The organism is Streptomyces sp. NPDC050546, from assembly GCF_044457425.1.
GTDB lineage: Bacteria > Actinomycetota > Actinomycetes > Streptomycetales > Streptomycetaceae > Streptomyces.
In genome coordinates this window covers 449,922-565,264 of sequence record NZ_JBITGX010000002.1, presented here as the reverse complement: position 1 = coordinate 565,264, position 115,343 = coordinate 449,922, and the positions used below count along the sequence as shown (strand labels likewise).

The 115,343-nt window shown below is 72.1% G+C and carries 82 protein-coding genes, 1 tRNA gene and 1 pseudogene (2 of these 84 cut by a window edge); 33 read left to right on the top strand and 51 right to left on the bottom strand.

Annotated elements, in window-relative coordinates:
* The 6 genes from ACIBK5_RS07235 to ACIBK5_RS07210 form a co-directional block, all read right to left on the bottom strand.
* On the bottom strand, positions 1–1,026 hold the 5' portion of the coding sequence (locus ACIBK5_RS07235; protein ID WP_399017062.1) for an SDR family NAD(P)-dependent oxidoreductase. Its footprint begins 477 nt before the window's first position; 1,026 of the gene's 1,503 nt are visible here — the first part of the coding sequence; the start codon lies at positions 1,024–1,026; its stop codon lies beyond the left edge, outside the window.
* Positions 1,027–1,132: 106 nt separating this feature from the next.
* Positions 1,133–2,476 (bottom strand): wax ester/triacylglycerol synthase family O-acyltransferase, encoded by a 1,344-nt coding sequence (locus ACIBK5_RS07230; protein ID WP_399017061.1) that lies wholly within the window; start codon positions 2,474–2,476, stop codon positions 1,133–1,135.
* Positions 2,477–2,621: 145 nt separating this feature from the next.
* Positions 2,622–5,240: a PA14 domain-containing protein gene (locus tag ACIBK5_RS07225; RefSeq protein WP_399017059.1), complete on the bottom strand. Its 2,619-nt coding sequence runs from the start codon at positions 5,238–5,240 to the stop codon at positions 2,622–2,624.
* A gap of 102 nt (positions 5,241–5,342) precedes the next feature.
* A complete protein-coding gene (gene glgC, locus ACIBK5_RS07220; RefSeq protein WP_399017057.1) occupies positions 5,343–6,563 on the bottom strand; it encodes a glucose-1-phosphate adenylyltransferase in 1,221 nt (406 codons plus the stop codon).
* Between the two features lie 51 nt (positions 6,564–6,614).
* Positions 6,615–7,766: a glycogen synthase gene (gene glgA, locus ACIBK5_RS07215; RefSeq protein WP_399017056.1), complete on the bottom strand. Its 1,152-nt coding sequence runs from the start codon at positions 7,764–7,766 to the stop codon at positions 6,615–6,617.
* Between the two features lie 39 nt (positions 7,767–7,805).
* The gene (locus ACIBK5_RS07210; protein WP_399017054.1) at positions 7,806–8,564 is read right to left on the bottom strand and encodes a (2Fe-2S)-binding protein; all 759 of its coding nucleotides are present in this window, start codon (positions 8,562–8,564) and stop codon (positions 7,806–7,808) included.
* A gap of 210 nt (positions 8,565–8,774) precedes the next feature.
* Between ACIBK5_RS07210 and ACIBK5_RS07205 the strand changes: the two genes are divergently transcribed.
* Positions 8,775–10,175, top strand: coding sequence for a DMT family transporter (locus ACIBK5_RS07205; RefSeq protein WP_399017053.1), 1,401 nt, complete (start codon positions 8,775–8,777; stop codon positions 10,173–10,175).
* Here ACIBK5_RS07205 and ACIBK5_RS07200 read toward each other — a convergent pair.
* Complete coding sequence (locus tag ACIBK5_RS07200) at positions 10,165–11,382, bottom strand: transglycosylase family protein (protein WP_399017051.1); 1,218 nt, start codon at positions 11,380–11,382, stop codon at positions 10,165–10,167. The genes ACIBK5_RS07205 and ACIBK5_RS07200 overlap by 11 nt on opposite strands.
* 347 nt (positions 11,383–11,729) lie before the next feature.
* Between ACIBK5_RS07200 and gndA the strand changes: the two genes are divergently transcribed.
* Positions 11,730–13,169 carry an NADP-dependent phosphogluconate dehydrogenase gene (gndA, locus tag ACIBK5_RS07195; RefSeq protein ID WP_399017049.1) on the top strand — a complete coding sequence of 480 codons (1,440 nt, stop codon included), beginning with the start codon at positions 11,730–11,732 and terminating at the stop codon, positions 13,167–13,169.
* Positions 13,170–13,640: 471 nt separating this feature from the next.
* Here gndA and ACIBK5_RS07190 read toward each other — a convergent pair whose 3' ends face one another.
* From ACIBK5_RS07190 to ACIBK5_RS07180, 3 genes are all read right to left on the bottom strand, one after another.
* The gene (locus tag ACIBK5_RS07190; RefSeq protein WP_399017047.1) at positions 13,641–13,985 is read right to left on the bottom strand and encodes a GNAT family N-acetyltransferase; all 345 of its coding nucleotides are present in this window, start codon (positions 13,983–13,985) and stop codon (positions 13,641–13,643) included.
* Positions 13,986–14,016: 31 nt separating this feature from the next.
* Positions 14,017–14,436, bottom strand: coding sequence for an aspartate 1-decarboxylase (gene panD, locus ACIBK5_RS07185; protein WP_399017045.1), 420 nt, complete (start codon positions 14,434–14,436; stop codon positions 14,017–14,019).
* 299 nt (positions 14,437–14,735) lie between these two features.
* Positions 14,736–15,113 (bottom strand): MerR family transcriptional regulator, encoded by a 378-nt coding sequence (locus ACIBK5_RS07180; RefSeq protein ID WP_399017043.1) that lies wholly within the window; start codon positions 15,111–15,113, stop codon positions 14,736–14,738.
* A 75-nt stretch (positions 15,114–15,188) separates the two neighbouring features.
* Between ACIBK5_RS07180 and ACIBK5_RS07175 the strand changes: the two genes are divergently transcribed.
* The 3 genes from ACIBK5_RS07175 (at position 15,189) to ACIBK5_RS07165 (ending at position 22,036) form a co-directional block, all read left to right on the top strand.
* Positions 15,189–15,917, top strand: a complete 729-nt coding sequence (locus tag ACIBK5_RS07175; protein WP_399017042.1) for an SDR family oxidoreductase — start codon at positions 15,189–15,191, stop codon at positions 15,915–15,917.
* Between the two features lie 694 nt (positions 15,918–16,611).
* A complete protein-coding gene (locus ACIBK5_RS07170) occupies positions 16,612–21,420 on the top strand; it encodes an RICIN domain-containing protein (protein WP_399017310.1) in 4,809 nt (1,602 codons plus the stop codon).
* A gap of 13 nt (positions 21,421–21,433) precedes the next feature.
* On the top strand, positions 21,434–22,036 hold the full coding sequence (locus tag ACIBK5_RS07165; protein WP_399017040.1) for a contact-dependent growth inhibition system immunity protein: 603 nt from the start codon (positions 21,434–21,436) through the stop codon (positions 22,034–22,036).
* A gap of 100 nt (positions 22,037–22,136) precedes the next feature.
* On the opposite strand, the gene ACIBK5_RS07160 is transcribed toward ACIBK5_RS07165, so the two are convergent.
* Positions 22,137–23,693: an AbgT family transporter gene (locus tag ACIBK5_RS07160; protein WP_399017038.1), complete on the bottom strand. Its 1,557-nt coding sequence runs from the start codon at positions 23,691–23,693 to the stop codon at positions 22,137–22,139.
* A gap of 12 nt (positions 23,694–23,705) precedes the next feature.
* On the bottom strand, positions 23,706–25,031 hold the full coding sequence (locus ACIBK5_RS07155; protein WP_399017308.1) for an amidohydrolase family protein: 1,326 nt from the start codon (positions 25,029–25,031) through the stop codon (positions 23,706–23,708).
* A gap of 104 nt (positions 25,032–25,135) precedes the next feature.
* Here ACIBK5_RS07155 and ACIBK5_RS07150 point away from each other — a divergent pair, with 104 nt between their 5' ends.
* From ACIBK5_RS07150 to argB, 3 genes are all read left to right on the top strand, one after another.
* Positions 25,136–26,146 (top strand): Lrp/AsnC family transcriptional regulator, encoded by a 1,011-nt coding sequence (locus ACIBK5_RS07150; protein WP_399017037.1) that lies wholly within the window; start codon positions 25,136–25,138, stop codon positions 26,144–26,146.
* Between the two features lie 226 nt (positions 26,147–26,372).
* Entirely contained in the window at positions 26,373–27,029 is a 657-nt protein-coding gene (locus ACIBK5_RS07145) for an isochorismatase family protein (protein ID WP_399017035.1), read from the top strand.
* Between the two features lie 131 nt (positions 27,030–27,160).
* Positions 27,161–27,997 (top strand): acetylglutamate kinase, encoded by an 837-nt coding sequence (argB, locus tag ACIBK5_RS07140; protein WP_399017307.1) that lies wholly within the window; start codon positions 27,161–27,163, stop codon positions 27,995–27,997.
* Here argB and ACIBK5_RS07135 read toward each other — a convergent pair.
* From ACIBK5_RS07135 to ACIBK5_RS07125, 3 genes are read right to left on the bottom strand one after another with little or no spacing between them, the layout of a single operon-like run.
* Positions 27,984–28,502, bottom strand: a complete 519-nt coding sequence (locus tag ACIBK5_RS07135; RefSeq protein ID WP_399017033.1) for a GNAT family N-acetyltransferase — start codon at positions 28,500–28,502, stop codon at positions 27,984–27,986. The two genes, argB and ACIBK5_RS07135, sit on opposite strands and share 14 nt — an antisense overlap.
* Positions 28,503–28,535: 33 nt before the next feature.
* Positions 28,536–30,110 (bottom strand): amidohydrolase, encoded by a 1,575-nt coding sequence (locus tag ACIBK5_RS07130; RefSeq protein WP_399017031.1) that lies wholly within the window; start codon positions 30,108–30,110, stop codon positions 28,536–28,538.
* Positions 30,111–30,118: 8 nt separating this feature from the next.
* A complete protein-coding gene (locus ACIBK5_RS07125) occupies positions 30,119–30,331 on the bottom strand; it encodes an MbtH family protein (protein WP_399017030.1) in 213 nt (70 codons plus the stop codon).
* Positions 30,332–30,425: 94 nt separating this feature from the next.
* Here ACIBK5_RS07125 and ACIBK5_RS07120 point away from each other — a divergent pair, with 94 nt between their 5' ends.
* Positions 30,426–31,535, top strand: a complete 1,110-nt coding sequence (locus ACIBK5_RS07120) for an alpha/beta hydrolase-fold protein (RefSeq protein WP_399017028.1) — start codon at positions 30,426–30,428, stop codon at positions 31,533–31,535.
* A 61-nt stretch (positions 31,536–31,596) separates the two neighbouring features.
* On the opposite strand, the gene ACIBK5_RS07115 is transcribed toward ACIBK5_RS07120, so the two are convergent.
* From ACIBK5_RS07115 to ACIBK5_RS07080, 8 genes are all read right to left on the bottom strand, one after another.
* The gene (locus ACIBK5_RS07115) at positions 31,597–33,297 is read right to left on the bottom strand and encodes an ABC transporter ATP-binding protein (RefSeq protein WP_399017026.1); all 1,701 of its coding nucleotides are present in this window, start codon (positions 33,295–33,297) and stop codon (positions 31,597–31,599) included.
* The gene (locus ACIBK5_RS07110; protein WP_399017025.1) at positions 33,287–44,251 is read right to left on the bottom strand and encodes an amino acid adenylation domain-containing protein; all 10,965 of its coding nucleotides are present in this window, start codon (positions 44,249–44,251) and stop codon (positions 33,287–33,289) included. Before ACIBK5_RS07110 ends, ACIBK5_RS07115 begins: the two co-directional genes overlap by 11 nt.
* A 57-nt stretch (positions 44,252–44,308) precedes the next feature.
* A complete protein-coding gene (locus tag ACIBK5_RS07105; RefSeq protein WP_399017023.1) occupies positions 44,309–46,096 on the bottom strand; it encodes an ABC transporter ATP-binding protein in 1,788 nt (595 codons plus the stop codon).
* A complete protein-coding gene (locus ACIBK5_RS07100) occupies positions 46,097–47,158 on the bottom strand; it encodes an ABC transporter substrate-binding protein (RefSeq protein WP_399017021.1) in 1,062 nt (353 codons plus the stop codon).
* Positions 47,159–47,260: 102 nt separating this feature from the next.
* The gene (locus tag ACIBK5_RS07095) at positions 47,261–48,109 is read right to left on the bottom strand and encodes an ABC transporter ATP-binding protein (RefSeq protein WP_399017019.1); all 849 of its coding nucleotides are present in this window, start codon (positions 48,107–48,109) and stop codon (positions 47,261–47,263) included.
* 38 nt (positions 48,110–48,147) lie between these two features.
* Entirely contained in the window at positions 48,148–49,209 is a 1,062-nt protein-coding gene (locus ACIBK5_RS07090; protein ID WP_399017017.1) for a FecCD family ABC transporter permease, read from the bottom strand.
* Positions 49,206–50,270, bottom strand: coding sequence for a FecCD family ABC transporter permease (locus ACIBK5_RS07085; protein WP_399017015.1), 1,065 nt, complete (start codon positions 50,268–50,270; stop codon positions 49,206–49,208). Before ACIBK5_RS07085 ends, ACIBK5_RS07090 begins: the two co-directional genes overlap by 4 nt.
* A 172-nt stretch (positions 50,271–50,442) precedes the next feature.
* Positions 50,443–51,786: a lysine N(6)-hydroxylase/L-ornithine N(5)-oxygenase family protein gene (locus ACIBK5_RS07080; RefSeq protein ID WP_399017014.1), complete on the bottom strand. Its 1,344-nt coding sequence runs from the start codon at positions 51,784–51,786 to the stop codon at positions 50,443–50,445.
* Positions 51,787–52,033: 247 nt separating this feature from the next.
* Between ACIBK5_RS07080 and ACIBK5_RS07075 the strand changes: the two genes are divergently transcribed.
* Entirely contained in the window at positions 52,034–52,981 is a 948-nt protein-coding gene (locus ACIBK5_RS07075; protein ID WP_399017012.1) for a methionyl-tRNA formyltransferase, read from the top strand.
* A 96-nt stretch (positions 52,982–53,077) separates the two neighbouring features.
* Here the strand turns inward: ACIBK5_RS07075 and ACIBK5_RS07070 are convergent, their stop codons facing one another.
* On the bottom strand, positions 53,078–53,782 hold the full coding sequence (locus ACIBK5_RS07070; protein WP_399017010.1) for a response regulator: 705 nt from the start codon (positions 53,780–53,782) through the stop codon (positions 53,078–53,080).
* Positions 53,779–55,407 (bottom strand): ATP-binding protein, encoded by a 1,629-nt coding sequence (locus ACIBK5_RS07065; RefSeq protein ID WP_399017008.1) that lies wholly within the window; start codon positions 55,405–55,407, stop codon positions 53,779–53,781. The genes ACIBK5_RS07070 and ACIBK5_RS07065 overlap by 4 nt, the downstream gene beginning before the upstream one ends.
* Positions 55,408–55,504: 97 nt before the next feature.
* Between ACIBK5_RS07065 and ACIBK5_RS07060 the strand changes: the two are divergent.
* Positions 55,505–56,478, top strand: a pseudogene (locus ACIBK5_RS07060) (Bug family tripartite tricarboxylate transporter substrate binding protein).
* Between the two features lie 2 nt (positions 56,479–56,480).
* On the opposite strand, the gene ACIBK5_RS07055 reads toward ACIBK5_RS07060, so the two are convergent.
* Together ACIBK5_RS07055 and ACIBK5_RS07050 are read right to left on the bottom strand one after the other, a co-directional pair.
* Positions 56,481–56,990, bottom strand: coding sequence for a hypothetical protein (locus tag ACIBK5_RS07055; RefSeq protein ID WP_399017007.1), 510 nt, complete (start codon positions 56,988–56,990; stop codon positions 56,481–56,483).
* A gap of 84 nt (positions 56,991–57,074) precedes the next feature.
* Positions 57,075–58,955: an ABC transporter ATP-binding protein gene (locus ACIBK5_RS07050; protein WP_399017305.1), complete on the bottom strand. Its 1,881-nt coding sequence runs from the start codon at positions 58,953–58,955 to the stop codon at positions 57,075–57,077.
* A 225-nt stretch (positions 58,956–59,180) separates the two neighbouring features.
* On the opposite strand from ACIBK5_RS07050, the gene ACIBK5_RS07045 reads away from it, so the two are divergent.
* The 3 genes from ACIBK5_RS07045 (at position 59,181) to ACIBK5_RS07035 (ending at position 62,328) form a co-directional block, all read left to right on the top strand.
* Positions 59,181–60,164, top strand: coding sequence for a YbhN family protein (locus ACIBK5_RS07045; RefSeq protein WP_399017005.1), 984 nt, complete (start codon positions 59,181–59,183; stop codon positions 60,162–60,164).
* Between the two features lie 43 nt (positions 60,165–60,207).
* On the top strand, positions 60,208–60,972 hold the full coding sequence (locus ACIBK5_RS07040) for a crotonase/enoyl-CoA hydratase family protein (RefSeq protein ID WP_399017003.1): 765 nt from the start codon (positions 60,208–60,210) through the stop codon (positions 60,970–60,972).
* A gap of 258 nt (positions 60,973–61,230) precedes the next feature.
* Entirely contained in the window at positions 61,231–62,328 is a 1,098-nt protein-coding gene (locus tag ACIBK5_RS07035) for a mechanosensitive ion channel family protein (RefSeq protein ID WP_399017001.1), read from the top strand.
* A gap of 4 nt (positions 62,329–62,332) precedes the next feature.
* Here the strand turns inward: ACIBK5_RS07035 and ACIBK5_RS07030 are convergent, their stop codons facing one another.
* A complete protein-coding gene (locus ACIBK5_RS07030) occupies positions 62,333–63,877 on the bottom strand; it encodes a M1 family metallopeptidase (RefSeq protein ID WP_399016999.1) in 1,545 nt (514 codons plus the stop codon).
* A gap of 187 nt (positions 63,878–64,064) precedes the next feature.
* On the opposite strand from ACIBK5_RS07030, the gene ACIBK5_RS07025 reads away from it, so the two are divergent.
* The 3 genes from ACIBK5_RS07025 to ACIBK5_RS07015 all read left to right on the top strand — a co-directional run bounded on the left by ACIBK5_RS07025 (position 64,065) and on the right by ACIBK5_RS07015 (position 68,479).
* Complete coding sequence (locus ACIBK5_RS07025) at positions 64,065–66,284, top strand: NADP-dependent isocitrate dehydrogenase (RefSeq protein ID WP_399016997.1); 2,220 nt, start codon at positions 64,065–64,067, stop codon at positions 66,282–66,284.
* Between the two features lie 118 nt (positions 66,285–66,402).
* Positions 66,403–67,188, top strand: coding sequence for an N-formylglutamate amidohydrolase (locus ACIBK5_RS07020; protein WP_399016995.1), 786 nt, complete (start codon positions 66,403–66,405; stop codon positions 67,186–67,188).
* A 67-nt stretch (positions 67,189–67,255) separates the two neighbouring features.
* Positions 67,256–68,479 (top strand): cytochrome P450, encoded by a 1,224-nt coding sequence (locus tag ACIBK5_RS07015; RefSeq protein WP_399016993.1) that lies wholly within the window; start codon positions 67,256–67,258, stop codon positions 68,477–68,479.
* Positions 68,480–68,501: 22 nt separating this feature from the next.
* Here ACIBK5_RS07015 and ACIBK5_RS07010 read toward each other — a convergent pair whose 3' ends face one another.
* The 3 genes from ACIBK5_RS07010 to ACIBK5_RS07000 all read right to left on the bottom strand — a co-directional run bounded on the left by ACIBK5_RS07010 (position 68,502) and on the right by ACIBK5_RS07000 (position 71,064).
* Complete coding sequence (locus ACIBK5_RS07010; protein ID WP_399017303.1) at positions 68,502–68,981, bottom strand: hypothetical protein; 480 nt, start codon at positions 68,979–68,981, stop codon at positions 68,502–68,504.
* Positions 68,982–68,995: 14 nt separating this feature from the next.
* Positions 68,996–69,571 (bottom strand): RNA polymerase sigma factor, encoded by a 576-nt coding sequence (locus tag ACIBK5_RS07005; RefSeq protein ID WP_382486133.1) that lies wholly within the window; start codon positions 69,569–69,571, stop codon positions 68,996–68,998.
* A 62-nt stretch (positions 69,572–69,633) separates the two neighbouring features.
* Positions 69,634–71,064, bottom strand: a complete 1,431-nt coding sequence (locus ACIBK5_RS07000; protein WP_399016991.1) for a S8/S53 family peptidase — start codon at positions 71,062–71,064, stop codon at positions 69,634–69,636.
* A 189-nt stretch (positions 71,065–71,253) separates the two neighbouring features.
* Between ACIBK5_RS07000 and ACIBK5_RS06995 the strand changes: the two genes are divergently transcribed.
* On the top strand, positions 71,254–73,821 hold the full coding sequence (locus tag ACIBK5_RS06995; RefSeq protein WP_399017301.1) for a CHAT domain-containing protein: 2,568 nt from the start codon (positions 71,254–71,256) through the stop codon (positions 73,819–73,821).
* Positions 73,822–74,028: 207 nt separating this feature from the next.
* On the opposite strand, the gene ACIBK5_RS06990 is transcribed toward ACIBK5_RS06995, so the two are convergent.
* On the bottom strand, positions 74,029–75,774 hold the full coding sequence (locus tag ACIBK5_RS06990; RefSeq protein ID WP_399016990.1) for a LuxR C-terminal-related transcriptional regulator: 1,746 nt from the start codon (positions 75,772–75,774) through the stop codon (positions 74,029–74,031).
* A 95-nt stretch (positions 75,775–75,869) separates the two neighbouring features.
* Between ACIBK5_RS06990 and ACIBK5_RS06985 the strand changes: the two genes are divergently transcribed.
* The 5 genes from ACIBK5_RS06985 (at position 75,870) to ACIBK5_RS06965 (ending at position 83,025) form a co-directional block, all read left to right on the top strand.
* Positions 75,870–76,955 (top strand): M12 family metallopeptidase, encoded by a 1,086-nt coding sequence (locus ACIBK5_RS06985; protein WP_399016988.1) that lies wholly within the window; start codon positions 75,870–75,872, stop codon positions 76,953–76,955.
* Positions 76,956–77,376: 421 nt separating this feature from the next.
* Complete coding sequence (locus ACIBK5_RS06980) at positions 77,377–78,660, top strand: hypothetical protein (protein ID WP_399016986.1); 1,284 nt, start codon at positions 77,377–77,379, stop codon at positions 78,658–78,660.
* 55 nt (positions 78,661–78,715) lie between these two features.
* Complete coding sequence (locus ACIBK5_RS06975) at positions 78,716–79,606, top strand: hypothetical protein (RefSeq protein ID WP_399016985.1); 891 nt, start codon at positions 78,716–78,718, stop codon at positions 79,604–79,606.
* The gene (locus tag ACIBK5_RS06970) at positions 79,603–80,700 is read left to right on the top strand and encodes an AAA family ATPase (RefSeq protein WP_399016983.1); all 1,098 of its coding nucleotides are present in this window, start codon (positions 79,603–79,605) and stop codon (positions 80,698–80,700) included. The genes ACIBK5_RS06975 and ACIBK5_RS06970 overlap by 4 nt, the downstream gene beginning before the upstream one ends.
* 51 nt (positions 80,701–80,751) lie before the next feature.
* Entirely contained in the window at positions 80,752–83,025 is a 2,274-nt protein-coding gene (locus tag ACIBK5_RS06965) for a hypothetical protein (RefSeq protein ID WP_399016982.1), read from the top strand.
* Here ACIBK5_RS06965 and ACIBK5_RS06960 read toward each other — a convergent pair.
* From ACIBK5_RS06960 to fxsA, 3 genes are all read right to left on the bottom strand, one after another.
* Positions 83,003–83,998: a hypothetical protein gene (locus ACIBK5_RS06960; RefSeq protein ID WP_399016980.1), complete on the bottom strand. Its 996-nt coding sequence runs from the start codon at positions 83,996–83,998 to the stop codon at positions 83,003–83,005. The genes ACIBK5_RS06965 and ACIBK5_RS06960 overlap by 23 nt on opposite strands.
* 74 nt (positions 83,999–84,072) lie before the next feature.
* Positions 84,073–87,693 (bottom strand): FxSxx-COOH system tetratricopeptide repeat protein, encoded by a 3,621-nt coding sequence (gene fxsT, locus ACIBK5_RS06955; protein WP_399016978.1) that lies wholly within the window; start codon positions 87,691–87,693, stop codon positions 84,073–84,075.
* A 127-nt stretch (positions 87,694–87,820) separates the two neighbouring features.
* Complete coding sequence (gene fxsA / locus ACIBK5_RS06950; protein WP_311128909.1) at positions 87,821–88,015, bottom strand: FxSxx-COOH cyclophane-containing RiPP peptide; 195 nt, start codon at positions 88,013–88,015, stop codon at positions 87,821–87,823.
* A 197-nt stretch (positions 88,016–88,212) separates the two neighbouring features.
* Here fxsA and ACIBK5_RS06945 point away from each other — a divergent pair, with 197 nt between their 5' ends.
* Together ACIBK5_RS06945 and ACIBK5_RS06940 are read left to right on the top strand one after the other, a co-directional pair.
* Complete coding sequence (locus ACIBK5_RS06945; RefSeq protein WP_399016976.1) at positions 88,213–89,445, top strand: FxsB family cyclophane-forming radical SAM/SPASM peptide maturase; 1,233 nt, start codon at positions 88,213–88,215, stop codon at positions 89,443–89,445.
* A complete protein-coding gene (locus tag ACIBK5_RS06940; RefSeq protein ID WP_399016975.1) occupies positions 89,442–90,812 on the top strand; it encodes an aKG-HExxH-type peptide beta-hydroxylase in 1,371 nt (456 codons plus the stop codon). Before ACIBK5_RS06945 ends, ACIBK5_RS06940 begins: the two co-directional genes overlap by 4 nt.
* An 89-nt stretch (positions 90,813–90,901) precedes the next feature.
* On the opposite strand, the gene ACIBK5_RS06935 is transcribed toward ACIBK5_RS06940, so the two are convergent.
* On the bottom strand, positions 90,902–90,979 hold the full coding sequence (locus ACIBK5_RS06935) for a 50S ribosomal protein bL37 (protein WP_370443954.1): 78 nt from the start codon (positions 90,977–90,979) through the stop codon (positions 90,902–90,904).
* Positions 90,980–91,235: 256 nt separating this feature from the next.
* Here ACIBK5_RS06935 and ACIBK5_RS06930 point away from each other — a divergent pair, with 256 nt between their 5' ends.
* A complete protein-coding gene (locus ACIBK5_RS06930) occupies positions 91,236–92,702 on the top strand; it encodes an amino acid permease (protein WP_399016972.1) in 1,467 nt (488 codons plus the stop codon).
* 35 nt (positions 92,703–92,737) lie between these two features.
* Positions 92,738–93,832 (top strand): succinyl-diaminopimelate desuccinylase, encoded by a 1,095-nt coding sequence (dapE, locus tag ACIBK5_RS06925; protein WP_399017299.1) that lies wholly within the window; start codon positions 92,738–92,740, stop codon positions 93,830–93,832.
* Between the two features lie 28 nt (positions 93,833–93,860).
* On the opposite strand, the gene ACIBK5_RS06920 is transcribed toward dapE, so the two are convergent.
* On the bottom strand, positions 93,861–95,462 hold the full coding sequence (locus tag ACIBK5_RS06920) for a PucR family transcriptional regulator (protein ID WP_399016970.1): 1,602 nt from the start codon (positions 95,460–95,462) through the stop codon (positions 93,861–93,863).
* A gap of 215 nt (positions 95,463–95,677) precedes the next feature.
* Here ACIBK5_RS06920 and ACIBK5_RS06915 point away from each other — a divergent pair, with 215 nt between their 5' ends.
* Both ACIBK5_RS06915 and menC read left to right on the top strand, forming a co-directional pair.
* Complete coding sequence (locus tag ACIBK5_RS06915) at positions 95,678–96,628, top strand: chorismate synthase (protein ID WP_399016969.1); 951 nt, start codon at positions 95,678–95,680, stop codon at positions 96,626–96,628.
* On the top strand, positions 96,625–97,746 hold the full coding sequence (menC, locus tag ACIBK5_RS06910) for an o-succinylbenzoate synthase (RefSeq protein WP_399016967.1): 1,122 nt from the start codon (positions 96,625–96,627) through the stop codon (positions 97,744–97,746). The genes ACIBK5_RS06915 and menC overlap by 4 nt, the downstream gene beginning before the upstream one ends.
* 56 nt (positions 97,747–97,802) lie before the next feature.
* Here menC and ACIBK5_RS06905 read toward each other — a convergent pair.
* From ACIBK5_RS06905 to ACIBK5_RS06855, 11 genes are all read right to left on the bottom strand, one after another.
* Positions 97,803–97,876, bottom strand: a tRNA-Pro gene (locus tag ACIBK5_RS06905).
* A 43-nt stretch (positions 97,877–97,919) separates the two neighbouring features.
* Positions 97,920–98,153 (bottom strand): hypothetical protein, encoded by a 234-nt coding sequence (locus tag ACIBK5_RS06900; protein WP_399016966.1) that lies wholly within the window; start codon positions 98,151–98,153, stop codon positions 97,920–97,922.
* A gap of 140 nt (positions 98,154–98,293) precedes the next feature.
* Complete coding sequence (locus tag ACIBK5_RS06895; protein ID WP_399016964.1) at positions 98,294–99,625, bottom strand: MFS transporter; 1,332 nt, start codon at positions 99,623–99,625, stop codon at positions 98,294–98,296.
* A 33-nt stretch (positions 99,626–99,658) separates the two neighbouring features.
* The gene (locus ACIBK5_RS06890; RefSeq protein ID WP_399016962.1) at positions 99,659–100,609 is read right to left on the bottom strand and encodes a catechol 2,3-dioxygenase; all 951 of its coding nucleotides are present in this window, start codon (positions 100,607–100,609) and stop codon (positions 99,659–99,661) included.
* A gap of 9 nt (positions 100,610–100,618) precedes the next feature.
* Positions 100,619–101,668, bottom strand: a complete 1,050-nt coding sequence (locus ACIBK5_RS06885) for a 4-oxalomesaconate tautomerase (RefSeq protein WP_399017297.1) — start codon at positions 101,666–101,668, stop codon at positions 100,619–100,621.
* A gap of 11 nt (positions 101,669–101,679) precedes the next feature.
* Positions 101,680–102,390 (bottom strand): 4-carboxy-4-hydroxy-2-oxoadipate aldolase/oxaloacetate decarboxylase, encoded by a 711-nt coding sequence (locus tag ACIBK5_RS06880; RefSeq protein ID WP_399016960.1) that lies wholly within the window; start codon positions 102,388–102,390, stop codon positions 101,680–101,682.
* Positions 102,387–103,142 (bottom strand): PIG-L deacetylase family protein, encoded by a 756-nt coding sequence (locus ACIBK5_RS06875; RefSeq protein WP_399016958.1) that lies wholly within the window; start codon positions 103,140–103,142, stop codon positions 102,387–102,389. Before ACIBK5_RS06875 ends, ACIBK5_RS06880 begins: the two co-directional genes overlap by 4 nt.
* A gap of 46 nt (positions 103,143–103,188) precedes the next feature.
* Positions 103,189–103,839, bottom strand: coding sequence for a GntR family transcriptional regulator (locus ACIBK5_RS06870; RefSeq protein ID WP_399016956.1), 651 nt, complete (start codon positions 103,837–103,839; stop codon positions 103,189–103,191).
* A gap of 91 nt (positions 103,840–103,930) precedes the next feature.
* Complete coding sequence (locus ACIBK5_RS06865) at positions 103,931–104,890, bottom strand: M28 family metallopeptidase (RefSeq protein WP_399016954.1); 960 nt, start codon at positions 104,888–104,890, stop codon at positions 103,931–103,933.
* 12 nt (positions 104,891–104,902) lie between these two features.
* On the bottom strand, positions 104,903–107,671 hold the full coding sequence (locus ACIBK5_RS06860; RefSeq protein ID WP_399016952.1) for a hypothetical protein: 2,769 nt from the start codon (positions 107,669–107,671) through the stop codon (positions 104,903–104,905).
* A 135-nt stretch (positions 107,672–107,806) separates the two neighbouring features.
* Entirely contained in the window at positions 107,807–108,811 is a 1,005-nt protein-coding gene (locus tag ACIBK5_RS06855) for a LacI family DNA-binding transcriptional regulator (protein WP_399016950.1), read from the bottom strand.
* 111 nt (positions 108,812–108,922) lie between these two features.
* Between ACIBK5_RS06855 and ACIBK5_RS06850 the strand changes: the two genes are divergently transcribed.
* Positions 108,923–110,086: a Gfo/Idh/MocA family protein gene (locus ACIBK5_RS06850; protein WP_399016948.1), complete on the top strand. Its 1,164-nt coding sequence runs from the start codon at positions 108,923–108,925 to the stop codon at positions 110,084–110,086.
* A 4-nt stretch (positions 110,087–110,090) separates the two neighbouring features.
* Here ACIBK5_RS06850 and ACIBK5_RS06845 read toward each other — a convergent pair whose 3' ends face one another.
* Both ACIBK5_RS06845 and ACIBK5_RS06840 read right to left on the bottom strand, forming a co-directional pair.
* Positions 110,091–110,702: a TMEM175 family protein gene (locus ACIBK5_RS06845; protein WP_399016947.1), complete on the bottom strand. Its 612-nt coding sequence runs from the start codon at positions 110,700–110,702 to the stop codon at positions 110,091–110,093.
* Positions 110,703–110,816: 114 nt separating this feature from the next.
* A complete protein-coding gene (locus ACIBK5_RS06840; RefSeq protein WP_399016945.1) occupies positions 110,817–111,851 on the bottom strand; it encodes a LacI family DNA-binding transcriptional regulator in 1,035 nt (344 codons plus the stop codon).
* 108 nt (positions 111,852–111,959) lie between these two features.
* Here ACIBK5_RS06840 and ACIBK5_RS06835 point away from each other — a divergent pair, with 108 nt between their 5' ends.
* Genes ACIBK5_RS06835 through ACIBK5_RS06825 form a run of 3 tightly spaced genes read left to right on the top strand, consistent with a single transcriptional unit; the run spans position 111,960 to position 114,957 of the window.
* Positions 111,960–113,117, top strand: a complete 1,158-nt coding sequence (locus ACIBK5_RS06835) for a phytanoyl-CoA dioxygenase family protein (RefSeq protein ID WP_399016943.1) — start codon at positions 111,960–111,962, stop codon at positions 113,115–113,117.
* A gap of 8 nt (positions 113,118–113,125) precedes the next feature.
* Complete coding sequence (locus ACIBK5_RS06830) at positions 113,126–113,902, top strand: SDR family oxidoreductase (RefSeq protein WP_399016941.1); 777 nt, start codon at positions 113,126–113,128, stop codon at positions 113,900–113,902.
* A gap of 50 nt (positions 113,903–113,952) precedes the next feature.
* On the top strand, positions 113,953–114,957 hold the full coding sequence (locus ACIBK5_RS06825; RefSeq protein WP_399016939.1) for a Gfo/Idh/MocA family oxidoreductase: 1,005 nt from the start codon (positions 113,953–113,955) through the stop codon (positions 114,955–114,957).
* Positions 114,958–114,991: 34 nt separating this feature from the next.
* On the opposite strand, the gene ACIBK5_RS06820 is transcribed toward ACIBK5_RS06825, so the two are convergent.
* On the bottom strand, positions 114,992–115,343 hold the 3' portion of the coding sequence (locus tag ACIBK5_RS06820) for a GPP34 family phosphoprotein (protein ID WP_399016938.1). Its footprint extends 251 nt past the window's final position; 352 of the gene's 603 nt are visible here — the last part of the coding sequence; its start codon lies beyond the right edge, outside the window — the gene reads right to left on this strand; its stop codon occupies positions 114,992–114,994.

Genomic DNA, 115,343 nt, shown 5'->3' with positions numbered 1-115,343 from the left:
CTGCACCCAGGTGTTGGAGTCGACCACGTCGGGCACGAGCCCGCCCGCGTCGATCGCGGTGCCGTCGAGGTGCCGTTCGACGCTGGCGTTGCCCGCGACCAGGGCGAGGTCGGCGACCTTCTGCGCGTCGAGACCGCTGGTGCCCAGCGGCAGCGCGGCCAGGCCGTCGACCGCGCCGGAGTTGAAGGCGCCGATGACGTGGTGGGCGGGGAGCTCCCCGGCGGGCAGCGGGGCGCTCTCGCCGTCGACCAGCGCGGCGTAGGCGGAGGGCAGCCGGCGTACGGTCTGCGTCGCGTTGTTGACGAGGATGTCGAGTGGGCCGGCGTCGGCGATCTGGTCGGCGAGGGCCACGGCCTGCGCCGGGTCGCGCAGGTCGATGCCGACGACCTCCAGGCGGTGCATCCAGTCCGCCGAGTCGTCCATCGCCTTGAAGCGGCGGATGGCGTCCTTCGGGAAGCGCGTGGTGATCGTCGTGTGCGCGCCGTCGCGCAGCAGCCTCAGCGCGATGTACATACCGATCTTGGCGCGGCCGCCGGTGAGCAGGGCGCGCTTGCCGGTGAGGTCGGCGCGGACATCGCGCTTCTCGCGGTTCACACGGGCGCAGTCGGGACAGAGCTGGTGGTAGAAGTAGTCGACTTCCACGTACCGGGCCTTGCAGGTGTAGCAGGAGCGCGGGCGCTGGAGTATCCCCGCGATCCTGCCCGCCTCGGTGGCCGACGACGGCAGGATGCCCTCGGTCTCGTCGTCGATGCGCTGGGCGGAGCCGGTCGCCGTGGCCTCCGTGACCGCCTTGTCGTGGGCGGTCTTGGCGGCCCGGCGCTCCTGGCGGCGGCGCTGCTTGACCGTGCGGTAGACGCCCGCGGTGGCCCGGCGCACGGCGATGGCGTCCGGGTGGTCGACCTCCAGCTTGTCGAGTTCCTCGAGCACGCTGAGGCAGACGGCCAGACGCTCCGGGTCGATGCCGGGTCCGTACGAGAGCCCGCTCGCCTCGTCCATGGCCTGCGGGCCGTCCTCTGTCACCGTCATCGCCGCTGTCGTTTCCCTGCTCTGCCGTCGCGGCGCGCCCATCGCGCCCGCATTCGAAGGGCGAATTTTACGGAGCGCCGGGCCGGAGCGCCAAACCCGCTCCTGATCACGACTCGCAGGCCGTGATCAGTGTCTGCACCTCCTCGGTGAGGGCGGTCGCGAATCGGTCGAGGTCGGGGACGGCCTCGGCGTCGGCGACGAGGCCGTAGTGGACGCTGCCCCGGTACGTCGAGACCGCCACCGCCAGGGAGTGGCCGGGGGGCAGCGGGGCGAGGGGGAACACAGCGGTGAGCGGGTGGCCGCCGAGTCTCAGGCCGAGGCTGGGCAGGGGCACGCTGGTCACCAGGATGTCGAACCAGAGCCGGGCCGCCTGGCCGACCAGGGGGCCGCCGAGCCGGTGGGCGAGGGCGGGGACGTGGTCGGCGAGCAGGGCGACGGCGCCCGCGCCCCGGTTGGGGCCGGCGTCCTTGTTGCGGTCCATGGCGGTGCGGACCGAGGCAAGGCGTGCCAGCGGGTCCTCGTCGTCCACCGGAAGCCGTATCAGATAACCGGAGAGCCGGTTGCCCTGTGGGTAGGCGGTGCGCGGGCGGCGCTTGGAGACGGGGATCAGGGCGCGGGGCGCGACGCCCTCGCTGCCGTCGCCGCGCTCGTCGAGCCAGCGGCGCAGGGCCCCCGCGACGACGGCGATCAGCACGTCGTTGACGGTGCCGCCGACGGTCTTGCGGACGCGGTGCACGTCGTCCAGGTCGAGCACCACTCCGGCCGTGCGGCGGGTACCGCTCGGCTCACAGGTGAGCGCGGGGGTGGAGCGCACATCGAGGGAGGAGCGGGCGACGGAGGCGCCGATGTCCAGGGCCCGGCCCACGTCGGACAGGGCGCCGCGCAGCATCCCGGGCAGGTCGCGCACCTCCGGCAGCAGGCCGCGCGGAGGCTCGACGGTGCGCGGCCGGGGCGCCGGCAGGTCCATCGGGTCCATGACGCCCGCGGCGAGGGTCAGTGCCCGCAGCCCGTCGGCGAGGGCGTGGTGGAACTTGAACAGCACCGCGAAGGAGCCGCCGTCCTCACCCGGCAGCACATGGGCCTCCCAGGGCGGCCGGCCTCGCTCCAGCGGACGGCCCATGAGCCGGCTCGCCGCCGCGTGGAAGTCCGCGGTCGGGGCGTGCAGCCGCACATGGTGCTGGGAGTCGAAGTCCGGGTCCGGTTCCCGGGCCGCGCCGCCGAAGGCGAGGGGCCGGCGCAGCGCCGAGGGCAGCGGCTGCCACACGTCGCGGATGCGCATGCGCAGTCCGGGGACGCCGGCGGCGCGGGCCGCGAGCAGGTCCGCGGCGTGAGCGCCCGCGGCCGGCGAGTGGGCCGGGAAGATCCCGAGCGCCCCGAGGTGCATCGGGTGCTCGGCGGACTCGAGGTTCCAGAACGCCAGGTCGAGAGGAGCGAGCAGGTCAGCAGTCAAGGGCTTGCCTCGCGTCGACGACGGGGTGGGTCAGCAGTCAACCGCCCCCAGCCGATTACGGTCAAGTACGATCAGGCTACGTACAGTTAACAGCAGATTAAGTCCCGCCCGGGCGAGAGGGGCGGGACTTATGGTGCATGTGGTGTCAGTCCAGCACAGGTTGCGCCGCCGGGCACCCCGTGGGAGTCACCCGGGAGGCGTCACGGATCAACGCCTGGTGCGCGGCCTTCAGTCGTGCCGTGTCCGGTTTCAGCACCGCCCGGTCGTACGTCAGGAAGCCGTTCAGCTCACCCTCGACGTCCGCGATCTGGGTGTACACGGCACCGTTGCTGCCCCGGCAGACCAGGGCCCGGACCTCGTCGAGCTTGGCCAGATAGTCCTCGGTGTAGGTGGCCGGGTCGACGTCGACGTACGACTGCTGCACCGACCAGGCGTGGCCGGGCACCGCGAGGCCCAGGCCGCCGTACTCGCCGCTGACCAGGGCACGCTCACCGTCCGGGCGCGGTGGCAGCGCCGGGCTCGGATAACCGTGCTCGTCCATGAGGTCGCCGGTGCCGCCGTCGGCGCCCAGGTTCAGCCCGGACTGGCCGTTGACCAGCCGGGTGGGGTCCCACGCCTTGGCCTGCTCGGCGACCCGGCCCACGTCGTACTGGCCCCAGCCCTCGTTGAAGGTCACCCACATGACGACCGACGGGCTGCTGATGTGCTCGTCGATCATCTCCTTCATCTCGCGCTCGTACCGCGCGCGGGAGGAAGCGCTCGGGTTCACCCCGGCCGTCATCGCGGGCATGTCCTGCCACACCAGCAGCCCGAGCCGGTCGGCCCAGTAGAACCAGCGGTCCGGCTCGACCTTGATGTGCTTGCGGACCGAGTTGAAGCCGAGCCGCTTGTGCGCCTTGAGGTCGTAGGCGAGGGCCTCGTCGGTGGGCGCGGTGTGCAGGCCGTCCGGCCAGAAGCCCTGGTCGAGGGTGGCCATCATGAAGACCGGCTCACCGTTGAGGACCGTGCGCGGGACGCCGTTCACCTTCTCCACGGCGATGGAGCGCATCCCGAAGTAGCTGCCGACCCGGTCGGCGCCGACCTTCACCTTGAGCTTGTAGAGGAAGGGGTCGTCGGGGGACCACAGGTGCGGGTCGCGCACGGTCAGGGTCAGCGGGCTGCCGGTGCGGCCGCTGACCTCGGCCACCTCGCGCTTCCCGTCGTACGCCGTCGCCGTGATCGGTACGCCGTCCCGGACGCCCCGGGCCTCCACGGTCAGCTTCTCGCCGGCCACGTCCGGGGTGAGCTTGAGGGAGTCCGCGTGGTCTCGGGCCACCGGCTCCATCCAGACCGTCTGCCAGATGCCGGAGGACGGGGTGTACCAGATGCCGCTCGGGTCCAGGCGCTGCTTGCCGAGCGGCGGGTTCTCGCCGGATGCCGCGTCGGTCGGGTCGTAGACGCCGACGATGAGCTCCTGGACGCGGCCGGGCTTCAGCGCGTCGGTGATGTCGGCGCTGAACTTGTCGTAGCCGCCTTCGTGCTCGGCCACCTTGGCGCCGTTGACGTAGACCTCCGAGCGCCAGTCGACGCCGCCGAAGTTGAGCTTGAGCCGCTTGCCGGAGCCGATGTCCCAGTCGCGCGGGACCGTGAAGGTGCGGCGGTACCACATGCGGTCCTCGTGCCGCTCGATGCCGGAGAGCTGGGACTCCACCGGGTAGGGGACCAGGATGCGTTCCCTCAGGTTCTTGCCGACGGGCGGCTGCTCGCCGGGCTCGGCGGCGGCGAACTGCCAGCGGCCGTTGAGGCCCTGCCAGGCGTCCCGGGTGAGCTGCGGGCGCGGGTACTCGGGGTGGGCGTTGCCCGGCCCGACCTCGTCCGCCCAGCGGGTGCTCAGCTGGTGCGTCGAGCGGTTGGGCCCGCTGCTCAAGAACTCCTTGACAACGTTGCCGTCGGTGTCGGAGAGGCCGCCCTGACCGTCGTAGCGGATGTCGGCGGTGCCGCGGGCCGTGCCGGTCCTGTTGCCGACGACCGGCTCGTCGAGGGCGACCAGGAGGGACGTGGGGTCGGACGGGTCCGGTCGCGCCGCGCCCAGGGGCCACTCGGCGCCGCCGATCACCGCCTTGAGGTGGTCCGTGAAGCCCGCCGGGGGCGTGGCCAGGGGCTGGGCGAAGTCGAGCTTGAGCGTGCGGCCGGTGGACTGGACGGTGGCCGCGAGGGCTCCGTCGTAGTCGAAGCCGTCGGGGAGGCGGAACGCCGACTGCGGGACCGGCTCCTTGCCGGCGCCCGGCCGGGTCCAGCGGAGGTGGAGGTTGGAGCCGCCGTAGTGCTCGAAGTACTCGACCTTGATGTCGTAGGCCTTGCCCGCGGTCAGGTCGACGGGCTGGGCCGTCTGCTCGCGGTCCCAGTCGTCCACCCAGTGGTCGATGAGGGGCTTTCCGTCGATCCAGAGGCGGAAGCCGTTGTCGCCGATGACCGAGAACGTGTGGGGGCCGGTCTCCTCCGGGACGATCTTTCCGGTCCAGCGGACACTGACGTCGTCCGAGCGGCCGGTGGTGAAGTTCAGTCGCGGCTCCAGGTTGTCGAAGTCGAGGTCCTGGTCGAAGGCCGTCGCCTTGAGGGTGTGGAAGTCGAAGGTGCCGGGGGCGGAGTGGGTGTAGTACTCGCCCTTGAGGCCGTGGATCTCGGCGGGGTCGTCCGCCAGGGCGGGGGCCGCGGTCAGGCCGGTGAGGGCGAGGAGCGCGGCGAGCAGTAACGCGAGCCGGTTTCTGAGGTGTCTCGTATGCACGGAACCTCCGTTTACATCGTTGTCATGTACGGGCGGTGGCATGACAACACGGATTCCGTTCTTCGTCCAGAGGCAGGACAAAGTCCCTCGAGCCGCCCCGCGTCAGGTGACCAACTGGTCCTTTCCCAGGGCGATGACGCCGCCCTTGGACACCGTGTACAGCTCGGCGTCCCGCTCCGGGTTGACGCCGATCGTCGCGCCCGGCGGCACCTCGACGTTCTTGTCGAGGACGGCGCCCCGCACCACCGCGCCCCTGCCGATGTGCACGTTGTCGTGCAGCACGGAGCCCTGCACCACCGCGCCCGGGTCCACCACGACACCCGGCGACAGCACGGACCGCGTGACCTGGCCGCGCACGAGGCAGCCCGCGCTGATGATGGACTCGCTGGCGATGCCGCCGGCGTTGAAGCGGGCCGGCGAGAGCTGGTACGAGTGCGTGTAGATGGGCCAGTCGCGGTTGTACAGGTTGAAGGCGGGGCGCTCGGCGATCAGGTCCATGTGGGCCTCGTAGTAGGCGTCCAGCGTGCCGACGTCCCGCCAGTAGCCCTGGTCGCGGGTGGTCTCGCCGGGCACGTGGTTGGCGCTGAAGTCGTAGAGCGCCGCCTCGCCCCGGTCGGTGAGCTGGGGCAGGATCGAGCCGCCCATGTCGTGCACGGAGGACTCGTCCTCCGCGTCCCGCCGGAGCGCCTCGATGAGGGACTTGGTGGTGAAGATGTAGTTGCCCATGGAGGCGAAGACCATGTCGGGGTCGTCCGGCAGGCCGGGCGGATCCGTCGGCTTCTCCAGGAAGCGCTCCACCGTCTGGCCGTCCGAGCCCGGCGTGATCACGCCGAACGACGAGGACTCGGTGCGCGGCACCCGGATCCCGGCCACCGTCACTCCCGCGCCGCTGTCGATGTGCTGGGCGAGCATCTGGCGGGGGTCCATACGGTAGACGTGGTCGGCGCCGAAGACGGCGACGTACTCGGGCTGCTCGTCGTAGACGAGGTTCAGCGACTGCAGGATCGCGTCGGCGCTGCCCAGGTACCAGCGCGGGCCGAGGCGCTGCTGGGCGGGCACGGGGGTGACGTAGTTGCCGAGCAGGTTGGACATCCGCCAGGTCGTGGTGATGTGCCGGTCCAGCGAGTGCGACTTGTACTGCGTCAGGACGCAGATGCGCAGGATGTCGCCGTTGACGAGGTTGGACAGCACGAAGTCGACCAGGCGGTAGGTGCCGCCGAAGGTGACCGCGGGTTTGGCGCGGTCCGCCGTCAGGGGCATCAGGCGTTTGCCCTCGCCGCCGGCCAGCACGATTCCCAGGACCGAAGGACCACCACGACGCATGGCCGCTCCCCTCACGCCGATTTCCCGATGCCTGCCCCTGTGCGGGACGCGCTATGCCTGTTTCAGGATCTCCTCGTAGAGCCGGACCGTGCGGCGGGCCACCGCGTCCCAGCCGAACTCGCCGACCGCCCGCTCCCGCCCGGCCTCGCCCATCCGCCGGGCGGTCTCCCGGTCGCCCAGGACGGTGTCCATGGCCCGGGCGAGACCCGCCTCGAAGTCGTCACCGGCCGGGACGAGCAGGCCGGTGACGCCGTCGTCCACGACCTCGGGGATGCCGCCGACCGCCGAGGCCACCACGGGCGTGCCGCAGGCCATCGCCTCCAGGTTCACGATGCCGAGCGGCTCGTACACCGAGGGGCAGACGAACAGGGCGGCGTGCGTGAGGAGCTGGATCACCTCCGGGCGCGGCAGCATCCGCGGAATCCAGAACACGCCGTCGCGGACCCGGCTCAGCTCCCCGAACAGCTCGCGGAATTCCTGGTCGATCTCCGGCGTGTCCGGTGCTCCCGCGCACAGCACGACCTGCGCGGCCGGGTCGATGTCCCGCACCGCGCGCAGCAGGTGGGGCACGCCCTTCTGCCGGGTGATACGGCCGACGAACAGCACATACGGACGGGAGCGGTCGAGTCCGATCCGGTCCAGGGCGTCCGTGCCGTGGTCGGGCCGGTAGAGGGCGGTGTCGATGCCGTTGTGCACGACGTGGACCCGCTCCGGTTCCAGTGCGGGGTAGCAGCCGAGGATGTCCTCGCGCATGGCCCCGGACACGGCGATCACCGCGTCCGCGGCCTCGATCGCGGTGCGTTCGGCCCAGCTGGACAGCTCGTAGCCGCCGCCGAGCTGCTCGGCCTTCCAGGGGCGCAGCGGCTCCAGGGAGTGGGCGGTCATCACGTGCGGGATGCCGTACAGCAGCTTGGCGAGGTGGCCGCCGAGGTTGGCGTACCAGGTGTGGGAGTGGACCAGCTCGCGGCCCTCCAGGGCGGCGGCCATGGCGAGGTCCACGGAGAAGGTGCGCAGCGCGTCGTTGGCGCCGTCGAGCGTGGACCAGGGCCGGTGGCGCCGCACGCCGTCGGCGCGGCCCTCGCCCCAGCAGTGCACGTCCAGGTCGACCAGGGCTCTGAGCTCCCGGGCGAGGAACTCCACATGGACGCCCGCACCGCCGTACACGTCCGGCGGGTACTCCCGGGTCAGCAGTCCCACTCGCACCCGCAACTCCCTGCTCTCAGCGGCCGTTCCCTTTCATGGTCACCCAGATGTGGCGTGTGGGGAAGAGCGGGGCGGCGTCGTGAAGCAACAGTCGCCGCAGAGGCCCCCGCCGGGCACCCGGTAGTACAGACAGCAGCTGCGGCGCCGGAAGGCGGTGCCGGTGAGGGTCCCGGTGCCGGCGAGCAGGGGATGCGCGAGGAGTTCGGCGGCCAGGGAGCGGGCCCGGGCGGCGGTGTCCGCGCGGTCGTGCCGCCGGGCCCAGCGGTCGAGTTCGCGGGCGGCGCCCGCCAGCGCGGAGGCGGAGTTCCCGCGCAGCAGGCCCGGGGCGAGGCGGTGGTGGGCGCGCAGGGCCGCGGCCAGGGGTTCGAGGTGGCCGTCGAGGACGGTGTCCGCGAGCGTCGCCGCGTCCGCCCCGGGGCGCGGCCGTACGTCCGTCAGCCACAGGTCGTCGGGGGCGCTGCCGTCGGGGTCCCAGCGCAGCAGCCGGGCGTCGAGGTCGGGGACACCGCCGTAGAGGACGGCGCAGCCGAGCGCGACGGACCACAGGCGGGCCGCGAGGCCGAGATGGGCCACGGACGCGGCGATGCGCGACTCCGGGGCGTGCAGGGCGTCAGCCACCTTGCGGACGCGAAAAATCAGGGGATTTCCGCACACGTCCGGTGACGTTTCGCGGTAGGCCTGTGCGAGAGTGGGAAGAGGCCTGGCCGCCGCTCCCTCCGTGCGCAGCACGAAGAAGCCGCCGAGCGGGCGGAGTGCGGCGAGGTCGGGGTCGAGGTCCACGAAGACCAGTAGTACCAAGGCCCCTAGGGGACGCGACCCGGTGGCCCCCGACTGTGGTCGCCCACCCTGGGGATGACGGTGCTCCCCTCGTACTCCATCGGCAGTAGGACCCAATGAGTGCTCAGGGACGACGACGGGAAGACCTGGACACGGCAGGGTGTTGGTCATGAAAGCCGACCTTTCGCCGCGCCGGGCTGAATGCCCCCGCCTGACGCAGAGGAGCAGCCGATGAGCGCCCTCGCGTTGTCCGTCCTGCTCTCCCTCGTGTCCGCCGTCGCGTACGCGGGCGGGGCGATCGTGCAGGAGCGGGTGGCGGAGTCCTCGCCGGGCGAGGAGTACGCGCCGCTGCGCCGGCCGGGCTGGTGGGCGGCGGTCGGGCTCAACGGTCTCGGTGGACTGCTGCACGTGGTGGCGCTGGCGTACGGTCCGCTGAGCCTGGTGCAGCCGCTGGGCGCGCTGACCATCGTGGTGGCCCTGCCGATGGCGGCGCTGTTCGTCGGCCGCAAGGCGGGGGCCACGGCCTGGCGGGGCGCGATCATGGCGACGGTGGGGCTCGCCGGTCTGCTGTCCCTGGTCGCCGCGTCCGACGCGCGGTCGCTGGACACGGCCCAGCGGGTGGCCGTGGCCGTCGTGACCGCGGCTGCGGTGGTGGCGCTGATGATCGCCGCCCGGGCCGCGCACCGGCACCCGGCGGTCCGCAGCATGCTGCTGGCGACGGCCTCCGGTATCGCGTTCGGCATGTCCTCGGTGTTCACCAAGACCGTCGCGGTCGACTGGACCGGCGGCGTGTCCGCGGCCGACGTGCCCTCGCTGGCCGTGATCGGCGTCCTCGCCACGGCCGGCATGCTGCTGTCGCAGGCCGCGTACCGGGGCGCCGGGCTCACGGCCCCGCTGGCCACGCTGACGGTCGTGAACCCGGTGGTGGCGGCCGCGGTCGGCATCACGATGTTCGGAGAAACCTTCCGCTACGGCACGACGGGCACGGCGCTCGCCCTGAGCTGCGGCGTGGTGGCGGCGGGCGGCCTGATCCTCCTGACGACGGAACGGCTCGCACAGGGCCAGCCGGAGAGCCCGGGGACGGGCCTGGAGGTCGCCGGCACGGGCCTGGTCCCCGTCGACACGGGCCTCGGGGCGTCCGGAACGGTTCCGGAGCCCACCGGCTCCGGACGAGGCCGGCCCGAGCCGGTGCGTGCCGGGTCCGCGGGCACGGGCGATGCGGCCGGGACGGTGCGCAGCCTGCTCGGAAGCAGGGACTCGCTGCCCGAGACGGTGAGGGCGTCGCCCGTCGAAGTGGGCAGCCTGGCCGAAGCGGTGAACGGTTCGGAGGAGCCCCTGGGTGCACTGACCGCGACCGTGGGGGCACCACCCGTGGCCGTGGGGGCGCTGCCGCAGGCGCGTGCAGGGGCAGGGGACCGTGGCACGGCCGGGCGCGGCCGGTCCGGGGACGAAGCCGTGCCCCTGACCGCCGAGGAGCCCGAGGCCGCGCCGGACATGCCGTACGAGAGCGGGGAACCGCCGGTGGCCTCGGGCCCCGGCGAACGCCGCCCGCTCTCCTACGTGCCCTTCTACGGCATCCCGTACGTCCCGCTGCCCACGGTCGACCGGCACCGCACGCGCGTCAGATCGTGACGCCGCCGGCCCTGAGATAGGCCACCGGGTCGACGTCCGTACCGAAACCGGGCCCCGTCCGCACTTCGAAGTGCAGATGCGGGCCCGAGCTGTTGCCGGTGGAGCCGGAGCGGCCGATGCGCTGGCCGGCGGTCACCGTCTGCCCGTCCCGCACCGAGATCGCCGACAGGTGGGCGTACTGGCTGTAGCGGCCGTCGCCGTGCCGGACCACGACCTGGTAGCCGAACGAGCCGCCCCAGCCCGCGCTGACGACGCTGCCCGCCGCGACCGACCTGATGGACGTGCCCGTGGGCACGGGGAAGTCGACGCCGGTGTGGTAGCCCTTCGACCAGGACGAGCCCGCCTTGCGGTAGGGCGTTCCCAGGGAGCCGCTGACGGGAGCGACGAGGCCCTGCCGGGCAGACGTGGACCTTCCGGCGCGCTCTTTGCTCCGCTCCTCGGTGCGGTCCTTGGCGCGTTCCTTCGCGCGGTCCGGCTTCTTGGGCGACGGCTTGGCCGACGGGGCCGGCTTGTGCGCGGGACGCGTCTTCGTGGCGCCCTCGCCGCTCAGCGCGAGCCGCTGACCGGGCAAGATCACGTCGGGGTCGGCTCCTATGGCCGAGCGGTTCGCGGCATAGAGACCCCGCCAGCCGCCCCTGACCTCCTGGTCGGACGCGATTTCGGAGAGGGTGTCGCCGCGGACCACCGTGTACATCTCGGCGCTGCCCGCCCGGGACTGCGGCGTGGACTGCGGCCGCACGTCCTCGATGGAGGTCTTCGCCCTCTTCCTGTCCTTCTTCGCGTCCTTCTTCGTGCTCTCGGAGGCCGGCCGGATGTCGGGCTCGCCTCCGCCCCGGGTCAGTCCGGCCTTCACCGAGCAGACCGGCCAGGCGCCCGGGCCCTGCCCGTCGAGCACCTTCTCGGCGACGGCGATCTGCTGGTCCTTGGTGGCCAGGTCCGCGCGTGCCGCGTAGCCCCGGCCGCCGTACGCCTCCCAGGTGGACTGGGTGAACTGCAGACCGCCGTAGAACCCGTTGCCGGTGTTGATGCTCCAGTTGCTGGTGGACTCGCAGGCGGCGACCTTGTTCCAGGTGTCCACGTCCGCCGCCTGGGCGGCGCCGGTGCCCATGAACGGCAGTGCGATGCCCGCGCCACCCGCCGTGACGGTGAGTGAGGCGCGGTTGATCCTGTTCGGCTGATACCGGCGGTGCCGGCCGCGTACGGCCATCGATTGCCCCCTAGACATGCGTCAGGAGGGGCAAAAGTAAGCGCTGCGAACCGGCCAGAACAAGACGGCTATCAGCCGCCCGGGCGCCCAAATGGCCGGTATGAGGCCCCTGTTGCGCGACGTGCGCCACGGCGGTGCACCGTGTACGCCGCCCGGTGCGCGGGTGCGACGTGCGCGGGGACGCTTACATCGACTGAGCGCGACGGGGCTCTCGTGCGTATCACGCTGCGCGACGTCGTACGACCCGCGCGTGCGGCCGGAGTAGCGGCACGTCAGGATGGTCGACGGGGGCATGCTGGTGGACACCACCCGCAGCACCGATACCGAGGTCTTTAGGAGCCAACCGAATGAGCAGTACAGCGCAGATCGGCGTCACGGGTCTCGCGGTCATGGGCCGCAACCTCGCCCGTAACTTCGCCCGCAACGGCTACGCGGTGGCGGTGCACAACCGGACGCCCGCGCGCACCCGCGCCCTGGTGGAGGAGTTCGGCGGCGAGGGGGACTTCGTCGCGTGCGAGAGTGCGAAGGAGTTCGTCGCGGCGCTGGAGCGGCCGCGGCGGCTGGTCGTGATGGTGAAGGCCGGTGACCCGACGGACGCGGTGATCCAGGAGTTCGCCCCGCTGCTGGAGCCCGGCGACATGATCATCGACGGCGGCAACGCGCACTTCGCGGACACCCGGCGCCGGGAGCGCGAGCTGCGCGAGCAGGGCATCCACTTCGTCGGCATGGGTGTCTCCGGCGGCGAGGAGGGCGCGCTCAACGGGCCGAGCATCATGCCGGGCGGCCCGAGGGAGTCGTACGACTCGCTGGGCCCGATGCTCGAGAAGATCTCGGCGAAGGCGGCCGACGGTTCGCCGTGTGTCTCCCACGTCGGTCCGGACGGTGCCGGGCACTTCGTGAAGATGGTGCACAACGGCATCGAGTACGCGGACATGCAGCTCATCGGCGAGGCGTACCAGCTGCTGCGCGATGTCGCCGGTTACTCCCCCGCCCAGATCGCGGAGATCTTCCGCACCTGGAACCAGGGCCGCCTCGACTCCTACCTGATCGAGATCACGGCCGAGGTGCTGTCGCACGTCGACGCGGAGACGGGCAAGCCGTTCGTGGACGTGGTGGTGGACCAGGCCGAGCAGAAGGGCACCGGCCGCTGGACCGTCCAGATCGCCCTCGACCTGGGCGTTCCGGTGTCCGGTATCGCGGAGGCCGTCTTCGCCCGCTCCCTCTCCGGCCACGCGGCGCTGCGGGAGGCCTCGCGCGGGCTGGCCGGCCCGAAGGCCAAGGCGCTCAGCGAGTCCGAGGCCCAGGCCTTCGCCGACCGGGTGGAGCAGGCGCTGTACGCGTCGAAGATCGTGTCGTACACGCAGGGCTTCCACGAGATCGACGCGGCCCGCGACGAGTACGGCTGGGACATCGACCTCGGTGCGGTCTCCGCGCTGTGGCGTGGCGGCTGCATCATCCGCGCGGCCTTCCTGGACCGGATCCGCTCCGCCTACGACACCCGGCCCGACCTGCCGAGCCTGCTGTCGGACGCGACGTTCGCGCAGGAGATCGCGGACGCCCAGGACGACTGGCGCGAGGTGCTGATCGCCGCGACCCGCGAGGGCGTGCCGACCCCCGGCTTCGCCGCGGCCCTCGCCTACTACGACGCCCTGCGCGCGGAGCGGCTGCCGGCGGCGCTGACGCAGGGGCAGCGGGACTACTTCGGTGCGCACACCTACCGCAGGGTGGACCGGGACGGTTCGTTCCACACGCTGTGGGGCGGGGACCGGTCGGAGGTCTCCGCGTAGGCGCTCGCCGCTGAGGAACGGTGAGGGGCCGGTGGACGGCCGTATCGGCTGTCCACCGGCCCCTTCTCGTTGTCGTTCCGGTGTCGTTCAGGTCAGCGGCGGGCCCGGCTCGGGGTTGGGTACGGGTTCGGGGCCCGGGGGGATCGGCGACGGGTCGGGACCCGGCACGGGGTCCGGCCCCGGAGGCGGGGTCGGGGACGGGGGCGGCGGGGTCGGCTCCGGGCCAGGCGGTGGCTGTGGATCCGGCACCGGGTCGGGGCGCGGCTCCGGGTGCTGGGGATCCGGGCCCGGTGTCGGCCCCGGGTGCACGGGGTCGGGGTGCACGGGGTCGGGGTGCACGGGGTCGGGAAACGGATTCGTCATGAGGCCCTCCAGCCAGTCGATCGACTCCGGCTCTGGACTACTCCCCCGCCTACCCGGCACCTGCTTCGCCAGTCACTCCGGCGCGGGACGGGCAGGGGGCCAGGTGGGTCAGAAGCGGCCGGGGTGGGCGGACAGCCATTCCTTGGCCGCCGTCAGCAGGTCCGCATCGGCCGGGCGGGCCTCGTCGGGGTGGCGTTCGGCCCACCGGGTGACGTAGGGACACAGCGAGGCGACCGGGCTGTGCTCGCGTCCGGCGATGGCGTACACCTCACGTGCGAGCGACCCCGCGATGCCCTGGCCCTCGTGGGCCGGCTCGACGATCGTGTGCACGGGCACCAGCGCGCGCTCGGGGCTCTCGAGGACGAAGTACTCGATGCGGCCGACGACTTCACCACCGGTCAGCGCCTCCAGGCGGCCCGCCGCCCGGTCGTCGCGGATCTCCAGGTCCTTCATATGGACATGCTCCTGTCCCGTCTGCGTCCGGTCAGGCCCTGATGGCCTGCGGGCTGCGCTGCTGGTCCGAGCCCGGCACCGGCTCGGACGGGTCGGCGCCCAGGGCCGCGATCCGGTTGTCGCGGTCCACGTGCACGACCCTGGGGGTGAGTGCCCGCGCCTCGGCGTCCGTCACCTGTGCGTAGCTGATGATGATCACGAGATCACCGGGGTGCACGAGATGCGCGGCGGCCCCGTTGATCCCGACCACCCCGGATCCGCGCTCGCCCTCGATGACGTACGTCTCCAGCCGGGCGCCGTTGGTGATGTCCACGATGTGCACGAGCTCGCCGGGCAGCAGATCGGCGGCGTCGAGCAGATCGGCATCGATGGTCACCGATCCCACGTAGTGCAGGTCGGCCTGGGTGACGGTGGCTCGGTGGATCTTGGACTTGAACATGGTTCGGAACATCGATGTACTCCCGCAAGTAGGCTCCCTGCCTGCGTTCTTGCAGGTCAAGGGCTTATGACGTCGGGAAGGGTGCTCGAGGCGCCCTCGCGTCCCCGCGCTGCCCGTCATGGACGGCCTCGATCAGCGTAGCCAACGGGCTCTGAAGACTCTCGTGACGATCGCCACAGAGGCTTGGCCGGCTGACCATCGGGGCGTTCAAGAACCGTCGCCGAATCCGGCGGCGCGCGACATAGACGCTCATCGCCGGTCAGTGCTCCAGCCGTAGATCGCTGGTGCGACGGATGTCCGGCCGACCGCGCCTACGGGTGCGTGTCCGTGATCGCGATGACTTCGTCGAGGCGGTCCAGGGCGGCCTGCAGGTCGTCGACCTTGGCCTGGATGCGATCGCGCTCGGCGCGCAGCATGGCTCGTTGATCGGCGTCGGTGTGCCCGGAGTCCCAGCACGGAAGGAGTTCCGTGATCCTTCGGCTGGTCAGGCCGGCGGCGAACATCTCCTGGAAGAAGCGGACCAGGGTGATGGCGTCCTGCCGGTAGAGGCGCTGGCCGGATGGGCTGCGCTCCGCGATGAGCAGCCCCTGCTGCTCGTAGTAGCGCACGGCGCGTACCGAGACGCCGGCGCCCCGTGCCACCTCGCCGATGCGGATGGGCCGCTCGGCCGCGGCCTCTGTGACGGTCATGGTCATTCCTCTCACCCCGGCCCTGATGAGCAGCACTTGCCTCTGACGTCAACGTCAGGTTTTAGCGTACCGGGCATGGACATCAACAACTCAGTTGCCCTTGTCACCGGAGCCAACCGCGGCCTGGGCCGCGCCTTCGCCCAGCGCCTGCTCGAACGGGGCGCCCGCAAGGTCTACGCGACGGCTCGCCGGCCGGAGACCGTGGACCTGCCGGGGGTCGAGGTGCTGCCCCTCGACATCGCCGATCCCGCATCCGTGAGGGCCGCGGCGGAGGCCGCTCCGGACGTCTCGCTGCTCATCAACAACGCCGGGATCCAGACGGGGACCGACCTGGTGACCGGTTCGCTGAACGCGGTACGGCACGAGCTGGAGACCAACCTGTTCGGCCACTTGGGAATGATCCGGGAGTTCGCGCCGGCGCTCGGCAGGAACGGCGGGGGCGCGATCGTCAACATCCTCTCCGCCATGTCGTGGTTCGGGGGCAAGGGCGCCAATGCCTACCACCTGACCAAGGCCGCCGCCTGGGCCATGACCAACGGCGTCCGCCTGGAACTCGCCGAGCAGGGGACGCTCGTGACAGCGGTGCACCTCGGCCTGGCCGACACCGACATGGCTGCGGGCTGGCCCGTGGACAAGATCGCACCGTCGGACCTGGCCGACACGGCGCTCGACGGTGTCCAGGCGGGCTCCGCCGAGGTCCTCGCCGACCAGTGGAGTCGGGACGTCAAGTCCCGGCTGCCGCTGACGCCGGAGGAGTTCAACGCCGCGATGGACCGCGCCCTGGCGGCGCTGACGGCGGCCTGAGGACCCCCAGGGGCGTGCTGACTTCGGTCGGGTCGGTTGCTTCCGAGGTCGGTCAGGACTTCGGTGCGGCAGGAGACGGCCGCCCCGGGGGTATCGGGGAGGTCATCGGGTTCGCTGTTCAGGCGAATCCGATGACCTCGTCAGTGATGGGCAAATTCCGGTCAACTTTGATGCGGTAATCGCGCCAACCTGACACACCTTCACGTCTGCTTCACACGTAATCCCGAGCTTGAGCACGGAAGTTGTCCACGTCGAGATCCGTGAGCCTCGACCGGCACGTTTGCGGCGGCCAACTCCGAGATCAAGATTTGACTTGTCCTGTCCCGTTCATGTGCGCGTATGGTGATCGTCGCGACGGGCGGCTGCTGACCACTCCGCCATCGCGTGAGTCAACCGGCGGCCGGGGGAACGGTGTCGCCACGGGGAGAGGTTGGTCGCCATGCCGCGATTCCGGCACTTCACGCATGCTGTTTCAGCCTGCTCCGCCCGTTGCTCCGGTCTCCGTACCGAGACGACGGCCTGATCTTCCCTGTCGCTTCCGCCTCTTCGGGCGGTCACCCCCGCCTGCCTTCCTTTGCGATGAAGGGATGCTCTGTTGCGCCCGAGACAAGGGTTCTTCAGCTCCAGAACCAGTACCAGACCAAGAAGATCCGGTCTCCGCACTCCCGTCGTCACGTCCGTCGTGGCCGTCACCATGCTGAGCGGACTGGCTGTCCAGCCGGACGTACTCCAGTTGACCGCCGCGAAGACCGCGGCGGCGAACGACTCGTACGACTGGAACGAGGACACGGCTGCCGAGCAGTTGCGGCAGGACCAGTGCCTGATGGCCGATGTGCTGCGTCTGGGTGGGCCGTCGATGGCCACGACGGCGCAGGACGGTCTCAACCAGACTCCGGCGAAGCTGCGTGAGCTGGCCAACCGGGACAACTGGGAGAACACCCCGCTCTCCGCGGCGTACCAGAAGGACAAGGACGCGGCGAGCAAGGAGCTGAACGCCCTCAACGCGCTGCGGGACGGGTGGGGTAAGCCCCTTACCGGGCTGACCACTCCGGCCGGCTTCACTGAGACCGGCTTCCACTGGCCGCCCGGAACAGCCAATGACGGCAGGGACGACTTCTATGGCCAGACCGGCCTGACGAAGTGGACAGCGGAGCGGTTCTGGAAGGACGAGGGGGACTTCTACCAGGACTCCACCCCGAGGGCTGACGCGGCGACGGTCAAGGCGGTCAAGGACCTCGGTGCCCCGCTGTACGGCAAGGACCCGGATCCGGGTCTTCCCAGTGACGAGTGGAATCGTGCGCTCGCCGAGCGGGACGCCTTCAAGCACCTCTCCGACTGGTCGCTGGAGCCCACCGGCGCGGACAACGCCCGTCTCTTCCTCGCGTCCGGTGGCTTCCCCCGTACGGCCCCGCAGCCGGGCACGGCGGAGTACCGCATCGCGGTCGAGGACCTGAAGAGCCGGTTCGCGGCGTGCGCGTGGCGGGATCCGATCGACCCGAGCAAGGTGCTGGACGACATCTCCTCCGCCGCCGCCACCGAGTGGCAGCAGGAGGTCTCCGCACAGGCAGCGCAGCGCAACCAGATCCTGGGCGCGAACAAGGACGCCACCACGGCGCTGGCCGCGGGCGCGAAGGCGCTGGGCGACATGCTGGGCCACTCCTGGACGGCCGACCACCTCACGCGCTGGCAGGACTACTGGTCCGCGGGCGGCGTCGGATACGTCGGTGACGCTCCGGCGGTGATCGAGGTGCCGGGCGCGTCGGGCAAGTGCCTCGACATCCCGGGTGGTGCGAAGACCAACGGCTCGCCGGTGCAGATCTACACCTGCAACGGCAAGGCTCAGCAGCAGTGGGAGGTCTACGGCGACGACAAGGGCCTGCACCTGCGGAACGTCAACTCCCTGAAGTGCCTGGATGTTTCGGGGACCAACGAGGCGAACGGCACGAAGATCCAGATCTGGACGTGCAACAGTTCCCCGGCGCAGACGTGGGAGTACAACCTGCGCGCCGCCACGGCCCTGAAGAACACCGCCACCGACAAGTGCCTGGACCTGGCCAACTTCACGAACAGCACTGACGCGCGGCTGTGGACGTGCTCCGGCGGCACCTCGCAGAAGTACCGCGTCAAGCCGTCCGGGCACACCGGGACGGTTCCGCCGAAGGCACAGTTCGACAAGGCCAAGGCCGGTGTCACGGCCGCTCAGGCGGCGGCGAAGAAGCAGCTCGCCGCGCTGAAGGCCCAGCTGGCGGCAGCGCAGAAGGCCGTCACCACTTCCGACACCGCCGAGCAGGCCGCCTACACGATCGCTGACCAGTCGGGTGCTCCGCGGGGTCGTGGTCTGCTGGTGGGGCAGCAGAAGGCGCAGGTCACCAAGGGTGCGGCGGCTGCGCTGACGGCCATGGTGAAGGCCGGTGAGACCGCTGAGGCGGCCACCCGTGCCGCGGCCGCGGACAGTGAGACGATCACGCAGCGTGCGCTGGCCCAGGCCGCGCAGGCGAAGGCGGAGTTCCGTAAGAAGGCCGCGGAGGCGGCCGAGTGGCAGGCCAAGGCCGCCGCGGATGCGGCGAAGGTGCACCGCGACAACGCCAAGAAGGACAAGGAGACCGCTGAGGCCAAGCTCGCCGTCGCCTTGAAGGCGGAGGGTGACGCGAAGGCGGCCGCAGCCGACGCGCACGCCAAGCGGCTGGCCGCGGAAGCCGAAGAGAAGACCGCGAAGACCGAGAAGGAGACCGCCGAGGCCAAGCAGGCCGAGGCAGCCCGCCACAAGGAGAACGCCCAGGCGGAAGCGTCGAACGCGAAGGAGGCCAAGGAGAAGGCCGAAGCCGCCGAAGGCACCGCGGTCGAGAAGAAGAACGCCGCCGTCCAGGCCCGGGACAACGCCAAGGCCAAGCGGGACGATGCCTGGGACGCCGAGCACAAGGCCAACGCCGCCCGGGCCAAGGCCTCGGCCAAGGACGCGTACGCCGATGCCCACGAGTCCGACAGCAACGCGCAGGAGTCCAGGGCGGCCGCCGACGCGGCGGACGGACACGCCGACGATGCCGAGGCCGCAGCGGGCAGGGCGCGTTCCGAGGCCAACGCCGCCACCCAGGCCGCAGCGGACGCGGACGCTGCCGCCACCCGTGCCGAGGCGGCCGCCAAGCGCGCCCGCGCCCACGCGGACGGTGCTCAGGCGGCGAAGCTGCGGGCGGATGCCGCGGTGAAGACCGCGACCGCCGCTGTGGCCGATGCCATCAAGGCCGCCGCGCACGCCGCCGCCGAGGCGAAGACGGCTGTCGAGCTGGCCGATGAGGCGGAACAGCACGCCAAGACCGCCAAGTCCCAGGCGGACGAGGCGAACAAGGAGGCCGCCAAGGCCCTGGTGGCCTCGGCCAAGGCAGCAGGCTTCGCCCACGTCACCGCCCAGGCCGCCGTGGACGCGGGCAACGCGGCCGCGCAGGTTGTCCGGCCGGCCAACGACGCGATCCAGCTCGGCTCGCCCTACGTCACCACCGACTCGGCCGCCGGCTTGGTCGTCCTGACCGGGCAGGCGTCGAAGTCGATCGCCGAGCAGCAGAAGGCCGTCGCCGACGCGCACGCCAAGAACTCCAAGGAGGAGGCAGCCGCCGCCAAGGCCCTCGCCGAGCAGGCGAAGGGTGACGCCAAGGCCGCCTACCAGCACGCGGCCAACGCGGCAGGGCACGCGGCCGACGCACGCGGCTACGCCAAGGAAGCCCTCGGCTACGCCGCCGACGCCGCCCTGGCCGCGTCCAAGGCGAGCCAGTCACTGGCCCGCTCGATCGAGTACCAGCGCCAGGCCACCGAGGACGCAGCCGCCGCCGACAAGGCAGCCGGCCGGGCCGAGGGCCACGCCAAGGACGCCCGCGACGCCGCCGACCAGGCCGCCCTCGACGCCGCAGCGGCCCGCACCGCGGCCTCGGAAGCCGAGCAGGCCGCCAAGGACGCCCGCGACGCCGCCGAACGCGCCGACGCCGCCGCGACCGAGGCCGAGGAAGCGGCCAAGGACGCCCAGAAGTACGCGGACTCGGCCCAGCAGGCGGCCGACCAGGCCGGCCGTGAGGACGCGAACAAGCAGGTGCAGGCCGGCGCGGGCACCGGGGTCGGCGGGGTCTTCTCCGTCATCGACGACCTCAAGCAGAAGGGAGACCCACAGCGTCTGCCCGACGACTGCTCGCGCCTTCCGTGCGACCTGGTCTACGAGGTGACGTTCGACGCGGTCGTCAGCTACTACCTCTGCGCCAACCCGGACGTGCCCGCCACCGAGTCCGGTTGCCCCGCCGAGGACACGTTCTTCCTCACCACGAAGACGTTCCCGAACCTGACCAAGACGGTCAAGGTGTCGTCCTGGGACGCGACCAAGGGGCTGTGGAAGGGCATCTACGAGTCGATCATCGGCGACTTCACCGGCTGCTACCACAAGATCAAGGGTGATGGTTCGGGCAGCTACGGCGACTGCGCCTGGGCCGCGTCCAACTTCATCCCGAACAAGGCCTACGGCCTCATCGCCGACGCGATCCATACCCTGAACACCGCCCTGCGCCGCGGGGAAGGTGTCGCCGACGCGCTGAAGGCGCTGAAGAAGCTGGACGTCGATCCGGAGACCCTCGCCGACATCGAGCGGACGGTGGACTCGTTCGAGGAGTCGAGGACGGCCTGCAGGCTCAACAGCTTCCCCGGCGGAACCGAAGTGGTCCTCGCCGACGGCAGCCGCAAGCCGATCCGGGACGTGCGCCTGGGTGACCTGCTGCTGGCCACCGACCCCGACGCCAAGACCACGCGGGGCGAGCCGGTCACGCGTACGTTCTCCCACCCCGCCACGGATCTGCTGGACATCACCCTGGCGGACGGGGGGCGTCTCACCAGTACACGGGGTCACCAGCTCTTCGTCGTCGACCGCGGCTGGACTCTCGCCTCGGACCTGCGCACCGGCGACCGTCTGCGCACGCCGGACGGCGCCCTTCGCACCGTGACCGCCCTGCGTGACCGGAACGAGTCGACGCCGCGGACCGTGTACGACCTGACCGTGTCCGGCCTGCACACGTTCTACGCCGTGGCGGGCAGTACGCCGGTCCTCGTCCACAACTGCAACGACCTCGAGGGTGACGACGCCAAGTTCGACGACGCGCACACCCTCGACGAGCATGTGAACGCGAGCCCGGAGCACGCGAGGGAGCTGGCCAGGAAGAAGACGATAAAGAACAACGGCATGGACACGCCGAACAGTGTGTGGAAGGACCAGGAGACGGCACAGACGGTCGTCGACTTCGCACTGAAGGACCACGCCTCCGCGATCACCACGTGGCTCCGGAAGAACAAGACGAACGAACTGTCCTGGTCGGGTCGCTACGGCCCGAAGGACTCCTCCCTGGGCACGAGGTACTGGAAGGACGAGGACAGGGCCGCTGAGGCCGCCGGAAACGAGTTCTTCATCAAGATCGTGAGGTATCGGGGTCCGGGGAAGCACAAGGCCGGTTACTACGTACAGACCTGCTATCCGAAGTAAGGAGGCGACACGGGTGCAGCGCTTCACCGAGTTCGATTTCGGCATCTCGTGGGTGATGGGCTTCTTCCACCAGGACTGGACCTGCGAGGGGGACACGGCGGCCGAGGTCGTCGCGCAACACTTCCCGGAAGAGGCCGACGAGGAGGTCCTCGCGGTTCGCCGCGACGCCCGGACACTCGTCGACAACCTTCCCCCGGAGACGCTCGAGGTGCTGTGGACGGCCGGAGCGGAGTACATGCCGGGCTTCGAGCGGACCACGGGGTCCGAGTGGACGCGGACGGTCATCGGCCTCTGTGAGGCCAGGCTGTCCTCGAAGGCGGATGTGCGTCCGCTCACCGGAGCCGACCTGGAGGACGGTTCGGCCCACCTGGACGCGGTCGTCGCCGAGATCGAGCAGGCGTCGTTCCTGGACGCCGAGGTGCGCGAGGCACTCGTCGACTGCGCTCAGCGCTGCACTCCGGACCTCGCGTTCCGGGTGCTGCTGAGGGCGGCCGTGAACGTCCGCGGCGCGGAGCTGTCCCCGGACCAGTACAGGAGGATGGAGACCATCGGATCGGCCCTCCACTACGGCGAGTTCGTGGTGGATGGCGTCAAGTACCTGGTCGAGGAGCCCTAGCGGCAGCCCTCCGACGACGCAACGCACCACAGGGGCCCGCACTCTCCCGAGTGCGGGCCCCGCGCGTGTCCCGCCGGCGTCATGGGAAGCTGCCGGACGGTCATGGCAGGTGGATTCCGGTCCCGGGTCCGAGCGGCAGGTCGAAGGCGTAGAAGATGCCGAGCACGGCCAGCCATGCCCCCATGAAGGGCAGGATGTAGATCGCGAGCCGGGACATCAGTGTGCCCAGCTGCGCGCCCGGTTCGTAGCGGCGCATCAGGGCCAGGGAGAGGAAGAGGTAGGGGTTGAGCGGCGAGATCATCTGGGTCGCCGAGTCCGCGATCCGGAAGGCCGCCAGGGTCAGCGCCGGGGACATGCCGATGAGCATGAAGGTCGGCACGAAGACCGGGGCCATCAGTGACCACAACGCCGAGCCGGAGCTGATCAGCAGGTTCAGCACGCTGACGACCAGCACGAAGAGCACCAGGGCGGTGAAGCCCGTCAGCCCCGCGGACTTCAGCAGCTCCGCACCCTCCACCGCGAGCAGGGTGCCCAGGTTGGACCAGGTGAAGACCGCGATGAACTGCGCGATGACGAGGATGAGCACGATGTAGCCGGACATCGAGGTGACCGACTCGCCCATCATCTTCGGGATGTCGTTGTGGTGCGTCACGGTACGGGCCTTCACCCCGAACACCGCGCCCGCGATCACGAACGCGCCGAACAGGATCGGCACGATCCCGCTGAGCGCGGGCGACGGCACAAGCGCACCGCCCTCGCCGCGCAGCGGGCTGCCGGGCAGCAGCCAGGCGACCAGCACGATCGCGGCATACGCACCGACCGCGGCCGTGGCCCAGAGCAGTCCACGCTTCTGCTCCGCGCCGATACCGGCGGACTCGTCGTCGGACGACTCGTCCGTGACCGGGGCGGGCAGCCTCGGCTCCAGCACCCGGGCCGTCAGGAAGCCTCCGATGAGGGCGAGCACCACGCTGGCCGAGGCGGTGAAGAAGTAGTTGACGAGGAGATGCGTGGGCACGTCCTGTCCGGCCGGCAGCACGGCCGCGACCTTCTCGGTGATGCCCGCGTACAGAGCGTCGAGGGCACCCACCGTGAAGCCCGCCGAATAGCCGGCACACACGCAGGCGAAGGCACCGATGAGGCCGGCGACCGGGTGGCGGCCGGCCGCCTTGAACACGAGGGCGGCCAGCGGCGGGATCACCAGGACCGCGATGTCGCTCATCACATGGCCCTGGCAGGCCACGAACGCCACCGCGTACGGCAGCAGCCACTTCGGCGCCCTGGCGACGGTCGCCCGGACCGCCGTTTCCAGCAGGCCGGTCCGCTCGGCGACACCGACCGCCATCATCATCAGCAGGACGGTGCCCAGCGGCGGGAAGCCGGTGAAGTTGGTGAGCGCGTGCTCCAGGAACCAGCTGATGCCGCCCCCGGTGAGCAGCCCCTGGATCTCGAGGCGCTCGCTCTGGCCAGGCACCGTCACCCCGACGTTCGCCCGGGCCAGCACGGTGGAGACCACGGCGAGGAGGGCGAAGAGGGCGGTGAAGAGGTAGAAGGGGTGCGGCAGCCGGTTGCCCAGGCGCTCCAGGCCGGCCATGAGCCTGCCGCTGCCGTATCCGCCGGCGGCTTGTGCCGGGGATGACGATGCGAGGGTGTCCTGCATGGCGGTCGCCTCTCAGTCGGTACGGCGGGCGCCGTCGCACGGGTCGGTGCGCTCGGTTCCTTCGGTTCGTTCGGTTCCTTCGGTTCGTTCGGTTCCTTCGGTTCGTTCGGTTCGTTCGGTTCGTTCGGTGAGGGTGTTCTTGCGTATGACGCCCTGCTGGATCACGCAGCGGATGTGCGCGGGTTCGGCGAGCAAGGAGATGTCGGCCAGCGGATCGGCGTCGCACACGACGAGGTCCGCGGCCTTGCCGGTCTCCAGCGTGCCCACCCGGTCGTCGAGTCCGAGGAGTTCGGCGGCGACCCGGGTACCGGTGGCGATGGCGTCCCTCGGGGACATGCCCAGGGAGACGAGGTGCAGCAGTTCGCGAAGGTTCTGACCGTGCGGGCTGATCGCGGCGTCGGTGCCCATCGCGATCCGCAGCCCGTCCGCGATCGCGGCGGAGATGTTCTCCTTGGTGATGCCGGACCAGCGCGTCTTCTTCTCGTAGTGGTAGGGCGCCATGGTCGCCTTGTCGATGCCGTCGAAGACGGTGGACAGGGTGGGGACGACGAACACGCCCTGTTCCCCGGCCAGTTGACGGGCCTCGGCGTCCAGGCCATAGCCGTGCTCGATGCTGGTGACGCCGCCCCGGATGGCGTTGAGGATGCCGGCGGTGCCCTGGGCGTGCGCGGCCACCGGGCGTCCGCCGTGCCGGCGCGCCTCGTCCACGACCGCGCGGATCTCCTCCTCCGTGAGTCCCTCGTCCTCGGGCTGGTCGTGCGGGCTTCCCATGCCGCCGGTCGCGCAGAGCTTGATGACGTCCGCTCCCTCACGCAGCAGCCGGCGCACCGCCTTGCGCACCTCGGACGGGGTGTCCGCGATCTCGCCGACACCGCCGCTGGTGTCGATGCCCGAGGGGGTGGTGAAGTCGGCGTGGCCGCCGGTGTGGCCGATGATGCGGATCGCTGTGTGCAGCCGGGGCCCCTCGATCAGGCCCTCGGCGACCGCGACCCGGAATCCGGCGGGCAGGCCGCCGAGGTCGCGGGCGGTGGTGATGCCGGCATCGAGCGTGCGGCGCAGCCGGCGGGCGGTGCGGAAGGTCTCCACCGTGTCGTCCATGGCGAAGCGCTCGGACAGTGCCCGGCCGTGCTCGGCGCCGAGGTGCACATGGCAGTCGATGAAACCGGGCAGTACGGTGCGGCCCGCCACGTCCAGTACGCGCGTGTCCGGCGGGGTGGCCGGGGCGTTCTCGGCGCGGCCGACATGGACGAGGTCGCCGTGCTCGTCCGTGACGACCACACCGTCGGACACGGGGGCGCGTCCGGTGCCGTCGACGATTCGCGCGTTGATGATCTTCAGGGCCACTGCTACCGCTCCTTGTGCTGGTCGGATGTCGCGGTAGCCTCAGGTCTTTCAGCAGCAGGGACGGCGATTTGCAGGATTCGTTCACTGGAGTACGCGGAATGCAGGATCAGGAACTCAGCGAGCTGGATCTGGCCATCGTCAACGCCCTGCAGATCCATCCCCGCGCCCCCTGGTCCCTGGTGGGCCGGGTACTCGGCGTGGACCCGGTCACCGTCGCGCGCCGCTGGCAGCGGCTCTCCGACAGCGGGGCCGCCTGGGTGAGCGGTCATACGGCGCCGGCGACGGACGACCGGGTGATGGCCCAGGTCGAGATCGTCACCGCGGCCGCGCAGGCCACCCGTGTCGCCGAGGTCCTCGCCCGCGACATCGCCACCCTGAGTGTGAAGCAGACATCCGGCGCCCGGGACATCCTGGCCATCGTCTGGGCCTACGGCCTCGATGAACTCGCCGACTACATCGGCGAGCGCGTCGCCCGGTGCCCCGGGGTCCGCTCGACTCGCTCGCACGTCATCACGGCCGCCCCGTTCGAGGGGAGCCGGTGGCGGCTGCGCGCTCTCTCCGCGGAGCAGCGAGCCCGGCTGCACCCGCCGGAAAGACCACCCGCGCCTCCCGAGCCGCTGCGCCCGCTCGACCGGCGCCTCGTGGTGGCCCTGGGCGAAGACGGCCGGATGCCGCTCAGCGAACTCGCCGGACGCACCGGTACGAGCGTGGCCACCGCCCGCCGCAGGCTCGGCCACCTGCTCGCCGCCGGCCAGTTGGTCCTGCGCTGCAGCCTCGCCCGGCCGCTCACCGGCTGGCCGGTCACCGCCGTGTATTTCGCCTCCGTACCGGCGGGGCACCTGGACGCGGCAGCGGCGGCGTTGCGGACCCTGCCGGAACTGCGTCTGTGCACCGTCGCCGCCGGGCCGCACAATCTGATCCTCGACGTGTGGCTGCGGGGCGTCCACGACGTGCACCGCCTCGAGGCGCACCTGGAGCAGGAGATGGCCCATCTGGGGTTCCGCGTCGCCGACCGCGCGGTGGTGCTGCGTACGGAGAAGAACGTCGGCCGCATCCTCGACCGACGCGGGCACAGCGTGGCGGCGGTCCCGCTGGAGCGGCTCGGCTGACCCTCCCGCCGCCGGCGGACCCAGCGCTCAGCCCCATCCGGCCGGGGCGAATGGCCGACGCCGGCCTGCGCAACGGCGTTCGACGAGGTGCGTGACCACCGCCACATCCGGAAGGCCGGGCCATGCTGCGTCAACTCCAGCCCCACGGAGCTCAATTTAGGTTAGGCTAAGCTAAATTTCTCGTGTGGGTCCGGACCGCGTCGCGTGATCGGGGGAGACAATCACCATGGGCTTGCCGGCCATCGGCTCCTATCCCATGCCGGAGCGCTCCGCGATCCCCCGGTCGCAGGTCTCCTGGCGGATCGACCCGGCACGTGCCGCCCTCCTCGTCCACGACATGCAGAACCACTTCGTCCGGGCCTTCCCCGCCGGCCGCGCCCCCGTGGTGGAACTCGTCGACAACATCGCGGCGCTCAGGGAACTCGCCGACACCCTGGATATGCCGGTCGTGTTCAGTGCGGAGCCCGCCGGGCAGCCGCCCGCGCAGCGAGGGCTGGTCGGTGACATGTGGGGGCCGGGGATAGGGGACGAGCCGGACGCCGCGGCGATCATCGCGCCTCTCACGCCCCGCCCCGGAGAGCACCTCCTGGCGAACGTGCGCCACAACGCCTTTCTGCGCAGCCATCTCGGCAGGCTGCTGCGCTCCCAGAACCGGGACCAGCTGATCATCTGCGGGGTGCACGCGCACCTCGGTGTCCTGCTGACCGCGGCGGACGCCTTCATGAACGACATCCAGCCGTTCGTCGTGGCCGACGCGGTCGCCGACTTCTCCGCCGAGGAGCACGCACTGGCGCTCCGGTGGGCCGCGCGCACCGGCGTGGTCAGCACGACGGACGGTCTGCTGCGCGCCCTGCTCCTGCACCGGGAGCGGAGGAACGCGTGACGCCCGCGGCGCGGAGCAGCGGTGCCTTCCTCGACGACACATCCTTGAATTGGAGTGACTCCGTGAGCGTGACCCAGGCCGACCCGGTCGCGACCCTTCTCCCCTCCCTTCCCCAGCCGCCGGGTGACCTCCTGGGCAGCGTGGTCGTCGTCAAGTTCGGCGGCAACGCCATGGTGGACGCCAGTCTGCAACGGGCCTTCGCGCAGGACATGGTGGAGCTGTGGCACGCGGGTCTGCGCCCGGTCGTCGTACACGGCGGCGGGCCGCAGATCAGCGCGATGCTCGACCGGCTCGGGCTGGAGAGCCGGTTCGAGGCGGGCCTCAGGGTGACCACCCCGGAAACCATGGACGTGGTTCGCATGGTGCTGACGGGGCGGGTCCAGCGGGAGCTGGTCGGCGCCATCAACGCCCACGGTCCCTTCGCCGTGGGCCTGACCGGCGAGGACGCGCACACGATGACCGCCGTACGGCGACCGGCCCTGGTCGACGGCAAGGCGGTGGACATCGGGCTCGTCGGCGACATCGTGGACGTGAACCCGGCGATGGTGCGCGCCCTGCTGGAGCAGGGGCACATCCCGGTCGTCTCCCCCGTGGCACGCGGCGCGGACGGGCAGGTCTACAACGTCAACGCCGATCTCGCGGCGTCGGCACTCGCCGTCGCCCTCGACGCCGAGCGGCTGGTCGTGCTCACCGATGTCGAGGGGCTGTACGCGGACTGGCCGCGCAGCACCGAGGTGATCGGACGGCTGACGGCCGGCGCGCTGGACGGGCTGCTGCCCGGTCTTGCGAGCGGGATGCTGCCGAAGATGGAGGGCTGTCTGCGGGCCGTCCGCGGCGGCGTGCGCCAGGCGCATGTACTGGACGGACGCGTGCCGCACGCGGTGCTGCGCGGCGTTCTCGCCGAGACCAGCCCGGGAACGACCGTGGTTCCGGACGCGGTCACCGAGTCCGTGGTCACCAAGTCCTGACCAGGACCCGGGCGTTGCGCCGCGGGTCCAGGGACCGCGCCCAGGACCGCGGCGCCAGGTCGGCGGTCGTGGGCGTGAAGCCGTAGCGGAGGAAGAGTCCACCACCGCCGGTGGTCGCCGTGAACAGGGCGTCGAGTGATCGGGCGCGGGCCATGGCCAGGACCGCGCGCAGCAGGCCTGCTCCCGCTCCGCTCCCCTGCTGGTGCTCCGCCACGCAGAAGTTGTAGACGACGCCCGCGGGTCCGGCACCCTCTCCCCCCTCGGGATACGCCCGCATGCCCACGCAGCCCTCCAAGGTGCCGTCCGGCCCCTCCAGTACCTGGAAGTCCGCGGCCTGGGCGGCGTAGAGGGAGACGGGGCGTTCGCGCAGCGCACCCGAGCGTACGAAGGGGAGGGACAGGGTGGCGAGCGCGGCGGCCTCGTCGGGGCGGGCGGTGCGCACCGAGAACGACGGCGTGAGAAGGGCGTGCGGCGGCGCGGCAGGGCGCGGCGTAGCCGTGATCAAGGGGGGTTCCTCTTCCTTGTCTCTGAGCGGAGATCAGGCGCGCGGACGGCTCGGGCGGCCGTCGACGTACGTCTCGACCACCTCGATGTCTCCTATGCGGGAGGTGTCGACGCTCCGGGGGCCGTCGCCGAGCACGACCAGGTCGGCGCGTTTGCCGGGGGTGAGACTCCCCAGGCTGTCCTCCCAGTGGCAGGCGTGGGCGCCGGCGACGGTGTACGCGTGCAGGGCCTCGTCGACCGTGAGGGCCTCGTCCGGGCCGATGAGCTGCCCCGAGGTCGAGGCGCGCTCGACCATGAACTGCACGGCCCGCAGGGGCGATCCGTCGGCGACGGGACGGTCCGAGCTGCCCACCAGTGGAATGCCGTGGTCCAGGAACGCCCGGCCCCGGTACATCCACGGTGCCCGTTCCGGGCCCATGATCGACGCGTAGTCGTCGCCGAAGTAGCGCAGGAAGTTGGGCTGGATCACCGCGCTGAGGCCGAGGCGGGCGAAGCGCGGGAGCTGGTCGGGCCGGATCAGCCCGGCGTGTTCGATGCGGTGGCGGGCCTCGGGCCGGGGCCTCAGGCGCTGGGCACGGTCGAGGGCGTCCAGGGCCACGTCGGCCGCGCGGTCGCCGATCGCGTGCACGGCGAGCTGCCAGCCGGCGAGGTGGCCGTCCACGATGAGGTCCGTGAGCGCCCGCGGGTCGTCCTGCAACTGCCCGGTGTGGTCGAGCCCTTCGTACGGGCTGCTCAGCGCTGCCGTACGGGCCATCATGCCGCCGTCGGTGTAGATCTTCAGCGCGCCCACGGAGAGCCGCTCGTCGCCGAACCCGGTGCGCAGGCCGAGGTCGAGGGCGCGTGGGATGCCGTCCGTCTCGTGTGCCGCGACCGGGCGCAGCCGGTCCCCGGACACCATGAGCTGCACGCGCAGCGGCAGCAGCCCCTTGTCCCGGGCGAGCTGGTAGGCGCCGAGTTCGACGGGGCTGTGGCCGAAGAGCGTGCCGCCGATGCCCGCTTCGGCGCAGGCGGTGACGCCCTCGGCGAGGCAGGTGCGGGCCGCCCGGCCGATCGCCTCGGCCAGGTCCTCCTGGGAGTGCGGCAGGCGCAGGGCGCGGGCGGCGCCCATGGCCTGCTCGGCGAGGAAGCCGCTCTCGTGCGGGATGTCGGCGGGCAGCAGGTCCAGGACTGCCGTGTTGACGACGCAGCCGTGGCCGGAGTCGTGCAGCAGGAAGATCTTGCGTCCGTCGCTGACCTTGTCGAGGTCGGCGGCGGTCAGATGGCGGCCCAGGGCCCGCTGGTCGTAGCCGGCGACGCTCACCCAGTCGCCGGGCGCGCGGGTGCGGGTGACGGCTTCCGCGACGACAGCGAGTACGTCGTCGATGCGGGTGCGGCCGGCGATGCTCGGGGTGTTCTGTTTGAACCCGGTCCAGGCGAGGTGCACATGGGCGTCGATGAACCCGGGGAGCACGGTGGCGCCCTGGAGGTCGATCACCTCGCGGGCGGGCAGGGAGGTCACGGCCTCGTCGAGGCCCGCGATCCGGCCCTGCCAGATGCCCACGTCATGGGCGACCGGATGGTCCGGGTCCATGGTGAGGAAACGGGCGTTGGTCAGCCTGGTGCAGAGCATCGGTGAGGTCAGGCGTCCATCGTCGCGGCGAGGGACCTCGGGCGCAGGTCCGTCCAGTGGGTCTCGACGTACTCCAGGCACGCTTCCCGGGTGTTCTCGTCGAAGGCGATCGTCCAGCCCCCGGGTACCTCGGCGAACGACGGCCACAGTGAGTGCTGGCCCTCGTCGTTCACCAGGACCAGGAAACGGCCTTCGTTGTCGTCGAAGGGGTTGGTGCTCATGCTCGATGCCTCCTTGGAGGGCCAAGATTAGGTTAGGCTCGCCTAATTGACTGGAGCTTAGCCTTTGTCCCTTCCCTCTCACAAGGAGACGTTCATGCGCCTGGTCGCGGCCGACATGGAGGACGCCGACGCCTTCGCCGGGTTCGGACTGCCCGGCATGCCCGGAACCGACGCGTTCTGGGCCGCGGCGGGAGCGCCCGCCTCGAAACCCGCCGAGGGCGGGGGCTGGGTGACCCTGTTCCTGTGGCGCGGGTCGGAGGCGAGGGTCGGCTTCGAAAGCTGGTCGGAGCCGGTCCCGCTGCGCCGCTGGGCCGACTCGGACTGCTGGTACGCCGAGGTGCGCATGCCCGAGCGGCTGCGGGTGACCTACCAGTTCCTGGTGGGCGACGCGGCGTACTCCGACCCGCTCAACCCGGCCGGTGCGGGCGGTGACCGGTCCATCGCGGCGACGCCGGACGCGCCGGAGCAGCCGCACTGGCCGGTTCTCGGTGCCGACGAGGTGCTGCCCCTGCCGCTTACCCGGATTCGCTGGGCCAGTGAACGGCTCGGGGGGCGGCGGACCGTGCGGGTCCATCCGGTGGGGGGCGGTGGGCCGGTGGTGCTGCTGCTCGACGGGGACGACTGGCTGTATCTGCATCCGGCCATGACCGCGTTCGACTCGGCCGTGGCCGCGGGTGAGCTGCCGCCGGTCACGCTGGTCTTCCTGCCGGCCAAGGACCGGGCCGGGGAGTTCACGTGCCGGGCCGAGCTGTGGGAGGCGGTGCGGGACGAACTGCTGCCGCTGGTGGCGGAGTCGGGGGTGCGTGCCGATCTCGACCGGCTGGTGGTCGCCGGGCAGAGCCTCGGTGGGCTGAGCGCGGTGTACGCGGCGCTGGAGTATCCCGAGCTGGTGTCGCGGGTCGCTTGTCAGTCGGGGTCGTTCTGGTGGCAGCCGGGTGCCCTGCGGGCGGCTGATCCGTTGGGGGGTGCGGTCGGTGGTGTGATCGCCGAGCGGCTGCGGGCGGGTGTTGATCTGTCGGGGCTGCGGGTGGCGTTCGATGTCGGGGAGCATGAGGCGCGGATGCTGCCGCACTGCGGCCTGGTGGAGAGCCTGGTCGAGCGGGCCGGGGCGACCGTGCGGGTTTCACGGTCGGCCTCCGGCCACGACCGGGCCGGGTGGCGTCATCCCCTGCTCAGGGATGTCGGCTGGGCCCTCGGTGAGTAGTAGTCGTCCGCGGGCCGGTGGGGGCTGATCGCGCAGTTCCCCGCGCCCCTGACGGGGCGCGTTACCGCGCCACCGCCAGGCAGTACGCCTCGTCGTTGGCCAGGAGGTTGCGGTGGGTGTCCTCGGCCGTGATGACGCCGTCGTCCAGGACCAGGACCCGGTCCGCTGCGTCCAGGAAGGCGGGGCTGCTCGTGATGACGATGGTCGTGCGGCCTCGGCGTAGCTTCGCCACGTTGCGGGCGACCAGTTGTTCGGTGACCGCGTCGACCGCCGTCGTGGGGTCGTGCAGGACCAGTACGTCCGTGTCGGCCGCCAGTGCCCGGGCCAGGGAGAGGCGTTGGCGCTGGCCTCCGGAGAGGTTCGCGCCCCGGTCACGGACGCCGTAGTCGAGGCCGTCGCGGTGCAGGGCGACGACGTCGGTCAGCAGGGACGCCTCGACGGCCTCGGGGACCGAACCGCTGGTGCCCGAGGGGTCGATGTTGGTGCGCAGGGTGCCCGCGAAGATCTCCCCGTCGTAAGGGTTCACCAGGATGTGCTCGCGGACCGCCTCGACCGACAGGTCCGCCAGCTCCTGCCCGCCCACCCGGACGGCTCCCTCGTAGGCGTCGGGCGGGACGTTCACGGCCAGGACCGCCGCCAGGTCGGCCGCGGCGCGCGGCTGGTAGGCGGCGATGGCGACGAACTCGCCGGCGGCCACCTGGAAACGCACCTTGTTGAGGGACCCGTGGCGGACGCAGTCGATGTCCAGGTCCGCGCCCGGGGCCGGTCGCCCGGAGCCCGGGGTCGTGACCGGCGGAGCCGACAGCACCAGCGCCATCCGCTCGGCCGAGGCGCGCGCGATCATCACGTACTTGGGCATCTCCGAGAACAGTTTGAGCGGTTCCATGATGAACTGCGCCAGGCCCACGGCCATGACGAGTTCCCCGATGGTGATCCGGCCGGCGAAGGCCAGCCAGCCCGCCATCAGGGTCACGGCCCCGGCCAGCACCGCGTTGAGGGCCAGCGCGGTGCCCGCGTACACGCCGTTCACCTTGGCGACGACGATCGACTGGTGCCTCGCCTCGGTGCTGACCTTCCGGTAGGAGCCGAACGCCGCGTGGTTGCCGCCGAAGCCGTGCAGCGGGCGCAGGCCGGTGATCAGGTCGGCGACCTTCGCGCCGGCCCGCGCCACCCGGGCCTGCTGTTCCTGAGTGCTGCTGCCGATCCGCCGGGACATCACGCTCAGGATCGACAGGATCGCGACGGTGCCCACGATCACCAGCAGGCCGAGCCGGATGTCGGCGAGGCCCAGCGCGACCGCCGCGACCAGCACCGCGACCAGCGAGCTGATCAGCAGCGGCACCACCTCGATGATGTCGGCGGTCTGGTCGGCGTCCTCGGTGGCGATGGTCAGGACCTCGCCGGACTTGAGGTCGACGTCCCTGGCCACCGGCTGGAGGCCGCAGGCCGCGACCTTCACCCGCCAGCGGTGTGCCTCGGTCGTGTTGGCCTTCTGCAGGATGCGCATCCCGAACCGCCATGACAGCGACACGGTCGTGATGATCACGGCCAGCGCGGCGATCGACAGGGCGAGCGCGCCGAGGCTGCGGCCGTCCCGCATCGTGTGCTCGACGATCATGCCGAGCGCGATGGGGAAGGCCGTCTCACCGGCCTGGTACAGGCCCATGAGGAGGGTGCCCCAGGCCATGGCGCCGAGGTTGCGGCGCAGGGCGGTGCGGAGGATGGCGGCCCCGGGGCGGGGCCGCTGCGTGTCAGTTGTCATCGAGGTGGCGGGCAATCGCTTCGGGGGTTCGCAGGGTGAACAGGTCTCGGATGGTGATCACAGGGCCGAACTCGCGGCGGAGCAGCCCGATCAGGCGTACCGCCAGCATGGAGTGTCCCCCGAGGGACACGAAGTCGCTCACCGCGCTCACCTCGTCGTCGTCCAGGTCCAGTGCTTCGGCGAAGTACTCGCACACCACGGTCTCGGTCTCGGTTTCCGGGCCCCGCTCCCCCACCGTGGTCAGCGCGCCGAGCGGCTTGGCCTCGGGCAGCGCCTTGGTGTCAGCCTTCCCGTTCACCGTCAGCGGGATGCTGTCGACCTGGGCGTAGTGCGTCGGCCGCAGGAAGTCCGGCAGTCCGGCGCCCACGTCGGCGGCGACAGCGGCCAGCTCGGCGCCGTCCAGCACGAGGTAGGCGGCCAGCCGGTAGGCGCCGTCGACCTGCGGGTCGGGCTGGGCGACGGCGGCGGCGAACCGGACCGCCGGGTGCGCGGCGAACACGGCCTCGACCTCGCCGAGTTCGACGCGGTGGCCCCGGATCTTGACCTGCTGGTCGGTGCGGCCCAGGTACATCAGATTGCCGTCGGGCCGGCGGACCACCAGGTCCCCGGTGCGGTACATACGCTCCCCGGGGGCGCCGAACGGGCAGGCGACGAAGCGGTGCGCGCTCTGGGCGGGCTGCCCGAGATAGCCGCGCGCGATGCCGATGCCCGACACGTACAGCTCACCGGGCACCCCGTCGGGCAGCGGCCGCAGCCACGGGTCCAGGACGTACACGTCCGTGTTGTCGATGGCGACGCCCACCACCGGGTCCTCGCACTCGAAGGTGCCGACGCCCAGGGTGTTGATGGTGTACTCGGTGGGTCCGTACAGGTTGTAGCCGACCGTGCCCTCGGTCTCTGCGAGGCGCTGCCACAGCGTCGGGGTGACGGCCTCGCCGCCCAGCAGCACCAGCGCGGGCCGGCGTTCCGGGTTGTCCAGCAGGCCCTCGGCCACCAGCTGCTGCGCGTAGGTCGGGGTCACGTTGATGACGTCGATCCCGTGCTCCAGGCAGTACTCCACCAGCGCGGGCGCGTCGCGGCGCAGCTCCTCGTCGCAGATGTGCACCTCATGGCCGTCGGCGAGCCACAGCAGCTCCTCCCACGACATGTCGAAGGCGAACGACACGGTGTGCGCGATCCGGAAGATCCGGTGGCCGTGCTCCGCCAGCACCGGCTCGAAGATCCGGCGCTGATGGTTGATCAGCATGTTGGTGAGCCCGGCGTACTCGGTCACCACGCCCTTGGGCTTTCCGGTCGACCCGGAGGTGTAGATCGTGTACGCGGGGTGCCGCAGCCGGTCCGGGTCGTCCGGCGCGAACGTCACGTACGGCTCGGCCTCGGGAAGGGGCCGGTCCAGTTCGATGAGGTCGCCGGTCAGCCGGGGCGAGACGGCGCTCACGGTGAGGATCACGTCCGGGCGGGCGTCGTCGACGATCGCGGCGATCCGCTCGTCCGGGTGGTCCAGCTCCAGTGGCACGTACGCGGCGCCGACCCGCAGCACGGCGAACAGCGCCGCGATCCAGTCGAGGGAACGCGGGATGGCGAGACCCACGGTCGTCTCGGGTCCGATACCGCGCGCCGCGAGCACTCCCGCGATCTCGCGGCTGCGGTCCCGGAGCTCGGCGAACGTCATCGTCGCACCGTGGGCGACGAGTGCCACCCGCTGCGGGTCGCGGTCCGCGGCCTGGTCGAACCGGTCGACGACGGTGTCCGTACCGACGTCCGTACGCTCGCCCGGAGCGGGCTCGGGTCCCAGCCCCCGCAGCGCGCCCACCGGCCCGGTCGAGCGGGCCAGGTCCTGGAGCACGCCCAGATAGTCGTCGAGGAGACGACGGGCGCCCGTGGTGTCGCCATCGCGGTACTCGAGCTTGACCGTGAGCCGGTCGCCGGGGGTGACGACCCAGGTGAACGGGTAGTGCGTGGAGTCGTCGGCCTTCACCGAGGTGATGCCGTGCCGGGCGTTCATCTCGGCGAACGCGTCCATGTCCAGGAAGTTCTGCAGCACGAACAGGTTGTCGAACAGGGTGTCGTGCCCGCTGGCCCGCTGGATCTCGCCGAGCCCCAGGTGCTCGTGCTCCATCGCCTCGACCCGTGCCGTCTGTACGGCCGACAGGTACTCGCGGACCGGCTGCTCCGGCCGGGCCCGTGTCCACGTGGGCACGGTGTTGAGCAGCACGCCGACGATGTCGTCCAGGCCCTCGCCGTCGCGGCCGGAGACGGTCACGCCGAACACGGCGTCGCTGCGGCCGGTGTGTGCGCCGAGCAGCAGGCCGAACGCACCGGTGAGCACCGAGTTCAGTGTGACACCGTGCACCCGGGCCGCTTCCCGCAGCGTCTCCGACTGCTCGGCGGACAGCGTGTGCACGAGTGCGCGCGGCAGGTCGTCCGAGAGGGCCGGCGCCGGTCCGGCGAGCAGCGTGGGGCCGGGAAGGGCCGCCAGGTGCTCCGCCCAGAAGCGTTCCGATACGGCGGGGTCCTTGGCGTCGAGCGCCCGGGCGTACTCCTCGAAGCTCGGCGTGGCCGGCGTCGCGTCGAGCGGCTCGCCCGCGAGGACGGCACGGTAGGCGTCGAACAGGTCCCGCAGGACGATCTCGCGGGACCAGCCGTCCCACAGCAGCAGGTGGTAGCTGAGCAGCAGGCCGTCGCGGTCGTCGGGCAGCCGCACCACGGTCAGCCTGATCAGCGGCGGCTCCCCCGGGTCGAACCCGGTGTCGCGGTCCCGGGCGCGCAGGGCGTCGACCTCCGCGTCCGTCGACAGGGCGACCGTACGGACGTCGACCCGCCGGCCGGCCTTGAGGACCTGGACGGGGTTTCCGTCGTCGTCCGTGCTGAAGCCGGCGCCCACGACCGGGTGCCGTGCGATCACGTACGCCATCGCCTCGGCCAGCGCGTCGGTGTCCAGGCGCCGGTCGAAGGTGAACCAGCTCTGCGCGACATAGTGTCCGGCCGTGCCCGCCAGCTGGGCCTGGAAGAACAGGCCGCGCTGGAGCGGGGTGACCGGTGCGGTGCGCTCGGCTGTCGTGGCGGCGTCGGCGATGTGCTCCAGCGCGCCGCGCCAGTGCTCGGTGATCTGGTCGGGTATGCCCTCGGCGAGGGTGAACTCGGCGAGCAGACTGCCGGTCGCCTCGTCGGTCCAGGCGTTGACCTCGACGGCGTACGGGCTGCCCTGGTCGCCGCCGGTGAGGTGCAGCGCCTGCGACTCGCTGCCCCGGCCGAGGTAGTTGAACAGCACCTGCGGGCGGGCGGTGAGCAGCGGGGCCGTCTGCGGGTCGAGATACCGGAGCTGCCCGTAGGCGACGTGGGCGCGCTCGTCCGGCTGGCGTTCGGCGACCTCGCGGGCCGCGGCGACCGGGTCGGTGTGCGCGGTGAGCCGTACGGGTGCGATGGCGGTGAACCAGCCGACCGTACGGGTGTAGTCGTGCTGTTCGAGGACCGGGACCCGGCCGTGCCGCTCCAGTTCGATCGCGAGATCGGTGGGCGACGGCTGGATCCGGGTCAGCGCGGTGCGGAGCGCGCCGCACAGCAGCTCGGTGAGACCGACGCCGAGTGCGGCGGGTGCGGTGCGGGTGAGGCGGTCGCTCACATCGGGGGCGAGCACGACGGTGGTCTCGCGCAGTCCGCCGACCGTGGGCAGGAGTTCGGGCGCCTGGAGGGTGGTGATCCAGTGGCCCAGGTCGTCGAGTGCGTGGGTGGAGTGGAGCGTGAGTGTGTCGGCGTACTCGGCGTACGACGTGGTCGGCGGGGCCAGGAGCTCGCCGCGGAGGGCTGTGGTCAGGTCCTCCAGGAGGATCAGCCAGGACACCGCGTCGACGGCGAGGTGGTGCACGGTGACCACGAGGGTCCGGCTCGCCTCCAGCCACGCGAAGGCGATGACGTTGCCGGACTCGGGGTCGAGCTGTGCGGCGGCGTCGTTCGCCACGGCGGTGGCGTCGGTGGTGTCGGGTCGTCCGACCGTGAGCTCGTGGGCCGGTTCGGTGCGCAAGGCCCATACGCCGTGGTCGGTGCGGAGGCGTAGTCGCAGGGTGGGGTGGGCGGCGAGTACCGCGTTCGCGGCGCGCTGGGCGTCCGTGAAGGTGGTGCCTTCTGGGGCCTGGAGGGTTCTGGCCTGGGCGAATCGGGTGAGTGAGCCGCCGAGTTCGCGCTGGCGCAGGATGATCGGGGTCGGGGTGAGGGGGCCGTCTTCGCGGCGGGCGGGGGTGGGGGCGGCTGCCTGCGGTGTGCTCGTCGCCAGGTTTTCGGCCAGTGCGCGGGGGGTCCTGAGCAGGAAGACGTCACGGGGTGAGATCTGTAGGCCCAGGGTTCGGGCCCTGTTCACGACCGTGATGGCGACGATGCTGTCGCCTCCGGCGTGGAAGAAGTCGGTGTCGGCGGCTATGTCCGAGCCGGGCAGTGTCTGGGTGAAGATCTCGATGAAGGTGGTGACTGCTGAGTTCTTGTCTGCGGGTGCGTCGGGGCTGGTCGCGCAGTTCCCCGCGCCCCCAAGGGTGCGTTCGGTCAGGGTCTTTCGGTCCAGCTTGCCGTTGACCGTCAGGGGCAGGGCATCGATCGTGAGGACCTGGCCCGGGACCATGTGCACGGGCAGCTTCTCGGACAGCAGGGCGCTGAGATCGGCGGGCACGCTGCCCACCACATGCGCGACCAGGTGATCGCCGGTGTCCGCGACCGTGACGGCCACGTCCACCACACCGTCGAGTTCCCGTACGGCGGACTCGACCTCTCCCAGCTCGATGCGGAAGCCCTTCAGCTGTACCTGGTCGTCGGCGCGGCCGGTGAACTGCAGTTCGCCGTCGAGGGTGCGGATGGCCAGATCGCCCGTGTGGTACATGCGGGAGCCGTCGTCCGCGAACGGGTTCGCCACGAAGCGGCCGGCGGTGAGGCCGGGCCTGCCGAGGTAGCCGAGGGACACCTGGTCGCCGGCGACGTAGATGGCACCGACCTTGCCGGGCGGCACCGGGCGGAGCCGGTCGTCGAGGAGGTAGGTGGTCAGGCCGGGGATCGGGCCGCCGATGGGGCTGACGGCGTCGCCGGGGCCGAAGTCCTCGTCGGTGAGGACCCGGTGGGTGACGTGGACGGTCGTCTCGGTGATGCCGTACATGTTGACCAGCTCGGGTGCGCCCGTGCCGTACCGATCGATCCAGCCGCGCAGCCGCCCGAGGTCCAGGGCCTCTCCGCCGAAGATGATCCGGCGCAGCGCGGGGAGGGGTTCGCCGGCGAGCCGGTCGGCCTCGATGAACTGGTAGAACGCCGACGGGGTCTGGTTGAGCACGGTGACTCCGCGCTCGCGGACGAGCCGGTGGAAGTCGACCGGGGAACGCGTCAGCCCGTACTCGGGCACCAGCAGCTCACCGCCGTACGCCAGCGCGCCCCACAGCTCCCAGACCGCGAAGTCGAAGGAGAAGGAGTGGAACTGGACCCAGACGTCCCGGGGGCCGAAGTCCATGTCGGGCTGGGTGTTGGCGAGCAGCGTCACCACGCTGGAGTGCGGGACGGCGACGCCCTTGGGCCTGCCGGTCGATCCGGAGGTGTAGATCACGTATGCGGGGTTGTGCCAGCTCACCTCGGGCTCGGCGGCGAGGTCGCCCACCGGCGGTTCGTCGCCCACCGGCAGTCCGTCGCCCACCGGCAGTCCGTCGCCCACCGGCGGTTCGTCGCCCTGGACGAGCACCCGGGCCGGTACGTCCGCCCTGGCCAGCAGCTGTGTGAAGCGGTCGCGCTGCTCGCGGTCCACCAGGACGACCTGGGGGGCCGCGTCGGCGAGGATGTACTCCAGCCGGTCGTCCGGGTACGCCAGATCGAGCGGGACGTACGCGCCGCCCGCACTGACGATCGCGACCAGGGCCACGACCTGCTCCAGGGAGCGCGGGACGGCGACTGCGACCCGCTTGCCCGGCCCGACCCCGGCCGCGCGCAGGGCGGAGGCCAACTGGTTCTTGGTGTCGGCCAGTTCGCCGTAGGTCAGGGAGCGGGTGCCGCCGTCGAGGCCGCACTGGGTGACGGCGGTGGCGGCGGGGTCGCGGCGCGCGGCGGTGTCGAAGAGGTCGCCCAGCGTCGTCGGGGTGATCGGTGCGGGACGGCGCTCGCTGTCGGGTGCCAGGTCTGCGACCAGGGCGTCCGGGCGGGTGAGCAGGCCGTTGAGGGTGTGAGTGAACGTGTGCAGGATCGCCCGGGCGGTCGTCTCCCGCAGCAGTTCGGCGTCGTAGATCAGGTTGAAGCGCGGCCGTCCGTCGAGCGCTCGCTCGACCACCAGCGTCAACGGGTAGTGCGGGGCGCCCTCGTTGACGAGGTCGGAGACGACCAGGGTGTCCTCGGGTCGTCGCAGGGCGGCGACATCGGTCGCCACGTCGAACACCACGAGGGTGTCGAACAGGGAGCCGGCGCCGGCCTGGCGGCCGATCCTCGCCAGGGAGACGTGCTGGTGCGGCAGGACCGCGCTCTGGTGCTCCCGGACCGAGGCAAGCAGGTCGCCGGAGGTGGTGCCGTCGGCCCAACGGGCGCGTACGGGGATGGTGTTGATGAAGAGGCCCACCATGTCCCCGATGCCGGGCACCTCGGCGTCACGGCCGGAGACGGTGGAACCGAACACCACGTCGCTGCCGTGCAGGATGCCGCCGAGTGTCACGGCCCAGGCGCTGTGCACGGCCACGCTCAGCGGCACGCCGGCCTCGCGGACGGCGGAGTCGAGGTCGCCCTCCGGTTCCACGGCGGTGTCGGCGAAGCGGTCGGAGGGGGTGTGGTCCTCGGCGACCAGTGAGGGGCCGGTCAGGCCGGTGAGTTCGGCGTGCCAGACGCGGTCGCTCTCGTCGTCGTCGCGTCCGGCGAGCCAGTGCACGTAGTCGGCGAAGCCGCCGATCGGGTAGACGGTCCCCGGGGCGTGGTACTCGGCCAGCAGAGCGCGGAGCATCGGCGGCACCGACCAGCCGTCGGCGATGATGTGGTGCACCGTCTGGACCAGGACGTTCCGGCCGGATCCCGCGCGGACGAGCGTGTACCGCATCAGCGGGCCGGTGGCCAGGTCGAATCCGGCGCGGCGGTCCCGCTCGGCGAGGTCGCGTATCTCCTCGTCGGTGATGCCGGGGCGGTCGAGTGTGGTGAAGGGCGCCTCGACGCCGCCTTCCAGCACGGAGACCACACGGCCGTCGGCGAGGGCCGTGAACCGGGCGGCCAGGTTCGGGAAGAGCGTGAGCAGGCGGGTGGCCGCCGTCGCCAGCCGGTCGGCGTCCACCTCGCCGTCCAGGGCGAGGAGTTGCTGCTCGACGTAGGCGCCCGCGGAGTCGTCGTCGAAGACGGAGTGGAAGTACAGGCCCTCCTGGAGCGGGGTCAGCGGCAGGATGTCCCGCAGCTCCGGGCCGTCGAGGGCGTCGACGTCGGTCTGGGTGAGCGGCACCAGGGGGAAGTCGCTGGGCGTGTGGCCGCCCTCGTCGAGTGCGGCCAGTCCGGCCAGGGCGACCCGGAAGTAGTCGCCGATGGCGGTGATGTCCTCGTCGGTGAAGATGCCGTCGGGCCAGGAGATGGTGGTGACCAGCTCGTAGTCGCCGGTGGAGGCGGCGGGTTCGGCGATCGCGTTGAACTCCAGGGCGCGGGGCAGGCGCATCTGCGGGTCGCGCTTCTCGCCCAGCTGGCCGGTGGTGCCCGCGAGCTGCCAGTCGCCGGGGGCGCCGGCGGCGAAGCGGCCCAGGTAGTTGAAGAGGACCTGGGGTGCGGGGGCGTCGAACTCGCTGCCGGTGAGGTAGCGCAGGGCGCCGTAGGAGACGCCGTTGTCGGGGACCCGGGCGAGGTCTTCCTTGACCGCCTTGAGGGCGGCCGCCAGATACGCGGGGGTGGTGAGGTCGGGCGCCGTGCCGGGGTCGACGGTCACCGGGAAGAGGGTGGTGAACCAGCCGACGGTCCGGGACAGTTCCGGTTCGAAGCCGGCGGAGCCCGCGACGAACTGTCCTTCTCGGCCGTGGCCTTCGAGTTCGATGTGGGCGAACGTCTGGTCCTGGCCGAGGTCGCGGCGCCGGCGGGCGAGGGCGACGGAGAGCGCGGTCAGCAGGACGTCGTTGACGCCCGCGTGGAACTTCGCCGGGATCTCGCCCAGCAGTGCGGCCGTGATCTCGGGGCCGACGGAGACGGTCCGCAGCCGTTCGTGCGCGACGGTGTCGGCCTCGGACAGGGCGCGCCTGCCGATCGGCTGGTCCTCGCCCGGCAGGGGGCGTCGGTAGTAGGAGCTGTCCGCGTCGAACGCGGCACGTTCCAGCAGCTGGGTCCAGCGCCGGAACGACGTGCCCACCGGGGGCAGTTCGATCGGCGTGCCGGAGGTGAACTGCCGCCAGGCGGTGGCCAGGTCCTCCATCAGGACGCGCCAGGACACACCGTCGACGACCACGTGGTGGGCGACCAGGACCAGTTGCCGTGCCTCACGGCGCCAGACGGCGCGCAGCATGGCGCCGCCGTCGGGGTCAAGTCCCTCGGTGGCGAGCGCGACGCACTCCTCGACCGGCAGATCGCTCTCCTGCCAGGTCACGGACGCCCCGTCCGCCTCCGGGATGTGGAAGCTCCAGTCGTCGCCGCGCACCAGCTTGGCGCGCAGCATGTCGTGGTGCCGGACGAGGGCCGAGAGGGTTTCGTCGAGGGCTTCGGCTGTGAGGTCCGCCGGGGTGTTGAGCACGACGGACTGGACGAAGCCGTCGACGGCGTCGGTGGTCTCGCCGAGCCACTGCACGATGGGCGATCCCACGACGGTGCCGGTCGCGACGTCGGCGTGGTCGACGGTGGAGACGTCCTCGCGGCTCGCGACCGCCGCCAGTGCGCCCACGGTGCTGTGGGTGAAGATCTGCCGTGCCGTGACGTGCAGGCCCTCGTCGCGCAGGGCGCTCAGCAGGGAGATCGCCAGGATGCTGTCGCCGCCGAGCTGGAAGAAGTCCTGGTCGACACCGACCTCGTCGAGCCGCAGGACCTGCGCGACCGCGGCACACACCGCGCGCTCGTCGTCGGTGGTGGGGCGGACGAGGGAGCCCGTGTCGATCGTGGGCTCGGGCAGGGCGTTGCGGTCGAGCTTGCCGTTGGCGGTGAGCGGGAACTCCTCCATCACGACGAGGTGGGTCGGCACCATGTACTCGACCATGTGCTCGGTCGCCCACGCCTTGACCTCGTCCGCCCGGAGGCCCTCACCGCCGGCGGCCGGGATGACGTAGCCGACGAGGTAGGTGCCGCCGGCCGAGTTCTTCTTCGCGACGACGCAGGTGTGCCGGACCCGGGGGTGTTCGGCGAGGCCGGCCTCGACGTCCTCTATCTCCAGCCGCATGCCACGGATCTTGATCTGGTTGTCGGCGCGGCCGAGGAAGTCCAGCGATCCGTCCGGGGCGAACCGCGCCAGGTCACCGGTGCGGTACAGCCGGGAGCCGTCGGAGGCGAAGGGGTTGGCCACGAACCGGGAGGCGGTCAGGCCCGGGGCGTTGACGTAGCCGCGGCCCAGGAGGAAGCCGCCCACGTACAGTTCGCCGCCGACCCCGACGGGGACCGGGCGCAGCTCCTCGTCCAGGACGTACAGCTGGGTGTTGGGGTTGGCCTTGCCGATGGACGTCGACAGGCGTTCCGCGGCGCCCCGGTAGATGACGTGCGAGACGCCGATGGTCGTCTCGGCGGGGCCGTAGCCGTGGTACATGGGGACGTCGCCGAGCTTGGTGCGGAACCGCTCGTACAGCTCGGGGGTGAGCACCTCGCCGCCGCACCACACGTGCCGCAGGCTGTCCAGGCGGCCGCTGTCGCCGGCCATCTCCAGCAGCACGTCCAGCATGGACGACACCAGGTAGGTGAAGGTGACGCGCTGTTCGGCGATGACGCTCAGCAGATGGTGCGGGTCGCGTTCGCCGCCGGTGCGCAGGACCACCAGCCTGCCGCCGGAGACCAGGGGCAGAAAGATCTCGTTGATGGATATGTCGAAGGACAGCGGGGCTTTGAAGAGCGAGGCGTCGTCGTGGCCGAAGCCCAGGATCTCGTTCACCTGCCACAGCAGGCGCTCGCTGATCGCCTCGTGGCGGATCATCGCGCCCTTGGGCCGCCCGGTCGAACCGGACGTGAAGATGACATAGGCCAGGGCGTCGCCGAGGACGGTGACTCCGGTGCCCTCGGCGGAGTAGGAGGCGTAGGCCCAGTCGCCGAGGTCGACGGCCACGGCCTCCGGTTCGGCCGGGTCGTGCTCGCCCGAGGCGTTGAGCTGGAGGACGACCCGGGCGTCCTCGATGACGACGGCCCGGCGCGCGGCGGGCCACTGCGGGTCGAGCGGGACGAACGCGCATCCGGCCTGGAGTGCGGCGAGCAGTCCGATCACCATGTCCGCGGAGCGGGCCAGGGAGATACCGACGACCTGTTCGTGGCCCAGTCCGCGGGCGATGAGGTGGTGGGCCAGCTGGCTGGAGAGCTCGGCCGCCTGACGGTAGGTCAGCGAACGGTGCTCGTCCACGATGGCGACGGCGTCCGGTCTGGTCCGCGCCTGCTCCCGGAACATCTCGACGACGGTCGGGCGGACCCGGTCGGCCTCGTTGTCGTTCCACTCGGCCAGGGTCCGCAGCCGGGCGGCAACACTGGACGGGCCGATGGTGCCGAGGGGCCGGTCGGGGAAGTCGGCCAGGTCGTCCAGCGCGAGCTGCGCTTCGGCCGGCATGACGTCTTCCGGGACGGTGATGCTCCCGCCGTCCGGGCTCACGTCCCAGCCGCCGGGCGCCGTCCCACCGTTGTCGACCCATCCGAGGACGTCGGCGAAGAGCGTGCCGGGGGTGAGGTCGATCCCGTCGGGGCTCTGCCCCGTCGCCCAGTACGACAGACCGATGGCGCAGGCTTCAGCGATGGTCCTGTCCGGGTAGTCACCTGTGCGCCGGCGGACATCTGCCAGGCGAGCGGGAGAAAGCAGTGCGAGACGAGCGCGCGGTTCCAACATCGAAGACTCAGCGTCCCTTCCAGAATATGGAGTTAGGCTAACCTAAATAAGGGTTGCCTAACTACCCTCTCGCCAGGCCCGCCACAGTCGTGCGTACCGGCCGCCCAGAGCCACCAGTTCCTCGTGTGTGCCCTGCTCGACGACGCGTCCCGCGTCCAGCACGGCGATCCGGTCGGCGGCCATCGCCTGGGTCAGCCGGTGCGCCACGAACAGCGTCGTCCGGCCCGCGCATGCGGCCAGTACGGCCCGCTCCAGCTCGGCGGCCCCCTCGCTGCCGGCCTCCGCGGTCGACTCGTCGAGCACCACCACCGGCGCCCGGCCCAGCACCAGCCGGGCCAGCGCGATCTGGGCGACCTTGGTGACGTCCAGGCGCTCACCGCCCTCGCCGATCGAGGTGTTCAGCCCCTCGGGCAGGGCGTCGACCCAGCCGTCGGCGCCGACGGTGCGCAGGGCGTCCATCAGTTCGGCGTCGGTCGCCTCCGGCGCGGCCAGCCGCAGATCCTCGGCGAGCGGACCGGAGAACACATGTGTCTCCTGCGTCAGGATGCTCACCAGGGCCCGCGCCCCGGCCTCGTCCAGGTCGGCGAGATCGGTCGGCCCGACCCGCACGGACCCGGCTTCCGGGTTCCCTATGCCGGCGATCAGCGCGGCCAGGGTCGTCTTGCCCGCGCCCGTCGCCCCCACCAGGGCTAGCGAGCCACCGGCGGGAATGGTCAGGTCGACGTCCCGCAGCACCGGATCCTCGGAGCCGGGATAACGGAATGTCAGCCCCCGCACCACCACCGGGTAAGAGCCGGCCTCGGCCGCCGGGACGGACTCGTCGCCCACCAGGCGCTCCTCGGCCGCCTCCCCCAGCACCCCGACCAGACGGGTCAGGCTCGCGCCCGACTTCTGCGCCTCGTCGAAGGTGAACATGATGGCGCCCAGCGGGGTGAAGAGCCGGTGGAACAGCAGCGGGGCCGCCGACACCTCACCCAGGCTGGCGGCGTCGGCCTCCAGCAGGGCGTACCCCACGACGAGGATCAGGACGAGACCGATGAACTCGGCGCGGTTCTCCCGGCCGACGAACCGGCCGAAGAACCGGAACACCTCGATGCCGAGGTCGCGCACCCGCCACGACTCGCTGGTGACCTTCTCGCGGAAGGCGCCCTCGAGGCGGTAGGCCCGGACCGTGTCGATGCCGTTCAGACCGCTGATGAACGCCTGCGCCCGGTCGGCCTGGGCCACCCGCTGCTTCTGGTAGAGCGGCGCGGACCGGGGCAGATACCAGCGCAGGGCCAGGGCGTACGCGGGCAGCGCGCCCGCGCCCGCCAGGCCGAGCCGCCAGTCGAGCCCGAACATGCCGAGGGTGGCGATGACGACCAGCACGCCCGCCGAGAACACGGTGGGCACGGCCGTGCGGATGCCCTTGGACAGCACGGCCACGTCGTCACCGACCCGGGAGAGCACGTCCCCCCGGCCCACCTGTTCGATCCGGGCGCTCGGCATCCCGAGCACCGCCCGGACGGCGCCTTCGCGCAGCCGGGCGAGCAGATCCGCGCCCAGCCGTCCGATCAGGTAGGTGGAGACCGCGGTGGCCGCCGCGCCGAGCAGCGCGGCGGCACCGATCAACACCCCGATCGTGACCAGGATCGATCGTTCCCCGCCCCCGACGACCCCGTCGACCACCCGGCCGAGCAGGAGCACCGGGAGCACCTGGAGCGCCGCCCCCGCGACCGTGGTGAGCACGGTGGCGGCCGTCAGCCAGGGCATTTCACGGCAGTGTGCCGTGACCCATCGGGTGGCCTCGCGTCCGGTCGTCGTGCGCAGGGTCGCCGGGGCGGGGCGCGTTGCGGTGGTGCTCACTTACTGATCGACCGACTTGACGAGCTCGTCGATCGCGTACGGCATGGACAGCAGGGTGCCCTGGGAGATGGCCGCGCCGACCGCGGGTCCCTCGCTGTCGAGCAGGTACGACACGTTGCCCTTCTTCACGGCGTCCAGGTTGGCGAAGAGCTTGAACTTCTTCAGCGCCTCGGTGTCGGCCTTGTCGTTGATGACGAAGATGTGGTCGACGTCGACGAGGTCGATCCGCTCGGGCGAGAGCTTGGTGTAGAAGCTGCCGCCGGCGACCTTGTCGATCCCGGTCTGGTACTTGTAGCCGATGCCCGACACGAGCCGGCCACGCACGTCGGTGGAGGTGAACGGCGCCACCGAGTTCTCGTACCAGGACAGCGCGACAGCGGTCTGCTTGCTGAGCTCCGGGTGGTCCTTCTTGGCCGTGTCGAGCTGGCCCTGGATGTCGTCGACCATCTTCTTGCCCTCATCGGCCTTGCCGAGGGCCTTGGCGATGTGCAGGGCGTTGTCCTGCCAGGGGGCGCTGAAGGGCTCCTTCTCGGCCTTGGTGCGCGCCACCGTCGGGGCGATCTTGGACAGCTTGTCGTAGGCGGCCTTGTCGATCTCGGAGTAGACCGCGACGATCAGGTCCGGGCGCAGGGCCGCGATCTTCTCGTAGTTGGGGCCGGAGTCGCCGTTCTTCATGACGACCTCGGGCTTGGTGTCGCCCCACTTGTCCTTCACCCAGGGCCACTGGGTGTTGATGTCAGGGCTCTTGCCCGGGGGGTTCGGGTACTGGTCGACCATGCCGACGGGCTTGATGCCGAACGCCAGGATGCTCTGGTCGTCGGTGTAGCCGACGGAGACGACCCGCTGGGGCGCCTCGTCGACCGTCGTGGATCCGAAGGCGTGCTCCACGGTCACCGGGAAGGCGCCGGCGGCCGCGGCCTGCGTGCCGTCGTTCTGCTGGTCCGTCTTGTCCGCCGAGTCGGAACCGCATCCCGCGAGGAGACCGACGCCGAGGGTGGCGGCGGTCAGTATCGCCGCCATGCGCCGCCAGGGCCTGCTGAGCGTCGTTCGGTGGAGGAGCATCCAAAACCCCTTGCTTTCGCGCTAGTTCGCTGCACCCTCGCCTAAGGGCAGGCAAACCTTACCGTGAGAGAGTGAGGTTAGCCTAGCCTTACTTCTCCACCTTTATCGGGATGTGTCCAACTGGACGTGTGTGCGACCAATCGGGACGATGAGCGGCCGGTCGCCCACCGGGTCGTCGATGACCCGGGCGCGCAGCCCGAACGCCTCGTGCAGCAGCTCGGCGGTGATCACGTCGCGCGGGTGGCCCTGCGCCAGGATCGACCCGTCCTTCATCACCACGAGGTTGTCGCTGTAGCGCGTGGCCAGGTTGAGGTCGTGCAGCACCATGACGACGGTGCAGCCCGACTCGTGCAGGTCGTCCACGAGGTCCAGGACGTCGATCGCGTGCGCCAGGTCCAGATAGGTCGTCGGCTCGTCCAGCAGCAGCAGATCGGTGCCCTGAGCCAGCGTCATCGAGATCCAGACACGCTGGCGCTGCCCGCCGGACAGCGCGTCGACCGGGCGGTCCGCCAGATCGGAGACGCCGGTCATGGCCAGCGCGCGCTCCACCACGTCGGCGTCGTCCGAGGACCACTGCCGCAGCCAGCTCTGGTGCGGATGGCGGCCCCTGGCGACCAGGTCGGCCACCGTCAGCCCCTCCGGCGCGACCGGCGCCTGCGGCAGCAGGCCGAGCTTCTTCGCCACGTCCCGGGTCCGGAGCCGGCCGATGTCCTCGCCGTCCAGGACGACGGAGCCACCGGTCGGCTTCAGCAGCCGGGACAGCGTCTTCAACAGGGTCGACTTCCCGCAGCCGTTGGGGCCGATGATCGTCGTGACGACCCCGGGCGGTATCGCCACGTCGAGCTCGTCGATGACGGTGCGGGCGCCGTATCCGACGGTGACGCCCCTGGCTGCCAGCCGGGAGGCGTCGTCGACCCCGGACTCGGGCTTGGTGACGGACTGTGCGACCACGAGTCCCCCTTACTTAGGTTCGCCTGACTCTTGTACACCTATCTGAGGTTGGCCCGCACCAGCAGATAGACGAGGAAGGGGCCGCCGATCGCGGCGGTGACCACACCGACCGGGAGCGAGACCGGCAGTGCCGTACGCGCGACCAGGTCCGAGCCGATCAGCAGCAGCGCGCCCATCAGCCCCGAGGCCACCATCGGCGGTGTCGGGCACCTCGCCAGACGCATCGCCACCTGCGGCGCCACCAGCGCGACGAAGGGGACCGGCCCCGCCGCGCTCACCGCCACACCGGCCAGCAGCACGGCGCAGAGCAGCAGGACCGCCCGCACAGCGGCGTACCGGACGCCCAGGCCGGCGGCGACCTCGTCGCCGAAGTGCATCGGCTTGAACTGGAACGCCACGAACGACACCACCACGAGGAGGACGAGCGAGCACCACAGCGCCACCCACACCTCGCTCCACGCCCGGTCCTCCAGGGAACCGACCAGCCACGCCTGGGCCTTGGCCACGTCCCTGATGTCGGCCGTGACGAGCAGCCAGGTCGTGATCGCCTCCATCACGGCGGTGACGGAGATGCCGATGAGGATGAGCCGGAAGCCGTCGACCCCCCGCCGCCAGGCCAGGAAGTACACCAGCAGACCCGTGCCGAGCCCGCCCGCGAGCGCGGCCGCCGACAGGCCCACGGAGTTGACGATCGCGGCGGCGGTACCGCCCGACACGGTCACCAGGAACACCGCGACCGCGCTGGCGCCCGAGGTGATACCGAGAACGTCCGGGCTGGCCAGGGGGTTGCGGGCGATGGACTGCGTGAGCGCCCCGGACACCCCCAGCGCGATGCCCACGACGAGCCCGGCCAGGGCACGCGGCATCCGGAGGTCCATGATCACGAACTGGTCGACCTGCTCGCCCCGCCCCAGGAGCGTGGCGATCACCTGCGGTAGTGCGATGGGAAAGTCCCCGACGCCGATGGACACGCAGAACACCAGGAACGCGGCCACAGCCAGCAGCAGCGTGACGCACACGAGCCAGGGCCGCCAGACGAACGACACCCGGCCGAGCCGCACGCCCGGCGGCAGCGACGGCTTCACATCTGTCAGGTTCATCCGCTCCTGAACTTTCCGCGCCACACGAGCACCGCGAAGAAGGGTGCGCCGAGGAGCGCCACGACGACACCCGCGTCCAGCTCGCCCGGCCGCACCACCAGTCGCCCGACGATGTCACAGACCAGCAGCACGACCGCGCCGAGCAGACCGGCGTAGGGCACCAGCCAGCGATAGTCGGGGCCGGTCAGGTAGCGGGCCACATGGGCCACCATGAGGCCGAGGAACGCGATGGGTCCGCACGCGGCCGTCGCCGCGCCCGCCAGCAGTGTGATGGCGGTGATGCCGACGGTCCTGCTGAGCGCGATGTTCACGCCCAGTCCTCGGGCCACGTCGTCCCCGAGGTTGAGCAGGTTGAGGGAGGGCAGCATGGCGAGGGCCGGCACCAGGCCCACGGCGATGAACACGGTCACCGGCCAGATGACGTCGAACCCGACACCGGCCAGGGATCCCGCGTTCCAGAACCGCAGCGCGTTCAGCGACGCCTGGTTCGACAGCGCGACCGCCGTGGTCATCGCCATGAGGAACACGGTGACACCCTGCCCGGCCAGCGCGAGCGTCAACGGGTTGCCGGCCCCGCGGCCGACACTCGCGAGCCCGAACACCACGACCCCGGCGACCGCCGCCCCTAGAAAGGCGAACCAGACGTACACGAAAGGGTTGGAGAGCCCGAAGAGGGCGATCACCGTCACGACGGCGAACGAGGCGCCGGTGTTCACCCCCAGCAGGCCCGTGTCCGCGATGGGGTTGCGCGTGTACCCCTGGATCAGCGCACCGCCGACCCCGAGTGCGATACCCGCGACGATCCCGAGCACCGTCCGGGGCACCCGGACGGTCTCCACGATGAGCCGGATCTCGGTGAGCCGCTGGTCGGACGTCGGGGCACCGAAGAGCCCGTGCCACACCTCGCCGGGAGTCAGTGCCCTCGCGCCGACGGCCAACGACAGCACCGCGGCGACCACGAGAGCCGCCACGAGAATGCCCAGACCCAGGACCCGCCGCCGACGGGCCATTGATGTGCTGCCCCCGGGCGCGGGGCGCTCAACCACAGCAGTCGTGCCCATGTGGACGTACGTTATCCCTTGCGCTGTCTGCGAGTTGATCCAGGACCGTGCAGTCCGCCCAGGCCCTGAAGGGGCGCGGGGCCGTGCCGATGTGCGGCTCCGCCGCGTGGGCGCGACCAGCCACGACGGCGCCGGGGCCGCACTGCGTGGCGCGCGACTGACGGCGCGGTGCTCAGCGGGCGGTGCTGCCCGTACCGTCGGCGAGCGTGCGGGCCTTGTCCACGCCCCGGCCGAGAAGCGAGTCCAGTATCTCCCCCACCCGGATCGCCGTGTTGGACAGCAGGGACGACGTGATGCCGTGCGTGTGCTCGGTGCCGCCCTGGAGGTAGATGCCGCAGCGCAGCCCCGGGTCGGTCGCGATGCGCCAGTCGCGCTCGACGCGGACCCGGCCCTCGTCGTCCCGCAGGCAGGCGTCGGCGACCTCGCCGAGGAGCCCGGTCGGGTCGGCCTGGCTGTAGCCGGTGGCGAAGACCACGACGTCCGCGTCCAGGTCGGTCTCCTCGCCGGTGACGAGGGACGTCACGGTGGCCCGGGCGCCGGCCTCCGTCTCCTTGACCCCGGTGAGCCGGGAGACGTTGAGGAAGCGCAGGCGCTCGGTGCCCAGGACCTTCTCCTGGTACGACTGCCGGTAGAGGTCGTCGATGAGGTCGATGTCCACCACGGAGTAGTTGGTGTTGCCGTGGTAGTCCATCAGCCGGCGCTTGACGTCCTCGGGGGCCGAGAAGTACTCGTCGACCGCCTGGGGGTCGAAGATCCGGTTGGCGAAGGCGCTGTCGTCGGCGGGGCTGTAGCCGTAGCGGGAGAAGACCGCGCAGACCTCGGCCTCGGGGAAGCGCCGGTGCAGGTAGGCGACGTTCTCGGCCGCGCTCTGTCCGGCGCCCACGACGACGAACCGGGAGGGTGACGTGCCGTCCAGCTCGTCGACCTTCGCCAGCAGTTCGGAGTTGTGCCAGACACGGTCGCCGCGCTCCACGCCCTCGGGCATGAGGGGGCGCAGCCCGGTGCCGATGACGAGGTTGCGGGCCCGGTGGACCTCGAGCCCCTCCCCCGACCGGACGGTCACCTCGAGGTACTCCACGACGCCGTCACGGGTCACGGGCGCGACGCCGACGACCTCGTGGCCGTAGGAGACCATGTCGTCGACCTGGGCCGCCGCCCACTCGAAGTAGTCGTGGAACTCCACGCGGAGCGGGAAGAGGTTCTTGTGGTTGATGAAGTCGATCAGCCGGCCCTTGCTCTGCAGGTAGCAGAGGAAGCTGTACTCGCTCGACGGGTTTCGCAGCGTCACCAGGTCCTTGAGGAAGGAGACCTGCATGGTGGCGTCGTCGATGAGCATCCCGCGGTGCCAGCCGAAGCGGGGCTGCTGCTCGAAGAAGTGAGCGGTGACTGCCTCCTGCCTGCCGACGCGCGCGTTGTGCTCGCGGAGCGCGATAGCCATGGCCACATTGGACGGGCCGAAGCCGATGCCAATGAGGTCGTGGACCGGTTGTGCGTCACCAGGAAGAACCTGCGACATGTCACTCCCATCGTGCGGGGCAGCCGCGTGTCAGGTGTGGAAGGAACGAAAGGCGGGCATGCCAACGAAGCGGCACGCCACGGAACTTAGGTGAGCCTAAGCTAAACCGGCGAAGGTGTCGACAGGACAAAACGGACTGCCGCCGGACGGGGCCTCATCAACTGGGGCACCATGGACCCCCGTTGCATACTAAGGTAAGCCTTGCTTTACTTACCTCGGCCAAACCCTTGCTCTGAGGAGGAACCCCATGCGGGTCGTCATGTTCGGTTACCAGACCTGGGGGCATCGCACCCTGCAAGCCCTCCTGGAGTCCGAGCACGACGTCGTGCTGGTCGTGACCCACCCCAAGAGCGAGCACGCGTACGAGAAGATCTGGAGCGACTCGGTCGCCGACCTCGCCGAGGAGCACGGCGTCCCCGTGCTGATCCGCAACCGCCCGGACGACGACGAGCTGTTCGAGCGCCTCAAGGAGGCCGACGCGGACATCATCGTCGCCAACAACTGGCGGACGTGGATCCCCCCGCGCATCTTCGACCTTCCTCGCCGCGGCACACTGAACGTGCACGACTCGCTGCTGCCGAAGTACGCCGGCTTCTCCCCGCTGATCTGGGCCCTCATCAACGGCGAGCCCGAGGTGGGCGTCACCGCGCACATGATGAACGACGAGCTCGACGCCGGCGACATCGTCCGGCAGGAGGCGGTACCGGTCGGTCCGACGGACACCGCCACCGACCTCTTCCACAAGACCGTCGACCTCATCGCCCCCGTCACCATCGGCGCGCTCGGCCTCATCGCCTCCGGCCAGACCGAGTTCACCAAGCAGGACCGCTCCCAGGCGTCGTTCTTCCACAAGCGCGCCGACGAGGACAGCCGCATCGACTGGACCTGGCCCGCGGAGGACCTGGAGCGTCTGGTCCGCGCCCAGTCCGAGCCGTACCCCAGCGCCTACACCTTCCACCGCGGCAAGCGGCTCGAGGTCCTGGCCGCCTTCGTCTCCGAGGGCCGCTACGGCGGCACTCCGGGCCGGATCTTCTACCGCGAGGGCGAAGGCGTGGTGATCGTCGCCGGCGCCGACGCCCGCAACGGCCGCAACCAGGGCCTCGCCATCACCCGCGTACGGACCGAGGACGGGCGCGAACTGCCCGCGGCCGAGTACTTCACCTCCATGGGCGGCTACCTCACCAACCGCCCCTGACGTGTCGGCCCCGGTACGGTCCCGGGGCCGGCCGCACATCGCCGCCGCGTGGACTCCGGTCCGCGCGGCGGCGATCGCGTGCTCGGAGGGAGCGGATCACGCCCGCCAGGAGTAGCCGCGTTCCGGCCTGCCGGCGGCGCCGTAGCGCAGGGACACCTCCGCGCTGCCCGTGCTGTGGAAGTACTCCAGGTAGCGGCGGGCGCTCACACGGGAGAGGCCGGTCAGGGTCGCGCACTCGGTCGCGGAGAGGGTGCCGTCCGTCGCGCGCAGGGCCCGCTCGACCAGTTCGGCGGTCTCCACGCTCATGCCCTTGGGCAGAGTGAGGGCGGGCGCGGCGACGATCGCGCCGGCCAGGACGCGGTCCACGTCGGCCTGGCCCCGTACGACCGTCGTCAGCAGGCGGCCCCGCTGGGCGGCGTAGCGTTCCAGGCGGGGGCGCAGGTCCTCGAAGTCGAAGGGCTTGAGGAGGTAGTCGACGACGCCCCGGCGGACGGCGCCGCGTACCGTCCCGGCCTCCTGCGCGGCGCTGATGACCATGACGTCGCAGTCGTGGCCCGCGGTGCGCAGCCGGGGGATGACGTCGAGGCCGAAGAGGTCGGGGAGGTACAGGTCGAGGAGGACGAGGTCGGGGCGCAGTTCGTCCACGGCATCGATCGCCTGCCGGCCGGTGTGGGCCACGCCGACGACACGGAACGGCCGGACGCGTTCGACGAAGGTGCGGTGGACGCGGGCCACCATGAAGTCGTCGTCGACCACGAGGACGTCGATCGTGCCCGCCCGGTGGGGCGTTCCGGGGGTCATGGGGCCGCTCCTTCCGTCAGTGTGCCGGTGAGCCGGCCGACGGTCATACGTGCGGTGAACACCGCTCCGTCGGGGGTGTTGGCCACCGAGATCTCTCCCCCGTGCCGTTCGCAGACCAGCTTGGTCAGGGCCAGTCCGATGCCGCGCTCGCCCTCGCGCGCGGCCTTGGTGGTGAAGCCGTGGGAGAACACCTCGCGGGCGAGTTCGGGAGCCACGCCGGGGCCGGAGTCGCGGACCACGATCTCCACGCTGGAGGCGTCCTGGCGCAGCGCCACCTCGACCCACCGCTGCCCGTCGGGCGCGGCGGCGTCGACGGCGTTGTCGACCAGGTTGCCCACCACGGTCGCCACGTCGGCGGCGTCCTCCGGGGCCAGCCGGTCCAGCGCGGTGTCGTCGGAGATCCGCAGGCTGACCTTCCGTTCGGCCGCGAGGGACGCCTTCGCCGTCAGCAGCGCGGCCACCGCCGTGTCCCGGACGCGGCGGCTGAGGGTGACGTCCAGGGACTGGCGGCGCTGGTTCAACGCGCGGATGTAGCGCACGACCTCGTCCTGCTCGCCGATCTGGATCAGCCCGGAGATGGTGTGCAGCTGGTTGGCGAACTCGTGCGCCTGCGCGCGCAGCAGCTCCGAGGAGCTGCGGAAGGAGCCGATCTCCCGCTCCAGCCGGGCCAGTTCGGTGCGGTCGCGCAGGGTGGTGACGGAGCCGAGGAGCCGGCCGTCCTTGGTGACGGTCATCCGGTTCATCACCAGGACCCGGCCGTGGCGGACGACGACCTCGTCCCGCCTGTCGGCGGTGGTTCCGGCCAGTACGTCGCGCAGCCGTCCGTCGATGCCCAGGCCGTCCAGGCTCTGGCCCACGCAGTCCCCGGGCAGTTCGAGCAGGCGGCGGCCCATGTCGTTGACGAGGGTGAGCCGGTGCTGCGGGTCCAGGGCGATCACGCCCTCGGCGATCCCGTAGAGCATCGCCTCCCGGTGCTCGGCGAGCCCGGCGATCTCCCGTGGTTCCAGCCCTAGGGTCTGCCGTTTCACGCGCCGCGCGAGCAGCCAGGAGCCGGCCACGCCGAGTCCGCTGGCGATGCCCAGATAGGCGAGCAGGTACGAGGAGGCGCCGCTGAGCCGCTGCCACACCGTCGGATCCGCCTCGCCGATCATCACCGTGCCGAGGATCCGGCCGAGGTTCTCCTCGCTCGCCCCGAGGACGGGGACCTGGGCGGCCAGCTCGCGGTTGCCGTCCAGAGTCAGCTGTCCCGACCAGCCCCGCTCCCGGGTGGTGCCCGGCCCGAGCGGCAGCCGCTCGCCGACGACCGTGGGGTTCGTGGAACTGACGATCCGGCCGGCGGCGTCGGCCACCGTCACCGAGGTCACCCCGGACTGCGCCTGCGTGGAGTGCACCAGCGGGGCGAGCGTCTCCCCGGGTGCGGGACGCACCAGCTGGCTGCGCACCAGGGGGTTGGCGGCCAGCTGTTCGGCCAGCGCGCTCACCCGGCGTCCCTCGACCCGGGTGAAGGTGGCCCCCGACTGGGCGAGGGAGACCGCGGCGACCGCCAGCAGCACCACCACGACGATGGCGAGCTGGAGCACCAGCATCTCGCCCGCGAGCGAATGGCGACGAAAGGTGGCGACCACAACGAACTCAATCTTCTCTGCCGACACAAGCGGGGTGGCTCAGGTGCCGAGTCGGACAATCATGACGCCCACCAGCGGAAATCGAAAGGGAGGCGTCATGAGAGGCCCGGCGCGCGCCTTTCTCGGCACCTTCGCGGTCCTGGCGCTGCTGGTGGTCTGCGGCTGCGGGGCGTGGCCGGGCGGCGGTGCCTCGGACCTGCGGCTCATGGTGCCCAACACGCCCGGTGGCGGCTACGACACCACGGCCCGTACCGCGGCCCGGGTGCTGGAGGAGACCGGGATCGCCTCGGGCGTGCAGGTGTTCAACCTGCCGGGTGCCGGCGGCACGGTGGGGCTGCAGCGCGTCGTCGACGAGAGGGGCAACGGCGATCTCGCCCTGCAGATGGGGCTCGGAGTGGTGGGCGCGTCACACGCGGCGGGCTCTGGGGTGTCCGTCACGGACACCACCCCGATCGCCCGACTGATCGAGGAGGCGGGCGCGGTCGTCGTCCGCGAGGACTCGCCGTACCGCACGATCGGTGCGCTGGTGGACGCCTGGCGCGAAGACCCCGGGCGGCTCAGGGTGGGCGGCGGCTCCTCGGCCGGCGGCCCCGACCATCTCCTGCCGATGGAGCTGGCCCAGGCGGTCGGCATCGACCCGCGGAAGGTCGCGTACGTCCCGTACGACGGCGGCGGCGATCTGCTGCCCGCGCTGCTCGACGGCAGGGTGTCGCCACCAGTGGGTTCGGCGAGTTCCTGGACCAGATACGCGGCGGCCGGCTGCGAGTTCTCGCCGTCACCGGCGAGCGGCCGGTCGGTGTGCTGCCCGGTGTGCCGACCCTGAGGTCCGCCGGGATCGACCTGGTCTTCGAGAACTGGCGGGGCATCGTGGCCCCGCCCGGCATCAGCGACACCGAGCGGCGGCGCTGGGTGGACGCGCTGACCGAGCTGCACGGCTCCCGCCGGTGGCGGGCCGAACTCCGCCGGCACGGCTGGACCGACGTGTTCGCCACCGGCCGGACCTTCGAGACCTTTCTGGCCCGGCAGGACGCACAGGTCGCCGGCCTCGTCCGCCGACTCGTGCCGGAGTGACGTCAGGAGGGGCCGGCGGAGGGGCCGATGCCCTGCAGCTCCTGGACCGTGCCGCCGAGCTTGGCGCGCAGGGACTCGTACATGCCGGGCTTGGCGCTGACCACCCAGCGCATGCCGACGAGGTACTTGCCCCCGTACACGCCGGCCGACTCCAGCCAGGTGTCCTTGAGTTTCTCCTCGGGGAAGGTGGTGATGAGGAAATCGCCCTTCTTGGTGTGGCACACGCCCTCGCGCAGCTCGTCCGCCTCGGTGCGGATCTTCGCCTTGCAGCCGGCCAGCCCGGCGATGACCTCGACCTTCGCAGGCGCGACGACACCGGCGGCGGGAGCGGCCGCCCCGCTGGGCGTCGCCGCCTTGCCGCTGCCGGCCGGCTTCTTGTCGTCACCGCCGCCGCAGGCGGTGACCAGGGGGAGCACGACCAGGGCGCCCACCGCCGCGGCGATGCGCAGCCGGTGGGCGCGGGACGGGGTCCGGCGGTTGGTTGGTGCGTGCGGTTGCTGCTGCTGGGACACGTCGCCTCTCCGGATGGGCGCTGTTCTGCCCTGGCGGGCAGGCCTGAGTACTCGCAAGGGGTACGGATGCGCGCCCGGAGCCGTTCACACGCTTTCGGCGACCATGCGCTCCGTCTCGCTGAACTGGGTGCGGTACAGCTCCGCGTACCGTTCGCCCGCCGCCAGCAGCTCCTCGTGCGTGCCCCGTTCCACGATCCGGCCGGCCTCGACGACCAGGATCTGGTCCGCCGACCGGACCGTGGACAGCCGGTGGGCGATCACGACCGCCGTCCGGCCGTCGAGGGCTTCGGTGAGGGCCTCTTGCACGGCGGCCTCGGAGGTGTTGTCGAGGTGGGCGGTGGCCTCGTCGAGGATGACGACGCGCTGGCGGGCCAGCAGCAGCCGGGCGATGGTCATGCGCTGGCGTTCGCCGCCGGAGAGCCGGTAGCCGCGTTCGCCGACCACGGTGTCGAGTCCGTCGGGCAGGGTCCGTACGAGGTCGTCGAGTCGGGCCCGGCGCAGGGCGTCCCACACCTCCTGCTCCGTCGCCGCGGGGCGGGCCAGCAGGAGGTTGGCGCGGACGGTGTCGTGGAAGAGGTGCCCGTCCTGGGTGACCATGCCGAGGGTCTCCCGCAGGGCCCCGGCGCTCAGGTCGCGGACGTCGACACCGCCGACGCGCACGGTGCCCCCGTCGGCGTCGTACAGGCGGGGCAGGAGTTGCGCGACGGTCGACTTGCCGGCGCCGGAGGACCCGACGAGCGCCACGGTCTGCCCCGGTTCGGCGCGGAAGGAGATGCCGTGCAGGACCTCGTCGCCGCCCCGCCTGTCCAGGGTCGCGACCTCCTCGAGGGAGGCCAGGGAGACCTTGTCGGCGGCGGGGTAGCCGAAGCGGACCTTCTCGAACTCGACCGCCACGGGCCCGTCGGGCACCCCGCGCGCGTCCGGCTTCTCCTCGATGAGCGGCCTGAGGTCGAGCACCTCGAAGACCCGCTCGAAGCTGACCAGTGCGCTCATCACCTCGACGCGGGCCCCGGCCAGCGCGGTCAGCGGCGCGTACAGCCGGGTCAGGAGCAGCGCCAGCGAGACGACCGCGCCCGGTTCCAGGGCGCCGCGCAGGGCGAACCAGCCGCCGAGGCCGTAGACCAGGGCCAGGGCGAGGGCGGAGACCAGGGTGAGGGCGGTGATGAAGGCGGCCTGGGCCGTGGCCGTCCGGACGCCGATGTCCGCGACGCGGCGGGCGCGTTCGGCGAACTCCTCCGATTCCTCCTCGGGCCTGCCGAAGAGCTTGACCAGGGTGGCGCCGGGTGCGGAGAAGCGCTCGGTCATACGGGTGCCCATCGCCGCGTTCAGGGTCGCCGCCTCCCGCTGCATCCGGGCCATCCGGCTGCCCATGCGCCGGGCCGGGATCACGAACACCGGCAGCAGCACCAGCGACAGCAGGGTGATCTGCCAGGACAGGGTCAGCATCACGACGAGGGTGAGCACCAGGGTGACGAGGTTGCTGACCACGCCGGACAGGGTGTTGCTGAAGGCGCGCTGGGCGCCGATGACGTCGTTGTTGAGCCGCGAGACGAGGGCGCCCGTACGAGTGCGTGTGAAGAACGCCACCGGCATCCGCTGCACATGGTCGAAGACGGCGGTCCGCAGATCGAGGATGAGGTGCTCGCCGAGCGTCGCCGACAGCCTCCGGCCGAGGATGCCGAGCGCCGCCTCCGCCACCGCGATCAGCGCGATGAGCAGGGCCAGGCGTACGACTCTGCCCTCGTCACCGGCCGAGACGATCACGTCGACGACGCTCCCGGCCAGGACGGGGGTCGCCACGGCGAGCAGGGCGGTCGCCACGCCGAGCAGGACGAAGAGGGCGATGCGGCGCCGGTGCGGGCGGGCGAACGCGCCGATGCGGCGCAGGGTCGCCAGGGCGAAGGGGCGGCGTTCCTGTTCGGCGTTCAGGACGCTGTGCAGCTGTGTCCACGCTGTGGTCTCCATGCTCATGGCACGAAACGTAGAACCTCAAGCATTGTTGAGGTCAAGGCGCTCGCACATCGCCCCCGACATCCCGCACAATCAGCCCGATCCCCCTCTTCCCGTCCCCCGTCCGCTCCCCGCGCGAAGGCCCCTATGACGATCTCCTCCGAGCCGCTCCCCGTACGCAATCCGCAGTCCCCGCTTCCGCAACCCGCCGTTGGCGCGACATGGGAAGCCTCTGCGGATGTGACAGCGGTACAACTCCCCGAAATCCGCCCGGGACGACTCCCCCGTCGCGTCCCGGTCCGCCGCCTGCGTCAGATCCTGTGTCTGCTGCCGCTCCTTCTCGTCACCGTGGTCGCGGTGCGGCACCGGTCGGTGCTGGCCGAGGGCTTCGCGCACCTGGGCACCGCCGAGTGGCCGTGGCTGCTGGCCGCGGTCGGCGCGACCTGCCTCACCTGGGTCGCGGCCGCCTGCACCCGGCAGGGCGCGGTCGTCGAACCGCTGCCCAAACGGCGGCTCCTCGCGACCCAGTTCGCGGCGGGCGCGGCCAACCACCTGCTGCCGACCGGGCTCGGCGCGAGCGCGGTCAATCTGCGGTTCATGACGGTGTGCGGGCTGCCGCTCGCCCGCTCCTCGGCCGCCCTCGCGCTGTATCTGCTGGCGGAGAGCATCGGCCGGGTGGCCCTGCTGGGCGCCCTGTTCCTCGCGTTCCCCGACGCGCTGCGGCTGAGCACCCTGGTTCCGGAGACGGCGTTCGGCCCGCTGCTGGCCGGTGTCGGCGTGGTGCTCGTGGTCGCTGCGGCGGTGGTCGCCCTCGTCCGGCGGGTGCGTTCGGCCCTGGTCTCCTTCCTGCGTACGGCACTGGGCGAGGCACGCTCGGTGCACACCCGCCCGGCCCGGGCCCTGGCTCTTTGGGGCGGTTCCTTCGCCTTCCCGGCGCTGCAGGCCTCCGTGCTGGTGCTGGTGGGGCAGTCGCTCGGGCTTGACGTGCCGGCCGCGCACATGGCGGTGGCCTACCTGGCCGCGACGGTCGCCGTCGCCCTGGTGCCCACCCCGGGCGGGATCGGCTCGGTGGAGGCGGCGCTGGTCGTGGCGCTGGTGGCGGCGGGCGGCCCGGCCGCGGTGGCCACGGCCGTGGTCCTGGCGTTCCGGGTCATCACCGTCTGGCTGCCGCTGCTGCCGGGCGCGGTGACGCTGGGGGCACTGGTGCGGCTGAAGGTGATCTGACCCGGGTAGCGTGCCGACTCCGTCACGCAGAAGGGACTTCACCATGCCGGTGCGGATCGAGCGTCAGGGACATGTGACCACGGTCGTCCTCTCCCGCCCGGAGGCGCGCAACGCCGTGGACGGCCCGACCGCCGCCGAACTCGCGGCCGCCTTCCGGGAGTTCGAAGCGGACGAGGAAGCGCGGGTGGCGGTGCTGTGGGGCGAGGGCGGGACCTTCTGCGCGGGCGCCGACCTCAAGGCGCTGGGCACCGGCCGCGGCAACCGGGCCGAGCCGGACGGCGACGGCCCCATGGGACCGACCAGGATGCGGCTGTCCAAGCCGGTGATCGCCGCGGTCGCCGGGCACGCCGTGGCCGGGGGTCTGGAACTGGCCCTGTGGTGCGACCTGCGGGTCGCCGAGGAAGACGCCGTGTTCGGCGTGTTCTGCCGCCGCTGGGGCGTGCCGCTGATCGACGGCGGCACCGTACGGCTCCCCCGGCTGATCGGCACCGGCCGCGCCCTCGACCTGATCCTCACGGGACGGCCCGTCCCGGCCGCCGAGGCCCACGGCATGGGGCTCGTCAACCGGGTCGTCCCGCCCGGCCGCGCCCGCGCCGAGGCCGAGGAACTGGCCGCCGCGATCTCCGCGTTCCCGCAGTCCTGCCTGCGCGCCGACCGCGCCTCCGTCCTCGACCAGGAGGGCCTGGACGAACCGGCCGCGCTCAGCACCGAGTTCCGGCGCGGCGCGGGTGTGCTGCCCGAGAGCGTCGACGGCGCCGCCCGCTTCGCCTCCGGCGCGGGCCGGCACGGATCCTTCACGGACCTGTGAGTGGAGCGGCTGTGCGCGAGGCGGATCCGGCGCGCGCGACGGTACGTCATGTGCAGTAACTCACCCCCCGCTCACCCCCGTCTCCGGTACGAAACCCCTTACGGGATGCGGCAGGATGAACGATTGTGCCGACCCCGGGTCAGGGTGGTCGGGCGCGATCGGACTTCCCCGAAAACGAGCAGGTGACTACGTGACGAGACTTCACATCCGGCCGTCGACGACGGCGTTCGCCGCTGTTCTTGACCCCGGAGGTGACCGGTGAACCGGGCGCTCACAGTGGACGACATGGTCTTCGCGGGCATCGCCCTGGCCTCGGGCCTGCTGGCGGCCTTCGCGCTGCGCATCCTGCTGCGCTGGCTTGGCGGGCACGCCGACCGCACCCGCTGGAGCGGGGACGACGTCATCGTGCACGCGTTGCGGGCCGTGGTGCCGTGGGCCGCGGTCGTGGGCGGCGCCGCGGGCGCGGCGGCGGTGCTGCCGCTGACCCGGACGGTGCAGCACCACACCAACCAGGTGCTGACCGTGCTGCTCATCTTCGTCGCGACGGTGTCGGCGGCCCGGGTGGTGGCCGGCCTGGTGCGCACCCTCACCCAGTCCCGTTCCGGTGTCGCCGGATCGGCCACGATCTTCGTCAACATCACCCGGATCCTGGTCCTGGCGATCGGCTTCCTGGTGGTGCTCCAGACCCTGGGCATCTCCATAGCCCCGATGCTCACAGCCCTGGGCGTCGGCGGTCTGGCGGTCGCGCTGGCGCTTCAGGACACGCTCGCCAACCTCTTCGCGGGCATCCACATCCTCGCCTCCAAGACCGTCCAGCCCGGTGACTACATCAAGCTCAGCAGCGGCGAGGAGGGCTACGTCGAGGACATCAACTGGCGGCAGACGACGATCCGCAACCTGTCCAACAACCTCATCGTGCTCCCCAACGGTCAGCTCGCACAGGCGAACATGACCAACTTCATGCGCCCCGAGGAGCAGCTGACCATCCTGGTGCAGGTCGGGGTGGCCTACGACAGCGACCTGGAGCACGTGGAGCGCGTGACCAACGAGGTCATCGCCGAGACGATGACCGAGGTCGACGGCGCGGTGCCGGACCACGAGCCCATCATCCGGTTCCACACCTTCGGCGACTCCCGCATCGGTTTCACCGTCATCCTGGGCGTCGGCGAGTTCAGCGACCAGTACCGGATCAAGCACGAGTTCATCAAGCGCCTGCACAAGCGCTACCGCGCGGAGGGCATCCGCATTCCCGCCCCGGCCCGCACGGTGGCGCTCCAGCAGGGCGCGACCGTCATCCCGCAGCAGCGGACCGGCGAGTTCGAGCCGGGCGACATGACGGTCGCCCGGCTCGACTAGGGCATTACAGGGTCGCCGAGTTGTCGTGGTGCCCGCTGTCCCTCCGGTTCCGCGGAGCCGTGAGGGACGGCTTCACCGGTGTCACGGTCCAGTCCGGGTGGCCCGGCATCCTCGGTGTCCTCGTCCCGTACAGCCAGTCCCGCAGGAAGCCCGTGAGGTCCTGTCCGGAGACCTCTGAGGCGACCGCGATGTAGTCCTCCGTGGAAGCGCTGGAGTCGCGGTACCGCTCCAGGAACGCGCGCTCGACGGCGCTGAAGGCCGCCTCGCCGATCTGCTGCCGCAGGGCGTAGAGGACGAGCACGCCGCCGAGGTAGCGCTGGCTGTCGAAGAGGTTGACCGCGTTGGGCGCGGCGACCGGCCCGGAGGTGTGGCGCCACTGGTCGCCGAGTGCGTACGTGTCCTTCATCCGGGCTTCCATGGTGGTCATGCCCTTGGAGTCGGGCCAGCCGCGCTCGTAGCGGTACAGCAGCCCGTAGAAGTCGGCGTGGCCCTCGTTCAGCCACAGGTCGGCCCAGGTGGCGGGGCTGACGCTGTTGCCGAAGTAGGAGTGGACCAGCTCGTGCATCATGTGCGAGCCGATCTTGCTCTCCTCCTGGAGGAGGTAGTTCGGCTTGTAGATCGTGAGGGTCTGCGTCTCCAGGCCGGTGAAGTCGAAGGCGTTCGGGTCGTCCGAGTTGCACGGCAGCAGGCCGTACGTCTCGAAGGGGTACGCGCCGAGCCGCTGCTCGACCCAGTCCACCAGGGCCGGGGTGAGCGCCAGGGCGGGTTCCAGGGCGGCGGCGCGGGCGTTGGGGACGACATCCCGCAGCGGCAGGCCGTGCGGGCCCTGCCGGTCCTTGATCACATAGTCACCGACGGTGATCTGCACCACCTCGGTGGCGATCGGCGAGCGGGAGCGGTACGTGTACGCCGTCCGGTCGCCGGTCAGCTGCTCGGTACGCACCAGGCTGCCGCTGGCTACGCCCCGCAGCCCGGCGGGCACGGTGAGGCGGAACGTGAAGTCGGCCTTGTCGGAGGGGTGGTCGTTGCAGGGGAAGACGGTGTGCGCCAGGTCCGGCTGGCAGCACACCGCGAATCCGTCCGGGGTGGCCACCCAGCCGCCGGCGGGCGGCGGGGTCCGGCGCGGGTCGGCGCCGTAGGCCACGCACACGGTGACCCGGGCCTTCGCCGGGAGCTGACGGGCGGGGGTGATCCGCAGCTTCTCGGCCACCTGCTCGAAGGCGGCCGTGCGGCCGCCGACCCGGACGGAGCGTATGTCCAGGCCGCGCGCGTCCAGGGAGAAGCGGCTCAGCGCCTGGGTGGTGCGGATGGTCAAGGTCGCGGTGGCCTCGACGAGCTTGGTCGTGGCGTCGTAGGCGAAGTCGAGGTGGTAGGCCGAGACGCGGTATCCGTCATTGCCGAGGGCGGGGTAGACGGGGTCTCCCAGGGTCTCGGCGCCCGGGGTGGCGCCGGTTCCGGGGGCCGCCTGGGCCTGGACCCCCGTGGTCAGAGCCGCCGCCGTGCCGATCAGGGCGGCCGCCGGGGCCGTCACTCTGGTGCGATATCTCATGGTCCGCTTTCGCTCGGACGGCCGGGTGGTCAGGTCCGGCCGTGGCTTGGAGTGAGTGATCTCTCTCCATGACAAAGGAGCGGGCCGATCGGTTGCCCGAAACTGGCGGCGGACCCCTGTCGATGATCGATCGCTCACGAGATATCTTGATGTCGAGCAATGTTGCAGACGTGGAGCGGAGCACCCGGTGACTGACTCGACCATCATCTATACGCACACTGACGAGGCCCCCGCCCTGGCGACGTATTCCTTCCTGCCGGTGGTCCGGGCGTACGCCGCGCAGGCGGGTGTCGCCGTGGAGACCCGCGACATCTCGCTGGCCGGGCGCATCATCGCCGTGTTCCCGGAGTACCTCACCGAGGACCAGCGCATCCCGGACGCCCTCGCGGAGCTCGGCGAGCTGGCCAAGACGCCCGCCGCCAACATCATCAAGCTGCCGAACATCTCGGCGTCCATCCCGCAGCTCAAGGCCGCGATCGCCGAGCTGCAGAGCCAGGGCTACGCGCTGCCGGACTACCCGGACGACCCGAAGACCGACGAGGAGCGCGAGATCGGCGCCCGCTACGACAAGGTCAAGGGCTCCGCCGTGAACCCGGTCCTGCGTGAGGGCAACTCCGACCGGCGCGCCCCCGCCTCGGTGAAGAACTACGCCAAGTCCCACCCGCACCGCATGGGCGCCTGGACCTCCGAGTCCAAGACCAATGTGGCGACCATGGGCCAGAACGACTTCCGCTCCACCGAGAAGTCCGTGGTGATCGCCGAGGACGGCGCGCTGCGCATCGAGCTCGTCGGCGACGACGGCTCCACCACCGTGCTGCGCGAGTCCGTACCGGTGCTCGCCGGTGAGGTCGTCGACGCCTCCGTGATGCGGGTCGCCGCGCTGCGCGAGTTCCTGACCGCTCAGGTCGCCGAGGCCAAGGCCCAGGGTGTGCTGTTCTCGGTGCACCTGAAGGCGACGATGATGAAGGTCTCCGACCCGATCGTCTTCGGCCATGTGGTGCGCGCCTTCTTCCCGAAGACCTTCGCGCAGTACGGCGACAAGCTCGCCGCGGCAGGCCTGACCCCGAACGACGGTCTGGGCGGCATCTGGAAGGGCCTGGACGCCCTGCCGGAGGGTGCCGAGATCAAGGCCTCCTTCGACGCCGAGCTCGCTGAGGGCCCGGAGCTGGCGATGGTCGACTCCGACAAGGGCATCACCAACCTGCACGTGCCGTCGGACGTCATCATCGACGCGTCCATGCCGGCCATGATCCGCACCTCGGGCCACATGTGGGGCCCGGACGGCGGAGAGCACGACGCCCTCGCGGTCATCCCGGACTCCTCCTACGCGGGTGTCTACCAGGCCGTGATCGAGGACTGCCGGGCCAACGGCGCCTTCGACCCGTCGGCCATGGGCACCGTGCCCAACGTCGGTCTGATGGCGCAGAAGGCCGAGGAGTACGGCAGCCACGACAAGACCTTCGAGATCCCCACCACGGGCACGGTCCGTCTGGTCGACCAGAACGGCACCGCGCTCATCGAGCAGACGGTCTCGGCCGGTGACATCTTCCGCGCCTGCCAGACCAAGGACGCGCCGATCAAGGACTGGGTGAAGCTGGCCGTCACCCGCGCCCGCGCCACCGGTGACCCGGCGGTGTTCTGGCTGGACGAGACCCGTGCGCACGACGCCAACCTGATCGCCAAGGTCAACACGTACCTCACGGAGCACGACACCGAGGGCCTGGACATCCGGATCCTCAACCCGGTCGAGGCGACGAAGCTGTCGGTGGAGCGCATCCGCCGCGGCGAGAACACCATCTCGGTGACGGGCAACGTCCTGCGTGACTACCTGACCGACCTGTTCCCGATCCTGGAGCTGGGCACCAGCGCCAAGATGCTGTCGGTCGTCCCGCTGATGGCGGGCGGCGGCCTCTTCGAGACGGGCGCCGGTGGCTCCGCCCCGAAGCACGTCCAGCAGCTGGTCCGGGAGAACTACCTGCGCTGGGACAGCCTGGGTGAGTTCTTCGCCCTGGTGCCGTCCCTGGAGCAGCTGGCGAAGGTCACGGGCAACGCCCGCGCCCAGGTCCTGGCCGACACGCTCGACCGCGCCACGGCGACCTTCCTAAACGAGGACAAGTCCCCGACCCGGCGCGTCGGCGGCATCGACAACCGCGGCAGCCACTTCTTCCTGTCCCTGTACTGGGCGCAGGAGCTGGCCAAGCAGACCGACGACGCGGACCTGGCGAAGGCCTTCGCCCCGCTCGCCGAGACGCTCACGGCCAACGAGCAGAAGATCGTCGACGAGCTGATCGCCGCCCAGGGCAAGCCGGTCGAGATCGGCGGCTACTACCAGCCCGACCCGGCGAAGGCCGAGCAGGCCATGCGCCCGTCCACCACGTGGAACGAGACCCTGGCGTCCCTCGCCTGACACCCGGGCCCGCAGAGGTCCACCGACTCCGCCCCGACCGGCGCACCGCCCGGCCGGGGCGGAGTTCTGCATGGGTGACCTTGCCGCACGCCACTGACCACGCCCCTGGAGCCGCCCCATGACCGATGCGCACTCCTTCGAGCTGCTGGCCGGGGACGGCCGCTCTCCCGTGATCCTGCACGTCCCGCACTCCGCACGGGAGATACCCGACGACGTGCGCGCGGGCATCGTGCTCGGTGACGAGGAGCTGGAGCGGGAGCTCGACCACATCACCGACGCGCACACGGCGGAGATCGCCGAGGTGGCGGCCGGGCTCGCGGGGGTGACGCCCTGGCGGTTCGTCAACCGGCTGTCGCGGCTGGTCGTCGACCCGGAGCGGTTTCCGGACGAGCGGGAGGAGATGCGGGCCGTCGGGATGGGCGCGGTGTACACGCGGACCACGCACGGCGGTGTGCTGCGTCCCGAGGGCATCGATCCCGAGCCGCTCGTGGAACGGTACTTCCGGCCGTACGCGCGGGCGATGACACAGGCCGTGACGGACCGGCTGGCGGCCACCGGGCGGGCCGTGATCATCGACGTGCACTCCTACCCGAGCCGGAGGCTGCCGTACGAACTGCACGGGGACGGACCCCGGCCGGCGGTGTGCCTCGGCACCGACCCCTTCCACACGTCGCCGGGCCTGCTGGACGCCGCCCGGGAGGCGTTCGGGGAGACCGGGCTCGACAGCCCGTTCAGCGGAACCTACGTCCCCCTGGAGTTCTACGGGAAGCGGCCCGAGGTCGCCGCGCTCATGGTGGAGATCCGCCGCGACACCTACATGACCGAGCCGGGCGGTCCCGCCGGGGCCGGACTGGAGCGGCCGGCCGGCGCGCTGGCCCGTCTCGTCGACGCCGTGTCCCGCTGAGCGCCGGACGTCACCGGCTGGAGCACTCCCGCGCGACAAGCGGCGGGGGCGCGACGAGGGTGGGTGCATGACGGAGGAGACCACCACGCTGACCGGCCGGGAGCCACCCCCGGTACGGGACTGGCCCGCCCTCGACCTGGACGGGACGGAGTTCGACCCGGTCCTCGCGGAGCTGATGCGCGAGGGGCCGCTGACCCGGATCCGGCTGCCGTTCGGCGAGGGCTGGGCATGGCTGGCCACCCGCCACGACGACGTGAAGCTGATCACCAACGATCCGCGGTTCAGCCGCGCGGAGGTGACCGGACGTCAAGTGACGAGGATGGCACCGCACTTCAAGCCGCGGCCCGGTTCGCTGGCCTTCGCCGACCAGCCCGACCACAACCGGCTGCGCAAGGCGGTCGCCGGGGCCTTCACCGTCGGTGCGATGAAGCGGCTGCGGCCCCGCGCCCAGGAGCTGCTCGACGAGCTGGTGGAAGGGGTCGTACGGGACGGGCCACCGGCCGAGCTGATCGAGCGGGTGCTCGAACCGTTCCCGATCGCCCTGGTCAGCGAAGTGATGGGCGTGCCCGCCGCCGACCGGGAACGGGTGCACACCTGGACCCGGCAGATCATCTCCACCTCGGGCGGGGCCGAGGCCGCCGACCGGGCCAAGAACAGTCTCTACGGATGGATCACGGAGACGATCCGCTCCCGCGCGGACAGCGCAGGCGAGGACGTGTACTCCCTGCTGGGCGCCGCCGTGGCGCGTGGCGACCTCGAGGAGACGGAAGCCGTCGGCCTCGCCGGTCCGCTGCAGATCGGCGGCGAGGCCGTCACGCACAACTGCGGGCAGATGCTCTGTCTGCTGCTCACCCGGCCGGAGCTGCGGCAGTGGTGGCAGGAGCGGCCCGAGGCCCGCGACTCGCTGCTGGACGAGTTGCTGCGGTACATCCCGCACCGCAGCTCCGTGGGCCTGGCGCGGATCGCCCTGGAGGACGTCGACCTGCACGGGCACCGCATCCGCGCGGGCGACCCGGTGTACGTCTCCTACCTCGCGGCCAACCGTGACCCGGACGTCTTCCCCGAGCCGGACCGGATCGACCCCGGCCGCGCCCCCAACCCGCACCTGGCCCTCGGCAACGGACCGCACTACTGCACCGGCGCCGTCCTGGCCCGCCTCCAGACCGAACTCCTGCTCGGCACCCTGCTGGACCGGCTCCCGGGCCTGCGCCTCGCGGTCCCCGCCGACCAGGTCGAGTGGCGGCGCAGAACGATGATCCGGGGACCCCGGACGCTGCCGTGCACCTGGTGACCCGGGGCCCCCGGCCCAGGACCTAGGCCCGCAGCCACTCCGTCACCACCACGTCCCCGCCGGTCCGCAGCCTCAGCGCGAACGGGCCGGAGAGCGGTGCGTCGCCGGTGAAGCGGCCCAGGTCGTCGGCCATGAGCGGGGCGCCGGGGCGGGGACCGCCCAGGACCTCGATCCGGGCGGGCTGCGGTGGCAGCACCTGTCCCAGCAGTCCGTGCGTGGTCACCTCGACGTCGACGGTCACCTCGCCCGCCCGGAAGGTCAGCATCCGGGGCGCGTCGGTGACGCCCCGGACCGGGAGGGCGTCGACCAGCGAGTCGAAGGTCAGCTCGGCGATCCGGGCGTCGAGGTCGTGCAGCGCGTACGCGTCGACAGCGAGCTGCTGGAGCTCCGCGGGCACCGGGTCCAGGACGGCGGCGGCCTGCCGCAGCTCCTCCTCCAGCAGCCCGGCGTCGAACTCCTCGTCGCCCCAGTCCTCTTCACCGAACAGCTCGTCGTCGTTCATGCCGTTCGTGTCGCTCATATCGCCCCCCGTGCTTCGAGCCGGGCCCGCAGACGCCGCAGACAGCGCTGACGCAGCGGCCCGATGCTGCCCACCGCGATACCGAGCGCGGCGGACACGTCCTGATAACTGGGCGGCGGCGTGGCCATCAGCACACGCAGCAACTGCCTGCACCGCTCGCCCAGTTCCTCGAACTCCTGCCACAGCCGCCGAACGCGTTCGCTCTGCGCCGCGGCCTCCTCGGAGTCGAGCAGCGACTGTTCCGGCGTGCCCTCCTCGCTGACCCGGTCCAGGAGCTGGGGATCGTCCGTCAGGGTCAGCCGTTGCGAACTCCGGATGACCTTGAGGCACTCGTTGCGCGCCGTGCTCGCCAGCCAGGCGCCCGCCTTGCCGGGTTCGCGGATCCGCCCGAGGTGCTGGGCGAAGCGGAACCACGCGGTCTGGTACACCTCGTGGGCGTCCGCGTCGGAGAGCCGGTGGGCCCGCACCACGGACCAGACCAGCGGGCTCAGCCCCTCCACGAGCGCCTTCCAGGCCGCCGCGTCGCCGTCGGCGGCCGCCTGGACGAGCGCGCCGGCATCAGTACGGTCCACGGCAGCCCCACCCCTCGAGTACGGCAGGTCATGGTACGCCGTGGAGGGGGCGGCTTCGGCCCTCACGAGCCGGGGACCAGGCGCACGACCGGGACCGGGCGCCAGGTGGGCGGACGCAGCGCGGGAACGTGCGCCCCGCGCACTTCGGCGAGCCCGGTGTGGGCCGCGAGCAGTTGCCGCCGGGCCGCGCGCGGGTCGGTCTCCTTGTGTTCCGTCATATGCGCGGCGACCATGCCCGCGGTCACGGGGGTGGCGAAGGAGGTGCCGCTCCACTGCGCGTACCCCTCGAACATCACCTGGTCCGGCTTCGCGGCGGCGGTCTCGTCGCTCAGCACTCCGGTGTGGCGGGGGTGCCGGCAGGTGCAGCCGTAGCGGAACCCGTAGCGGCAGGAGTCGTACGTGGAGTGCTGGTACACGTACGGGACGGGTGTCTCGAAGCCGGTGAGGGCACTGGTGAGGCGCTCGCCGGGGGCGTAGACCCGTACCCAGGGGCCGTGGTTGGTGAAGCAGGCGCCGAACTCGCCGTCGCTGCGCAGGGCGCCGACCGAGAGCACGGAGTCCTCCCAGCCGGGCAGGTCGGCGTAGGCGGCGGGCCAGAACGGCGTGGCGCTGCCGTTGTTGCCCGCGGCGGCGACCAGCAGGGTGCGCTGCTCGCGCAGTTCCCGCATGAAGTTCTCCACGCCGAGCAGGCCGTCGGTGCGGCCGTTGGAGGTGCCGGCGGAGAGGCTGAGGACATCGGGCCAGCCGCCGGCGTCGACGGCCTCGAAGAGCTTCTCGCCGAACTCGGACTCCAGGATGGCGCCCGCGTCGTTGAGGCTGCCGCGCACGGTGATGTCGGTGTTGGGCGCGACGGCGGCGACGAGCCCGGCGATGAACGTGCCGTGACCGACGTACTGCTGGAGGATGCCCCGGTCGTCGCACTCCTGGACCTGGGCGTCGCCGCCGGTGTGGGAGAGCAGGCCGCAGGAGCGGTAGTCCTTCATCAGCCCGGTGTCCACGACGAGGACGCCGACGGCGGTGTCCGGGGCGTACGCCGTCTCGGCGGGCGCCGGGTTGAGCGGCTCGCTGAGCGGGACGGGGACCGGTTCGTCGCCGGGGCAGGCGTTGACCGCGATGTGGACGACATGGTTGCGGGCGGCCATCCGGTGCCCGGCCCGGACCTCCCGTTCGCGCACGGAGCGCAGCGCCTGCGCGACGGCGCGGTCGGCTTCCCGGCCGCCCTCACCGGGGTCGCCGACCCGGATCCGGGTGATACCGCTGCGGTTGGTCCGCGGGCCGGCCCGGCGGACCTGGTCCTGGTCGAGGTCGGGTGCCGCGGTGAAGTGCGCCCGTACGGTGTCCTCGACGATGCCGGCCTCCTCGCCGTCGCGGACGAGGACGACGCCCTTCTCGTACATGAACTCGGCCGAGTCGTCCGGGCCCATCGCGAGGGGGACGTCCGGCATGGAACGCTGGATCTGGTCGAACTGCTCGTGGAATCGCTGAGGTGCCATGGCGGGTCCTCCCACTGGGCGACGGCATCGGTCGGCGCGGCGGAGCGGTCGTCGGTACGCGCCGATCCTCCTCGACATGAGCCGCGGGGCGGTCATTTGATACAGCGCCGAACCTGTGGGGTGTGGTCGGGGGCCACTACCATCCGAGGAGTGACAGCGGGAAACGACTCGGTTGCGGCGCTGCTGCCGATGGTGTTCGCCGATCCGGGCGAGGCTCTCGCGAGGGCCCGGGCGCTGCTCGACGCCGATCCCGACCCGTCGCACGCCTCCGTCGCCCATCAGGTGATCGGCATCTGGCAGCGGGACTTCGGCGATCTGCGGCTCGCGCTGAACCATCTGCGGCGGGCCCGGGACTTCGCGGCGCGCGCGGACTCGGCCGACCGGGAGGCGGATGTGCTGGCCACGCTGGGCGTGGCGCTGGTGCACGCGGGCCGGACCCGGGAGGGCCTGGCGGCGTTCGAGCGGGGAGTCGCGCGGGGCGGCGGGCACACGCGGGCGCGAGTGCTGTACCGGCGGGCGTACGTGTGGTGGGTGCTCGGCCGGCATCGCGAGGCGCTGGAGGACGTACGCCGGGCGGTTCCGGTGCTGCGGCAGGCGGAGGACGTGATCTGGACGGCCCGGGCACTGACCCTGCGGGCGACCGTGCATCTGGCGCTGGGGTCGGTGGAGCGGGCCGATGCGGACTTCACCGCGGCCGAGGCACTGTGGGACACCACCGGCCAGGAGCACGACAAGGCCGACGCGGTGGAGAGCCGGGGGCTCGCCGCGTTCCGGTCCGGTGACGTGCCGGTGGCGCTGCGGCTGCTCGACGAGGCGGAGGAGCGGTACGCCCGGCTCGGCACGCCGACCTTCATGCTGAACATCCGGCGCTGCGAGGTGCTGATGGCGGCCGGGCTGGCGCCCGAGGCGCTGGCCGAGGCGGACGCGGCGATCAGGAAGCTCGACGGGATCGGCGGGCAGTCCACGCGCAAGGCGGAGCTGCTGCTGGCCGCCGCGCGGGCCGCCCGGCTGGCCGGGGATCCGCACACCGCGATCGCCCGTGCCGCCCTCGCGGTGCGGCTGTTCGCCGGGCAGCGGCGCACCTGGTGGGAGACGCACGCCCGGCTGGTGCTGATCGAGGCGCGGCACGCGGCCGGGCGCGGTTCGGGCCGGCTGGTCGCCGACGCGGCCGCGGTGGCGGAGAAGCTGGCCTCGTTCGGGGCGCCGGCCGCGCCGGAGGCGTCGCTGCTGGCGGGCCGGATCGCGCTGGGCCTGGGCTGGACGGCGGACGCGGAGCGGCATCTGGCCGTCGCCGCCCGCAGCAGGCGGGCCGGTCCGCCGCTGGCGCGGATGACGGGCTGGGCTGCCCAGGCGCTGCGGGCTCGGGCCGCCGGATCGACCCGGGGTGTGCTGGAGGCCTGCCGGCGGGGTCTTGACGTCCTGGACGACCACCGGATGACGCTGGGCGCCTCGGAGCTGAGGGCGCGCGCCACCGAGCAGGGCGCGGAGCTGGCCGCGCTCGCCCAGCGGGCGAGTCTGGTCTCGGGCGGGCCTCGGCGGCTGCTGGTGTGGAGCGAGCGCTGGCGGGCCACCGTGCTGTCCACCGCGCCGACCCGGCCGCCCGCCGATCCGGAACTGCTCAGCGGCATGACCGCGTTCCGCGAGATCGCCTCCCGTGCGGAGGCCGCCCGGATGGAGGGCCGGCCGGTGCCGGCGCTGGAGCGTGAACAGCGCCGCCTGGAGCGGGAGATCCGGTCCCGGACCCTGCACATGCGGGGTGCGGCGCCCGGGGACGGGGACCGCTTCGACGTGGGCCGGCTGCTGGAGCGGCTGGGCGACGAGGTCCGGCTGGTGGAACTCGCCGTGCTCGACGGGCGGGTGCAGGTACTGCTGTGCGGGCAGGGGCGGGTGCGCAGGTTCGAGGCCGGGCTGCTGGCCGAGGCCGTGACGGAGGCGGAGCACGTGCAGGCCGGGCTGCGACGGCTGGCGCATCCCGGGGCCGAGGCTCGTCTTCCGGTCGTGGAGGCGGCCGGGCGGCGGCTGGAGGAGCTGCTGCTCGGCCCGGCGGCGACGCAGCTGGGCGGCGGCCCGGTGGTGGTCGTGCCGCCGGGGCGGCTGCACCGGGTGCCGTGGGCGCTGCTGCCGTCGCTGCGGGAGCGGGTGCTCAGTGTGTCGCCGTCGGCGGGCAGTTGGCTGCGTGCCGGGGAGACCGTGCCGCCGCCGGACGGCTGCCATGTGCTGGTACGCGGCCCGGGCCTGGCGACGGGCGGCGCCGAGGTGCCCGAGCTGGCCGGCCGGTACGGCTGCGCGACGGTCCTGGAGGACGGCGAGGCGCGGGTGCCGCGCGTGCTGGAGGAGCTGGACGGGGCGGCGCTGGCGCATATCGCCGCGCACGGCACGTTCCGCGCGGACAGCCCGCTGTTCTCGTCCCTGCGGATGGCCGACGGGCCGATCGTCGTGCACGACTTCGAGCGTCTGGCCCGCAGCCCGTACCGGATCATCCTGTCCTGCTGCGACACCGCCCGCCTCGCGTCCGTCGGGGCCGACGAACTGCTCGGCCTGGTCACCGCGTTGCTGCCGCTGGGCACGGCCGGGGTGGTGGCGTGCAGCGCACCCGTCAACGACGCCGCGGTGGTGCCGCTGATGCTGGCGCTGCACAAGGGTCTCGACGCCGGCCTGTCCCTGGCTGAGGCGCTGCGAGACGCCCGGGCCGCCCTGCCGGGCGACGCACTGCACCAGGCCACGGGGTGGGCGTTCTCGGCGTTCGGAGCGGCCTGAGGGGCGGCTGGAAGGGTCGAGCTTAAGGAGGCGAGCTTGAGGAGGCGGGCTTGAAGGGGCGAGCTGGAAGGGTCGAGCTTAAGGAGGCGAGCTGGAAGGGGCGAGCTTGAGGAGGCGAGCTGGAAGGGGCGAGCTTGAGCGGGCGGACTTGAAGGGCGGCCTGACCCGTCCCCTGTGCGGGTCAGGCCGCCGGTCTCGGGGTGCGGCTCAGGCGGGCTGGGCCTCCGGCTCCTCGGTCAGCCACGGCAGGGCGCCGCGGTCGCTCGCGCCGAGCCGTGCGTAGGCGCTGTACAGGTGGTTGCCGACGGTGCGGATCGACAGGGTGAGGCGTTCGGCGATCTGCCGGTTGCTCAGGCCCGCCGCCGCGAGGGTGACGATCTGCCGCTGCCGGGCGGTGAGTTCGCCGAGGACGAGACCGGAGAGCGCCGGCGTGCGGGCGCCCTGGCAGCGCCGGGCCAGGGCCACGGCCCGGGTACGGGAGTGCCGGGCGGCACGGGGATCGCGGTGTGTCCCCACGGCCTGGGCGTGCGCCTCGGCGGCGAACAGCGTGAAGCCGCGCCGCTCCAGCTCCTCGGCGACCTCGTCCAGGGCCGGGCCGTCGGCACGGGTGAGTGCGTCGGCGTGCCGGGCGAACACGCCGGTGAGCCGGTCGATGACCTTCTCGGGGGCACCGAGGCGGACGGCGTCGTAGGGATCGGCGAGGTTCGCGAGGGTCGTGTCGAGGTCACCCCGGATGTCTACCGGAGGTTCTCCCAACAGGGCGGAGGCGCGGTCGAGTTCGTCCTGGCACGACGCGTCCGAGGGTGTGCCGCGCAGCCCCTCCCTGGCCCAGGCCGCCGCCTCCCGCAACTCCCCGCGCAGCCGGGCGAACCGGGCGCGTACGGCGGCGTATCCGCACGGCAGCGTGGAGTCCTCCGCGACCAGCCACTCCCCCACCGGCGTGGCCAACGGCCGTACGTCGTCCCGGTCGATCCGGTGCCCCAGTGCCGCCGACTCGGCGTCGAGGGCGGCGGCGTGCACGTCCGGTGTCCGGGCCAGCCGGCGCGCCCGCAGCCGGCCGGCCGCGGCCCTGAGCACCGGCCCGTGCAGGGGGTGGGCGAGGCGGACGGTGCCCGCGTCGTCGACGCGGATCAGACCGTCGGACTCCAGGACTTCGAGGGCCCCGATGTCCGCGTCGTCCGGACGCAGCGGCAGGGGTTCGGCGAAGGCGAGGCGGTCCAGGGTCTCGCGTTCGCGAGGGCAGGCGCGGCCGAGGACGCGGGCGGTGCGCTCACGCACGGCCGCGGTCAGCGGCACCGGGCCACGCCACGCGCGTTCCCCGGTGCCCGGGACAGGTGTGAGCCGCCTCCGCACCGCGCCCAGCAGGTCGCGCAGCAGCCGCAGATCGCCCTGGCTCAGGCGGTGCAGCCGGTCGGTGGTGAGCGGGTCGAGGGGGCCGGCGCCGGCCGTGAGGAGCTGCTCGATCTCCTCCTGGGCCGGCGGCTCCAGGGTGAGGCGCGGCAGGAGTTCCCCGGTCCACAGCCGGGAGATCGCGCCGGGCACCGGGGTGCCGTCCGTGGCGACGACCAGCAGACGGGTGCGGCCGTGCACCGCGAGTTGGTGGACCAGGGCGGCGGAGGCGTCGTCGAGGAGATGCGCGTCGTCCACGACCAGCGTACGGACGCCGGCCAGGAGCTGGACCGCGCGGTGCAGGGTGACCGTCTCGGGCAGCAGATGGGCGAACGCGGCGAAGGGCAGGGCGCGGCTCTCGGGCGTACCGACCGCCCGGGCGCAGTCGGTACCGCGGACCGCCTCGGTGACGAGGCGGGTCTTGCCACAGCCCGCCGGGCCCGTCACCGCGATGCCGCGGCGTGAGCCGGTCAGGGACCTGCGGACCAGCTCCAGTTCGTCCTCCCGCCCGGCGAACGGCCAGGGCAGTTCCAGGGGCGTCGCGTCCCGCTCGTAAGTCGTCACACAGACATGAGCGCGGCTACTCACTTCTGATACAGGGCGACTTGAGTAGCCCCCGACTCAGGCGCCCGGGACGGCCCGCGGGGCAGGCTGTGGCCATGACCGCACGCTACTGCTCGCTGGCTCAGGCGCCGGCGCCCGCCTTCGCACCGGGGCTGGCGGCCGAGCGGCTGAGCGCGCTCGTGAGCGGGCGGCGGATGTGGGTCAACGGCACTGTTCTGCACTACTGGTTCTTCGACGGCGACAGCGACGCGTCCGTCATCCCCGTGCCGGGGAGGGGGATGACGCGACGCGTGTCGTGGGCCGGCGCCGAGGAGCAGCGGGACGTGGTGCGCGAGTGCTTCCGGGAGTGGCAGGACCTCGGCGCCGGGATCTCCTTCGCCGAGGTCGACGACCGCTCGGAGGCCGAACTGCGCATCGGGTTCCAGCTCGGCGACGGCTGCTGGTCGGCCGTGGGCCGGGACGCGCTCCTGGCGGGCCGGCATGAGCGCACCATGAACTTCGGGTGGGACCTGACCGCGCCCGGGGAGCGCGGGACGGCCCTGCACGAGATCGGGCACGCGCTCGGCATGCTGCACGAGCACCAGAGCCCGTTCGCCGGAATCCACTGGGACGACGAGGCGGTGTACGCCGAACTGGCCGGCCCGCCCCACCACTGGAGCCGGGAGAGGACGCACTACAACATTCTGCGCAAGCTCGACCCGGACGAGGTCAACGGCTGCGTCTGGGACCCGCAGTCGATCATGGAGTATCCGTTCGCGTCGGGTCTTGTCCTGGAGCCGGAGCAGTACCGCGCCGGTCTGAACCCGCCGGGCACCCTGTCCGCCGCCGACAAGGAGTTCGTGCTCCGCTGGTATCCGCCGGCGGATCCTGAGGGACCGTCCGAACTGGTGCCGTTCCGCTCGGCACCGCTCGGTCTCGGCCCGGGCGAGCAGGCCGACTTCGTCGTCGACCCGCCGGAGACCCGCACCTACACGCTGGGCACCTTCGGCGACAGCGACGCCGTCGTCGTGGTCTTCGAGGACCGGGACGGGGAGCCCCGCTACCTCGCCGGGCAGGACGACGGAGGGACCGCGCGGAACGCCACGATCAGCGCCCGGCTCGTCAAGGGCCGCCGCTACCACGTCCGCGTACGCCTGTACTCCGCATGGGGTTCCGGCGAGACGGCGGTGATGTGCTGGTGACAGCACAGGCGCGCCGCGCGGACACCTGAGCCACAGTCCGGCACCGGGGGAGCGGTCGAGGACGTCGCCCATGGGGGTGGGTGACGTCCTCGACCTCGCCATGTCCTGGTTCACGGCCGGGGCGGGGGCGCACGGCCGACGGACGCGGTGCTGTCGAGGGCCTCGCCGAGGGCGGCGGGGCGGACGCGGGGCGCACCGGCCCCGGCGCCGTGGATCCACCCCAGGGGTGAAGAGCGTTCACCGGCGGCCGACATGGGGCATCGTGAAGGGAACGGCTGGCAATGGCGTTACGCCGTCCGAGTATTGATGCCTACGCTTGATTGCTCTCGCGGCTGCACGTCCGTACCGGAAGACGCACGAGGTGCCGGCGGCCCGACTACGCTCGCGGCGTAACACCGGGGGATGGGGGGGGGGAGAGCGGGTGGAGACGTCCCGACGCGACCGTGCCCGGCGGCCGAAGCCGCGGGCGGCGGTACCGGCCGTCCTGCTCTGGGCGCTGGGCGCACTGGCCCTGGGCGTTCTGGTCGGTCTGGCGGCGGACCCGTCGCACCTGGTCGGCACCACCGGGTATGTCTTCGCCACCGGGCTGCTGCTGGCCGTGGGCCTGTACGGCAGCACCTACGGCATCGAACTCGCCGATCTGCGCCGTGATGTGCGCGGTGTGGTGGCGGCGGTCACGCTGGGCGTCGTCCTCAAGGCGGGGATCGTCTCGGGCGTCATGGTCTGGGCCTTCGACCGCCCGGAGTATCTGATCCTCGGCATCGTCGTCGCACAGATCGACCCGCTGTCGGTGACCGCCCTCGGCAGGGACGGGCACATGTCGCGGCGCGCCCGGTCGCTGCTCACGGCGTGGGCCTCCTTCGACGATCCGATGACGGTCCTGCTGACGCTGTACGTCGCCGGGTACGCCTACTCGGCCGCCGGCTACCCGGGCGCGCCGTCCGTGGTGGGCGGCGGAGCCCGCGGCTACGCCCTCGGACTGGCGTTCAACGCGCTGCTCCTGGCCGGTGCCCTGGTGCTGTGGTGGGCGGGCGGCAGGCTGTGGCCGGCCCGGCGGGCCCGGAAGGAGTCCGCCGAGTCTCCGCAGCCCGGGGACCTCGACAGTCCCCGGCGTCCCGTGACGCCGCTCGCCGCCCTGCTGGTCGTGGCCATGCTCGTGCTGGCCGCGGCGAACATGCTGATGCTCGCGGTGGCGGTGGCCGGACTGTTCCTCCGCACCCAGGCGTTCGCCCGTCCGCTGGCGCGTGCGGTCACGAGCGCCTTCCTGCTCGCGACCACCCTGCTGGGCCTGTTCGCCGCCCAGGGGGTGTCGCTCGGCCCGGGGGTGCTGCTCGGCGCCTCGGCGTTCGGCGCACAGGCGGTGGTGGCCGTGCTGCTGATGCCCCTCTTCGTGCGCGGCCTGTCCCGAAGGGACCGGATCCTGCTGGGGATCGGCCAGCAGAACGGTCTCACGGCCGTGCTGCTCGCCCTCACCCTCGAACGCGACTTCCCGAAGACGGTCGGCATCGTCGCCCCGGCCGTGGTGACCGTCAACCTGCTGCACTACGGGGCACAGATCGCGTTCGGCTGCTGGTCGCGCCGCCGGCCCCGCGGGAACCGGCAACCCGCGGGCGGGCAGCGGCGTCTCCCCCGGCATCCGGCGGCCGACGACGGCAGGGCGGGCGAGGCACCGACGGCGACCGACGGACTGCGGTCCTCCGCGTAGCCGGATGATGTGCGGCGACCCGGACAGGTCGCGGCCAGGGGAACGGGGAGGCCGGATGGGTGAGCGGAGAGGGAGCCGTGCCAGGCGTCCCCGCACGGGCCCGCGTTGGACACCCGTCCTGCTGCTGGGCACGCTGGCGCTGCTCCCCGCCACCGCCGGACAGGCCGCCGCCGACACGGGCAGGAGCGATGTCCGGCTGGTGTACTGCCTCGCCGACGAGCACCGGGGCGAGCTCGGGGACGCGGCGGTGCGGCTCGGGGTGGTGCGGCGGGCTCCGGGGCCGGCCGGCGGTACGGACGCCGTACGGGTACCCGGCCGCGAGGGCGGCGTGATGTCGCTCGACGCCTGGGCCGGCAAGCGCACGGACGACTTCGAACGGGTCTGCGACGCGGTCATGGCCGCCGCGGGCGACCCGCCGGGCGCGTCCGCGGACAAGGGCGGCGGTGGGCTGGGCGGATTCACCGACGGGGCTCTGCTGCTGGTGACCGGCGCCGTGCTCACCGTACTCGGGCAGAAGACGGAACGGATCTCGGCAGAGCGGCGCACACACGGCCGGCAACTCACGGCGGCCGTGCTGGAATTCCGGAGGATCGCATGGCTGTATCTCGCGGAGTACGAGCAGGTGGCCGAGACGGACCACGCCGAGGTGGCGCGGGCCCGCGCGACGCTCACCGGCCTCCTCGCCCTGGTGCCCGGCCCGGCCGCACGCCGGGCGGCGGCCCGGGCGCTGGCCGGCTCCCTGCCCCTGGCGGACGGACTGCCCCGCATCCGGGACGGGCGACTCCTGCAACCGCAGGACAGAAAGAACGAGGCGGACACCGTGCGCACCACCCTGGACCGGCAGACGCGGGAGGTGGGCGAGCTGCTGCGCCCCGCACCCGTGTGGTGGCTGCGCGGATCACGGCACAGCGGCCGTCCCACAAGCTCCGGAGGGCAACACGGATGACCAACTCCGACTGGGCGAACCCCTACGGAGTGCGCAAACCGTACGGATCGAACGGCGCGGGCAACGGCGACGGCCGTGACAACAGCGCGAACGGTTCCGCCACGCTCAGCGCCGACCACCCCCTGGTGCCGTGGAAGGAGCCGGCCCACATGCACCAGTGGGTCGACGTCGACCACTCCCGTGACGAGCTGGACCGCTTCGAGGAGCACTGGCCCCACCTCGGCGAACTGCTCGACTCGAGCTCGGGGCACGGCCGGGTGGTGGTCGTCAGCGGCCCGCCCGGTATGGGCAAGACCTCGCTCATCCACCGGTGCATCCACGAGGCGCGCCGGCGTGTGACAGCGGCGGCGACCGCGGCCGGGAACCCGCTCGTGCTGTTCGCCCCGACCGCGGGGCTCGACAACGACGGCCGCCGCATCAGTGTCGACCCCGACGGCCGGTCGTTCGCGCCGACCCGGCTGATCAACGCCCGCATACGCCGCGAGATCGCCAAGAGGCTGCTGCTGCACGAGTTCTCCGAGTCCCGAGTGCAGGCGATCATCGCGGAGGAGGACCCGTATCAGGCCTACAGCGAGATGAGTGACCTGCTCATCCAGCACAACGCGCTGCTCTTCGTCGTGATCCCGCACATCCGCTGGAACGACGCCCATCTCCGGGCGGCGTTTCTGCGCACCTGTCTGAGCCCCGCGCACCCCAGGATCGTACTTTTCGTCGAAGTGAGCCACGGCGCGGCGGAGACGGCGCGGGAAGTGGCCGCCGCCATCGGCGGATCGGCGGCGGTCACCCATCTCGCGCTGCGCGAGCTGGACTCCGAGGACATCTGGAGGTTCAGCCACAGCGCCCGCACCTCCGGTGACGGACCGCACGGCCTGGTCGAGCCCGACAGGAGTTCCCTGATGGCAGCACACGACGAATGGAAACCCTCCGACGTACGCGAGCTGCGGAAGGTCTTCCACTCGGCGGCGCACGCCCTGCGCAGCGCACCGCACCCCTGGCCGATCGACGCCGACGCGCTCAGACCCCACTGGGAGAGCCGGCGGGCCCGCCGTGACGCCCTGCTCCGTGAGCCGATCCTGCCCCGCCCCGGCGGCTGATGCCCGCCGCCACCCCGACCGCGCCTCTCCGGACCCGCAAGGAGTGCCATCGTGGCCGCAAGCAGCGCAGACACCTGGTACGGCAACCCCTTCCCCCTGGTGCCGGTCGTGCGGCTCGGCCCGTCGGCAGACCTGGGTGAGGCACCGGTCGAGGCCGCGGACTCGGGCAACGCCCATGTCTCCACCCAGTTCCTCGGGGACCTCGAGGGCCTGGTGCGCGACTACCTACGGGACCGGCCCCAGGGTGGCCGGCGCGGCCGGGCGATCGCGGTGGTGGGAGAGTTCGGCCTGGGCAAGAGCCACGCGGCGCGCGAGGTCTGCAACGGGCTCGCCCGTCCGGACGGCCCGGCCATGTGGATCGTCGACGAACCGGTGCAGGACTTCGGCCGTATGTACCGCGACCGGCTGCGCGGCCCCGCCGACACCCCAGAGGGCAAGGCCGCGTTCGAGGAACTCGTCCGCGACTACTACGCCTATGTGACGGCGGCCCGCGTCGGCGAGCAGGGCTCCGAGACCCGGCCGGGCCGGCCGGACGACATCCCGCTCGGCGACATCGCCCTCGACGACATCGCCACCGGGCTGCGCGACCGCGTCCTGGACCCGGACAAGGTGGTCTCCGCCCTGCGCTACGACCCCGAGGTGATGCACGCCGACCTGCGGGTCACCCTCGGCGAGGTCACGGAGCACAGGAGGTTCGCCACCGCGTTCGCCCTGTTGCAGGACCCCCGGTTCACCTCGATGGTCTGGGCGTGGCTGACCGGTGACGAGCCCGCCCCGCAGCTGAGGGAACGCGGCATCAAGGACGCCGTCACGGGCATCGACCCGGTCTTCGACGCGCTGGCCGTCCAGGGCTTCCTGCACGGCCGGGTCGGCAAGCCGTACGTCCTGCTGATCGACTCGCTGGAGAAGGTGCTCGACTGGCCGGAGGACTCCCGGCGTACGTTCGTCGATGCCTTCGAGCGCCTGGTCAACGTGTATGTGAGCCGGGGCGGGCTGCTGGTGTTCTGCACCTCGCCGAGCGGGCTCAACGCGTTCCGCCCGAGCCTGCACGAGCGGGTGGTGCAGCTGTGGCCGGCCCGCTTCACCGCGGAACTGACAGCGGACCTCGTCGCCGAGTACGTCGGTTCGGGTCCCCGGCCGGTCCCTGGCGCGGGCGCGGGCGGGACAGAGCGGTGGCCCGCGCCCTTCGGTTCCGCGTCGGTCGCGATCCTCCAGGAGCTCACCGGCGGGGTGCCCCGGGAGATCCTCAAGACCTGCCATCACGCCTGGCAGTTGAGCGAGGACGGCGGCGGGGCGGTCCGGGAGGTGACCGCCGCGACGGTGCTGCGGGCCGTGCGCGATCTGCACGACAACGTCTCCGAGGACCAGGTGCTCTCCACGATCCATGACGCGCTGGCCGTGGGTCAGTGGCGCATCGCCTCGGTCGACCCGGTCCCGGCGCGGGGGGCCGCCGCCGACGGGCCGCTGGTGGTGGCGTACTGGCTTGAGCCCTTCCCCAACGCCTACATCGCGATCGTGGTCAGCCCGTCGGTGCTGGTCGCGGACGACCAGGAGCGCATCACCGCCCGTGTCCGGGCGCTGCGCGGCGCGCTCCAGCCGGCCCGGGCCGAGGTGCTGCTGGTGGTCAACGGCCATGTGTCGCGGACCATGCGGGACCGGCTGGCGCGCTCGCTCGGCTCCCAGCCCCTGCTGTACCGCCCCGGTGACTTCGAGCGGGTCGTGAACGAGGCCCTGGACCGGCTGCGCGCCCGGCTCACGGAACTCCGCCAGGAGGCCGATCTCGCGGAGCTGACCAGCGAGCTGCGCGGTGCGCTCGGCGAGCACAGTTCCCAACTGGGGCGGCTGCGCCGGACGGTGAGCGATCTGGCCCGGCGCGATCTGGTCGCGGCGGCGCCCGGCCCGGCGCGCACGGCACTGCCGGAGCCGGTCGAGGTGCGGTTCGAGGAGGTGTTCTCGCTCCTCGACGCGGCCGTGGAGCGGCTGGCCGGCCGTTCGTCCGGCTGTGGCACGGGCGGGAGCCCGCCCCCGCGGGCGGGACGGGCCGATCTGACGGCGCTGGGCTGCGCCACCCTGGTCCGGCAGCTGACGGAGAGGTTCCGCGCCGGCGCCGACGCCTGGTTCCGTGCCGCCTCGCCCGGCGCGTCCGAGGAGCAGTGGGCGGGACTGCGCCGGGTCTGCCGGGAGTACGAGACGGCGGTCGAGGTGCTGCCCGTGCAGTCCCTCGGCAGTTCAGGCCCGGACCACCGGCCGACCGCCGCGCGCGCGGTGGAGGCACTCGCCGACGAGGTCTGGGGCGGGCTGGTCAGTGCGGTCCGGGCTCCGTGATCTCGCGCAGGACGCCCGCCAGTTGCTGGAGCCGGCTCTCCGCGTGGGCGACCTGCCGCTGGTCCAGCGTCACCCCGAGGACGTAGTCACGGGGCGACAGCCAGGTCACGTACACGGCGCCCTCCTGGACGTCCAGGACCAGACGGTCGGCGGGCGGCTGCACCACCAGCCGCAGCGCGTCGGTCAGTCGGGCGAGGTGCCCGCGCAGGCTCTGGGCGAGGTCGCGGTACCCGGTGCGGCGTGAGCGCACGCTGGTCTCGAGGAAGCGCGGGCCGAGCTCGGCGTTCTCGAAGACGTCGCCCGCGCAGACGAGTTTCCAGTCCCGGTAGAAGGCCGCGTAGTGCAGGTCGATGCTGTTGACATGGCCGCCCCACAGGGCCCGCAGCCGCATCTCGGACAGGTTCTCGTGTTCGGACGCCGCCGTCCCGAAGTCGATGCGCAGCTTCTCCTTGTGCTCCGGCAGCGGGTCCGGAGGGTCCGTCAGGCCACCGGGCTGTTCGTCGGGCAGGTGGTGCACGTGGGTGCGGATGGTGGAGACAAGGGTGTTCATGGCCTCGTCGACGGCGGGCATCCCGCCAGGCGTGTCGGTGAGTGCGGCCAGGTACATCCCCGGTTTGACGCGGCCGCCCCACAGGCCGCCGCGTGCGTTGGCGACCACGACGCGCATCAGCTCACCGGTGCCCAGCGGGCGCATCAGCGCGCCCAGGTCCTGGGTGCACAGCAGGAGCCGGCTGCCTGGCAGTGCCTCGTTGGCGATGTCCTCGCCGCCCACGGTGACCAGGCTGGACAGCGGGGCGCAGTCGCTTCTGCGGAGGACGAAGTCGATGATTCCGTTGCTGTAGTGGGACACCGACCTGAGAGCGGGGACGCCGGCGAAGGCCCCTTGGCACAGCTCTGTTATTCGGCCGTGGCCCTCCGGGAACCAGTGGGACTCGGTGAAGAGCTCGGTCTCCGGGTGCGGGGCTGCTGCCACGTACGCTCACCTTTCCGTCGGGGGAACCGTCCGGGCGCCGGGACCGGTGTCCGGCCCCGGGCCCGGGCCCGGCCCTAGATGCCGGGCAGTTCCAGATCGATGTCGAAGTCCCTGGCCGGTGCCGTGCGGGCGGCGGCGCGGGAGGTGAGCCAGGCGTGGTGCGCGCCCACCCGCCGGCCATCGGGCCGATGCCCCATGTCCAGGTCCCGCAAACGGCGCAGGGCGCCCTCGGCGAGTCCGGTCGCCTCGTCCACGCGCCCGGCCGTGGCCAGGGTGGCCGCGAGGGAGTTCTCCGCGGCGGAGACCCAGGGGTGGCTGTCGCCGAGCCGGTCCTCCAGGAGATTCAGGGCGGCCCTGCCGGTGGCCTCGGCCTCCTCGACGGCGCCGGCGGCCCGCAGGTACACCGCGTGCCGGACCCCGGCCAGCCCGGCGTAGGGGTGCCAGGCGCCGAGGGTGCTCTCCAGGGCGTGACCGCACTGGCGGGCCTCGTGTTCGGCCTCGTCGTGCTTGCCGAGCGCGTGCAGGTCGGCCGCGAGGCTGAAGCGGCAGCGCAGAGTGTCGAGGTGCTCGGCGCCGAACCGGCCGGTGGCTTCGGCGAGCACTCGCCGGTCGCGCTCCAGGGCCTTCTCGTAGCCGTAGACCCTCTCGTGCGGGCGGGCGGAGTTGTAGGTGATGCGCCGTTCGCTGACGGCCAGGCCGAGTTCGATGCTCAGCCGGGTGCCGGTCGCGACGTCGCCGTGCCGGTGCAGCCACTGCCGCAGCAGGTCCTGGGACTCCGCGTCGCGGCCCAGGGTGCGGTAGACCCAGGCGAGCAGGTCGGCGGACCGCCAGACGGCCGGATCGTCCTCGCCGCCGACGGCCTGGCGGTAGCGGAACCGGGCGAGGAGCCGGGCCAGCGAGTCGGCGGCCCGCCCGCTCAGCGCCTCCGTGAACGCGAGGTTGTGCTCGGCCTGCACGGTCGCGCGGTGCTGCGGTCCGAGCAGCAGCGTCAGGCCCTCCAGCACCGGCCGGGCCTGGAAGAGCGCGTCGGAGAACCTGCCGAGGGAGCGCAGCACGGCGCCATAGGAGTCGGCGGACAGCAGCGTCCTCGGGTGCAGGGGGCCGAGCAGTCTGCGGTGGCCGCGCAGGGCCTGTTCGGAGAGCTGGCGGGCCTGTTCGTAGGCGCCGTCGAGGCGGTGGGCGCGGGCGGTGAGGTTGAGCAGGCGCAGATACTCCGGTGACGGGTCGTCGTCCCGCGGGCTCCAGGCCTCCCGCGCGCGCTCGGAGATGTCGAGCAGCCGGGCCAGGTCGGCGGTCTCGCCGCGCTGGCTCAGGGCGTTGAGATGGCGCAGCATGGACCGCCGGACGCGGGGGCGGTCGTCCTCCCACAGGCGCAGCGAGTACACCTCGCGTGCCCAGTCGGCGGACAGGCCGCGGTTCTCGTCCGGGGTGAACTCGGCGAGGGTGCCGCGCAGCACCTCCTCGATGCGGGCGCGCTCGGCGCTCTTCATACCGTCGCGGACGGCGTCCCGTACGGCGTGGTGCTGCCCGAGTGGCTGGTCGGGCCGGTCGAAGTCGACCTCCAGGAGCCCGACCCGGGACAGCGCCCACAGGGCGACGCTCACCATGTGCTCGTCGGGCAGCCGGGTGTCGGCCGGGGTGCCGCGCGCGCCGAGGTCGCGGGTGTCGTCGCGGGCCAGTTCCGCCAGGATGTGTCTCGACCTCAGCAGTTCGAGACCCATGCCCCGGCCGGTGAGCAGCGAGGCCGCGTTCAGCAGCCAGCCGAGGGCGTCGCTGGTGCGGCTCTCGGCGCGCCAGGCGGCGGCGCCCGGGGTGTGCAGCACGGTCTGCCGGGCGACGCGCACCATGACCGCCACGGGCGGGGCCGCGCCCTGCTGTTCGAGCAGGGCCTGCTGGGCCGTGCGGTACTCGGCGAGGAGGTGCGCGACGGCGGCCCGGGCCGCCGTCTGGTCGCCCATGCTGTCGTCGCGCCGGTGTGCCGCGGCGCGCTCGGCGAGGCAGAGGGCGGCGATGCGCACGGCGAGCGGGACGAAACCCAGGACCTGGCCGACCCGCTGGGCCTGCTCCTCGTCGATCTCCGCGAGCCGTTCGCCCAGGACGCCCCGGCATTCGGCGGGCGACATGGGCGGCAGGGCGAAGGCCGCCATGTCCCGCGTGGCGGGGGCGGTGCGGCTGGTGATGAGGACGTGCCCGCGGGCGTGGGGCGTGGGCAGCAGCTCCCGCAGCCCGTCGGGGGACTCGGCCCCGTCGTAGACAAGCAGCCAGCTCTGTGTGTCGGCGCGGGCGAGGTGGTCGAACAGGGCCGGGGAGGCGCCGTCTCCGGTCGTGACCAGGTCCAGCCGGCCGGCGAGCCGGTTCAGGCCGCGGCGGGCGCGGGGGATCTCCCAGGAGCGCACCCACCACACCACGTCGTAGGCGGAGCCGAAGCGGTGGCACAGCTCCCTTACGGTCTCGCTCTTGCCCCAGCCGCTCGCGGCGTGCACGACCAGCGGGGTGTGGTCCCGGCCGGCCGTGTGCAGTTCCTCCAGGAGACCGCCGAGGACGTCGTCCCTGCCGACGAAGCCGCTGTAGCGGGGGGCCACGTTGGTGACGGCAGGCAGCCGCGGGAACCTCGCGCCGGGCGGGCCGTCCGCCGGGGGCGGGGCGCCGAGGCCCAGTCCGGCGTACAGCCGCCGCACGGCCTCGTCCTCGTCGGTCCCGCGCAGGTCGATGCGCTCGTGGTGGGCGGCGCCCGCGTCCGGGAAGGGCTCGTCGGCGAGGACGATCCGGACGTCGGGGTGGGACAGCGCGGCGAGCTGGGCCAGCGCCGCGTGGTCCATGTCCGCCGGGGAGAGGAACAGCAGCGCCGTGCCGGGCGCCGGACGGTCGCCGGAGTAGGCGTCCTGGGCGCGCAGTTCGGTGCGGATGCCGCCGCGCCGGAACTGGTCCTCCAGCCAGGCGGCCCAGGGGGCGTGACGCTGGGAGTGGACGAGGGTGACCCGGCCGAGCGGCACCGGCCGGCGGTTGCGGAGCCAGTCGGCGGGCCGTTCGTAGTAGGGGCGCAGCCCGGTCACCGAGCCTTCGGGCTCGCTCTCGACGGCGAGTTGCCGGGTGTCCAGGTAGAGCGGGTGGTACGGGATCTCCAGGAAGGCGACCTCGGAGGTGCGGGAGGTGCGCGAGAGGGGGCCGAACTTGCCGCGGACCCGTTCGCGGGCGCCGCGCAGCCGGTCGTGCGACTCGACGTTGCTCTTCAGGCCGAGGGCCAGCAGCCGTACGGGCCGGTCGGCGCGGCCGGCGCTCAGCTGCTCGGCGAGGGCGGCGGCGCCGTCGATGGACCAGGCCGTCATGGCGAAGCAGAGGACCAGCGAGTCGGCCAGGGCGCCGAGTCTGCCCTCGGGCGGTGCGCCGGGCGCGTCGGGCAGTGGTGCTTCGACGAGGACATGGTCGTGGCGCAGCGCGTCGGGGTCCGAGGCGAGGGCGAGGAGGGACGCCGCGTCCGGGCGGGCCACGGAGGCGATCCGGCCGGGCACCGGCTCGGGCACCGGCGCTCCCGCCGGCGCGCCGGTGGCGCGGCCGTCCACGATGAGCACGCTGCGGTTGCCCGCGGCCAGCAGGTCCGCGATGTTGCGTACGGTCGTGCTGACGCCGAGGTTCTCCGCGGTCGAGCAGAAGAGGGCGAACCGTCCCGAGCGGTCGGCTGCGTGGGTGTCGGGCATGGCCACTCCGCTTCGGACGGAAGGTGCTGGACGGTGGGGCACGACAGTCAGGGACGGTCATTATAGGGCGGGTTGCCCCTGATCAGGCGGTTTCGCGTTCGACGGTGGCGTCGCCACGCGGTGCCGGTCACTGGCTCTCGCTGAACCCGGTGACGAAGGGATCTCCCGCCGTGCGCCCGGTGCGCAGCCGGCGCAGGGTCTCCCCGAGCACGGAGGGCGGCAGTGCGGCGAGGTCGTCCAGCGGCACGTCGGTGAGGTCCAGCACGACGGACTCCAGGGTGGCCTCGCCCTGCTCGGCACCCGCTTCCTCGAGCTCTGCCATGGCCATCCTCCGCGGCTCGTGTCCAGTGTTGACGTCCCCACGGGATGGCTTCCGAAACCGGCTACTTTCGGGCGGGGACCGCGCGGACGACGGAATTGCGATGTTGACGGTCTGTCACCGGCGCCGAATACTGGGCCAAATGGCGTGGCCGGCCGGGTGGGCACCGGGCCGGCCGGCATGCGAACCGGGGGGTACGTATGAATCGACTGCGCCATGCGGAGCCGCCGTGGCCGGTCGCGGACGACGTCGTGGCGAGGGAAGCCGCCGGATGGGTGCCCGCCCCGTTCCACTCCTTCGTACTGAAGATGCACAGCCGCTGCGACCTCGCCTGCCGCTACTGCTACATGTACCGCTCGCACGACACGAGTTGGCGTGAGCAGCCGCGCACCATGACGCCGGACGTCCTCGACCGCACGGCCGAGCGTATCGCCGGGCATCTGGTGGCGCACCGGGTGCGCGAGGCCGGGGTGGTGCTGCACGGGGGCGAGCCCCTGCTCGCCGGGGAAGCCGCGCTCGGCCGTGCCGCCTCGGTCCTGCGCTCGGCCGTGGGTCCCGGGGTACGGCTGCACCTCGCGCTGCAGACCAACGGCGTACGGCTGACCGAGCGCTGGCTCGACCTGTGCGCCGCGCACGGCATCCGGGTCTCGGTCAGCGTGGACGGCGACCGCGCGGCACACGACCGGCACCGCCGCGGCGCCGACGGGCGCGGCAGCCACGCCCGGGTCGCCGCCGCGCTGCGCCTGCTGGCCGACGGGCCGCATCGCGAGCTGTTCGCGGGCCTGTTGTGCACCATCGACCTGCGCAACGATCCGGTGCGCTGCTACGAGCACCTGCTGACGTACGAGCCGCCGGCGGTGGACTTCCTGCTGCCACAGGGCAACTGGCACACTCCCCCGCCGGGGCTGCGGCCCGGCCTGCCGGGCACGCCGTACGCGGACTGGCTGTGGCGGGTGTTCGAACGGTGGTACGGGGCCAGTCGGGGGGAGACCCGGGTGCGGCTGCTCGAGGACATGATGACGCTGCTGCTCGGCGGCGCCCCCGAGACGGAAGCCCTGGGCCTGGCCCCGGTGCGGTACGCCGTGGTGGAGACGGACGGCTCCCTGGCCCAGGACGACACCCTGCGCACCGCCTATCACGGCGCCGCGCGGACGGGGCTGCACGTCGGGCGCGACTCCTTCGACGCGCTGCTGCGCCATCCGGGTGTGGCGGCCCGCCAGTGGGGCGCCGACGGGCTGTCCGCTCGGTGCCGCGACTGCCGGCTGCTGCGGGTGTGCGGAGGCGGCCACTACGCCAACCGCTACCGGCCGGCCACCGGGTTCGCCAACCCCAGTGTCTACTGCGCCGATCTGACCGCTCTGATCGACCGGGTCAGGGAACGGCTGGCCGAGGACCTGGACCGGCTGCGCGGCGCCCCGGCGGAAGCCGTATGAGGCCCGTGCCGCTCCGTGTGCCCGGCAGACTCTTCACCGAGGTCGCGACGGGCGGCGGCGGGGCCGAGGCCCTGGAACTGCTCGCCCGCGCGGAGTACAGCCGCCGCCTGGCCTGCGCCCACGCCGTCACGGAGGCCGCACGTGACATCGGCGGCGGCGTAGCCGATACGGCCGGACAGGCCTGGGACCTCCTCGCCGCCGCCCACCGGGCCGATGCCCGGGCCCTGTCGGCGGTCCTGTCGCATCCGTCGGCGGGCACCGCGCTGATCGGCCTGCTGGCCCGGCTGGACCGCGTCGTCGAGGGCGCGGCCGAGGCCGGTGCGGAGAGCGAGCTGCCGCTCCAGCGCTTCAGCGCCCTCGCCGCGGCCGCGGCGGTCCGCGCGGGTGTGCCCGCCCGGGTGCGGTGGCCTCTGACCGGGGACCGGGTCTTTTTGCCCTCGCTCGGCGGTGCGCGCTTCCCCGGCGCCTGCCCGGCTGACGTGGCCGAGGTGGTGGTCGGTACAGACGGAGGGGCGCGGATCGGGGTGGCGGGACGCAGTGCGGTGCCCGGCCCGGTCGACGTGCCGCGTGCGCCATACGCATCGACGGGACGGTGGCGGGCGGCGCACCGGCTCCTGGTGCTGGACACCGGGGCACCGCTGCTCCTGGACGACCTCGACCCGCTGCGCTTCCCTGGTGTCCCGGAACAGCCCCTGGGCCTGGCGGCGGACGACCTGCGCTGGTGGCAGGCCATGACCCGGGAAGCCTGCGACACACTGCGGTCCCACCACCCGCGGACCTACGCCGAACTCGCCGCGGGCCCCCGCACCCTGGTCCCTCTCGGCAGCAGCGGCAACTTCAGCGGCAGCAGCGCGGAGGCGTTCGGCTCCATGGCGCTGTCCCGGCCGCGCACCGGGCGCGGTCTCGCCCTGTCCATGGCCCACGAGTTGCAGCACAGCAAGTTCGCCGCCGTACTGCACCTGTTCGACCTGTTCGAGCCCGGGGGCGAGGAGCGCTACTACGCGCCGTGGCGCCCCGACCCCCGGCCCCTGCTCGGGCTCTTCCACGGGGCGTACGCGCATCTGGGCGTGACGGACTTCTGGAACCGCCGCCGGGCCGTGGAGCAGGACCCCGGGGAACTCGCCCGGGCCGAGGCCCAGTTCGTCCGCTGGCGTACGGGCGCCCGGGAGGCCACGGACGTCCTGCTGGCCTCCGGCCGCCTCACGTCCTTGGGGGAGCACTTCGCCGGGACGATGCTGGAGACCCTCGACGGCCTGTGCCACCTCCCGGTACCGGCCGAGGCCCGGCGCCGGGGACTGGCCCTGGCTGCGGAGCACCGGGCGGAGTGGGTACGCCGGAACGGGGTGCCGGAGGCGCAGTTGATCTGACGGACCTGGTCGTACCGGGCCCGTGAACGCGTTCGGGTGGGTGGCATGTGCCACCCACCCGAACGTGTCGGCGTGCCCGCAGGACTTCCTCAGGACTGCGGACGGCTGCCGTGGTTCGCGCCGTTCTTGCGGCGGGCCTTCTTCTTGCGACGTCGCTTCGAGGACATCGAACCTCCTCTTTCTTGCTTTTTGGCCACTGTCCACCGGATTGTCGCATCCAGTGATCACAGAGCGCCTTTCCAGCCGCCGCTACGGCAAACACACCCGATGGGTACGCACATGGGTGGCCTACGTCACTGGCGCGAGGCATTGGCCGGTGGGCCAAAGCGGCCCCCGTCGTCTTGGCCGACGCGCACACCCCTCTCCACGCCCCCGTTCCGCATCATCAAGGGCCACAGCGGGAGTCATGGGAGGAGTGAACGCGTGGACAGTGTGCGAACCAGGCCGCGGAGATCCGTCGGCGAGGCCGGTATCCGCGGCAGGCTGACGCGACGGCGGGACGTCGCCGATCTGGTGGCGGAGGCCGACGGAGGTCAGCTCCGCCGGACCATGGGGCTCACCCAGCTGACGCTGCTCAGCGTGGGTGCCACGCTGGGCACCGGGATCTTCGTCGTGCTCGGCCAGGCGGTGCCCGAAGCGGGCCCGGCCGTGGTGTTCTCCTTCGTGCTCGCCGGGCTCACCGCGCTGTTCTCCGCCCTGTCCTACGCCGAGCTGGCCGGCATGATCCCCGGTGCCGGGTCCTCGTACAGCTACACCTACGCCACGCTCGGCGAGCTGGCCGCCTGGGTCTGCGGCTGGTGTCTGGTGCTGGAGTACGGCGTCTCGGTGGCCGCCGTCGCGGTCGGCTGGGGCCAGTACGTGAACGAGCTGCTGGAGCTCACCGCCGGCTGGACACTGCCCGCCTCGCTGGCCGCTCCGCCCGGCGCGGGCGGCGTGGCGAACGTCCCGGCCGCCGCGATCGTCGCCCTCGCCATGGTGGTGCTGCTGCGCGGTTCCCGGGAGAGCGCTGTCGTGAACGCGGCCATGGTGGCGGTGAAGGTGGCCGCCCTGGTGCTGTTCTGCGCCGTCGCGTTCACCGCGTTCCGCGCCGGCAACTTCCAGCCGCTGTTCCCGCTCGGCATGGCCGGGGTGAGCGCGGGAGCCGCCTCGCTGTTCTTCTCGTACATCGGCTTCGACGCCGCCTCGACCGCCGGTGAGGAGGCGAAGAACCCACAGCGCGACCTGCCGCGCGCCATTCTCCTCTCCCTCGGGCTGATCACCGCGCTGTACTGCGCGGTGGCCGTCGCGGCGGTCGGCGCCATGCCGTGGCAGCGGTTCGCGGGCACCGAGGCCACCCTCAGCGAGGTGCTCGTCCACGCGGTCGGCGGTGGCACCCTCTGGCCCGTCCTGCTGTCCGTCGGGGCGGTCGTCGCCACCACGAGCGTCGTACTCGCCGTGCAGTACGGGCAGACCCGCATCCTGTTCTCGATGGCGCGCGACGGGCTCGTCCCGCCGGTCTTCGCCAAGGTCCACGCACGGACCGGCGTGCCCCGCGCCAACACGATCATCGTGTCCGCGTTCGTCATGGTGCTCGCCGCCCTGGTACCGCTGGGCGCGCTCGCCGACGCCACCAGCATCGGCACGCTGTTCGCCTTCGCCCTGGTCAACGCGGCCGTCCTGATCCTGCGCCGCCGCAGCCCCGGGGCGCCGCGCGGCTTCCGGGTACCGATGGCGCCCGTGACCTGCACGCTGGGTGCTCTGTGCTGCGGCTACGTGATGTGGGGGCTCGGCGCCGGCACCTGGACCGCGTTCGGCCTGTGGATGGCCGCCGGAATGGCCGTCTACGCGCTCTACGGCATCAGACACTCCCGGCTCGGCCGGCCCGCACCCCGGAAGGAGAGCACGGAATGATCCCGCTGGACCCGGCCGCGAACCCGGTGGGCCTGATGGACCCTGTGGACCTGATGGACTCGGTGGACCTGGTGAACCTGGTGGACCCGGTGGACCTGGTGGACCTCACCAGGGCCCTGGTGGACACCCCCTCCGAGAGCGGCGAGGAGGCCGGTCTCGCCGATGCCGTGGAGTCCGCGTTGCGCGCGCACCCACACCTCGGCGTCGTACGCGTCGGCAACTCCGTCGTGGCCCGCACCGACACGGGCCGCGCCGAGCGCGTGATCATCGCCGGACACCTGGACACCGTCCCGGCCGCCGGGAACCTGCCCTCCCGGCTGGACGGCGAGCGGCTGTACGGGCTCGGGGCGTGCGACATGAAGGGCGGCGTCGCCGTCGCCCTGCGGCTCGCGGCCGGGCTCGCCGCGCCGGTGCGGGACGTGACGTACGTCTTCTACGAGTGCGAAGAGGTCTCCGGCGACCGGAACGGCCTGAACCGCATCGCCGCCGACCGCCCCGAACTGCTCGAAGCGGACCTCGCCATCCTCATGGAGCCGTCCGACGCGGGCGTCGAGGCCGGCTGCCAGGGCGTCCTGAACGCGGACATCACGGTGCGCGGCGAGCGTGCCCACACCGCCCGCTCCTGGAGGGGCGTCAACGCCGCGCACCGGGCGGCCGCCGTACTCCGGCGTCTCGACGACCACAGCGCCGAGCGGATCGTCATCGACGGCCTGGAGTACCGCGAAGGGCTGAACGCGGTCGCCGTCCGCGCGGGCATCGCCGACAACGTCGTCCCCGACAGCTGCGTGATCAGCGTCAACCTGCGTTTCGCGCCGAGCCGTTCGCCCTCGCAGGCGGAGGCGTATCTGTGCGCGCTGTTCCCCGAGTACGAGGTGGAGGTGACCGAGGTGGTGCCGGGTGCCCTGCCCGGGCTCGGCCAGGGAGCGGTGGCCTCGCTGGTCGAGGCGCTGGGTGCGGTGCCCCGCCCCAAGCTGGGCTGGACGGACGTGGCCCGCTTCACCGCGCTCGGCACGCCCGCGCTCAACTACGGCCCGGGCGACCCGACACTGGCGCACACCGCCGGGGAGTACGTGGACATCGGGCAACTGCGGGAGTGCGAGCGGCGGCTCGCCGGCTGGCTGAGCGGCTGACCGCCCCCGCGAGACAGCCGGCCGGGCGTCAGGACCGGCCGGTGCCGCGCAGGCCCCCGAGCGTGCGCGACTGCAGCCACAGCACCAGCCGCTCGTCCGGGTCGTCCAGATCGACGCCGAGGTGCTGCCGCAGCTGTCTGAGGCGGTACCGGCAGGTGTTGGGGTGGACGGCGAGCAGCCTCGCCGCCCGCGCGACGTCGCCCCCGGCCTCCAGCCAGCACACCAGGGTCCTGGCGTAGTCGGTGCCGTGCCCGGCGTCGTACGCCAGGACCTCCCGCCAGGACCCGGCAGTCAACTCCCGCTGCCCGTCCATGAGTTCCCGCAGCCGCAGCAGCGTGACCCGGGCCCGTACCTCCGTCACGACGGCGACGCCTTCGTCCGGGCCGAGCACCCGCAGCACCAGGTCGGCGTCGTCCCGCGAACCGCGCACGGCCGCCGGCTCCGCCACCGCGTCGCCCAGCCCGGCCCGCACCCGGATCCGCAGCGCCTGAGCCGCGCGCCGCACGATGTCCTCGGCAAGGCGCCGGTGCCGCTCCTTCCGCCCCGCCGTGCCGCCCGACTCCGCACCGGTCACCGGCAGCAGCGCGTACACACGCCCGTCGGCCAGCACGCACGCGTGCCGCCCGTACCGCGCCTCGCAGTGCAGCCGTACGAGGTCGAGCAGCCGCAGCGCGGTCTGTTCCTCGTCGGGCATGGACACGGCGCCGTCGAGAGCGAAGGCCACGACCCGTACCAGGGTTCCCTCGGCGAAGCCGAGGCGCTGCGCGGCGCCCGGGTCGGCGCTGCCGTCGAGGAGGCGGCGGAGCAGGTCGCTCGTCAGCTGCCGGGACAGTTCCTCGCCGGCCCGGGCCCGCAGCATGAGCAGGGCGGCCGTGGACGCGCCACGGGCGAGCGCTTCCTCGCCATCGGGGGCGAGATGTCCGTCGTCGACGACCCACACCGACCCGAGCGTCTCGCCGCCCGCGCGGACCGCCACGGCGAGCCGCGGCAGTTCCTCGCCGTCCAGCGCGGCGAGCCGTACGGGACCGGGGGCGGCGAACAGGACGCGGTACTGCTCACTGTTCTCGGGGCTGCTCGGCACCTGACGGCCCAGAATGCCCTGCCGCCGGGCCTCGTCGACGGCCTGCCGGGGCAGGGTGGAGTACGCCAGGATCCGCTGCCGGGCGTCCTCGATGACGGTCGCGCCTCCCACTGCCGCGGCCACCGCGTTGGCCAGCGAGAACAGGTCCCCGAACGCCGCTCCGCTGTCCCCCGGTCCCGGCCGGGACCCGATCGCCGAGGCCAGCAGCAGATGGACGTGATGCCAGGCGGCGTCCTCGTCGACGGCGAGCAGCGCGAGGCCGTGGGCCTTCGCCGCGGCCACCGTCTCGGGCTGCGAGGCCCCGCCCCGTACGACGAGTCCGGCCACCCCGGCCGCGGCGGCGTCGCGCGCCAGCGGTTCGACCTGGTCCGGCGGCAGTCCGACGGTCAGCACCAGGGCGCCGGGCGCGCTGCGCGGGAACGGGTCCCCGTGGCCGTACAGCAGGATCTCGGAGACGCGCGTGGCGAGGCCGTCCGCCGGGGCGCTGAGCACGCGGAGCAGGGGCTCGCCGAGGGTGCCGATCAGGTCCTCGAGGGTGCGGGCGTCCATGGGTGGTCGGGCTCCTGGGACGGTGGGGTACGGAGGGGCGACGGGTTCTTCGGCGGGTTTCTCGGGTTCTCGGTTCTCGGGTTCTCGGTTCTCGGGTTCTCGGGTTTCTATCGGGCGATGATCCCGGTCTCCCTTGGCCGATCGCTACAGAGACCGGTGCCCTCATTGTGCCTGCGGACAACGGGCGCCCGGCCCCGGCGCCGGAGACTCGCTGCATGACACCTGTGACGATCCCCGCCGCCGGGTCCGGGCCGGCGGAAGCGCCCCGCACAGCCGGGGGAACAGCGCACGGCGCCTGGGCCGACATCGCCGGTGCCGCGGCCCGCACCGCCGGGGTCACGGTCCGTACCGTGCACGACGTGGCCGGCATCCACGCCGTGGCCGACTTCCTCGCCGACGTGTGGCAGACGCCCAGGGCCACCCCGCCGTATCCGGCCGAGGTGCTGCACAGCCTGGTGCACGCCGGTGGCGCGGTGCACGCCGCGTACGCCGCCGGGCCGTCGGGCGAGCGGCTCGCCGGGGCGGCGGTGGCGGTGTTCGGTGCCCCCGCCGAGCGGGACGTGTACTCGTTCGTCGCGGCGGCGGCCGCGGCGGGCCGGGGCGTGGGCTTCGCGGTCAAGCAGGCGCAGCGGCTGTGGGCGCTGGAGCGGGGCGCCACCACCATGCGCTGGACCTTCGACCCGCTGGTCCGCCGCAACGCCCGCTTCAACCTGGTCAAGCTGGGCGCGGTCGGCAGCGAGTACCTGGTCGACTTCTACGGGCCGATGAACGACGGCGTGAACGACGGCGACGAGAGCGACCGGCTGACCGTCACCTGGGACCTGGCGACGGGGACCACGCGCACGGACGGTCTCGCCGCGGCCCGCTCGGCGGCCGGCGGCGTGACCCGGGCACCGGACGGCGGGCCGCTGGCCCTGCGCGACGCGGACCGGCTGTGGTGCCGTGTGCCCGAGGACATCGTCACGCTGCGCGCCGCCGACCCGGCCCTCGCGCTCGCGTGGCGGCACGCCGTCCGCGGGGTCTTCACCGAGGCGTACGCGGAGGGCCTGCGCGCGACGGCCATGTCACGCGACGGCTGGTACCTGCTGACCCGTTCGTCGTCCGACACCCCCGGCCAGACTTCCCACGAGACGGCCCACGCGACGTCGAACGAGAGGCAGCGATGAAGCTCGAACGCGTGGAACTGCTCCACGTCGCCATCCCGCTCGTCACCCCCTTCCGCACCTCATTCGGGACGATGACCAGCAAGGACACGTTCCTGCTGCATGTGTTGACCGACGAGGCCGAGGGCTGGTCGGAGTTCGCCGCCGACCCCGAGCCCCTGTACTGCTCGGAGTTCGTCGCCGGTGCCGAGACGGTCATCCGGGACTTCCTGCTGCCGCGCGTGGCCGCTCTCCCCGAGCCGACGACGGCGGCCGTCGCCCCCGCCATGGCCTCCGTCAAGGGCCACGAGCTGGCCAAGGCGGCCCTGGAGACCGCCCTCCTGGACGCCGAACTCCGCGCCTACGGGATGTCCCTGGCGACGTTCCTGGGTTCGGTGCGCGAACGGGTCCCCGCGGGCGTCTCGGTCGGCATCAAGAACTCCGTGCCCGAACTGCTGGACGACGTAGAGCGCTACCTCGACGAGGGCTATCTCCGTATCAAGCTCAAGATAGAGCCGGGCTGGGACGTGGAGCCGGTGCGGGCGGTACGCGAACGCTTCGGCGACGCACTCCCGCTCCAGGTCGACGCCAACACCGCCTACACGCTCGCCGACGCCGACCATCTGCGCCGGCTCGACGCCTTCGGGCTGCTGCTGATCGAGGAGCCGCTGGAGGAGAACAACCTCCACGCCCACGCCCGGCTCCAGCGCCGCCTGCGCACCCCGGTCTGTCTCGACGAGTCGATCCACTCGGCGCGCGACGCCGCGTCCGCGATCGCGATGGACGCCTGCCGGGTCGTCAACGTCAAGCCGGCCCGGGTCGGCGGCTATCTCGAAGCCCGCCGCATCCACGACGTGTGTGCCGCCCACGGCGTGCCGGTGTGGTGCGGCGGCATGCTGGAGACGGGCATCGGCCGCGCCCCCAACCTGGCGCTGGCCGCCCTCCCGGGCTGCACCCTCCCCGGCGACACCTCGGCCTCCCGGCGCTACTTCGCGGAGGACATCACGGAACCCTTCACCCTCCACGACGGCCACCTCCCGGTACCCACGTCCCCGGGCATCGGCATCTCCCCCCTCCCGGACGCCCTCGCCCGCTTCACGACGTCGAGGCGGGAGCTGTACGCGGCACGGCCCCGAGCATGACCGAGGGCCGATTTCGGATGCCTCCGAAATCGGCCCTCAGCTACGACTCCCATGAGTCGGGACGACAGGATTTGAACCTGCGACCCCTTGACCCCCAGTCAAGTGCGCTACCAAGCTGCGCCACGTCCCGATGCGTCTCGCGCGGGTGAACCGCGTGATCACGCAGGTCAACCCTACCGCACCCGGGGAGGGGCCTCGGCCTCGCGGCCCTCGTGGTGGCTGCGGCCGATCTGGGCCCCGGTCCGGCCGGCGAGGCCCACGGTCGAGACGGCGACGGCGAGGACGGCCCACCAGGGGATCTCCGCCTTGGTCGCGTGGCCGGCGCAGGCCGCGACGGCCAGGAGCGCCGGGACGGCACCCCCGATCAGTCCGGCACGCCGGACGGTTCGGTGCCGCGTCTCGTCCACGTCGTGGTCCCCCTTCGCCTGCGCGATCGCGCGCCCTGGGGAGCTCGACTCCCGGGCATATGCCGCAAACAATACGCGAAGTCGACGGCAACTCCCGACCAGGGCATACAGGTTGAGACGGACATCGGGTGATGTGTCCCTCAGTGCGCGCCGATCAGCGCCCGGCCCGCACCGTCCCCGGCCGGCCGGCGCGCACCGCGTATCGCGGCCAGGCCGATGAAGACCATGGAGGAAAGACCCGCCAGCGCGAAGGCGGTGAAGCCCCAGTCGCCCTTGTTCGCGGCGAGCAACTGGCCGCCGAGCCACGGCCCGAACACGGCGCCGAAGCGGCCCATCCCGGAGGTCCAGCCGACGGCGGTGGCGCGGCTCTCCGGTGCCGAGCGGATGGAGACGGTCGCGTAGATCATGGTCTGGGCGCTGTTGAGGAAGACGCCGGTCAGGAAGACGACCGTGAAGGTCAGCGCGAGCGGCATGTGGACGCTCAGCAGAAAGACGCCGGCGGCGGTCAGCGCGAACCAGATCGCCGAGATGCGGGGTGCCCCGAAGCGATCGGCGGCGCGGCCCGCGACCAGCATGCCGACGATGCCACCGAGGTTGAACAGGACGACGAAGGTGAGGGCGGAGCCGAGTTCGTAGCCCTCGCCGCGCATCAGCGTGGGCAGCCAGGTGGCGACCCCGTAGACCAGGAGCAGGCCGCCGAAGGACGCCACCCAGTAGAGCAGGGTCTGGATCCACTCACCGCCGCGGAACAGGTGGGCCAGGGAGGCCCAGCGGGAAGGGACGGGTGCGGTGTCCCCCGTCTTCGCCGGGGGGAGTTCGACGCCGTAGCGGCTCGCCAGTGCGTGTGCCTCCTCGGTGCGGCCCTTGGCGAGCAGGAAGCCGAGCGACTCCGGCAGGAACTTCGCGAGCACCGGCGCGAAGAGCAACGGGGCGACACAGACCCAGAACGCGGCGCGCCAGCCGAGCGGTTCGACGACCCAGAGGGCCACATAGGCGGAGAGGACGCCGCCGGTGTGGTGGGCCGTCATCAGCAGTCCGATGGTGAGGGCGCCGCGGCCGCGCGGGGCGTAGTCGGAGACCATGCTGATCGCGGTGGGCAACAGACCTCCGAGACCGATGCCGGCCAGGGTGCGACCGAGGCCGAACACCGCGACGCCGTTCGCGATCGCGCACAGGCCGGACGCCAGGGAGAAGAGGGTGACGCAGCCGACCATCAGCTTCTTGCGGCCGATCCGGTCGGCGACCGTGCCCGCGGCGAGGGCGCCGACGAGCATGCCGAACGTGGCATAGCTGCCGAGATCTCCGGCCTGGTCCGGGGTGATGCCGAGGGCCCGCTCCGCCAGCATGTGGGGCAGCACCGAGCCGTAGATGAACATGTCGAGGCCGTCGAAGAGGACGGCCAGCCAGCACAGGGCCACGACCAGGAGGGCGAGTCTGCTGCCGCGAGTGGTCAGGGAGGGTGAAGAGGGCATCGTTGGTCTACCTCTCGTGTGGGGTGTGTTCCCTCAGGCGGTCGGCGGTGTCCCGTGCGTGTGGAAGGACTCGATGGTCTTCAGCCCCCAGGCCTGGCCCCTGGCGCGCTCCGCCTCGGTCCAGGTGATCAGCGGCCAGTCGGGGGCCAGCACCAGGCGGGTGAGCGGGTTGCACAGTTCGACGCGGTTGCCGCCGGGCTCGTAGACGTACAGGAAGAACGTCTGCTGGATGGCGTGCTTGTGCGGGCCCGTCTCGATGAACACGCCGGTGTCGATGGCGAGATCGGCGGCGCGCAGGATGTCCTCGCGGGTGTCGGTGGCGAAGGCGATGTGGTGCAGTCGCCCCGTCGAGCCGGTCCAGTCCTCGGTGTAGACGACGTCGTAGGACTTGTCGGTGAAGGTGAGCCAGCGGGCCGCGATCCGGCCGGAGTCGAGCCGGATCTGCTCGGTCGGCCGGGCGCCGAGGACGTGTTGCTGGAACTCGGCGTTCGCGAGCACGTCGGCGGCGAGGAAGTTGACGTGGTCCAGCCGCCGTACGCCGACTCCGCGGTCGGGCTTGGCCTGCGGCTGGTTCTTCAGCGCGGGTTTCAGCTCGTCGGGAGCCCGGTAGTACTCGCTCTCCCAGTACAGGGCGTGCTCGTGGCCGTCCGGGTCGGTGGTGACGTAGAGCTTGCCCAGGCCGGGTTCGTCCTCGGTCCAGTGTCCGGTGCCGCCGGTCTCCTCGACCGCCCGCACGCGGCGGTGCAGCGCCTCCTCGCTCGATGTGCGCAGGGCGAGCCGGCCGAGGCCCGGCCGGTCGCGGGCGGTGAGGACGAGGCTGTGGTGCTCGTAGTCGTCGTACGTCCGCAGATAGACCGTGCCGCTCTCCTGGCCGCTGACGGTGAGGCCGAGATAGTCGGTGAAGAAGGCGACGCTGGCGTCCAGGTCGGGGGTGAAGAGCTGGGTGTGGCCGATGTGGGCGATGTCGCCCAGGGGTGGGGTCATCAGGAGTCCTCAGGAGGTGGGGCGGAAGCCGGGGAACACCGTGCCGTCGAAGATCTTGCGGGCCGTGCGCACCACGGCCGTACGGCGGGCCACGGGCCTGCCGGCGGTGTCGGTGCCGACGCCGCACTCGATGTCCAGGAAGCCGGTGGGGTGTTCGACACGCACCAGGTCGCTTCCGGCGGGCAGGTGGGCGAGGTCCGCGCCGACGGCGCCCTCGACGCGCAGTCCGGCGGCGACTCCGGCCGCGCCGAGCACGCCGATCGAGGGGTGGCAGCGTACGGGGATGAAGGTGCGGGTGGTGATCGCGCCGCCGTCGCGGGGCGGGGCCAGCAGGGTCAGTTTGGGCACGGTCGTGTCCGTCACGTCGCCGAGTCCCATGAGGCGGCCCGCCTTCAGCCGGATCGCGTGCAGCCGGCCGGTGAGGGCGGTGTTCTCTTCCAGGTCGGCGGGTGCCTCGTAGCCGGTGACGCCGAGGGAGGCGGCCGCCGTCAGGACGGTCGGCATGCCGTTGTCCACGCAGGTGACGGGGACGCCGTCGATGTCGTCCCGGACGTTGCCGGTGGGCAGCAACGCCCCTTCGACGGGCGGGAATTCGAGGGTCACGGGGGCGGCGGTGCCAGGGACACCGGCGATCCCGGTGTCCCCCGTGTAGTCCACCCGGCCGCCCGGGGTGGCGAAGGCCGCCGTCGCGAGGCCGCCCGAGTTGACCATGCGGATCCGGACGGCGGTCCGCTCCTCCCCCGCCGGGACCAGCCCGCGTTCGACGGCGAACGGGCCGACACCGGCCAGGATGTTCCCGCAGTTCTGACGGCTGCTCACCTCGGGCCGGTCGACGGCCACTTGGAGGAACAGGTAGTCGACGTCGGCGCGCGGGTCGGCGGAGGGCGACAGCACGGCGACCTTGCTGGTGAGCGGGTGCCCGCCGCCCAGGCCGTCGATCTGCCGTTCGTCGGGGCCGCCCATGACACTCAGCAGGAGCGCGTCGCGGGCGTCCGGGTCGGCCGGCAGGTCCTCGGCGAGGAAGTAGGCGCCCCTGGAGGTGCCGCCGCGCATCAGCATGCAGCGCACGGTCACGGCCGCTCCCCGGACCGCAGATGGTCCTCGTACGACGTGTACGTCACACCGAGGCGCACGAGCTGCTCGCGCAACCCGTAGCGGTCCAGGCCCAGTTGGCCGTCGAGGAAGGCTGCGCGGGTGGCGGCCTCCTTGCGCTCCCGGGCCTCGGAGGCCTCGGCCGCGCGCCGGGCCCGCTCGCGGGGGACGACCACGACGCCGTCGTCGTCGGCGAGGATCACGTCGCCGGGGCGGATCACCTGGCCGCCGATCACGACGGGCACGTTGACCGAGCCGCCGGTGGCCTTGACGGTGCCCTGGGCGGAGACTGCGGCGGCCCAGGCGGGGAAGCCCAGGGCGCGCAGTTCGGCGGTGTCGCGGATGCCGGCGTTGATGACCAGGCCGCGTACGCCCCGCCGGTGGAGTGCGGTGGCGAACAGTTCGCCGAACATGCCGTCGGTGGACGGCGAGGTGGTGGTCACCACCAGGATGTCGCCCGGGCCGCACTGCTCCACGGCGGCGTGGATCATGAGGTTGTCGCCGGGCCAGCTGAGCACCGTGACGGCGGTGCCCGCGATCCGGGTGTCCCGCTGGACGGGGCGCAGACCCGGGCCGAGCAGTCCGGTGCGGCCCATGGCCTCGTGCACGGTGGCGACGCCGTACCCGGCGAGGGCCTCGACGTCCTGGGAGTGCGCCTTGGGCGGGCCGGTGACGATGACGCCGCTCATGCCAGCTCCTTCGCGATCTGCGGGTAGGGGCGCATGTACGCCTCGGCCAGGGTCCGGTGCGGCAGGCCCAGGTTGGGGCCGGCGTTGCGCTTGAGCTGGACGCCTCGGCGGACGGCGAGGTCGGTGTAGTAGTCCCACAGGTGCCGCTGGGCGGCGAGGCACTCCATGGCCTTGCGCTTGGTCTCCCAGACCTCGGTGATGTCGAGCAGCACCTCGGGCCGGAAGCCGCTCATCTCGGGCTGGTGCGGTTCGAAGCAGAAGACCGGCGGGGCGCCGATGATGTCGCCCTCGCCCGGGTAGCCGATGGCCTGGGCGAGGATCCGGGCCTCCAGGGCCATGCGGTGGGCTGCCGGGTGGTCGCCGTTGTACGGGTCGTCCGCCGGGTGGGTGAGCACGATGTCGGGCTGGGTGTCCCGGTAGAGCGCGACGAGCCGGTCGGTCAGCTCGGGGGTGACGAGGAGCGGGTAGTCGCCGGCGTCGAGGAAGCGGACCTCGGCGCCGAGTGTGGCGGCGGCCTGCTCGGCCTCCTCGCGGCGCAGCGCCTTGATCTCCTCCAGCTGCTTCCCCTCGCGCCAGGCCCTGGCGGACTCGCCGCGCTCTCCGAAGGTCAGGCACGCGATGGTGACCTGCTCGCCCCGGGAGGCGGCCAGGGCGATGGCGCCGCCCGCCCGCCACACGAAGTCGCCCGCGTGCGCGGTGACGACGAGGGTGGACCGTGGTGGGGAGGTGGCGGGCGCGTTGCCGTGGGTCATGCTGCGTCTCCTCGCTGGACAGGTGCGCGCCCGCCTCACGCGTGTGTCAGTCGCGCAGCGCCTCGATCACACTGCCGAGGTGTGCGCGGACGGCCGCCTCGGCCGCCTGCGGGTCCCTGGCCCTGATCGTCTCGATCATGGCCAGGTGCTCGTTCAGGGATTGCTGGGGGCGCCCTGGGCGCAGCGCCAACTGGAAGCGGTGGCGCACCAGTTGGGCGTTGAGCCGCTCCAGCAGCTCCACTGCCGTCCGCTGGCCGGAGAACTCCCGGACGCGGGCGTGCAGTGCGTGGTTGAGGTCCGAGTAGGTGACCGGCTCGCCGTCGGCCACGGCCTTGGTCATCGCCGTGCCGAGGGCGGTCAGTTCGGCCAGTTGCTCATCGCTCGCCGCCACGGCCGCCTTCGCCGCGCACAGCCCTTCCAGGGCCATGCGGCACTCGGTGATGGCGACCGCTTCCTCCACGGTCACCACCCGCACCCGCGAACCGCGGTTGCGGATCCGTTCGACCAGTCCCTGGGCCTCCAGATCGATCAGTGCCGCCCGGATGCTGGCCCTCGTCACACCGAACCGCTCGGCGAGTTCGTTCTCCACCAGCCGCTGCGCCGGTGCCATCTCGCCGTGCAGGATCGCCTGCCGCAGCTGCGCGAGCGCGTGCTGCTTGGCCTGCTCTCCGGTGCTCGGACGGGCTTGAGTCGGCATGCGTTGCCCTCCCTGAGTGAGTGCCTGTCGAAGGTAAATCTAGCCAAACAAGATTGTCAACAATTTTGTCGGCTAGATTGCTCGCAAGCTCTCATTCAGGGAGGGCTTCGGCCAGTACGGTCGCCAGAGTGAACTTCGTGATGTCGGCGAGATAGCCGTAGTCGAGCGTGTCCGGGTCGTCGGAGGTCCGGTGGTAGTGCGGGTTCCCCTCCCCTTCGTACGCGCCGATCGCCACATCGCCCCGTGCTTCGAACGGCATGTAGTCGCTGGCGAAGATGGGGCCCAGTCGAACCGGCAGCGCCGTGTGGTCCGCCGCCGCCTGCGCCATGATCTCGCCGAAGGCGTGTGAGGCGGCGTCGTTGCCCGGCACGGCGTTCCCCAGGTCGCGCTCCACCGTCACGGTGCCGTCCGCCGGAGGTCTGCCCACCATGTCCAGGTTCACGACCCGCAGGGCCGAGACCCCCGCGGCCTGGAGTGCCGCCGCGTACGCCGTGGCCCCCCACAGTCCCTGCTCCTCGCCCGAGAAGGCCACGAACCGGACCGTGCCGGCCAGGGCGACCGGGGCGAGCAGACGGGCGATCTCCAGCGTCGCGGCCACCCCGCTGGCGTTGTCGTCCGCGCCCGGCGCACGGGCCGTGGCGTCGTCCGGGTCCTGCATACGGCAGTCGTAGTGGGCGCACAGGATGATGACGGGCCCGTCGGCCGAGGTGCCGGGCTTGGTGCAGATCACGTTGTCGGCGCTGTGACCGGCGTTGGTCCAGGTGCGTCTGGTCACCTCCGGGTATCCGGCCGCCGACAGCCGGCCGGCGACCTCGCCCGCGGCCGGTCCGATGAACGGCGAGAAGGTGTGCCGCGTGGGGAAGTTCGCCAGGGCCTCCACGGTGTCGCGCAGCGCGTCCGCCGACACCGAGGCGACGAGCGGGGCGATCGACTCGTCCGCCCGCTTGCCCGCCAACCCGCCTTCCGCCGGCACGAAGGGTTCGGCGGGGCTGGGCGGGTCGCCCTTGAGCGGTGGCACGAACGGCAGGCCCTCGAGTACGTCGCGGTTCATCGCCTGCCCCCCTCAGCCGGGTTGGAGTTCTGGCTGGCAGTAGGCACAGCCGGTGTAGCCGCGGGCGAGCGCGTCCTCGGCGCGCAGGAAGGGCACCTTGCTGCCGGCGCCGAGCCTGGACCAGTGCGGGCAGGTGGAGATGTGCAGTTCGCCGCTGCGCGGGTTGCCGAAGAAGAAGTCCTCCAGTTCCTTGACGGCCGTGATCTGGATGGTCATCCGCCCCGCGATCAGCCCGTCCTGGTACTGGGTGGCCACGAAGGGATAGAGCCGGAGGTGTTCCGCGTGCTGGGAGAAGTCGATGGTGATGTCGGCCGCCACCCGGTCGTCGGGCTCCAGCGTGAACCCCTCGACGACCGCCGTCGCGCCTCCGGGCATCTCCAGCGTGGAGCGCACCGCGCCCGTCTCGGTCACGGTGCAGCCGGTCAGCTCCGCGCCCTGTGTGACGCGGGTCAGCGTGCGGATCGAGACCCGGCTGTCGTCCGGCAGGGCCGTCGCGTCCAGCTGCCAGGAACCGGTGGTCCTGGCGAGGCCGCCGCGCAGCGTGATCGTCATGTGCGTCTTGCCGCCCGGTGTGACGAGCTGCGGGGCCACGTTCCGCTGCGCCACGTTGTTGTCGAACCGCACCAGGTGCCCGTGCGGCACCGGCCCGTTGAGGGTGGCGGTGACGGCGGGGTCGGGCGCGCCGTGCACGACGGCGACCAGGCATTCGTGGTCGGCGATCTGCGGGGTCCACACGAGCGGTCCCACCCGCACCGCCCCGCCCGCGGGGATCGGCTGGTCGATCACCACGGTGCCCAGCGAGCGGAAGTGCGTGGGCCAGAGCATCCCCGTGCCCGGATCGCACCGGAACGCCTCCACCTGGAACGCTCCGCTCGCGGCCTCCTGGGTCCCTCGGTTGTGCACCCGCACATAGAGAAAGTTGGGCCGGTCGTTGACGGGCGGCTCGTGGCCGAGTTCGGGATTGTCGCCGGTACTGATGTCGTTGTTGCGGACCCAGATGTCCGGGGACTCCCAGAACGGGACACCGCTCGGCACCGAGCCGAGGTCGGCGGGGTTGTCGCCGATCCAGACGTCCACCGGCCGTGGCGCCCACAGTCCCTGGTTCACGAAGGCCTCGTCCATCACCTTGCTGTAGAGGCCACCGGTGAGCGTGGAGTCGGCCGTGATGCAGCCCCTGGCCATGCTCACGGCGTGGCCGCGGCCCGAGGAGGAGTCGTCCGGCACGATGAGGAGCATCTCCAGCATCGTCCTGTTGATCGCGTCGGCCGCGGCGATCCGTACGGCGGGATCGGGCGAGTCGCCGCCCATGCCCAGGTAGCACCGCCACAGTGCCGTGCCGAGCATCGAGTTGCGCAGGTTGACACCGAAGCCGTTGAACGCCGGGTCGTCGAATCGCTGGGGGACGTCGAGCCGTCGCTCGGTGCTCCACCGGTCGGTCGCGTTGTTATCGAAGGGGAACGTCTCCGTGCGCCGGTGCCCGTCGGGGTTGAACCGGTCGCGGTAGACGGCGGGCAGCGCGTCGCAGACGCTGTGCTCGTACGAACCGGAGCCGCCATGCTGGGCGTCGAGCCAGTCGAACACGCCGTGGGCGTATTCATGGCCGATGACGCCGAGGTCGCCGGCGTCCGGTGCGCCGCCCTCGCCGAAGCGGATCCGCGGGGGTGTCAGCGTGCCGTGCCATTCGCTCTGGTCCTGGCCGTCATAGGCCTGGGCGTCGACCTCGACCTTGGTCATGTTGGTGTTGAGCGTCGCGTTGCCCAGGGTGCGCAGATAGCGCGCGAAGGAGTCGAGCCAGTAGTAGGCGTTCGCGCTCAGGAAGGCACGGTCGTCGGGGTAGGGCCGGTAGGTGAAGTCCGGCGACGTCTCCTCCGGCTGGGGGAAGACCGGGGTGTCCCAGTCGATGCACCGGAACCAGTCCCCGTCGAGCCGGAATCTGCCCCCGACGGCCGGAGCGACCTCCGCCCGGACGTCCCGGCACGAGGTGTCGAGCGTGGCCGCGCTGGAACCGCCGTGCACGGTGGGGTCGTCGGACTCGGTCACGGGGTCGGGCATGAAGACTCTGAGGCCGGCCGTCACGTATTTCCCCGCGAGGGCGAGCCAGAGCAGTTTTCCGGACACGGCGTCCACGACGACCCGGAAATGTTCGAAGGGGCCGGTCGTCTCGACAAGCAGATCGTGCACGAGATGGAGGGCGCCGTCGGGCTTCCGCCCCTTTTTCAGCAGGGCGACCGACGCGGTGGGATAGTCCGTTTCCGGCAATGCGGGCCTGGTCGTGTCCCGCAGATACACCAGCTCGTCCCTGACGATTCCGGCGGATGCGAAATCGCCCTGGAACGGCGCGAGGGCGTTCTTCCGCACGGCGTCGAGCGGCTGGGCCGTTCCGGGGTCGGGGGCATCCGTGACATCGACCTCCGCCGTGTGGTCGACCTGGATGACGGCGGCCTGTTTCACATCGGCGACGGCCTGAACGGTGGCGCCCAGGATCGGGAGGTCGTGGTGGAACTGCTGGTAGCGCACGCGCAGGGTGGCCGCGCCTTCGGCGGCGTCCACCTCGCGCAGGTCCATCCTGTCGGTCTTGAGGTCAGCGGAGCGCGCCTTCATGAAACGGTCGATGGCCTTGCGAGCCGTCGGTGCGCGGGTCAGGGTCGCCCCGGGATCCGCGTAGGCCCGCAGGACACCGTCGGCGTCCGCGTGTTCACCCACGTCCGGAACCATTCTCAGCGGCTTGTGGGCCTCCGGGCCCGGCATGTTCCTCTGCTGTCCGGCGTGGTGCGCATTCATGAGATGCCTCCTCCAGCGAACGTGGAGGGAAAGAGAAGAAGACGCCAAGCCGCCTTGGCACTCTCGGATTTGGGGTGTCGGAATAAATTCTAGTCCCGTGCACCAGGGGCGGCGACTCGGGAAATCCCGCCGGAATCAGCCTCGTTGAAAACGAAACGTGGTCCCCCGGACTTCCAGCGTCGGCGTCGCCAGGTGCACGCGCCCCTCTCCCCCGGGCCGTTCGAAACGGTCGAGGAGGAAGCGGGCGGCGCGGCGGCCGACCTCGTGGCCGGCGTTGTCGACGGTGGTGAGCCAGAGATGGCGCAGCCGGGAGATGCTCGTGTTGTCGTAGCCGACGAGGGACACGTCGTGCGGGACGCGCAGGCCCAGTTCCTCCGCCGCCGAGAGGGCGCCCACGCAGGTGATGTCGTTGACGGCGAATACGGCCGTGGGCCGGTCGGGGCGGCTGAAGAGGCGGACGGCGGCTCGGTAGCCGCCCTCCTCGGTCATGTCGCCGGTCTCGACGACGGCCCGGTCCGCCAGGCCGTGCTCCCGCATCGTGGCCTCGAAGCTGCGGCGGCGCAGTTCGCCGACGGCTCCGTACCCCGCGAGGTGTGCGATGCGGCGGTGGCCGAGGCCGATGAGGTGCTCGGTGACCAGCCGGGCGCCCTTCTCGTCGTCGCCCGCGACCTGGTCCACCCCGGGCGGCACCGGCTCACGGGCGCCGGCCAGGACGACCGGCATCCGCGCGGCGACCGCGCCGAGGGCCGCCGGGTCGGGCAGGGTGCCGACCACGACCAGTCCGTCGACGCGCAGGTCCAGCAGCGGGTCGGCCGGGTCCTGGCCGGTGCGGCGGTTGAGGCGCGCGTCGGCCAGCAGCATGTGCAGGCCGTGGGCGTGCAGCAGGGAGTTCAGGCCGTCGAGGAGGTCGACGAACCAGGGGTTGCGCAGATCGTTCAGCAGGACGCCGACCGTGCGGGTGCGCTGTTCGCTGAGACTGCGGGCGGCGGCGTTGGGCCGGTAGCCGAGCTCCCGGGCCGCCCGCAGCACGGCTTCCCGCTTCTCGGGCCGTACCTGGTCGGAGCCGCGCAGCGCGAGGGAGACCAGAGACTTGGAGACGCCGGCCCGTTCGGCCACGTCACGGATCGTCGGCGGTCTCATGGGATGGACCGTTCCATGTGGGTCACCGGCTTGTCAAAGGGTTGACAGGCACGGGAAACCGCGCTCAGGGTGGGCTGGACAGGTTCTGGAACGGTCCAAAGAGGGGCTCTCATGGTGGACACGCTCGGCGTCGCCGTCATCGGATTCGGCTGGATGGGGCGGGTGCACACCCAGGCGTACGCGCGCGTGCGGCACCACTTTCCGCGGTTGCCCCTCGTCCCGGAGCTGGTGACGGTCGCCGAGGAGGTGCCGGGCCGGGCGGAGGAGGCCGCCGCGCAGTTCGGGTTCGCCTCGACGACGCGGGACTGGCGCGAGGTGGCCGCCGACCCGCGGGTGAAGGCGGTCAGCATCACCGCGCCGAACTTCCTGCACCGCGAGATCGGCGTCGCCATGGCCGAGGCGGGCAAGCACATCTGGATCGAGAAGCCGGTGGGTCTGACCGCCGAGGACGCCGGTGCGGTGGCGGACGCGGTGGCCAAGGCGGGGGTGCAGGGCGCCGTCGGCTTCAACTACCGCAACGCGCCCGCCGTCGAGGCGGCCCGTGAGCTGATCGCCTCCGGGGAGATCGGCACGGTCACCCATGTGCGCATCCGGCTGTTCAGCGACTACGCGGCTCATCCCGAGGGTGCGCTGACCTGGCGGTACGAGCGGGAGCGTGGCGGCAGCGGGGTGCTGGGCGATCTGGCCTCGCACGGCACCGACCTGGCCCGGCATCTGCTCGGTGACATCACCTCCCTCACCGCCGACACCGCGGTCTTCCTGCCCGAGCGGGCCCGCCCGACCGGCGCCACGGCGGGCCACAGCCGCGCCTCCGGCGGGGAACTCGGCCCGGTCGAGAACGAGGACTACGTCAGCTGCCTGCTGCGCTTCGCCTCCGGGGCGCGCGGTGTCCTGGAGGCCTGCCGGGTCTCGGTCGGAGAACAGAACAACTACGGCTTCGAGGTGCACGGCACGAAGGGCGCCGTGTTCTGGGACTTCCGCCGCATGAACGAACTGGGCGTCAGCCGCGGCACGACGTACCAGGACCAGTCCGTCACCACGGTGTACGTCGGCCCGGGCCACGGCGAGTTCGCGGCGTTCCAGCCCGGGGCGGCGAACTCGATGGGGTACGACGACCTGAAGGTCATCGAGGCGTACCGCTTCCTGCGCTCGGTCGCGGAGGGCACTCCGCACGGGGCGACGCTCACGGACGCCGTGCACAGCGCCGCCGCACTGGACGCGATGGCGCGGTCGGCGGCCACTGGGGCGTGGGCGGACGTGTCCGCGGAGGCATGACGTCTCAGGCCTGCTTCTGGAGGCGGCGGCCGAGGAGGAACCTCACCGGGACGAGGACGAGCCACAGCCACATGGCGTGCGACCCCACGACCAGGGCCAGCGGGACGGTCACGGCGAACACCGCCACCATCGTGGCGCTGTCGATGAGGTAGAGCGTGGTGCCCGCCTCCGACGGGGTGCCGTGGCGAAGCCAGGGGCGTCTGGCCAGGACGGCCGCGAGCGCCAGGTGGCCGGCGCCCATCGCGGCGACCGCCCCCGCGTAGACGGCGACCGAGACGGGCTCGTCGCCGTACTCCGCGAGCAGCCTGGTCGGGAAGGGCACCAGGGCCGCGACACCCAGTCCGGCGATGGACAGGGTGATCACCTGTCCGTCGACCTCCCGCACATCACGGAAGATCCTGCGGTGGTCGTGCCAGAAGCTGCCGAGCACCGTGACGCTGAGCGCGTAGGCCCCGAGGTCCGGGAGCAGCCGGCGCAGGGCCTGGTCGTACTGGTCCGCGTCCAGTCCGCGCGGTACGTAGAGGTCCAGGACCAGCAGTGTGATGGCGATGGCGAACACGCCGTCGGCGAGCGTCAGCAACCGGTCGGGCCCGCCGTCCGGGCGCGATGTCCACATGGGCCGACGGTAGGGGTTCCGGAAGCTCCCCATCTGACGCACTACGCCGAGCGGAGCAGCCGGCCCAGGGGCGCGGGGAACCGCGCGACCGGCCCCCACCGACCCGCACCCGGCTCACACCCCCGCGGCCTGCGGCGGCATGTTGTACGGCGTCACCACCTGGATCGCCGACGGCAGGGTCGGTCCCGCCGGCGGCAGCGCGTCATGCGCCCGCATGACGGTGTGGCAGGCCTCGCGCACGTCCTGGCGCAGGTCGTGGTGGAGCACGGCGGACAGCCGGTGCTCGCGCAGCAGCCGGGTGTTGTCGTGGTCGAGGTCGTGCGCGACGAACACGGCACACTCGCGGCCGAGGTCCTCGAACGCCCTGAGCGTGGCGATGTTGCCGCCGCCGATCGAGTACACCGCTCGGATCTCCGGGTCGCGTTCCAGCGCGGCCCGCACGACGTCGTACTGGGTGGCGTCCAGGCCCTGCCCCTCGGCGATCTCGACCAGCGCGCGCTCCGGGTGCCGGGCGCGCATCCCGCCGCGGAAGCCCATCTCGCGCTCCTCCTCGTTGCGGAAGAAGCCGCTGCTGAGGCTGGTGAGGATGTTGCCCGGCCGGTCGCCGAGCCACTGTCCCATCAGATACGCGGCCGTCGCCCCGGCCGCCCGGTCGTCGATGCCGACGTAGGCACGGCGGGCGCTGGCGGGCAGGTCGGTCACCAGGGTCACGACCGGGATGCCTGCGGCTTCGAGCCGGCCGACGGCCGCGGTGACCTCGGGGACGTCCGGGGCCTTGAGGATCACGCCCTGCGAGCCGCGCCGGGCGATCCGGTCCAGGGTCCGCACCAGTTCCCCGGCCGGGCCGGTCTCGCGGAAGTGGAAGCGGGAGCGCAGCACCGCCGGGTGCAGGGACGGCAGCTCGGCCTCCAGGGCGGCGCGGATCGCCGTGGTGAAGCGCTCGGGTGCCTGCATCACGATGTCGACCATGAACGTCCGGCCGACGAGCCGGACCTGGGTGCGCTGCCGGTCCAGGTCGGCGATCGCACGGCGCACCTCCCGCGCGGTGCTCTCCCGCACGCCGCCCCGGCCGTTGAGCACCCGGTCGACGGTCGCCTCGCTCAGCCCCGCCTGACGGGCGATCTCCCGGATCGGGAAGGGGTGGCCCATGCGCCGGCTCCTTGAGGGGTTTTTGATGGCTGCCTGCTGGTTGTTCGAGGGGTTTGTACTGACAAGAATGACAGGGCTGCGTCGCTCCGTGACCCCGAAGGGACGACGATGTCCTTCACTTCCGTACACCACCGTGCCTGGCTGTCCGAGCAGGACTGCGATCTCGACGCGTTCCGCGCGCTGGTCGAGCAGGCGACGGACCCGTCCGACTATCCGCACGCCTCCGCCGTGGAGCGGAACGTGCCGGTCTACGAGGCCGGTCTGCTCGAGGGCGACCGGGTGGTCCAGGCCGAGCTGTCCCGCGCGCTCTCCGACGGTCCCGGCATCGTCGTCTTCCGCGGTGCCTTTCCCGACCCGGACGTCGTGGACCGGGCCACCGCCGTGTTCGACGCCCTGATCGCCGAGCAGCGCGCCTCGGGTGCGACGGCCGGTGACCACTTCGCGAAGCCGGGCGCCAACGACCGGGTGTGGAACGCGCTGGAGAAGGCTGCCCTGTACGACGCGGAGGCCTTCGCCGACTACTACGCCAACGAGGTGCTCGCGCTGGTCGCCACGGCCTGGCTGGGCCCCGGCTACCAGGTCACCTCCCAGCTCAACGTGGTCAACCCGGGCGGCGCCGCGCAGAGCGCGCACCGCGACTACCACCTGGGCTTTTTGTCGAACGAGGTCGCCGCCGCCTACCCCGCGCACGTGCACCGCCTCTCCCCCGTGCTGACCCTCCAGGGGGCGGTCGCGCACTGCGACATGCCGGTGGAGTCCGGGCCGACGATGTATCTGCCGCACTCGCAGAAGTACGAGCACGGCTATCTCGCCTGGCGGCTTCCCGAGTTCCGGGCGTACTTCGAGGCGCACCAGGTGCAGCTGCCGCTCGCCAAGGGCGACGCGGTCTTCTTCAACCCCGCGCTCTTCCACGCCGCCGGCACCAACCGCTCGGCGGACATCCGGCGCATGGCCAACCTGCTGCAGGTGTCGTCCGCGTTCGGGCGGGCGATGGAGACGGTGGACCGGGAGGCCGTGGCCAACGCGGTGTACCCGGCGCTGCTCAGGCGCGGGGCCGAGGGCGCCGACCAGGCATGGCTGGACCGGGTGATCGCGGCGAGCGCCGAGGGCTACCCCTTCCCCACCAACCTCGACAGCGACCCGCCGGTCGACGGCCTCGCCCCGGCCTCGCAGGCGGATCTCCTGCGCCGGGCGCTGCGCGAGAAGTGGACGCCGGAAGCGCTCCGTGCGGAGCTGCGGGCCGGTACCGAACGGCGAGAGAGCTGAGGAAACCTGTGGGACTTCTCGACGACAAGGTCGTCCTGGTCAACGGCGGCAGCCAGGGCGTCGGCGCGGCCATCGCGCGGGCCGCGGTCCGGGAGGGGGCGGTCGTGGCCGTCTCCGGGCGGCGCCCCGAGCCGGGCGAGGCCCTGGTGGAAGAGCTGATCGCCGCGGGCGGCAAGGCCCTGTACGTACGGGCCGACCTGTCGGACGCCGAGCAGGCGAAGGCCTCCGTGGCCCGGGTGGTCCAGGCGTACGGCCGCGTCGACTGTCTGGTGAACTCGGCCGGGCTGACCTCCCGCGGGACCCTGCTGGACACCACGCCCGAGCTGTTCGACCAGCACATCGGGATCAACCTCAAGGGACCGTTCTTCGCCATGCAGGCGGCGGTCGCGGACATGGTCGCGCGCGAGGCGCCCGGCACGGTCGTCAACATCATCACGTCGTCGGCACACGGCGGACAGCCGTTTCTCGCGCCGTACGTCGCCGCGAAGGCGGGGCTGATCGGGCTGACCCGCAACGCCGCGCACGCGCACCGCTGGGACCGGGTCCGGATCAACGGGCTGAACATCGGCTGGACGGCGACGGAGGGCGAGGACGCGACGCAGCGGGCGTTCCACGGGGCCGGGGACGACTGGCGTGAGCAGGCCGCGGAGAAGTTGCCGATGGGCAAGCTGGGCCAGCCGGACGAGATCGCCGACTTTGTGGTCCTCCTGCTGTCGGACCGGTCCGGGGTGGTCACCGGGTCGATCATCGATTGGGATCAGAACGTGCTCGGTGGACTCGACTGAGGAACAAAGCGCGTAGCAGCACCCCCCGTTTACACCAAGGAGCAATACCCATGCGTATCGGAATCCTCGGCCTCGGCCGTATCGGCGCCTTCCACGCCGAGACCCTCTCCGGGCTCGACGCCGTCGAGTCGCTCGTCGTCACCGACCCGTTCGCGGGTGCCGCCAAGGCCGCGGCCGAGCGGTTCGGCGCCGAGGTCGTGGACTCGCCCGAGGCCCTGCTGGCCGCCGGTGTGGACGGCATCGTCGTCGCGGCGGCGACCGACGCCCACCCGGCGCTGATCCTGGCCGGGGTCGAGGCCGGTGTCCCGGTCTTCTGCGAGAAGCCCGTGGCCAAGACGATGAGCGAGGGCGTCGAGGTGCTCAAGGCCGTGCGGGGCAGGGACGTGCCGATCCAGATCGGCTACAACCGCCGTTTCGACGCCGGGTTCGTCGCCGCGCGGGCCGCCGTCCAGGCCGGTGAGCTGGGCAAGCTGCACACCGTGCGGTCGACCACGCTGGACCCGGCGCCGCCCCCGGCCGCGTACATCGCCGCCTCCGGCGGCATCTTCCGCGACTGTTCGGTGCACGACTTCGACATCATCCGCTGGGTGACCGGCCGTGAGGTGACGGAGGTGTACGCCGTCGGCGGCAACCGCGGCGCCGACTACATCAAGGAGGCAGGCGACGCCGACACCACCGGCGCGATCCTCACCCTCGACGACGGCACGATCGCGGTGGTCTCCAACTCCCGGCACAACGCCCGTGGTCACGACGTCCGCATGGAGCTGCACGGCTTCCAGGACTCCATCGCCGTCGGCCTGGAGGACAAGCTGCCGTTGCGCTCGGTCGAGCCGGGCGTGACGTTCCCCGCGGGCACCCCGCACGACTTCTTCATGGACCGGTTCACCGAGGCCTACCGCGCCGAACTGACCGCGTTCACCGAGGTCGTCGCCGGCACCCGCCCCTCCCCCTGCACGATCGAGGACGCCCTGGAGGCGGGCTGGATCGCCGACGCGTGCACCCTGTCGCTGCACGAGCACCGTCCCGTGACCATCGAGGAGGTACGGGCGGCCTGACGTGCCGCTCCGGGGGCCCCTGGCGCCCCGCGGCTCACGGAGCGCGCCAGACGTTGGCGAACGCCTCGTCCTCGATGGCCCGCCGACGGCGGACGGCGCCCAGCTCGGTCACGGCGTCGACCACCGCGGCGAGCACGGCCCGGACCGCGTCGTCGGGCTCCGGGAGGTCCTCGGGCACCTCGTCGCGCGCCCCGATGGCCGTCGCGAGTGCGGCGAGCACCGGCTCGTCGGTCGCCCCGCGGTGCCGGGCGCGCTGCCGGGCGGGGGACTCGACCGGTGCCGGCCCGGTGCTTCGGAAGGGGAGCCAGGAGGCCCGGGGCCGTGCGACGAGCCCCTCTTCCTGGAGGACGGTCAGGTACTCCTCGGCCAGTCCACGGCCCCTGCGC

What these genes read in the sequence shown, in the direction of transcription:
- ACIBK5_RS07100 (WP_399017021.1), bottom strand. Translation starts at nt 47,158, where the DNA reads ATGCTCCTCCACCGAACGACGCTCAGCAGGCCCTGGCGGCGCATGGCG.
- ACIBK5_RS06895 (WP_399016964.1), bottom strand. Translation starts at nt 99,625, where the DNA reads ATGCCCTCTTCACCCTCCCTGACCACTCGCGGCAGCAGACTCGCCCTC.
- ACIBK5_RS06825 (WP_399016939.1), top strand. Translation starts at nt 113,953, where the DNA reads ATGCGTATCGGAATCCTCGGCCTCGGCCGTATCGGCGCCTTCCACGCC.
- fxsT (WP_399016978.1), bottom strand. Translation starts at nt 87,693, where the DNA reads ATGCCCGACACCCACGCAGCCGACCGCTCGGGACGGTTCGCCCTCTTC.
- ACIBK5_RS07070 (WP_399017010.1), bottom strand. Translation starts at nt 53,782, where the DNA reads ATGACCCCCGGAACGCCCCACCGGGCGGGCACGATCGACGTCCTCGTG.
- ACIBK5_RS07175 (WP_399017042.1), top strand. Translation starts at nt 15,189, where the DNA reads ATGGACATCAACAACTCAGTTGCCCTTGTCACCGGAGCCAACCGCGGC.
- ACIBK5_RS07200 (WP_399017051.1), bottom strand. Translation starts at nt 11,382, where the DNA reads ATGGCCGTACGCGGCCGGCACCGCCGGTATCAGCCGAACAGGATCAAC.
- ACIBK5_RS07130 (WP_399017031.1), bottom strand. Translation starts at nt 30,110, where the DNA reads ATGCTCTGCACCAGGCTGACCAACGCCCGTTTCCTCACCATGGACCCG.
- ACIBK5_RS07160 (WP_399017038.1), bottom strand. Translation starts at nt 23,693, where the DNA reads ATGCAGGACACCCTCGCATCGTCATCCCCGGCACAAGCCGCCGGCGGA.
- menC (WP_399016967.1), top strand. Translation starts at nt 96,625, where the DNA reads ATGAAGCTCGAACGCGTGGAACTGCTCCACGTCGCCATCCCGCTCGTC.
- ACIBK5_RS07150 (WP_399017037.1), top strand. Translation starts at nt 25,136, where the DNA reads ATGCAGGATCAGGAACTCAGCGAGCTGGATCTGGCCATCGTCAACGCC.
- ACIBK5_RS07205 (WP_399017053.1), top strand. Translation starts at nt 8,775, where the DNA reads ATGAGCGCCCTCGCGTTGTCCGTCCTGCTCTCCCTCGTGTCCGCCGTC.
- ACIBK5_RS07030 (WP_399016999.1), bottom strand. Translation starts at nt 63,877, where the DNA reads ATGAGATATCGCACCAGAGTGACGGCCCCGGCGGCCGCCCTGATCGGC.
- ACIBK5_RS07180 (WP_399017043.1), bottom strand. Translation starts at nt 15,113, where the DNA reads ATGACCGTCACAGAGGCCGCGGCCGAGCGGCCCATCCGCATCGGCGAG.
- ACIBK5_RS06890 (WP_399016962.1), bottom strand. Translation starts at nt 100,609, where the DNA reads ATGACCCCACCCCTGGGCGACATCGCCCACATCGGCCACACCCAGCTC.
- ACIBK5_RS06865 (WP_399016954.1), bottom strand. Translation starts at nt 104,890, where the DNA reads ATGAACCGCGACGTACTCGAGGGCCTGCCGTTCGTGCCACCGCTCAAG.
- fxsA (WP_311128909.1), bottom strand. Translation starts at nt 88,015, where the DNA reads ATGGCAGAGCTCGAGGAAGCGGGTGCCGAGCAGGGCGAGGCCACCCTG.
- dapE (WP_399017299.1), top strand. Translation starts at nt 92,738, where the DNA reads ATGGACCCTGTGGACCTGATGGACTCGGTGGACCTGGTGAACCTGGTG.
- ACIBK5_RS07170 (WP_399017310.1), top strand. Translation starts at nt 16,612, where the DNA reads ATGCTGAGCGGACTGGCTGTCCAGCCGGACGTACTCCAGTTGACCGCC.
- glgC (WP_399017057.1), bottom strand. Translation starts at nt 6,563, where the DNA reads ATGCGTCGTGGTGGTCCTTCGGTCCTGGGAATCGTGCTGGCCGGCGGC.
- ACIBK5_RS07075 (WP_399017012.1), top strand. Translation starts at nt 52,034, where the DNA reads ATGCGGGTCGTCATGTTCGGTTACCAGACCTGGGGGCATCGCACCCTG.
- ACIBK5_RS06875 (WP_399016958.1), bottom strand. Translation starts at nt 103,142, where the DNA reads ATGACCCACGGCAACGCGCCCGCCACCTCCCCACCACGGTCCACCCTC.
- ACIBK5_RS06945 (WP_399016976.1), top strand. Translation starts at nt 88,213, where the DNA reads ATGAATCGACTGCGCCATGCGGAGCCGCCGTGGCCGGTCGCGGACGAC.
- ACIBK5_RS06870 (WP_399016956.1), bottom strand. Translation starts at nt 103,839, where the DNA reads ATGCCGACTCAAGCCCGTCCGAGCACCGGAGAGCAGGCCAAGCAGCAC.
- ACIBK5_RS06935 (WP_370443954.1), bottom strand. Translation starts at nt 90,979, where the DNA reads ATGTCCTCGAAGCGACGTCGCAAGAAGAAGGCCCGCCGCAAGAACGGC.
- ACIBK5_RS07125 (WP_399017030.1), bottom strand. Translation starts at nt 30,331, where the DNA reads ATGAGCACCAACCCCTTCGACGACAACGAAGGCCGTTTCCTGGTCCTG.
- ACIBK5_RS06940 (WP_399016975.1), top strand. Translation starts at nt 89,442, where the DNA reads ATGAGGCCCGTGCCGCTCCGTGTGCCCGGCAGACTCTTCACCGAGGTC.
- ACIBK5_RS06975 (WP_399016985.1), top strand. Translation starts at nt 78,716, where the DNA reads ATGGGTGAGCGGAGAGGGAGCCGTGCCAGGCGTCCCCGCACGGGCCCG.
- ACIBK5_RS07010 (WP_399017303.1), bottom strand. Translation starts at nt 68,981, where the DNA reads ATGAACGACGACGAGCTGTTCGGTGAAGAGGACTGGGGCGACGAGGAG.
- ACIBK5_RS06970 (WP_399016983.1), top strand. Translation starts at nt 79,603, where the DNA reads ATGACCAACTCCGACTGGGCGAACCCCTACGGAGTGCGCAAACCGTAC.
- ACIBK5_RS07015 (WP_399016993.1), top strand. Translation starts at nt 67,256, where the DNA reads ATGACGGAGGAGACCACCACGCTGACCGGCCGGGAGCCACCCCCGGTA.
- ACIBK5_RS07000 (WP_399016991.1), bottom strand. Translation starts at nt 71,064, where the DNA reads ATGGCACCTCAGCGATTCCACGAGCAGTTCGACCAGATCCAGCGTTCC.
- ACIBK5_RS07145 (WP_399017035.1), top strand. Translation starts at nt 26,373, where the DNA reads ATGGGCTTGCCGGCCATCGGCTCCTATCCCATGCCGGAGCGCTCCGCG.
- ACIBK5_RS06995 (WP_399017301.1), top strand. Translation starts at nt 71,254, where the DNA reads ATGGTGTTCGCCGATCCGGGCGAGGCTCTCGCGAGGGCCCGGGCGCTG.
- ACIBK5_RS06880 (WP_399016960.1), bottom strand. Translation starts at nt 102,390, where the DNA reads ATGAGCGGCGTCATCGTCACCGGCCCGCCCAAGGCGCACTCCCAGGAC.
- ACIBK5_RS07090 (WP_399017017.1), bottom strand. Translation starts at nt 49,209, where the DNA reads ATGAACCTGACAGATGTGAAGCCGTCGCTGCCGCCGGGCGTGCGGCTC.
- ACIBK5_RS07020 (WP_399016995.1), top strand. Translation starts at nt 66,403, where the DNA reads ATGACCGATGCGCACTCCTTCGAGCTGCTGGCCGGGGACGGCCGCTCT.
- ACIBK5_RS07110 (WP_399017025.1), bottom strand. Translation starts at nt 44,251, where the DNA reads ATGTTGGAACCGCGCGCTCGTCTCGCACTGCTTTCTCCCGCTCGCCTG.
- ACIBK5_RS06920 (WP_399016970.1), bottom strand. Translation starts at nt 95,462, where the DNA reads ATGGACGCCCGCACCCTCGAGGACCTGATCGGCACCCTCGGCGAGCCC.
- ACIBK5_RS07115 (WP_399017026.1), bottom strand. Translation starts at nt 33,297, where the DNA reads ATGACAACTGACACGCAGCGGCCCCGCCCCGGGGCCGCCATCCTCCGC.
- ACIBK5_RS06985 (WP_399016988.1), top strand. Translation starts at nt 75,870, where the DNA reads ATGACCGCACGCTACTGCTCGCTGGCTCAGGCGCCGGCGCCCGCCTTC.
- ACIBK5_RS06855 (WP_399016950.1), bottom strand. Translation starts at nt 108,811, where the DNA reads ATGAGACCGCCGACGATCCGTGACGTGGCCGAACGGGCCGGCGTCTCC.
- ACIBK5_RS07085 (WP_399017015.1), bottom strand. Translation starts at nt 50,270, where the DNA reads ATGGGCACGACTGCTGTGGTTGAGCGCCCCGCGCCCGGGGGCAGCACA.
- panD (WP_399017045.1), bottom strand. Translation starts at nt 14,436, where the DNA reads ATGTTCCGAACCATGTTCAAGTCCAAGATCCACCGAGCCACCGTCACC.
- ACIBK5_RS06845 (WP_399016947.1), bottom strand. Translation starts at nt 110,702, where the DNA reads ATGTGGACATCGCGCCCGGACGGCGGGCCCGACCGGTTGCTGACGCTC.
- ACIBK5_RS07120 (WP_399017028.1), top strand. Translation starts at nt 30,426, where the DNA reads ATGCGCCTGGTCGCGGCCGACATGGAGGACGCCGACGCCTTCGCCGGG.
- ACIBK5_RS06835 (WP_399016943.1), top strand. Translation starts at nt 111,960, where the DNA reads ATGTCCTTCACTTCCGTACACCACCGTGCCTGGCTGTCCGAGCAGGAC.
- ACIBK5_RS07190 (WP_399017047.1), bottom strand. Translation starts at nt 13,985, where the DNA reads ATGAAGGACCTGGAGATCCGCGACGACCGGGCGGCGGGCCGCCTGGAG.
- ACIBK5_RS07040 (WP_399017003.1), top strand. Translation starts at nt 60,208, where the DNA reads ATGCCGGTGCGGATCGAGCGTCAGGGACATGTGACCACGGTCGTCCTC.
- ACIBK5_RS06850 (WP_399016948.1), top strand. Translation starts at nt 108,923, where the DNA reads ATGGTGGACACGCTCGGCGTCGCCGTCATCGGATTCGGCTGGATGGGG.
- ACIBK5_RS06840 (WP_399016945.1), bottom strand. Translation starts at nt 111,851, where the DNA reads ATGGGCCACCCCTTCCCGATCCGGGAGATCGCCCGTCAGGCGGGGCTG.
- ACIBK5_RS07080 (WP_399017014.1), bottom strand. Translation starts at nt 51,786, where the DNA reads ATGTCGCAGGTTCTTCCTGGTGACGCACAACCGGTCCACGACCTCATT.
- ACIBK5_RS06915 (WP_399016969.1), top strand. Translation starts at nt 95,678, where the DNA reads ATGACACCTGTGACGATCCCCGCCGCCGGGTCCGGGCCGGCGGAAGCG.
- ACIBK5_RS06860 (WP_399016952.1), bottom strand. Translation starts at nt 107,671, where the DNA reads ATGAATGCGCACCACGCCGGACAGCAGAGGAACATGCCGGGCCCGGAG.
- ACIBK5_RS06885 (WP_399017297.1), bottom strand. Translation starts at nt 101,668, where the DNA reads ATGCTGATGCGCGGCGGCACCTCCAGGGGCGCCTACTTCCTCGCCGAG.
- gndA (WP_399017049.1), top strand. Translation starts at nt 11,730, where the DNA reads ATGAGCAGTACAGCGCAGATCGGCGTCACGGGTCTCGCGGTCATGGGC.
- ACIBK5_RS07050 (WP_399017305.1), bottom strand. Translation starts at nt 58,955, where the DNA reads ATGGAGACCACAGCGTGGACACAGCTGCACAGCGTCCTGAACGCCGAA.